This window comes from Pseudomonas sp. TE36184 (assembly GCF_054060055.1).
This window is the reverse complement of sequence record NZ_JBSSCU010000001.1, coordinates 1,545,678-1,661,020: the sequence shown is the minus strand read 5'-3', so window position 1 is coordinate 1,661,020 and position 115,343 is coordinate 1,545,678. Positions and strand designations below refer to the sequence as shown.

Annotated in this window: 93 protein-coding genes and 1 pseudogene (2 of these 94 cut by a window edge); 67 read left to right on the top strand and 27 right to left on the bottom strand. The window is 64.3% G+C overall.

Going from position 1 to position 115,343, the window contains the following annotated elements:
- On the top strand, positions 1-140 hold the 3' portion of the coding sequence (locus ACVWZP_RS07280; RefSeq protein WP_079443682.1) for a hypothetical protein. 250 nt of this gene lie to the left of the window's left edge; the window shows 140 of its 390 coding nt (coding positions 251-390); its start codon lies off the left edge, out of view; its stop codon occupies positions 138-140.
- Between the two features lie 86 nt (positions 141-226).
- Here ACVWZP_RS07280 and ACVWZP_RS07275 read toward each other — a convergent pair whose 3' ends face one another.
- From ACVWZP_RS07275 to ACVWZP_RS07260, 4 genes are all read right to left on the bottom strand, one after another.
- Entirely contained in the window at positions 227-1,642 is a 1,416-nt protein-coding gene (locus tag ACVWZP_RS07275; RefSeq protein WP_017847282.1) for an efflux transporter outer membrane subunit, read from the bottom strand.
- The gene (locus ACVWZP_RS07270) at positions 1,639-4,818 is read right to left on the bottom strand and encodes an efflux RND transporter permease subunit (RefSeq protein WP_046383237.1); all 3,180 of its coding nucleotides are present in this window, start codon (positions 4,816-4,818) and stop codon (positions 1,639-1,641) included. Before ACVWZP_RS07270 ends, ACVWZP_RS07275 begins: the two co-directional genes overlap by 4 nt.
- 15 nt (positions 4,819-4,833) lie before the next feature.
- Positions 4,834-6,075, bottom strand: a complete 1,242-nt coding sequence (gene mexE / locus ACVWZP_RS07265; RefSeq protein ID WP_017847284.1) for a multidrug efflux RND transporter periplasmic adaptor subunit MexE — start codon at positions 6,073-6,075, stop codon at positions 4,834-4,836.
- A 204-nt stretch (positions 6,076-6,279) separates the two neighbouring features.
- The gene (locus tag ACVWZP_RS07260) at positions 6,280-7,176 is read right to left on the bottom strand and encodes a LysR family transcriptional regulator (protein ID WP_046383239.1); all 897 of its coding nucleotides are present in this window, start codon (positions 7,174-7,176) and stop codon (positions 6,280-6,282) included.
- Between the two features lie 101 nt (positions 7,177-7,277).
- On the opposite strand from ACVWZP_RS07260, the gene ACVWZP_RS07255 reads away from it, so the two are divergent.
- The 5 genes from ACVWZP_RS07255 (at position 7,278) to ACVWZP_RS07235 (ending at position 11,531) form a co-directional block, all read left to right on the top strand.
- Positions 7,278-8,285 carry a polysaccharide deacetylase family protein gene (locus tag ACVWZP_RS07255; RefSeq protein WP_046383240.1) on the top strand — a complete coding sequence of 336 codons (1,008 nt, stop codon included), beginning with the start codon at positions 7,278-7,280 and terminating at the stop codon, positions 8,283-8,285.
- Positions 8,286-8,310: 25 nt separating this feature from the next.
- Positions 8,311-8,853 (top strand): ester cyclase, encoded by a 543-nt coding sequence (locus tag ACVWZP_RS07250; protein ID WP_126589501.1) that lies wholly within the window; start codon positions 8,311-8,313, stop codon positions 8,851-8,853.
- 115 nt (positions 8,854-8,968) lie between these two features.
- Positions 8,969-9,403: a nuclear transport factor 2 family protein gene (locus ACVWZP_RS07245; protein WP_046383242.1), complete on the top strand. Its 435-nt coding sequence runs from the start codon at positions 8,969-8,971 to the stop codon at positions 9,401-9,403.
- Complete coding sequence (locus ACVWZP_RS07240; protein ID WP_457369606.1) at positions 9,400-10,869, top strand: FAD/NAD(P)-binding protein; 1,470 nt, start codon at positions 9,400-9,402, stop codon at positions 10,867-10,869. Before ACVWZP_RS07245 ends, ACVWZP_RS07240 begins: the two co-directional genes overlap by 4 nt.
- Positions 10,866-11,531: a glutathione S-transferase family protein gene (locus ACVWZP_RS07235; protein ID WP_017847290.1), complete on the top strand. Its 666-nt coding sequence runs from the start codon at positions 10,866-10,868 to the stop codon at positions 11,529-11,531. The genes ACVWZP_RS07240 and ACVWZP_RS07235 overlap by 4 nt, the downstream gene beginning before the upstream one ends.
- Here the strand turns inward: ACVWZP_RS07235 and ACVWZP_RS07230 are convergent.
- Positions 11,506-12,267 carry an ArsR/SmtB family transcription factor gene (locus ACVWZP_RS07230; protein WP_288076544.1) on the bottom strand — a complete coding sequence of 254 codons (762 nt, stop codon included), beginning with the start codon at positions 12,265-12,267 and terminating at the stop codon, positions 11,506-11,508. The two genes, ACVWZP_RS07235 and ACVWZP_RS07230, sit on opposite strands and share 26 nt — an antisense overlap.
- A gap of 137 nt (positions 12,268-12,404) precedes the next feature.
- Here ACVWZP_RS07230 and ACVWZP_RS07225 point away from each other — a divergent pair, with 137 nt between their 5' ends.
- The 7 genes from ACVWZP_RS07225 to ACVWZP_RS07195 all read left to right on the top strand — a co-directional run bounded on the left by ACVWZP_RS07225 (position 12,405) and on the right by ACVWZP_RS07195 (position 20,980).
- Positions 12,405-13,778 (top strand): MFS transporter, encoded by a 1,374-nt coding sequence (locus ACVWZP_RS07225; RefSeq protein WP_046383245.1) that lies wholly within the window; start codon positions 12,405-12,407, stop codon positions 13,776-13,778.
- 97 nt (positions 13,779-13,875) lie between these two features.
- Positions 13,876-15,216 carry a lysine N(6)-hydroxylase/L-ornithine N(5)-oxygenase family protein gene (locus ACVWZP_RS07220; RefSeq protein ID WP_126586751.1) on the top strand — a complete coding sequence of 447 codons (1,341 nt, stop codon included), beginning with the start codon at positions 13,876-13,878 and terminating at the stop codon, positions 15,214-15,216.
- A 16-nt stretch (positions 15,217-15,232) separates the two neighbouring features.
- Positions 15,233-15,586 carry a cupin domain-containing protein gene (locus ACVWZP_RS07215; protein ID WP_046383247.1) on the top strand — a complete coding sequence of 118 codons (354 nt, stop codon included), beginning with the start codon at positions 15,233-15,235 and terminating at the stop codon, positions 15,584-15,586.
- Positions 15,583-16,707: an NAD(P)/FAD-dependent oxidoreductase gene (locus ACVWZP_RS07210; protein ID WP_234427192.1), complete on the top strand. Its 1,125-nt coding sequence runs from the start codon at positions 15,583-15,585 to the stop codon at positions 16,705-16,707. The genes ACVWZP_RS07215 and ACVWZP_RS07210 overlap by 4 nt, the downstream gene beginning before the upstream one ends.
- 4 nt (positions 16,708-16,711) lie before the next feature.
- Positions 16,712-18,334: a methionine--tRNA ligase gene (locus tag ACVWZP_RS07205; protein ID WP_079443689.1), complete on the top strand. Its 1,623-nt coding sequence runs from the start codon at positions 16,712-16,714 to the stop codon at positions 18,332-18,334.
- Positions 18,327-19,451, top strand: a complete 1,125-nt coding sequence (locus ACVWZP_RS07200) for an NAD(P)/FAD-dependent oxidoreductase (RefSeq protein ID WP_177030561.1) — start codon at positions 18,327-18,329, stop codon at positions 19,449-19,451. The genes ACVWZP_RS07205 and ACVWZP_RS07200 overlap by 8 nt, the downstream gene beginning before the upstream one ends.
- Positions 19,452-19,639: 188 nt before the next feature.
- Complete coding sequence (locus ACVWZP_RS07195) at positions 19,640-20,980, top strand: ABC transporter substrate-binding protein (RefSeq protein ID WP_057005524.1); 1,341 nt, start codon at positions 19,640-19,642, stop codon at positions 20,978-20,980.
- Between the two features lie 62 nt (positions 20,981-21,042).
- On the opposite strand, the gene ACVWZP_RS07190 is transcribed toward ACVWZP_RS07195, so the two are convergent.
- From ACVWZP_RS07190 to ACVWZP_RS07165, 6 genes are all read right to left on the bottom strand, one after another.
- Complete coding sequence (locus ACVWZP_RS07190) at positions 21,043-22,323, bottom strand: OprD family porin (protein WP_046383250.1); 1,281 nt, start codon at positions 22,321-22,323, stop codon at positions 21,043-21,045.
- Between the two features lie 31 nt (positions 22,324-22,354).
- Positions 22,355-23,491, bottom strand: a complete 1,137-nt coding sequence (locus ACVWZP_RS07185; RefSeq protein ID WP_017847299.1) for an ABC transporter substrate-binding protein — start codon at positions 23,489-23,491, stop codon at positions 22,355-22,357.
- A 50-nt stretch (positions 23,492-23,541) separates the two neighbouring features.
- On the bottom strand, positions 23,542-24,297 hold the full coding sequence (locus ACVWZP_RS07180; RefSeq protein WP_232566609.1) for an ABC transporter ATP-binding protein: 756 nt from the start codon (positions 24,295-24,297) through the stop codon (positions 23,542-23,544).
- A 5-nt stretch (positions 24,298-24,302) separates the two neighbouring features.
- Entirely contained in the window at positions 24,303-26,069 is a 1,767-nt protein-coding gene (locus ACVWZP_RS07175) for a branched-chain amino acid ABC transporter ATP-binding protein/permease (RefSeq protein WP_177030563.1), read from the bottom strand.
- On the bottom strand, positions 26,069-27,106 hold the full coding sequence (locus tag ACVWZP_RS07170) for a branched-chain amino acid ABC transporter permease (protein ID WP_046486461.1): 1,038 nt from the start codon (positions 27,104-27,106) through the stop codon (positions 26,069-26,071). The genes ACVWZP_RS07175 and ACVWZP_RS07170 overlap by 1 nt, the downstream gene beginning before the upstream one ends.
- A gap of 456 nt (positions 27,107-27,562) precedes the next feature.
- Positions 27,563-28,144 carry a TetR/AcrR family transcriptional regulator gene (locus ACVWZP_RS07165; protein ID WP_017847303.1) on the bottom strand — a complete coding sequence of 194 codons (582 nt, stop codon included), beginning with the start codon at positions 28,142-28,144 and terminating at the stop codon, positions 27,563-27,565.
- 295 nt (positions 28,145-28,439) lie between these two features.
- On the opposite strand from ACVWZP_RS07165, the gene ACVWZP_RS07160 reads away from it, so the two are divergent.
- The 23 genes from ACVWZP_RS07160 to mbnC all read left to right on the top strand — a co-directional run bounded on the left by ACVWZP_RS07160 (position 28,440) and on the right by mbnC (position 50,324).
- Complete coding sequence (locus ACVWZP_RS07160) at positions 28,440-29,255, top strand: alpha/beta fold hydrolase (protein ID WP_017847304.1); 816 nt, start codon at positions 28,440-28,442, stop codon at positions 29,253-29,255.
- A gap of 6 nt (positions 29,256-29,261) precedes the next feature.
- Positions 29,262-29,558, top strand: a complete 297-nt coding sequence (locus ACVWZP_RS07155; RefSeq protein WP_032804499.1) for an extradiol ring-cleavage dioxygenase — start codon at positions 29,262-29,264, stop codon at positions 29,556-29,558.
- Between the two features lie 4 nt (positions 29,559-29,562).
- Positions 29,563-30,438, top strand: a complete 876-nt coding sequence (locus tag ACVWZP_RS07150; protein WP_457369605.1) for a DODA-type extradiol aromatic ring-opening family dioxygenase — start codon at positions 29,563-29,565, stop codon at positions 30,436-30,438.
- Entirely contained in the window at positions 30,410-30,763 is a 354-nt protein-coding gene (locus tag ACVWZP_RS07145; RefSeq protein WP_017847307.1) for a non-heme iron oxygenase ferredoxin subunit, read from the top strand. Before ACVWZP_RS07150 ends, ACVWZP_RS07145 begins: the two co-directional genes overlap by 29 nt.
- A gap of 39 nt (positions 30,764-30,802) precedes the next feature.
- Positions 30,803-32,152 carry an SRPBCC family protein gene (locus ACVWZP_RS07140; protein WP_057005521.1) on the top strand — a complete coding sequence of 450 codons (1,350 nt, stop codon included), beginning with the start codon at positions 30,803-30,805 and terminating at the stop codon, positions 32,150-32,152.
- A gap of 9 nt (positions 32,153-32,161) precedes the next feature.
- The gene (locus tag ACVWZP_RS07135) at positions 32,162-32,692 is read left to right on the top strand and encodes a 3-phenylpropionate/cinnamic acid dioxygenase subunit beta (RefSeq protein ID WP_057005520.1); all 531 of its coding nucleotides are present in this window, start codon (positions 32,162-32,164) and stop codon (positions 32,690-32,692) included.
- 10 nt (positions 32,693-32,702) lie between these two features.
- Positions 32,703-33,515, top strand: a complete 813-nt coding sequence (gene hcaB / locus ACVWZP_RS07130; protein ID WP_017847310.1) for a 3-(cis-5,6-dihydroxycyclohexa-1,3-dien-1-yl)propanoate dehydrogenase — start codon at positions 32,703-32,705, stop codon at positions 33,513-33,515.
- 42 nt (positions 33,516-33,557) lie between these two features.
- A complete protein-coding gene (locus ACVWZP_RS07125; protein ID WP_126589493.1) occupies positions 33,558-34,529 on the top strand; it encodes an NAD(P)H-dependent flavin oxidoreductase in 972 nt (323 codons plus the stop codon).
- A 29-nt stretch (positions 34,530-34,558) separates the two neighbouring features.
- Positions 34,559-35,341, top strand: a complete 783-nt coding sequence (locus ACVWZP_RS07120) for a 2-keto-4-pentenoate hydratase (RefSeq protein WP_301556271.1) — start codon at positions 34,559-34,561, stop codon at positions 35,339-35,341.
- Positions 35,342-35,449: 108 nt separating this feature from the next.
- Entirely contained in the window at positions 35,450-37,309 is a 1,860-nt protein-coding gene (locus ACVWZP_RS07115; RefSeq protein ID WP_457369604.1) for a feruloyl-CoA synthase, read from the top strand.
- A complete protein-coding gene (locus ACVWZP_RS07110; RefSeq protein ID WP_046383260.1) occupies positions 37,306-38,247 on the top strand; it encodes an acetaldehyde dehydrogenase (acetylating) in 942 nt (313 codons plus the stop codon). Before ACVWZP_RS07115 ends, ACVWZP_RS07110 begins: the two co-directional genes overlap by 4 nt.
- 10 nt (positions 38,248-38,257) lie before the next feature.
- Positions 38,258-39,283, top strand: coding sequence for a 4-hydroxy-2-oxovalerate aldolase (gene dmpG, locus ACVWZP_RS07105; protein WP_079443696.1), 1,026 nt, complete (start codon positions 38,258-38,260; stop codon positions 39,281-39,283).
- Positions 39,284-39,293: 10 nt separating this feature from the next.
- Positions 39,294-40,298, top strand: a complete 1,005-nt coding sequence (locus ACVWZP_RS07100; protein ID WP_102617502.1) for a CDP-6-deoxy-delta-3,4-glucoseen reductase — start codon at positions 39,294-39,296, stop codon at positions 40,296-40,298.
- A gap of 114 nt (positions 40,299-40,412) precedes the next feature.
- Positions 40,413-42,047 carry a methyl-accepting chemotaxis protein gene (locus ACVWZP_RS07095; RefSeq protein ID WP_046486945.1) on the top strand — a complete coding sequence of 545 codons (1,635 nt, stop codon included), beginning with the start codon at positions 40,413-40,415 and terminating at the stop codon, positions 42,045-42,047.
- A 77-nt stretch (positions 42,048-42,124) separates the two neighbouring features.
- Entirely contained in the window at positions 42,125-42,514 is a 390-nt protein-coding gene (locus ACVWZP_RS07090) for a DUF2946 domain-containing protein (protein WP_017845565.1), read from the top strand.
- Between the two features lie 209 nt (positions 42,515-42,723).
- A complete protein-coding gene (locus tag ACVWZP_RS07085) occupies positions 42,724-43,305 on the top strand; it encodes a putative natural product biosynthesis protein (RefSeq protein ID WP_026139850.1) in 582 nt (193 codons plus the stop codon).
- 691 nt (positions 43,306-43,996) lie between these two features.
- The gene (locus ACVWZP_RS07080; RefSeq protein WP_108524010.1) at positions 43,997-44,404 is read left to right on the top strand and encodes a DUF2946 family protein; all 408 of its coding nucleotides are present in this window, start codon (positions 43,997-43,999) and stop codon (positions 44,402-44,404) included.
- 72 nt (positions 44,405-44,476) lie between these two features.
- Positions 44,477-46,615 (top strand): TonB-dependent hemoglobin/transferrin/lactoferrin family receptor, encoded by a 2,139-nt coding sequence (locus tag ACVWZP_RS07075; RefSeq protein ID WP_457369603.1) that lies wholly within the window; start codon positions 44,477-44,479, stop codon positions 46,613-46,615.
- A gap of 17 nt (positions 46,616-46,632) precedes the next feature.
- Positions 46,633-47,505: an MbnP family copper-binding protein gene (locus ACVWZP_RS07070; RefSeq protein ID WP_256822950.1), complete on the top strand. Its 873-nt coding sequence runs from the start codon at positions 46,633-46,635 to the stop codon at positions 47,503-47,505.
- Positions 47,502-48,638: a methanobactin export MATE transporter MbnM gene (locus ACVWZP_RS07065; protein ID WP_288074284.1), complete on the top strand. Its 1,137-nt coding sequence runs from the start codon at positions 47,502-47,504 to the stop codon at positions 48,636-48,638. Before ACVWZP_RS07070 ends, ACVWZP_RS07065 begins: the two co-directional genes overlap by 4 nt.
- A 140-nt stretch (positions 48,639-48,778) precedes the next feature.
- Complete coding sequence (mbnA, locus tag ACVWZP_RS07060; RefSeq protein ID WP_108524013.1) at positions 48,779-48,874, top strand: methanobactin; 96 nt, start codon at positions 48,779-48,781, stop codon at positions 48,872-48,874.
- A gap of 62 nt (positions 48,875-48,936) precedes the next feature.
- Positions 48,937-49,749, top strand: a complete 813-nt coding sequence (mbnB, locus tag ACVWZP_RS07055) for a methanobactin biosynthesis protein MbnB (protein ID WP_288074283.1) — start codon at positions 48,937-48,939, stop codon at positions 49,747-49,749.
- Positions 49,746-50,324: a methanobactin biosynthesis protein MbnC gene (gene mbnC, locus ACVWZP_RS07050; RefSeq protein WP_256822947.1), complete on the top strand. Its 579-nt coding sequence runs from the start codon at positions 49,746-49,748 to the stop codon at positions 50,322-50,324. The genes mbnB and mbnC overlap by 4 nt, the downstream gene beginning before the upstream one ends.
- A 24-nt stretch (positions 50,325-50,348) precedes the next feature.
- Here the strand turns inward: mbnC and ACVWZP_RS07045 are convergent, their stop codons facing one another.
- The 5 genes from ACVWZP_RS07045 to ACVWZP_RS07025 all read right to left on the bottom strand — a co-directional run bounded on the left by ACVWZP_RS07045 (position 50,349) and on the right by ACVWZP_RS07025 (position 55,171).
- On the bottom strand, positions 50,349-50,873 hold the full coding sequence (locus ACVWZP_RS07045; RefSeq protein WP_126589434.1) for a DUF2867 domain-containing protein: 525 nt from the start codon (positions 50,871-50,873) through the stop codon (positions 50,349-50,351).
- 350 nt (positions 50,874-51,223) lie between these two features.
- Positions 51,224-52,099 (bottom strand): ABC transporter permease subunit, encoded by an 876-nt coding sequence (locus ACVWZP_RS07040; protein WP_057004032.1) that lies wholly within the window; start codon positions 52,097-52,099, stop codon positions 51,224-51,226.
- Positions 52,096-52,977: an ABC transporter permease subunit gene (locus tag ACVWZP_RS07035; RefSeq protein ID WP_162231507.1), complete on the bottom strand. Its 882-nt coding sequence runs from the start codon at positions 52,975-52,977 to the stop codon at positions 52,096-52,098. The genes ACVWZP_RS07040 and ACVWZP_RS07035 overlap by 4 nt, the downstream gene beginning before the upstream one ends.
- Before the next feature lie 44 nt (positions 52,978-53,021).
- The gene (locus tag ACVWZP_RS07030; protein ID WP_046383267.1) at positions 53,022-54,164 is read right to left on the bottom strand and encodes an ABC transporter ATP-binding protein; all 1,143 of its coding nucleotides are present in this window, start codon (positions 54,162-54,164) and stop codon (positions 53,022-53,024) included.
- A gap of 245 nt (positions 54,165-54,409) precedes the next feature.
- Positions 54,410-55,171: a gamma-glutamyl-gamma-aminobutyrate hydrolase family protein gene (locus tag ACVWZP_RS07025; RefSeq protein WP_017845580.1), complete on the bottom strand. Its 762-nt coding sequence runs from the start codon at positions 55,169-55,171 to the stop codon at positions 54,410-54,412.
- Between the two features lie 265 nt (positions 55,172-55,436).
- Between ACVWZP_RS07025 and ACVWZP_RS07020 the strand changes: the two genes are divergently transcribed.
- From ACVWZP_RS07020 to ACVWZP_RS07005, 4 genes are all read left to right on the top strand, one after another.
- A complete protein-coding gene (locus ACVWZP_RS07020; protein WP_017845581.1) occupies positions 55,437-56,813 on the top strand; it encodes a glutamine synthetase family protein in 1,377 nt (458 codons plus the stop codon).
- Positions 56,814-56,846: 33 nt separating this feature from the next.
- The gene (locus ACVWZP_RS07015) at positions 56,847-58,337 is read left to right on the top strand and encodes an aldehyde dehydrogenase (protein ID WP_169881135.1); all 1,491 of its coding nucleotides are present in this window, start codon (positions 56,847-56,849) and stop codon (positions 58,335-58,337) included.
- A 59-nt stretch (positions 58,338-58,396) separates the two neighbouring features.
- On the top strand, positions 58,397-59,677 hold the full coding sequence (locus ACVWZP_RS07010) for an NAD(P)/FAD-dependent oxidoreductase (protein WP_457369602.1): 1,281 nt from the start codon (positions 58,397-58,399) through the stop codon (positions 59,675-59,677).
- A 261-nt stretch (positions 59,678-59,938) separates the two neighbouring features.
- Entirely contained in the window at positions 59,939-60,487 is a 549-nt protein-coding gene (locus ACVWZP_RS07005) for a cupin domain-containing protein (protein WP_010563061.1), read from the top strand.
- Positions 60,488-60,502: 15 nt separating this feature from the next.
- Here the strand turns inward: ACVWZP_RS07005 and ACVWZP_RS07000 are convergent, their stop codons facing one another.
- Positions 60,503-63,202, bottom strand: coding sequence for a LuxR C-terminal-related transcriptional regulator (locus ACVWZP_RS07000; protein WP_046383270.1), 2,700 nt, complete (start codon positions 63,200-63,202; stop codon positions 60,503-60,505).
- A 210-nt stretch (positions 63,203-63,412) separates the two neighbouring features.
- On the opposite strand from ACVWZP_RS07000, the gene ACVWZP_RS06995 reads away from it, so the two are divergent.
- The 27 genes and pseudogenes from ACVWZP_RS06995 (at position 63,413) to hypE (ending at position 89,778) form a co-directional block, all read left to right on the top strand.
- Positions 63,413-64,375, top strand: a complete 963-nt coding sequence (locus ACVWZP_RS06995; RefSeq protein ID WP_046383271.1) for a thiamine pyrophosphate-dependent dehydrogenase E1 component subunit alpha — start codon at positions 63,413-63,415, stop codon at positions 64,373-64,375.
- Between the two features lie 11 nt (positions 64,376-64,386).
- On the top strand, positions 64,387-65,406 hold the full coding sequence (locus ACVWZP_RS06990; RefSeq protein ID WP_046383272.1) for an alpha-ketoacid dehydrogenase subunit beta: 1,020 nt from the start codon (positions 64,387-64,389) through the stop codon (positions 65,404-65,406).
- Positions 65,407-65,408: 2 nt separating this feature from the next.
- Complete coding sequence (locus ACVWZP_RS06985) at positions 65,409-66,920, top strand: 2-oxo acid dehydrogenase subunit E2 (RefSeq protein ID WP_046383273.1); 1,512 nt, start codon at positions 65,409-65,411, stop codon at positions 66,918-66,920.
- A gap of 8 nt (positions 66,921-66,928) precedes the next feature.
- Complete coding sequence (lpdA, locus tag ACVWZP_RS06980) at positions 66,929-68,326, top strand: dihydrolipoyl dehydrogenase (protein WP_046383274.1); 1,398 nt, start codon at positions 66,929-66,931, stop codon at positions 68,324-68,326.
- Between the two features lie 58 nt (positions 68,327-68,384).
- On the top strand, positions 68,385-69,143 hold the full coding sequence (locus ACVWZP_RS06975) for a meso-2,3-butanediol dehydrogenase (RefSeq protein WP_046487322.1): 759 nt from the start codon (positions 68,385-68,387) through the stop codon (positions 69,141-69,143).
- A gap of 355 nt (positions 69,144-69,498) precedes the next feature.
- The gene (locus ACVWZP_RS06970) at positions 69,499-70,959 is read left to right on the top strand and encodes a sigma-54-dependent transcriptional regulator (protein ID WP_017845584.1); all 1,461 of its coding nucleotides are present in this window, start codon (positions 69,499-69,501) and stop codon (positions 70,957-70,959) included.
- On the top strand, positions 70,956-71,960 hold the full coding sequence (locus ACVWZP_RS06965; RefSeq protein ID WP_046383276.1) for an NADH-quinone oxidoreductase subunit B family protein: 1,005 nt from the start codon (positions 70,956-70,958) through the stop codon (positions 71,958-71,960). Before ACVWZP_RS06970 ends, ACVWZP_RS06965 begins: the two co-directional genes overlap by 4 nt.
- An 8-nt stretch (positions 71,961-71,968) precedes the next feature.
- Positions 71,969-73,426, top strand: a complete 1,458-nt coding sequence (locus ACVWZP_RS06960) for a nickel-dependent hydrogenase large subunit (RefSeq protein ID WP_177029623.1) — start codon at positions 71,969-71,971, stop codon at positions 73,424-73,426.
- A 12-nt stretch (positions 73,427-73,438) separates the two neighbouring features.
- Positions 73,439-73,894 (top strand): nickel-responsive transcriptional regulator NikR, encoded by a 456-nt coding sequence (gene nikR, locus ACVWZP_RS06955; protein WP_017845587.1) that lies wholly within the window; start codon positions 73,439-73,441, stop codon positions 73,892-73,894.
- 5 nt (positions 73,895-73,899) lie between these two features.
- Positions 73,900-75,225: a PAS domain-containing sensor histidine kinase gene (locus ACVWZP_RS06950; protein ID WP_057004038.1), complete on the top strand. Its 1,326-nt coding sequence runs from the start codon at positions 73,900-73,902 to the stop codon at positions 75,223-75,225.
- A 190-nt stretch (positions 75,226-75,415) separates the two neighbouring features.
- Entirely contained in the window at positions 75,416-76,471 is a 1,056-nt protein-coding gene (locus tag ACVWZP_RS06945) for a HoxN/HupN/NixA family nickel/cobalt transporter (RefSeq protein WP_057004039.1), read from the top strand.
- A gap of 435 nt (positions 76,472-76,906) precedes the next feature.
- Positions 76,907-78,007, top strand: coding sequence for a hydrogenase small subunit (locus tag ACVWZP_RS06940; RefSeq protein ID WP_017845590.1), 1,101 nt, complete (start codon positions 76,907-76,909; stop codon positions 78,005-78,007).
- Positions 78,008-78,013: 6 nt separating this feature from the next.
- Positions 78,014-79,870: a nickel-dependent hydrogenase large subunit gene (locus ACVWZP_RS06935; protein WP_017845591.1), complete on the top strand. Its 1,857-nt coding sequence runs from the start codon at positions 78,014-78,016 to the stop codon at positions 79,868-79,870.
- Between the two features lie 61 nt (positions 79,871-79,931).
- Positions 79,932-80,615, top strand: a complete 684-nt coding sequence (cybH, locus tag ACVWZP_RS06930; RefSeq protein WP_046383281.1) for a Ni/Fe-hydrogenase, b-type cytochrome subunit — start codon at positions 79,932-79,934, stop codon at positions 80,613-80,615.
- A 20-nt stretch (positions 80,616-80,635) separates the two neighbouring features.
- Positions 80,636-81,271, top strand: coding sequence for a HyaD/HybD family hydrogenase maturation endopeptidase (locus ACVWZP_RS06925; protein ID WP_457369601.1), 636 nt, complete (start codon positions 80,636-80,638; stop codon positions 81,269-81,271).
- Between the two features lies 1 nt (position 81,272).
- Positions 81,273-81,647, top strand: a complete 375-nt coding sequence (locus ACVWZP_RS06920) for a HypC/HybG/HupF family hydrogenase formation chaperone (protein WP_017845594.1) — start codon at positions 81,273-81,275, stop codon at positions 81,645-81,647.
- Positions 81,644-82,126: a hydrogenase gene (locus tag ACVWZP_RS06915; RefSeq protein WP_457369600.1), complete on the top strand. Its 483-nt coding sequence runs from the start codon at positions 81,644-81,646 to the stop codon at positions 82,124-82,126. The genes ACVWZP_RS06920 and ACVWZP_RS06915 overlap by 4 nt, the downstream gene beginning before the upstream one ends.
- Positions 82,123-83,016, top strand: a complete 894-nt coding sequence (locus ACVWZP_RS06910; protein ID WP_017845596.1) for a hydrogenase expression/formation protein — start codon at positions 82,123-82,125, stop codon at positions 83,014-83,016. The genes ACVWZP_RS06915 and ACVWZP_RS06910 overlap by 4 nt, the downstream gene beginning before the upstream one ends.
- Positions 83,017-83,023: 7 nt before the next feature.
- Positions 83,024-83,254: a rubredoxin gene (locus ACVWZP_RS06905; RefSeq protein ID WP_017845597.1), complete on the top strand. Its 231-nt coding sequence runs from the start codon at positions 83,024-83,026 to the stop codon at positions 83,252-83,254.
- Entirely contained in the window at positions 83,241-83,744 is a 504-nt protein-coding gene (gene hybE / locus ACVWZP_RS06900) for a [NiFe]-hydrogenase assembly chaperone HybE (protein ID WP_457369599.1), read from the top strand. Before ACVWZP_RS06905 ends, hybE begins: the two co-directional genes overlap by 14 nt.
- Positions 83,741-84,823, top strand: a complete 1,083-nt coding sequence (locus ACVWZP_RS06895; RefSeq protein ID WP_457369598.1) for a HoxV — start codon at positions 83,741-83,743, stop codon at positions 84,821-84,823. The genes hybE and ACVWZP_RS06895 overlap by 4 nt, the downstream gene beginning before the upstream one ends.
- Positions 84,816-85,163 (top strand): hydrogenase maturation nickel metallochaperone HypA/HybF, encoded by a 348-nt coding sequence (locus tag ACVWZP_RS06890; RefSeq protein ID WP_017845600.1) that lies wholly within the window; start codon positions 84,816-84,818, stop codon positions 85,161-85,163. The genes ACVWZP_RS06895 and ACVWZP_RS06890 overlap by 8 nt, the downstream gene beginning before the upstream one ends.
- A gap of 23 nt (positions 85,164-85,186) precedes the next feature.
- Complete coding sequence (gene hypB, locus ACVWZP_RS06885; RefSeq protein ID WP_390896563.1) at positions 85,187-86,200, top strand: hydrogenase nickel incorporation protein HypB; 1,014 nt, start codon at positions 85,187-85,189, stop codon at positions 86,198-86,200.
- Positions 86,193-87,356 carry a Kae1-like domain-containing protein gene (locus ACVWZP_RS06880; protein WP_457369597.1) on the top strand — a complete coding sequence of 388 codons (1,164 nt, stop codon included), beginning with the start codon at positions 86,193-86,195 and terminating at the stop codon, positions 87,354-87,356. The genes hypB and ACVWZP_RS06880 overlap by 8 nt, the downstream gene beginning before the upstream one ends.
- Positions 87,347-87,580, top strand: coding sequence for a HypC/HybG/HupF family hydrogenase formation chaperone (locus ACVWZP_RS06875; RefSeq protein WP_017845603.1), 234 nt, complete (start codon positions 87,347-87,349; stop codon positions 87,578-87,580). Before ACVWZP_RS06880 ends, ACVWZP_RS06875 begins: the two co-directional genes overlap by 10 nt.
- Positions 87,577-88,713 carry a hydrogenase formation protein HypD gene (hypD, locus tag ACVWZP_RS06870; protein ID WP_457369596.1) on the top strand — a complete coding sequence of 379 codons (1,137 nt, stop codon included), beginning with the start codon at positions 87,577-87,579 and terminating at the stop codon, positions 88,711-88,713. The genes ACVWZP_RS06875 and hypD overlap by 4 nt, the downstream gene beginning before the upstream one ends.
- Positions 88,710-89,778: pseudogene (gene hypE, locus ACVWZP_RS06865) on the top strand (hydrogenase expression/formation protein HypE). The gene hypD and the pseudogene hypE overlap by 4 nt, the downstream one beginning before the upstream one ends.
- A 165-nt stretch (positions 89,779-89,943) precedes the next feature.
- On the opposite strand, the gene ACVWZP_RS06860 reads toward hypE, so the two are convergent.
- From ACVWZP_RS06860 to ACVWZP_RS06815, 10 genes are all read right to left on the bottom strand, one after another.
- Positions 89,944-101,799, bottom strand: a complete 11,856-nt coding sequence (locus ACVWZP_RS06860) for a hypothetical protein (protein WP_457369595.1) — start codon at positions 101,797-101,799, stop codon at positions 89,944-89,946.
- A gap of 41 nt (positions 101,800-101,840) precedes the next feature.
- Positions 101,841-103,232, bottom strand: coding sequence for a hypothetical protein (locus ACVWZP_RS06855; protein WP_457369594.1), 1,392 nt, complete (start codon positions 103,230-103,232; stop codon positions 101,841-101,843).
- Positions 103,233-103,257: 25 nt separating this feature from the next.
- Positions 103,258-106,914: a hemagglutinin protein gene (locus tag ACVWZP_RS06850; protein ID WP_457369593.1), complete on the bottom strand. Its 3,657-nt coding sequence runs from the start codon at positions 106,912-106,914 to the stop codon at positions 103,258-103,260.
- A gap of 30 nt (positions 106,915-106,944) precedes the next feature.
- Complete coding sequence (locus tag ACVWZP_RS06845) at positions 106,945-110,169, bottom strand: hypothetical protein (protein ID WP_457369592.1); 3,225 nt, start codon at positions 110,167-110,169, stop codon at positions 106,945-106,947.
- A gap of 83 nt (positions 110,170-110,252) precedes the next feature.
- Positions 110,253-112,091, bottom strand: a complete 1,839-nt coding sequence (locus ACVWZP_RS06840; RefSeq protein ID WP_424801746.1) for a Hint domain-containing protein — start codon at positions 112,089-112,091, stop codon at positions 110,253-110,255.
- Positions 112,092-112,362: 271 nt separating this feature from the next.
- Positions 112,363-112,506: a hypothetical protein gene (locus ACVWZP_RS06835; protein ID WP_457369591.1), complete on the bottom strand. Its 144-nt coding sequence runs from the start codon at positions 112,504-112,506 to the stop codon at positions 112,363-112,365.
- 80 nt (positions 112,507-112,586) lie between these two features.
- Entirely contained in the window at positions 112,587-113,843 is a 1,257-nt protein-coding gene (locus tag ACVWZP_RS06830) for an MSMEG_0569 family flavin-dependent oxidoreductase (protein ID WP_126589425.1), read from the bottom strand.
- A gap of 33 nt (positions 113,844-113,876) precedes the next feature.
- On the bottom strand, positions 113,877-114,203 hold the full coding sequence (locus tag ACVWZP_RS06825; protein ID WP_177034401.1) for an MSMEG_0570 family nitrogen starvation response protein: 327 nt from the start codon (positions 114,201-114,203) through the stop codon (positions 113,877-113,879).
- Position 114,204: 1 nt separating this feature from the next.
- Positions 114,205-115,224 (bottom strand): sll0787 family AIR synthase-like protein, encoded by a 1,020-nt coding sequence (locus ACVWZP_RS06820; protein WP_288077915.1) that lies wholly within the window; start codon positions 115,222-115,224, stop codon positions 114,205-114,207.
- On the bottom strand, positions 115,217-115,343 hold the final stretch of the coding sequence (locus ACVWZP_RS06815; RefSeq protein WP_046383294.1) for an MSMEG_0567/Sll0786 family nitrogen starvation N-acetyltransferase. 434 nt of this gene lie beyond the right edge of the window; the window shows 127 of its 561 coding nt (coding positions 435-561); its start codon lies off the right edge, out of view; the stop codon is at positions 115,217-115,219. The genes ACVWZP_RS06820 and ACVWZP_RS06815 overlap by 8 nt, the downstream gene beginning before the upstream one ends.

The window sequence follows — 115,343 nt, the reverse complement described above, 5'->3', positions numbered from 1 at the left end:
AACGAGGTGCAGTGGATTGGCAGCAGGTACAAGCCTTTCCTCGTAACCTCAAGCGATTGCTTCAGGGAACCCTGCTTGTTGGAGTGCTTTTTCTAATGAGCGCCACCGCTGACATCTTGTATAAGTGGCTACATCAGTAACTGCGACACAAAAAAAAGCCCCATGACCAAACGGACCACGGGGCTAAAAATTGGCTGGATGCGACCAACCAAAGGAGCTCTTTACATCACTTGGCCGTAGCGACCACCGTATCCGGCTGCCAACCGCCACCCAGCGCCTTGTAGATCGCAACAATCCCGCGATACAGATCAACCTCGGCCTGGGCCTGGGAGTCTTCGGCGGCCAGGCGTTCGCGTTGTGCGTCGAGCAGCACGAGGAAGTCCACGGTGCCTTCGCGGTAGCGGATCGCGGCGAGGTCGGCGGCGGCGCGGCTGGATTCGCTTTGGCGGATCAGCGAGACCAGGCGTTGCTGACGCTTGCCGTAGTCGCTGAAGGCGTTCTCGGATTCTTCCAACGCCAGCAACACTTGCTGCTCGTAGTTGGCCAGGGCGCCATCGGCCTCGGCATCGGCGCCGCGCAGGCGCGCACGCACGCTGCCCAGGTCAAACGCGGCCCAGGTGATGCTCGGGCCGAGGGCCCAGGCATTCGCCGCGGATGAACCGATCTGCGAACCGCGCCCGGCGGTGAAGCCGAGGAAGCCGCTGAGGCTGACCCGTGGGAACAGGTCGGCCTTGGCCACGCCGATGCGCGCGGTGGCGGATGCCAGTTTGCGTTCGGCACTCAGAATGTCCGGGCGCCGTTGCAGCAGTTGCCCTGGATCGCCGATCGGCAGCGCCTTGGCAATCGCCGGCAAGTCTTTTGGGCTCAGGTCCACGCTCAGCTTGTCGGGGCGCTGGCCGAGGAGGGTGGCGATGCGGTTGCGCTCGCGCACTTGTTCGGCCTGCAGTTGCGGCACGCTGGCTTCCACCGCTGCGAGGCGCGCGTCGGCACGCTCCACGTCGAGTTGGTCGCCCACGCCGGCATCGCGCAGGCTGACGGTGATGGTGCGCGACTCCTGTTGGTTCTTCAGGTTGTCCAGGGCGATGCGTTCACGCAGTTGCGCGCCGCGCAGTTGACCATAGGCGTCCACCAGTTCGGCAATCAGCGTGACTTGCAGCTGGTACAGGTCGGCTTCGGCCGCTTGCTGGTCGGCGTCGGTGGCTTCCAGGTTGCGCTGGATGCGGCCGAACAGGTCCAGCTCCCAGGCCATGTCCAGGCCCAGGTCATAACGCTCGCTGTTGACGCGCTTGGTGGTCTGGCCAGGGATTTGCCCCTTGGCCAGGTCACTGCTGGCACGGCTGGTGATGGTCGGCATCGCGTCGTTGCTGGCGTCATCGCGGATCGCCCGTGCGGCCCGCAGGCGGGCAAACGCCACACGCAGGTCGCGGTTACCGCTCAGCGACTGGGTCACCAACTGGTTCAGAGTCGGGTCGTCGAATTGCTGCCACCAGATGCCTTCGAATTTCCCGTGGTCGTATTTTTTGGCATCGGCGGCAGCCGTGATATTGGCCGCCTCCGGGGTCTGGGTTGTGTAGTCCGGGCCCACGGCACAGGCGCTCAGCGCCAGGACCAGCAAGCTCGGCAGAAAGACTTTCACACTCATTGCTGTGTCTCCAGCTTCAAGGCCTTGGCCGCTTTGCGCGCGTCCTGGCGCTCCACATAGCGACGGATGAGTACGTAGAACACTGGTGTCAGCAACAGCCCGAAGAAGGTCACCCCGATCATCCCGGAGAACACCGCCACGCCCATGGCATGCCGCATCTCGGCACCGGCACCGCTGGACAGCACCAGGGGCACCACACCCATGATGAAGGCGAACGAGGTCATCAGGATCGGCCGCAGCCGCAGACGGCAGGCTTCCAGCACCGCGGCGAGCGGGTCGAGGCCTTCCTGCTGTTTATCCTTGGCGAACTCGACGATCAGAATCGCGTTCTTACAGGCCAGGCCCACCAGCACGATCAGGCCGATCTGGGTGAAGATGTTGTTGTCGCCGCCCGAGATGATCACCCCGGTGATGGCCGACAGCAGCGTCATCGGTACGATCAGGATCACCGCCAGCGGCAGGCTCCAGCTTTCGTATTGGGCGGCCAGTACCAGGAACGCCAGCAGCACACAGAGCGGGAACACGAACAGCGCGGTGTTGCCCGAGAGGATTTGCTGATACGTCAGGTCGGTCCACTCGTAGGTCATGCCGTTGGGCAGTTCATCCTTCAGCAGTTTTTCAATCGCGGCCTGGGCCTGGCCGGAGCTGTAGCCCGGTGCAGCGTTGCCGTTGATTTCCGCGGTGATGAAGCCGTTGTAGTGCATTACGCGGTCCGGGCCGGAGGTGTCGCTGACCTTGATGAAGGTCGCCAGCGGGATCATCTCGCCTTTGTTGTTACGCACTTTCAGCTGGCCGATCTGGTCTTCATCCAGGCGGAACTGCTGTTCAGCCTGCACGTTGACCTGGTAGGTGCGGCCGAAGCGGTTGAAGTCGTTGGCATACAACGAACCCAGGTAGATCTGCAGGGTGTCGAAGATGTCGCTGATCGCCACGCCGTGGGTCTTGGCCTTTTCGCGGTCGATGGCGGCATCGACCTGGGGCACGTTGACCGTGTAGCTGGTGAACAGGCCGAACAGCTCCGGCGTGGTGCGGCTCTTGGTGATGACGTTCTGCACTTCTTTGTACAGCTCTTCGTAACCCAGGTTGCCACGGTCTTCGATCTGCAGGCGGAACCCGCCGATGGTGCCCAGGCCCTGTACCGGCGGCGGTGGGAAGATCGCCATGTAGGCTTCCTGGATGTCGCTGTACTTGCCGTTCAGCGCACCGGCAATCGCACCGGCGGACATGCTCGGGTCTTTACGCTCGTCGAACGGTTTGAGGGTCACGAACACGATGCCGCTGTTCGGGCTGTTGGTGAACCCGTTGATCGACAGGCCCGGGAAGGCCACGGCGCTTTCCACGCCCGGCTGTTTCAGGGCGATGTCGGACATGCGCTTGATCACGTCTTCGGTGCGATCCAGGCTCGCGGCGTCCGGCAATTGGGCGAAAGCCACCAGGTACTGCTTGTCCTGGGCCGGTACGAAACCGGTCGGGGTGTGGGCAAACCCGAACCACGTCAGCACCATCAGGCCAGCGTACAGGAACAGCGCGATGCCGCTGCCGCGGATCACCCGGCGCACGGTGCCGACGTAGCCATGGCTGGCTTTTTCGAAGAAGCGGTTGAACGGCCGGAACAACCAGCCCCCCAACAGCTTGTCGAGCACCTTGGAGAAACGATCCTTCGGCGCGTCATGGCTGCGCAGCAACACGGCAGCCAGGGCAGGGGACAAGGTCAGCGAGTTGAAGGCCGAGATCACCGTCGAAATCGCAATGGTCAAGGCGAACTGCTTGTAGAACTGCCCGGTCAAGCCGCTGATGAAGGCTGCGGGAATGAACACGGCGCACAGCACCAGTGCCGTGGCGATGATCGGCCCGGTCACTTCGCTCATGGCCTTTTCAGTCGCCTGGAACGGTTCCAGCCCAAGCTCGATGTTGCGCTCGACGTTCTCCACCACCACGATGGCGTCATCCACCACGATGCCGATGGCGAGTACCAGGCCGAACAAGGACAGTGCGTTGAGCGAGAAGCCGAACAGGTGCATCACCGCAAACGTACCGATCAGCGAGACCGGCACCGCCACCAACGGAATGATCGAGGCGCGCCAGGTCTGCAGGAACAGGATCACCACCAGCACCACGAGGATCAGCGCTTCGAACAGGGTATGCACCACCGCCTCGATGGAGCCGCGCACGAAGATGGTCGGGTCGTAGACGATGCTGAAGTCCATGCCTTCGGGGAAGCTCTTCTTCAGCTCCGCCATCTTGTCGCGCACTTCGTTGGAGATCTGGATCGCGTTCGAGCCTGGGCGCTGGAAGATCGGGATCGCCACGGCCGGCTGGTTGTTGAGCAACGAACGCAGGGCGTATTGGCTCGAACCCAGCTCGACCCGCGCGATGTCTTTGAGGCGCGTGATTTCACCGTTATCGCCGGAGCGAATGATGATGTTCTCGAACTCTTCTTCCGTGACCAGTCGGCCCTGGGTGTTCACCGACAACTGGAAGCTGGTGGCATTCGGTGCAGGCGGCGCACCCAGCGCACCGGCGGCCACTTGACGGTTCTGCTCGCGAATCGCGGTCACCACATCGGTGGCGGTCAGGTTGCGCGAAGCGGTCTTGTTCGGGTCCAGCCAGACGCGCAGGGAATAGTCGCCCATGCCGAACAGCTGCACATCACCCACGCCGCCCAGGCGCGCCAACTCGTCCTTGATGTTGAGCAAGGCGTAGTTGGACAGGTAAAGCATGTCGTAACGCTGATCCGGGGAGGTCAAATGCACCACCATGGTCAGGTCGGGGGAGGCCTTGTCCACGGTGATACCGATGCGCGTCACTTCCTCGGGCAGCTTGGGTTGCGTGCGCGTCACACGGTTTTGCACCTGCACCTGCGCGTTGTCCAGGTCGGTGCCCAGGGCGAAGGTGATGGTCAGGGTCAGTTTGCCGTCGGCGGTCGACTGCGAGGACATGTACAGCATGTTCTCGACGCCGGTGATCGCCTGTTCCAGCGGCGCGGCGACGGTTTCGCCGATGACTTTGGGGTTGGCGCCAGGGAAGTTGGCACGCACCACCACGGTCGGCGGCACCACTTCCGGGTATTCGCTGATCGGCAGTTGGAACAGCGAGATCGCGCCAGCGATCAGGATCAACAGCGAGAGCACCGCTGCGAAGATCGGCCGCGAAATGAAGAACTTGGAAAAATTCATCTTGAGTCGTATCCCTTAACCGCGTGGAGTCGCGACGGCTGCGAGCTTGGGCGCGGTTTTTTCCGGCGCCACTTGCTCCAGGTTGCTGGCTTCAAGCGCTTGTCGTTGTTGGGCCAAGGCGGCGAGGGTTTCCTTGCTGGCCATCGGGATGGTTTCCGGGGCGACCGGCGCGCCCGGGCGCACACGCTGCAGGCCCTTGACGATAATGGTGTCGTCCTTGTTCAGGCCGCTGCGCACGATGCGCAAACCTTCGATCTTCGGCCCCAGTTCCACCGAGCGGTAGGCTGGCTTGTCGCCTTCCATCACCAGCACGAACTTCTTGCCCAGGTCGGTGCCGACCGCTTCATCGTTGATCAGCACGGCGGAGTAGGTGCCGCTGCCGACCAGTTTCAGGCGGGCGTACAAGCCAGGGGTGAATTCGCCTTTGCTGTTGTCGAATACCGCGCGGCCACGGATGGTACCGGTGGCCGGGTTGACCTGGTTGTCGACGAAGTTCATCTGGCCCAGGTGCGGGTTGCCGGTTTCATTCGACAGGCCCAGGTACACCGGGGTGGTCGCGCCACGGCGACCCTGGCGGGCGAGTTCGGTGTACTTGAGGTACACGCGTTCATCGGCGTCGAAGTAGGCGTAGACCTTGTCGGTGGAGACCACGCTGGTCAGCGCGGTGACGTCGGCGGTGACCAGGTTGCCAGCGGTGATCTCGGCACGGCTGACACGGCCGCTGATCGGCGCGATGACGCGGGTGAAGCTCAGGTTCAGCTTGGCCAGGTCCAACTGCGCCTGGATGCCGGCGACAGCGGCGCGGGCTTCCTGGGCGGCGGTGGTGCGCGAGTCGGCCAGTTCGGCGGAGATCGCGTTGCTCTGACGCAGGCGTTCGCCCCGTTGCGCTTCGTTATCGCTGCGGGTGGCGGCGGCTTTGGTCTGTTGCAGTTGGGCTTCGAGGCGGCGCACCTCGGCCTGGAACGGGCGTGGGTCGATCTGGAACAGCAGGTCGCCTTTCTTCACGAGGGCGCCTTCGGTGAAGGCCACCTGATCGATCTGGCCGGACACCCGTGGACGGATCTGCACGGTTTCCGGTGCTTCCAGGCGTCCGGTGAATTCGTCCCACTCGTTGACCGGTTGCTCAAGCACCTTGGCCACGCTGATTTTTGCAGGAGGCATGGCGGCCGCTTGTTCCGGGGTTTTGCCGCACGCGCTCATCACCGCCACGGCCAGAATCGCCAGGGGCAAGCGTAAGTGTTTGAGTGTCTGTTCCATGAGGTGTATCCGCCAATGTATTTGAGATGGGCGGATCATGCGCGGGGAGCTGCTAGGTCACGAATCGAATGAAGCAAAGATAACTATCATTCGGAATGATATAAGCGCGGAGTGAGCCCTCTAGTCTGCGGGTTTCATTAGGCAGCTATCAATATGCTTGATGACAAAGGCATGTTGCGCGCGCTGCAAGGAACGCCGCAATGCCTACCTGGCACTGTCGCTCGCCAGCTGCGCAACGATGCGTTCTATCAACATTCTCACCCGTCTGGGCTGAATGCGCGTGGGCGGGTAGACGATGTTCAGCGCTGTGCGGCCCAAGTCGTAATCCTCGAGCACCTCGACCAAGCGGCCAGCGTCGAGATCGGCACGCACGTCCCACACCGATTTCAAGCAAATTCCGTGGCCGGCCAGGCACCATTGGCGGACCAGCGCGCCGTCGTTCGCCACGCGGCGGCCACGCACCATGATCCGGTGGGTCTGCCCGTGCTGCGTGAACGCCCACTCCCGCGAAATATTGACGCCGAAGCGCATCACCAGGCACTCGTGCGCGGCCAGGTCCTCGGGGTGTTGCGGGGTGCCGTGGCGCGCCAGGTACAGCGGTGATGCACACACCACTCGGCGGTTTTCGCCAATCAGACGGGCATGCAGTGTGCTGTCGGCCAGCGCGCCGAAGCGCACGGCGAAGTCGATCCCCTGGCCGACGGGGTCGACATAGCCATCGCTGAGGTTCAGGTCGATGCTGACCTGCGGGTGCTCCTGCATGAACTGCGCAAGGATCGGCTCGATGTATTGGCGACCGAAGTCTTGCGGGGCGCTGAGGCGGATCGGCCCGCAAAGGGTGTCGGCGCCCAGGCGAATGCTGGTGTGCAACTCGTCGGCGTCTGCCAACAGGCGATGCGCGCCATCGACCAGCAGGCGGCCTTCATCCGTGAGGTTGATCGCACGGGTGGTGCGCTTGAGCAGGCTGGCGCCGTAAAAGCTCTCCAGCTGCGCCAGCCGTTCCGACACCGAGGCTGGCGATAAGCCCAGTTCCCTGCCGGCGGCAGACAGCCCGCCTTTCTCGACGATCAACAAAAACAGCTCAAGGTTCTTCAGCAGCATTATTCGGTTTTTTCGAAAGTGATTTTTGATTTCAGCTCAATTATCAAAATAAACCTAAAGGACTAACGTTGCATCCGTGTTTATTCAACGGAGTTACCGTCATGTCATCTGTGAACCTGCAACGGCGTACCTTCCTGGCCCAGGCGGGCGCGGGCGCCGCGGTGTTGACCGCCGGATCGCTGCTCGGCAGCGCCAACGCGAGCGCGGCGCAGGCCGGGCAGAGTGGGGCGGCACCGGCTGCGCGCCAGGCCAAGGGTGGTTTCTGGCCCGGCGACACACGGCTTGTGGTCTCGATCTCGATGCAGTTCGAGGCCGGTGGGCAACCGCTGAAGGGCACCGACAGCCCGTTTCCCAAAGTGGACTTCCCCGACAGCGTGCCCGCTGACCCGGCCACCAATACCTGGTTCGCCTATGGCTACCGCGAAGGCATTCCCAGGCTGCTCGACCTCTGGGATCGGCATGGGGTGAAGGTCACCAGCCACATGATCGGCGATGCGGTGAAGCGGCATCCGCAGTTGGCCCGGGAAATCGTCGCGCGCGGACACGAGGCGGCGGGCCATGGCCCGCGCTGGAGTTCGCAATTTGCCATGAGCCGCGATGAAGAACGCACGTTCCTGCGCCAGGCCGCGAGCATGGTGCAGGACGTCACCGGCCAGCCGGTCAGCGGTTACAACTGCAATTGGCTGCGCCGTGGCCCCAACACCCTGGCGCTGCTGCAAGAGCTTGGCTACGTCTATCACATCGACGATGTGAGTCGCGACGAGCCGTTTATCGAGCAGGTCAACGGCCAGGATTTCGTGGTGGTTCCGTACACCTTGCGCAACAACGACATCGTCTTGATCGAAGGCCGCAACTACTCACCGTCGCAGTTCCTGGAACAGGTGAAGCTGGACTTCGACCAGCTGTACGAAGAGGCCGGCAGCCGGCGCCGCATGATGTCGATCAGCGCCCACGATCGCATCAGCGGTACGCCGCAAATGGTCCGGGTCTGGGATGAGTTTTTGCGCTATGCCAACCGCCACCCCGGCGTGGCCTTCATGCGCAAGGACGCTATCGCGCAGTACACCCTTAAAAGCCCGCTTAGCCTGCGCGAACACGAGACCCTCTGAGCCCATCACCCAAGGAGATTTTTCAATGAAACCCTCACCTATAGCGCGCGTTTGCCTCATCGCCACACTCTTGACCTCGACCTTTTCCGGCGCCGTCCTCGCGGCCAACACTGAACTGGTCAAGCCGGGTGTGCTGGTGGTGGACAAGAGCCTCCCGCCTGCGCAACTGGCGCTCATGGAAACCGCCGCCCGCCGTTATGACACCTTCTGGGACACCGGCGACGAAAGCCTGGCCCGTGAGGCGCTGGCCGCAGATTTCATCGACAAAACCCCACCGGCCGGACGTAAACAAGGCCCCGAAGGCCCGTTGCTCGCCTCCCGGGCGTTTCGTGAAGCGGTGCCGGACCTGCGTTGCGAGGTCGAACACATGCTCATCGCCGGCGACCGCGTGGTGGTTCACCTGCATTTTCGCGGGCACTTCACCGGCACCTTCGGCCAGATCAAGGGCGGTGGGCAGCCCGTGGACTTTATCGCCACCGATATCTATCAGATCGACAACGGCAAGATCGCCGCCAACTGGCACATCGAAGACAACCTCACCTTGATGAAACAGTTGGGCGCCCTGTAATCCTTGAGAGGCATCGCGTGCCTGACACTTCGGGCCAGGTCGAAGCATGGCCGGGTGGCAATTCTTTACAATTGCGGCTTCTATTAGCCGTTGTGCTGCCACGCGAGGAAACGCCATGACTTCGTCCATCGATCCCGGCCTGCTGGCTATCTATGAAGCCTGGCACGCCAGCGTCTGTGCCGGCGACCTGGCCGCGACGGCGGCGTTGTATGCCGAGCAGGCGGTGTTCGAAACGCCGCTGGTGCTGGCGATCTACCCCGACCACGGCAGCGGCGTGCTGGTCGGCCGGGGGACGATCCAGCGGTTCATGGAGGACAGCAAGCGCCGCTTTCCCAATGACCTGGCTGAGTGGTATCGCAGCGATAAAGCCTTCATCAACGGCCGCAACCTGACGTGGGAATACCCGCGCAAGACGCCGACGGGGGAGCAGGTCGACCTGATGGAAATGATGGAGATAGAAAACGGCTTGATCACCTGCCACCGCGTGTATTGGGGCTGGTATGGCGTGCGCTTGCTGGCGCCAGTACTGGCGAAGGCGCAAGCGCTGTGAACCCGCGTGCGGCGGTTGCGATCATTGGTGGGTCGGTGACCGGTGTCGCGGCGTTTATCCAACTGGTGCGCGCCGGCAACGCCAAGCGTATCGACATCATCGATCCCGAGGGGCTGGCGGACTCGATTGCCTTCGGCGTCTGCGAGGACGTGCTGTTATGCAATACCTCGGTGCAGACCCTGTCGATACTGGACGATGAACCGCACGACTTTCAGCGTTACCTCCAGGCGCAGGGCATCGACGTCGGCGAAGACGCGTTTGTGCCAAGGACCTGGGTGGCGGGCTATCTCAAGCAACGCTATGCCGAGTACCGCGATGTGGCCGAGGCCCGGGGCATTGCGCATCGGATCGTGCGGGCGACGGTGCGGCATATCCAGCCGGTCGCGCGCGGCGACTATCGCCTGGTGCTGGATGAAGGCGGCGACCTGCGCGCCTGTGCCGTGCTGGTCTGCACCGGCAGTGCCGCGCCGTTCGTGCCGCCGCTGGTCAGCCCGCATGCCGGTGCGCCGGGCATTTTCTCCACGCCATACCCGGCCAAGGCCTGGCTGGACAGCCTGGATAAACCGTCACGGGTCTTGGTGCTGGGCAGTCGCCTGTCGGCGGTCGACAGTGTGTTGCTGCTCTGCGGCGCGGGGCACCAGGTGCTGATGGCGTCGCCTTCCGGGCGTTTGCCGGGCGTGCGTACCGCCACCCCCCGGCGTGGCGCGGTGGCCCTGGATGAAGCGCGATTCGCCCGGCTGGACCTGGAAAACCCCAAGCTGTACTGGCACTTGCTGCGCATCGTTGCGCGGGCGACCAAGGCGATCAATGGCCGCTCGCTGCGCGAACAAGTCGATCGCAGCGCGGAGCCCACCCAGCGCCTGCGCGGCGAGGTCGCCTTGGCCCGACGGGGCGCGACGGACTGGCAGAACCTGTTGGTGCAGTGCATGGACCTGGCCGACGGGAAGTTGCGCGCGGCGCCGCCCTCGGTGCGCGTGGCGGCGCTGCAAAACTGCTGGGAAGCGGTCGGGCGTTACCTGTTCGCGGTGCCTTTGCAGACCGCAACCACGCTGCTGCGCCTGATCGACGAAGGGCGCCTGCAACTGGCCGCGCACTTGCCGACACAGCTTGAGTGGCAAGGCCAATGGCGGGTCCACGATGCCCAGGGGCGCATCGAGGCGGTGGATGCGGTGGTGTGCGCCAGCGGTTTTCATAAACAGTTTTTCCATGCCTCGCGCAACGGCCTTGAGCTGCAGGTGCCGCCGGCAACGCCGTGTACGCCGCCTTATGTGTCAGCGCAGTTGCAGGTCAGCCTGCCCGGCGCCGAAGCGCCGGAAGACATCTGGCTGCTGGGCATGGCCTCGTACCTGGCGGCGCCGATGGTCAATTCGGTGTACCAATCGGTGCGCCAGGCCCGCGAGGTGGTGATGCTGCTCGCCGAGCACCCTTCATTCATGGACAAACACGCAACCGAGGCAGTGGCATGAAAGTATATGGCGACAGAGGTTCGAGCAATACCCGGCGCGTACTGACGACCGCCGCTTACCTGGGGCTTGAGGTCGAATTCGTCTTCCTCGACCTGTTCAGTGGCGAGAACCGCACGCCGGAGTACCTGGCGCTCAACCCCAACGGCACGATCCCGACCTTGGTCGACGGCGACGTGGTGCTGTTCGAAGCCTCGGCGATCATGATTTACCTGGCGGAACGGGCCGGCTCGTCATTGCTGCCCGCGGGCAACGCCAAGTACGAAACGCTCAAATGGATGTTCTGGGCCGCCGAGCATTTTCGTCGCGGGCCCACGGTGCTGATCGAGCAGCGGTTCATGGACCGCCTCAAAGGCCGCGCCGAGAACCCGACCCTGGTGGCCGAAGCGCTGCAGGCGATCCACCGCTACACGGCGGTGCTCGACGGGCACTTGCGCACCCGGCGCTTTGTGGTGGGCGACGCGTTGAGCCTGGCGGACATCGACCTGGCGGCCCCGCTGAGTCATATCCCGCGGACCCAGGCGCCGTTTCTGGAGTATCCCCATGTGGCGGCCTGGTACGCACGGATCAATGCGCTGCTCGCCTGGCAGCAGAGCGGGGTGGCCCAGGAGCGCCGCATCGCCGAAATCGAGCGCTTGTTCAGCTCGCAACAGGTGCCGGCATAAGGGTTTTCCTGGCCGGGGTCACGGCATGCAGCGGTGCTTCGAGATGGCGCAGGTGCTCAATCCCCAGATGCAGCTTGAATGCCCGCCAGCCCGAGCCGGTCACATGTACCGCGCGCGAGCCGGCGGTTCGGCGCAGCCAACCCAACTGGCAAAAAGTCTCCAGCAGGTGGGTGCCGAGCGGCCCGGCGATGTGATGTTGCCGTTCGGTCCAATCCAGGCAGCGGCGGGCCTGGAGGTGGTCGTGCAAGCATGGCTCGCCGGCCTGCGGGTTGAGTGACTGCAGCCACTCGGTACCACGCCGGGTGAGCACGTATTCGCGCTCGTCGCTTTCAAGGAGAAAACCCTGCTCCAGCATGCCTTGGGTCACCGCTACGCCGACCTGGCCGGCCAGGTGGTCGTAGCAGCAACGGGCAAAACGCAATTCATGGGCCGAACGGTTGGGCAGGCTACGCCACGAACTGGTTTGCGGTGCGACCGCCGCCAGGCTTTCCAGCACATGGGACACATCGGGGCCGGCCAATTGATAGAAGCGGTTGCGGCCCTTGGTCTCCACGGTGAGCAAGCCGCCGTCGAGCAGCTTCGCCAGGTGCGAACTGGCCGTCTGCGGCGTCACGCCAGCGGCATCGGCCAAGGCGCTGGCAGACATCGAACTGCCATCTGCCAGGGTGATCAGGATCACTGCGCGCACGGGTTCGGCGATCAGGTAGGCGATGGATGAGATTTTTGGCTGGGTCATTCCGTCGAACTCCGTGCTGTGCCAGGTGAAATCGGATTTCAGGATGACATAAACATAAACACTTCGACACAGCTCGAAGCGTTTATCCCAGAAAGCTGCATATAGTCGAGCCGCCCCCTTAAAGGACGCTCGCGGTCATGACCTCCAACACCCGCTACCAACGACAAGTACTGATTGCGACGAGTCTGAGCTATGTGGTCGTTATCCTCGACACTTCGATTGTCAACGTGGCAGTGGAATCGATTTCCCGCACCTTTGGCTCGGGTATCACCGGGCTGCAGTGGGTGATCAACGCATATACCCTGACCTTCGCCAGCCTGCTGCTGACGGGCGGCCTGCTGGGCGATCGTTTCGGCGCGAAGAAAATCTACGCCGTCGGCCTCGGCCTGTTTGCCCTGGCCTCGGCGTTGTGCGGCCTGGCCACCGACCTGCCGGAGTTGGTCGGTGCGCGGGTCCTGCAGGGGCTGGGCGCTGCGTTGCTGGTGCCGTGTTCCTTGATGTTGATCAACAGCGCTTACCCGCAGACCCACCAGCGCGCCGGCGCCATTGGCGTGTGGGCCGGGTGCGGCGGCATCGCCATGGCGGCCGGACCGCTGGTGGGCGGCGTACTGATCGAGCTGTTCGGCTGGCGCAGCATCTTCTTGATCAACGTGCCGATCGCCCTGGTGGGCGTGTGGCTGACCTCGCGCATCCCGTCTTCGGCACCGTTGGCGCCAAACCGGCACTTGGACGTCACCGGGCAAGTCGCCGCGATTATCGCGCTGGCGACCTCGGTGGCGGTGCTGATTGAAGGGGCGAAGCTGGGGTGGAACTCCGAATGGGTGTACGCCTGCGTGTTCGTGGCCTGTATCGCCTGGTGCGTGTTCTTTGTGACCGAAAGCCGCCACAAGGACCCGATGCTGCCGCTGCAGTATTTCCGCAACCCGGTGTTCTCGGGGGCGACGCTGCTGTCGCTGGCGTCGGCCCTGGTGTTCTATGGCCTGTTTTTCCTGCTCAGCGTGTACTTCCAGAGCGAGCGTGGCTGGTCGCCGCTGGACACCGGGCTGGCTTTCCTGCCACTGACCGCCATGGTCACCCTGGGCAGCTTCACCTGCGGCCGGCTGACCCGTGCGTATGGCGCGCGCGCCGTGCTGTGTGCGGGGTTCGGCCTGTACACCGTGGGGTTTATCGGCCTGTTCGCCCTGGCCAGTGACGCACCGTACTGGCGTATCGCAGTGTGCTACCCGGCCGTGGGGTTCGGTGCCGGGATCATCACCCCGGCCGCCACCTCCGTGCTGATGAGTGTGGTCGACCGCGCCAAGGCCGGGGTGGCGGCGGGCACGCTCAATGCCAGCCGCCAAAGCGGCTCCGCCTTCGGCGTGGCGATCTTCGGCGCCTTGCTCACCTCGATTCAGCCCCTGGGCGATGCCATCGACGTCGCCGTCAGCGTCGCCATCGGTTTGTCGTTGCTCGCCATGCTGATGGCCGCCCTGGTGTTGAAAGCGCCGGCGGCGCAACCCGTGGAAAGTTGATGGACCTGCACCTGTAAAGGCGATTGCCCGGCACGTTTTCGTGACATTCGCGAGGCGTCGCTGCACCTGAAAAACATCATCAATAGGGATAATGATCATGAATCTGCGTTCTGCACCTGCAGTTGTCGATATGGCGGGGATCGGCATCGGTCCGGCCAACCTTAGCCTGGCGGCGCTGGCCCAGCCCAAACCGAGCATTAGCGCCGCGTTCTTCGAGCGCAGCAGCGAATTTCAATGGCATGCGGGGATGATGGTGCCCGAGGCCAAACTGCAGGTGCATTACCTCAAGGACCTGGTCAGCCTGGTGGACCCGTCCAACCCGCTGTCATTCCTCGCTTACCTGGCGCAGAAAAAACAGCTGCTCAGTTTTATCAACGCGCATTTCGAGCAGGTGCTGCGCCGCGAGTTCAACCAGTACTACCGCTGGGCGTGCAGCCAGCTGCCGAATCTGCATTTCAACAGCGAAGTGCGTTCGGTGACGTTCGATAACGGCCTGTTCCTGCTCCAGGGCGATACCTGGGCGCAACCGGCGCGCCACCTGGTGTTGGGCACCGGGCAGCAACCGTCGATCCCGGCGTGCGCGCAGGCGCATCTGGGCGATACGCTGTTTCACTCCTCGCAGTACATGACCCGCAAGCGCAGCTTCAAAGACCAGCGCGTGGTGGTGATCGGTGGCGGCCAGACCGGGGCCGAAATCATCCAGCACCTGCTGTCCGACACCGCCGCCTTGCCCGCCAGCGTGACCTGGGTCTCGCGGCGCTGGAATTTTTCGCCGCTGGATGAGTCGCCGTTTACCAACGAGCTCTACACCCCGCAGTACAGTGACCACTTTTTCGCCCAGCCCGAGGCCGTGCGCCGGCCACTGCTGGTCGAGCAGAAACTGGCGAGCGACGGCATTTCCCAAGCGTTGTTGCAGTCGATTTATCGCCGCCTGTACGAGCTCAAGCACGTCTTGCAGCACCCCTGTCACATTCGCCTGCTGCCCGGGCGCGAGTTGACCGCGATTCAGCAGCGCCCCCATCACTGGAGCCTGTCGATGGCGCACGGGCACAGCCAGGTGCAGGAGGAACTGAGTGCCGACACCGCGGTGCTGTGTACAGGCTATGCCTACCAGATGCCGGCGTGCCTGGCGGCGCTCGAATCACGGATTACCCGATGCAACGGCGAGTATGTCTTCAACGATGACTATTCCGTCGCCTGGGATGGGCCGCAGGGCTCGGCCATCTATGTGCAAAACGCCGCGCGTAGCCAGAAAGGCATCGCCGACCCGAACCTGGGCCTGATCCCCTGGCGTTGCGCGAACATCATCAACAGCGTCAGCGGGCAAGCCCTGTACGACTTGGATGAGCCCGAGGCGTTCGTCCAATGGGGCGCCAACGAAGTATTCGACGAGGTCGGCGATGCGCGTTTCGATCGCCTGACCGCTCTCGCCAACTAGACCCAGGAGCCCGGTCATGGAACCCATCACACTTGCCCCCAACGGCAATGCCCCGGTGATTCGAGAAACCGAGGAGCCCGTGGCGCCGGAAGGCGTGCGCCTGTACCTGCACCACTTTGCCGGCAAACTGGCCAATGCGCCGATCCAGTCATCGCGTTTCACCCTCGAGCCACACAGCGCGACCGACGAAGACAAGCACGCCGTGAACGAAATCTGGTTTATCAGCGGCGGCGAGCTGGACGTCTTCTACGACGGCACCTGGCACGCGGTCAGAAATGGCGAAAGCCTGTATTTCGCGCCCTGGCGGCCGCATTTCGCGCGCAACAACGGCACGACCCAGGTCCAGGTGTTTTCGGTGTGGTGGGCATGAGCATGGAGCAGCACTTCGACCTGGTGATTGTCGGCGGCGGCATTATCGGTGCCTGGGCGTTGCATCATGCGACGCAACGCTATCCCCACTGGCAGATTCTGCTGATCGACCGCTACCGCATCGGCGACGGGGCCACCGCCCATTCGGCGGGTGTGCTGCTGGCCACCGGCCGCTCGCCGCGCGAACGGCGCCTGGCCGGGGAGAGCGCCGAGCTGTATCGGGCCCTGCGTGATCGCCTGGGCATCCGCACCACCCAGGCGCCGGTGTACTGGCTGGCCGAACGCAGCTTTAGTGCAGACATCGAGCAGGCCCTGGTCGATGCGCCGGTTCAGCCCGCCGACCTGTGCGCGCCGGACCTGGGCTTACGCCTGGGCGCCTCACTCAAGGTTGGCGCGAACGAAAGCCTGTTGCGTGGCGGCACCGCCGAAAGCTATGAGCCACCGCTGGTGGCGCGGTTGCTGATCGGCCACAGCCTGGCCAGTGCCCATGTGCGCTGCATCGAAGGCGTGGGCGTGCAGCAGATCGATGCGCTGGGCAGCGGCACGCGCATCACCCTGGCCGACGGCGCCACGCTGCGCGCCCGCCGCACCCTGGTTGCCACGGGGCCGTGGGTCAGCGAGCCGCCGTTCGACGCGCTTGCCGCGCGCCATGGGCTGCGAGTGAAGAAGGTGGTGGCCCTGCATATCGACGGCGTACCGCCGAGCAACGCCGCGGCGCTGTTCCTGCCGCAATCCGACGCTTACCTGATGCCATTGGCGGCGCGTAACCAGTGGTTGTTCAGCTTCCGGTGCGATGAATGGGACGTTGCGCCGCGCAAACACGCACTGGAAATCAACCGCCACGATGTACAGGTGGCCACCCGCACGCTGGCGCACTACCTGCCCGAGCTGGTGGCCCGCTGTCGCGGCGGCCGGGTGTTCTGCGACAGCTACAGCCCCGGCGGAGAGTCGCAGGTGAGCTTCGACGCCGGGCAGAACCTGGTGTTTGCCGGCGCCGGCAGCGGCGCCGGTTTCCGCCTGGCACCGGGCATTGCCCGCGAAGCCGTGGACCTGCTCGTCGCCCAGTGGCCCGATGCGCCCGCTACCGCCAAACCCACCCTTTCTACTGTTTCGATGGATTGAAAAGATGACCGCTATCGCCGCGCAAACCTTCTTCCTGATGCCCATCCCGCCCACTCCGAACGGCAGGCTGCACCTGGGGCATATCGCCGGGCCGTACTTGCGCATGGACATGCTGGGGCGCTACCTGCGCAGCCAGGGCCATCGTGTCGACGTGGTCTCGGCGGTCGACGGCTTCGACTCCTATGTGCTGTGGAAGGCCCTGCAAGAGCAGCGCACGCCCGAAGCCGTGGTGCGCGACTATCACGGGCAAATCGCCCATGACCTGCGCGCGCTGGATGTCGAGGTGGATGACTTCCTCGATCTGGTGCAAGGCCCCTATGCGCAGCAGCATGCGCGCAATGCCCAGCGCACGGTGGAGCGCCTGGTGGCGCTCGGGGTGACGCAAAGCGTGGTCGAACGCGTGCTGTATTGCCCGGACACCCGGCGCTACATGGCGGGGGCCTGGCTGCTGGGGCAATGCCCGTATTGCCGGGCGGGGGCGGGCGGCTATTTTTGCGAAGCCTGCGGCGCACTGTTTCGCCCGGAAGCCATGCTTGACCCGCAACCGCGCATGGGCGACAGCCCCCTGCACTGGGTTGAGGTCGAAAGCCTGTTTCTGACCGTCGCCCACCCCGAGCAGTTGCTGCAGCGCATGGCGACCTCCGGTGCGCCGGCGTCGATCGTCGAGGTGATTGCGCGCTTCCTGGAACGGGAAAACGGCCGGGTGCGGCTGACCGCGCCGGGCGAATGGGGCGTTGCCTGGAGCCCGGACCGCTTCGGCAACCCGCGCGTGCTGTTCGAGTCGGGCTGGGAGTATGCGCTGACCTGCGCCGACCGATCCCAGGAACAGGCGCCCGAGCACGGCCATGCCATGCTGCGCAGCAGCGAGGTGACGACGCTGGTCAGTTTTGGCATCGACAACGCGGTGCTGCTGTTGGCCGGCAGTGTCGCGGTGATGGATGCGTTGCAGGATCACCGCTCATTCGATTACGTGTTGACCAATTACTTCTACAACCTGCAAGGCGCGAAGTTTTCCACCAGCCGCCTGCATGTGGTGTGGGCCGCCGATATCGTCGAAAAGACCCCGGCGACCAGCGACGCGGTGCGTTACTTCCTGAGCCGCGAAAGCCCCGAACAGGGCGAAACCAACTTCGCCGTGGAGGAGTTTGTCGAGGTGGTCAATGTGGACCTGGCCGGTGCGCTCGACGGCCGCATCGACCTGGCGCTGGCCGCCCTCGATCACACGCGGCCGCAGTCCATCGCCCCGGCGCTGTGGCCGGCCCTGGAGCTGGCCGTTACGCGGTTGGGGCAGGCCTTCCGGTTGGACGCGGTGTCGGTGCGCGAAGCCTGGGACGTGCTGCATCAATGGATGCAACGCCCCGACCTGGACGTCACGCAGCCCGCCCACGCCTACCTGTGGCTCAAGGGCCTGGCGTACCTGGCCGCGCCGATCATGCCGCGCCTGGCCGAGTACCTGTGGCAGCGCCTGGGGCATGACGGTTTGCCGCTGATCCAGGCGCTGCACGCTGCCTCGCAGCCACGTCCGCAGACCTCGGCGCGCCCGCGCTTTGCGCCGCTGTCGCCGGCCGCATTGGCGCCGTGCCTGCCGGCCAGCGTGGTGCTTGCCGGGGCCACCAGCGATGCATGAATACGCCGACGTTATCGTGATCGGCGCCGGCACCACCGGCACCGCCGCAGCCTGGCACCTGGCGCGGGCCGGGGCGTCGGTCAGGCTGCTCGATAAAGGCGCGATTGCCAGCGGTTCGTCGGGCGCATCGCCGGGGATCGTGCGGGCGTATTATGCCGACCCCGCCCTCAGCTACCTGGCGACGCAAGGTGTGCGGGCCTATCGCGAGTGGCCGCAGCACTATCCCGGCGCATGCGGCTACCAGCGCACGGGGTTCCTGACCGGTATTGCCGGGCACGCGCAAGCGACCACCCAGGCCAATGTCGCGCGTCTGCGGGCAGCGGGCGCGCCGCTTGAATGGCTCTGCCCCGAGCAGATACGGGAACGGGTGCCGGACCTGTACACCGATGGCCTGGCGGGCGCGGTCTACGAACCGGACGCCGGTTATTGCGACCCGCGTCTTACCGCGCGCAGCTTTGCCGCCGGTGCGAGCGCCCTGGGCGCGGTGATCGAAGAGGGCCGGACGGCGCGGCGGATTGTGCGCCAGGCCGGCCGCGTCATCGGCGTGCAGACCGACTGCGGGTTTATCGCCAGCAGCCATGTGATCAACGCCGCCGGGCCATGGGCCGCCGCACTGGCCGCCGAGTGCGGCGCGCCGCTGCCGATCCATGCCACACGGCAATGCGTGGGCATTCTCGAGGTCTGCGGCGCGGATAAGCCGATGCCGGGCTACTGCGACCGCGACGTCGGCTTCTACCTGCGCCCGGATCGCCCCGGCAGCTACGTGATCGGCGCGCTGGGCGGCGCCGAAGGGGCGCCCATCGACCCGGATGCCTTCGACGGCACCTTCAGCGACACTCAGGTGTTGGCCTACCGTGACCGCGCCGCGCAACGCGTGCAACGTCTACTGGGCGCACAGCCGATCGGGCGCCGCGTGTCGTTCTTCGACGACACGCCGGACGGTAATCCGCTGCTCGGCCCGGACCCGCGCGTGCCGGGGTTGATGGTCGCGGCAGGGTTGAGCGGGCATGGTTTCAAGTTCGCGCCGTTGTTTGGGCAGGCGATTGCGCAGTGGGTGTTGACGGGGGAGATGTCGGCGGCGATGGCGCCGTTTGCGCTGCAGCGGTTTATCGGCTGACGGGACGTGCTCAGGTTGTTGGTGGAGCAACAGCAGTTCAATAAACTGTGCGATCGCGCAGGCTTAGGTTCTGCGTAAGATGCTGAATTTAAAGGCTTATGGGTTTGGCATGAATTGTGTTGTCAGTCGATAGGCACTGACCCGACAACGGGAGGGATAACCCCCACTTTTCAAAAGAAACCACACCCATGCACAACACCTTGCAACGCACGTTTATTGCCGGCCTGCTGGCAATCGGCACCTTGGGCGGGCTGCTGCCGGCCGCGGCCCAGGCGGCCAATGATCAACAGTTCATCCCGCTGGCGACCTACCGGGTCGGCGCCTACGCCTCCAGCGGCATCCCGTGGTGGGCGGGGGAGATCGACTACTTCCGCTATATCAATGAGGTCGAAGGCGGCGTGAACGGGGTCAAACTGGTCTGGCAAGAGTGCGAGACCGAGTGGAAGACCGACCGTATCATCGAATGCTACGAACGCTACAAGGCCGGCCTCGACGGCGCGCCGACCGGCTTCTTCTTCACCCACAGCACGCCGGCGTCCTATGCGCTGATGGACCGCGCCGCCGTCGACCATATCCCGCTGATCGACGGTGCCGGCGGGCGTACCGAATCGACCGATGGCCGCGTGTTCCCTTACGCCTTCCCGCTGTTGCTCAACTACTACGGCCAGGCGTCGGTGGGGATCAACTACATTGCCCAGCGCGAAGGCGGCCTGGACAAACTCAAGGGCAAGAAGATCGTCACGGTCTACCACGACTCCGCCTATGGCCGCGAAACCCAGGCGGCGATGCAATTGCTCGCGCAAAAGTACGGTTTCGAGAATATCCAGATCCCGGTGGCGGACCCCGGCAACGAGCAGTCGACCCAATGGCGGCAGGTCCGTCAGATCAACCCGGACTGGGTGTTCCTGCGCACCTGGGGCGTGTCCACCCCGGTCGGCATCAAGACCGCCGTGCGTTTTGGCATCCCGGTGGACCGTCTGATCGGAGACGTGTGGGCCGGCTCCGAAGCCGATGTGATCCCCGCGGGCACCGCCGCCAAAGGCTACCAGGCGCTGGCGCCGTTCCCCGGTGGCGACAGCTTCGAGATCCACCGCAAACTCAAGCAGTTCATCCTGGACCCGGGCAAGAGCAACCTCAAAGACCCGAGTTACTTCGGCAAGGTCTACTACAACATCGGCCTGATCAACGCGGCCATTGCAGTCGAAGCCTTGCGCACCGGCCAGGCCAAGTTCGGCAATCGTGGGCTGAACGGTGAGGAAACGCGCTGGGCGTTCGAGCATTTGGACATCGACGCCGCTCGCATCAAGGCGTTGGGTCTCGAAGGCTTGCTCGCGCCGTTGAAACTGTCCTGCGCCGACCACGAAGGCGGCGGTTCAGCCCGGGTGCAGCAGTGGGACGGGCAAAAATGGGTGCTGGTGACCGACTGGGTCCAGGCCGACCGCGCCACCTTGCGCCCGTTGATCGAGGCCAAGTCTGCCGCGTATGCCCAGGAGAAGGGCATCGCGGCGCGCGACTGCGCGGCCGAGTAAGCCTCAACGCAAAACACCCCGGAAAGCCGGGGTGTTTCGCAACGGGTTAACCTATTGAGGCTTTACCAGAGCGCCAAGGTGTAATCGATGTTCACCCGCAGTTCGTTGTCATCGCGAAACGAAGCGGTAGGGGCGAAGTCATTGCGGTACCAGGCATGGCGCAAGCGGAACGCGACGTTCTTGAAGGTGCCGCTCTGCACCACATAAGACAGCTCTATGTCTTTTTCGCTCTCGCTGCGATCACTGCCGCCCAATGCACTCGGTAGTTCGATATGGCTGGCGTCCAGATACCGCAGCATGCCCTTGAGCCCGGGAACCGCCAGGGCGGCGAAGTCATAGTCGTAGCGGACCTGCCAGGTGCGTTCCTTGGGGTTGAGGAACTCGCTGCTCAAGGCGCCTTCACTGACCACCATCGGTTCTGAACCGGCGATGTAGGGCATTGCCGTGTCACCGCTCAGTTGCATGTAACCGAGCCCGAGGCTGTGGGCGCCCAGGCTGTAGGTGCTCATCACGCCGAAGGTGCGGTTGTCGACCTTGCCCGCTTTGGCGGGGCCGTCCTCGCCACTGATGTGGTAGCGCACATCGGTTTTCACCCGCCCCGGGCCCAGTGGGCGATTGTCGATAAACCCGACGAAGTCCTGGCGATAAATGTCCGCAAGTTCCGCATGGTAGTACTTGAGTGTGAGAGCGTCGGACCATTTGTAGTCGCCGCCGGCAAAGCTGAAGCTGTCCGATTCGGCCGCACCGTTGAAGCGCCGGTTGGGCGAGGCCAGGGTGATCTTCTGGTAGTTGGTCGAATCGCGCTGGTTCATGCGGTCGAGCCAGCCGGCATTGAGCGTCAGGTTGTCGATGTCCTGGGACTTGAGCTGGGCGCCGCGAAAGGTCTGTGGCAGCAGGCGCGTCGGGCTGGCAAACAGGATGGGCAGGTTCGGCGCGAGCGTGCCGCCCTGCAGTTCGGTTTTCGATACCTTGACCTTGCCGGTCAGCCCCAGTTCTGAATAGCTGTCGTTCGGCTGGCGAGTGACCGGGTTGTACGACAGCAGGCCGGTGCCGGTGCGATCGGGGCTGGAGTCGAGTTTCAAGCCGAGCAGGCCTTGGGCATCCAGGCCAAACCCCACGGTGCCAGGGGTATAACCGGAAGTGAAGCGCAGGATGAAGCCCTGCGCCCATTCACGGGTGGCCGATTGCGCCGAGTCGCCTTTGTAGTCGCGGTCGAAGTAGTAGTTGCGTGAAGTCAGCGTGGCCTTGCTGTCTTCGATAAAACCCTGGGCCAGCAGCGCGGGGCTGATGCTGCACAGCGTACCGAGGGCGAGGGTGGTGTGAACCCGTTTCAGAGTACTCATGGACGTTGCCTTTTTATTATTGTTGTCGGGGTTATTCAGGGGCATGCAAGAGGACCCACTGCTGATCCTGCACCGTCACCAGTGCGCGAGCGCGCTGGTCGTGGCCGAAGTGGTCGGTGGCGCTCAGGTTGTACACGCCGTGGGTGCCGACCACGTTGCGGGTCTGCTCTAGCTGGTCGCGCAGTTGCTCGCGAAACGCTGGCGTGCCCGGTGTGCTGCCTTTGAGCGCGGCCGGCACGGCGGCCTCCACCAGGCGCATGGCGTCGTACAGGTAGGCGCCGAATGGCGACAGGCTGTTGGCGCCGTACTGGGCCTGGTAATCCTGCGCGTATTGGCTGGCGATGGCTTTGGACGGGTGGCTGGCCGGCAGTTTGTCCCACACCACCACGGGCCCCACGGGCAGGATCGCGCCGTTCAAGGCTTTGTCGCCGATGCGCAGGAACGCGCTGTTGGCCGCACCATGGGTGTGGTAAATGGTGCCCTTGTAACCCAGGCGCCGCAGTTCGGTGTGGGGCAGGGCCGCGGGTGTGCCGGTGGCGCCGATCAATACCGCATCGGGCTTGCTGCTCATGACCTTCAGGGCCTGGCCGCTGACCGACGAGTCGGTGCGGTTGAAGCGCTCGTCTCGCACCAATTGGATGCCTGCCGCCGGCGCCATCTCGCTCAGCACTTTGTGCCAGTCCTCGCCCCACACATCGTTGTAGCCGATATACGCCAGGGTTTTTACGCCGGCTTTTTGCATGTGCTCGATCAGCGCCTCAGCCATCAAGGTGTTGGTCTGGGCGACGGTGAAAATCCAGGCCTGTTCGCCACTTGCCGGGGCGAATGGGGCCAGGGCGATCTGCGCGGTCTTGCTCTCCTTGGCGATTTGCGCCACGGCCGCCGAGGTGGGCACGGTGGTGGAGCCGATCAACAGGTCGACACGGTTTTCACTCACCAGTTTGCGCGCGTTCTTGGCGGCGGCCGTGCTGTCGCTGCCGTCGTCCAGTACCACGTATTTCACCGCCTGGCCGGCAATTTCCTTGGGCAACAGGGCCACGGTATTGCGCTCGGGAATACCCAGCGAGGCACCGGGGCCGGTGGTGGAGAGAATCACGCCGACGGTCATGTCCGCCTGTGCGGCGGCAGACAGTGAGGCCAGCAACAGCAAGGGAAAAATCGATCTCATACACGCTCCTGATATTTTTTTTATGGTGTGGCAAAGGCTGTGGCAGGGCGCTACGTGCCGGTAGCGCTGGTGACCTCCATGGCGGCTCGGGTGGGTGGGCGGCCCAGGTAGATTTCGGCCACCTGGGGGTTGTTGGCCAAGGCTTGGGCGCTGCCTTCAAGCACGATTTCCCCGACTTCGAGCACGTAGCCGTAGTCGGAAATCTTCAGCGCGGCGCGGGCGTTTTGCTCGACCAGCAGGATCGACACGCCGCTCTGGCGCAGGGTCTCGAAGATCGTGAAGATTTCGCCGATCACCCGCGGGGCCAGGCCCAGGCTGGGTTCGTCGAGCATCAGCAAGCGCGGCTTGGCCATCAGCGCGCGGCCGATGGCAAGCATCTGGCGCTCGCCGCCCGACAGGGTGCAGGCCGGCTGACTGCGCCGTTCGTACATGCGCGGGAACAGGCCGAAAACTTCGTCGAGGGTCTTCTGGTGGTCGCGAAAGCCACGCCGATGACGGCTGAAGGCCCCCAGGCGCAGGTTGTCCTCGACGCTCATCAGGCCGAACAGTTCGCGGCTTTCCGGCACCAGCGCCATGCCCTTGTCGATGCGCTGGGCGACGTCGTGGTGCGCCAGCAGCGGCTGGCCGGCGTAACTCACCTGGCCCTGTGCTGGCAGCAGGCCGATCAGCGCCGCCATCAAGGTGGTCTTGCCGGCGCCGTTGGGGCCGATCAGGCTGACGATCTGGCCTTCCTCCAGGCTCAGATTGAGTTGGCGTACCGCTTCGACCTTGCCGTGGCTGATCGTCAGGTTGCGTACATCCAGCAGGCGACTCATTCGACACCTCCAAGGTAGGCGGCAAGCACCGCAGGGTTTTGCTGTATCTGCAGCGGCGTGCCACCGGCCAGGCGCTGGCCGAATTCCATCACCACGATCTGGTCGGCCAGGCCCATGACGAATTCCATGTCGTGCTCCACCAGCAGCACGCCGAGGCCTTCGCTGCGCAGTTGTTCGAGCAGGTGGGCGAGTGCCTGCTTTTCGCCATGGCGCAGTCCGGCGGCGGGTTCGTCGAGCAACAGCAACAGGGGATCGCTGCACAGCGCCCGGGCAATTTCGACGATGCGCTGCTGGCCCAACGGCAGGCTGCCGGCGGGGGTGTGCAGGGCGGCGCCCAGGCCCACGCGCTCGATCTGGCGCCGGGCTTCGGCCAGCAGGGCGGCTTCCTCTTCGCGCTCCAGATGCAGCATCGAGCGCAGCAGCCCGGCTTTGCCCCGGGCATGGGCGCCGAGGGCGACGTTTTCCAGGACACTCATGTCCGGCAACAAACGCACGTGCTGGAAGGTGCGGCTGACGCCCAGTCGGGCGATGGCACGCGGCGACAGGCCGTCGATGCGCTGGCCGAGAAAAACGATCTGGCCGGCATTGGGCGCGAGCACCCCGGACAACAGATTGAACAGGGTCGACTTGCCGGCGCCGTTGGGACCGATCAGCGCGGTGATTTCGGCGCCATTGACGGTCAAGCCCATGTCCTTGTTGGCCACCAGTCCGCCAAACTGCTTGAGCAGACCTTCTGCGACCATCAACGGCTGCCCGTTGGCGGGCATCGTCCGGCGGGGCAGCGCATGGGCCGGGTGCTCGGGCAGCGGACGGGGTTGTGCCCTCGGGAACAGGCCGCTCAGCAATGGCAACAGGCCGCCACGGGCGTATTGCAGGACCAGGATCACCAGCACGCCGAAGAAAATCATCTCGACGTTGTCGGCGTGCCCGAACAGCTGTGGCAGTACGTCTTGCAGCACCTGTTTGATCAGGGTCAGCAGGGCTGCGCCGAGCAGTGCGCCCCAGAGGCTGGCAACGCCGCCGAGCACGATCATGAACAGGTATTCGATACCCATCACCACCGAGAACGGCGTGGGATTGACCACCCGTTGCAGGTGCGCGTACAGCCAGCCCGACAACGCCGCGAGCAGGGCCGCGATGATGAACACCTGCAAGCGGCTGCGCGCCGTGTCGATGCCCATCGCCTCAGCCATGCCGGCGGAATCCTTGAGGGTGCGGATGGCGCGGCCCTGGCGGCTGTGCAGCAGGTTGTCGAGCAGCCACAGGCTGATCGCCAACAGCAGCCCAATCAGCAGGCTGAAGTCGGCCGGGTCGCGGACCTGCCAGCCGAACAGGCTGATATTCGGCAGGTTTTGCAGGCCGCCGAAGCCGCCCAGCCCGGGCAGGTTGCCGAACAGATAGAACAGCGCCAGACCCCAGGCCAGGGTGCCGATGGGCAGGTAGTGGCCGGCCAGGCGCAGGGTCAACAGGCCCAGGCTGGTGGCAACCACAAGGGTAATCGCCAGGCCCGCGAGCAAACCGAGCCAGGGCGACAGGCCATATTGGGTGGTCAGCACCGCGCTGGCGTAGGCGCCGATACCGACGAACGCGGCCTGGCCGAACGAGGTCATGCCGCCGATGCCGGTCAGCAGCACCAGGCCCAGGGCGACCAGGCTGTACAGGCCGATGTAATTCAGCAGCGTGACATGGAAGGTCGGCAGCAGCACTGGTGCCAGGCCCGCCAGAAGCAGCAGGGCGAACAGGGGGATCAGTCGACGGATCATCAGTGTTGCTCCTCAAGGTGAGGGTGCTTCAACGAGAGCCACAGCAGTACCGGGATCACCAGGGTGAACACGATCACCTCCTTGTAGGCCGAGGCGCCGAAGTTGGCGAAGCTCTCCAGAACACCGACGAAAAACGCACTGGCGGCGGCAATCGGGTAACTGGCCAGGCCGCCGAAGATCGCAGCGACAAACCCCTTGAGGCTGATCAGAAAGCCCGAGTCGTAGTACAGGGTGGTCAGCGGGCCGATCAGCACGCCGGAAATGGCGCCGATCAACGCCGCCAGGCCAAACGCTGCCTTGCCGGCCAGCTGTGTGGGGATGCCCACCAGTTGCGCGCCCTTGCGATTCAGTGCCGTGGCGCGCAGGGCCTTGCCATACAGGCTGTGGCCGAAGAACGCGTAGAGCAGGCCGATCAGCAGCAGGGCGCTGGCGATCACCAACAGGCTTTGCAGGCCCACCGGCAGCTCACCGAGCATGAACACCGCTTCGGCCAGGGCATCGGTGCGAACCCCTTCTGCGCCGAACATCAGCAAGCTGATACCCACCAGCGTGATGTGTACGGCCACCGATACAATCAGCAGCAACAGCACCGAGGTCTCGGCCACCCGTTGATACACCAGGCGATACAGCAGCGGCCCCAGCGGCGTGACCAGCGCCAGGGTCAGCAGGATCTGCAACACGGCCGGCAAACCGGCCAGCTCGAAGGTGTCCAGCACCACCCACAGCACCGTCGGCAAGCCCAGGTAGCGTGCCAGCAGGCCGGGCACCCGGCGCGATTGACCACGGCGCAACGCGGCGATGCTGTCCAGTGTGCAGGCGGCCAGCGAGCAGCCGAGCAGCAGCCACAGGGTGCCGGGCATCAGCCCCAGTTGCAGGGTGGCCAGGGTCAGGGCGCTGTAGGTGACGAAGTCGCCCTGGCACACCAGGATGGTGCGCGTCACCGAGAACACCAGCACCAGGGCCAGCGCCACCAAGGCATAAATCGCGCCCGTGGTCAGGCCGTCCTGGGCGAGAAACGCCAGTATCGAGATATCCATGAGCGGCCCTCAGCGAGCGGTAGGGAAGGGAGGCGAAGGTGTGCGCCAGCGGGCGCCGGTCAATGCCGTGCCGGGGTGCTGTCGTCGAGAGGGCGAGGTGTCAAGCGCGCAGGGAGTGGCCGTGCGCAGGGGGGCATGCAAGTGCATAGTGAGGTACCCGTTTTCTATTCTTATTGTCGTGTGGATAAGCCTGAGGGAGCGCCATACACAGCTTTAAAATACACATGTGAATGTGTATGTATAGACTACGCGGGAGGGTGGGCGCTTTGTCAATAGGCGCCGCTGTAACGGTTTGTTTAAAGGCGGATTTCTGATCTATGTTGTTGTTTTCAGATAAAAAAATAAAATAATATTTTTCATCTGAAAAGTTCAGCACCCAGTGCGCGTGCTGCTTCGTGATCTTGAAAGATACATTTATGTATTTTTATGAATGCCGACGCAGGTCGGCATCCGGGCTCAGGCGGGGAGGGTGCAGGATTCGGGGATCAGGATGCCGGCCATGCGCTGGCTGCGTTCCAGGCGTTGTTGCGGGGTGTCTTCGCTGTGCAGCAATGACAGGCTGATCTGGTAGGCATAGATCAGGTAGGCGCGGTCCTGGGCATCGCCACTGGGCACGCCGGCCTGGATCAGCAGGCCTTCGATGTAGCTCAGGCGGTGGCTGTCGACTTCGTCGATGGCCTGGCGTGCCTGCTTGTCGCGGCGGGCCCAGCCGCGAATGCCCAGCTCGATCGAGGCGGCGTCCTTGGCGGTCTGCCCGTGGGAGGGCAGTTCGAGCAGGCGATGCAGTTGTTGCAGCGGCGAGCTGTGGGCATTGCGCAGATGCAGAATTACATCTTCGGTGGCGCGTGCGCGCCAGTTGCCGAGGATGCCTTCGAGCAGTTCCCCGCGACTTTTGAAGTGGTAGTAGAAGCTGCCACGGGTGATCTTCAATTCCTTGGCCAGGGTATCGACCCGCACAGCGTCGACGCCGCTGGTAACCAGGACTTCCTGTGCCGCATGAATCCAATCTTCCCGCGTGAGGTTGGTGCGTGATGACATTGTCTAGGGGCCTTGTCCAACAAGCTGGATAAGCGCCAGGGCACAGCAGCGTTCGACGCCCGCCTTGGCAGCGAGCCGCCATTCTAACGCCCGGCGCAACGACGAAGCTATTGCCAGCGCACCGACTGTGGCCCGCGCATGGGGGCTGCGTGTGCTCGGATTCTAGAGTACATGTGTGTAGGTTGGCTTTTAGATTATTTGCACAAAGCCACGTTTTTTTAATTGACGCAGGTCAAATCGGTAAATAGCATACAGATACACATCTGTATGTTAAGAATAAGAACCGGAGGCCGACATGAGCGCAAATCCCAAGACTCTGCTTGCAGCAGGGCACCAGACTCACTACCACGAAGCCGGTCAGGGCGAGGCCTTGTTCCTGTTGCATGGTTCGGGCCCCGGGGTATCGGGCTGGGCCAACTGGGCCAATACCGTGCCGGTGTTCGCTGATCGCTGGCGCGTGGTCGTGCCGGACATCGCCGGCTTCGGCTTCACCGAGTTCAAGGACGACGCCAAGTACGACATCAAGCTGTGGGTCAACCATCTGCTCGGCATCATGGATGCCCTGGACATCGAAAAAGCCTCGTTCGTCGGTAATTCGTTTGGCGGCGCGCTGGCCATCGGCCTGGCGGTGTTCGCACCGGAGCGCGTCAACAAGCTGGTGTTGCTCGGCACCCCGGCCGGTGAGTTCGTGCAGACCCCAGGCTTGCGCGGGGCCTGGGAATACGAGCCATCGCTGGACAACATGCGCGAGCTGATGAAGCTGTTCCCCTATGACGTGTCGCTGATTACCGAGGCGATGGTGCAGGCACGTTACGAAGCCAGTGCGCGCCCTGGTGCCCAGCAGGCGCTACGCAAACTGATCCCGCAGCCGGCCGCCGACGGTCCGACCCTGGTCAAGGGTTTTCCCGCGGCCGCGTTGGCCAAGATCGTCGCGCCGACGCTGGTGGTACACGGCCGTGAAGACCGCGTGGTGCCGCCCGAGTGCGGGCTGCTGATCGCCAACAGCATTCCCGATGCCGACCTGCACCTGTTCGGGCGCTGCGGGCACTGGGTGCAGAGCGAGCAGCCGCGCCGCTTTGCCGCGCTGGTCCGCGATTTCCTCAGCGAGTAGGCCGGTATGAGCAGAAACGTTATGGAGCGTGCGCTCTGGCAGCTGTGCGTCGAGCGTGTCGCCAAGGAGCGCTTTCGGCAGGACGCGGTCGGGTTCCTCGGGCGTTTTGCCCTGGAGGAGGCCGAGGTCCGCATGATCGTCGAGTTCGATGTTGCCGGGCTGCAGGCGGCCGGGGTCAACCCGATGCTGACCATGGGCTTCTGGCAGGAGCTTGCCCCTGACCGCAACATGAGCCTCTACAAACAGCGCCTGGGCGCTACCGACGAACACAGCGCGGGATTTTCCGCCGCGCTCAAGGGGTGAACCGATGGGCAAGATAGTAGGCGGCTTCTGGATGCCGCATGACCCGGTAATGTTCGTGGCACCCGACGCGCCGCCGTTGGCGCAACGTGAGGCGGTATGGGCTGCATACGAAGCCTGCGCCGAACGCCTGGCGGCCTTGCAGCCGACCTCGGTGATCATCGTCGGTTGCGACCATTACATTCTGTTCGGCACCCATTGCCTGCCGCGCTATGTGATCGGCACCGGCGATGTGGATGGCCCCATCGATCGCCTGCCGGGCCTGGAACGTGGCGCGGTGCGCAACCATCAAGCGTTGGCCACGCACATTGTCGAGCACGGCGATGGGCAGGGCGTGGACTGGACCGTGGCGCGCAGTTTTACCGTCGACCATTCCTTTTCCATTCCGCACCAACTGGTGGTCAAGCCGGCCGAGGCCTTGCTCGGGCGTGAGTTGCCGAGCATCCCGGTGTACCTGGCGTGCGGCGTTGACCCGTACATCTCGCTCCAGCGGTCGGCCGACCTCGGCCGGCAGCTGCGGGCGGCCGTCGAAGCGTTCGATGCCGACGAGCGTGTGGTGATTATCGGCAGTGGCGGGATCAGCCACTGGGTCGGCACCGCCGAGATGGGCCGGGTGGCCGAAGACTTCGATCGCGAGATTCTCACCCTCGGCGTCAATGGCGACCTGCAAGCGCTGTGCGCCTACAGCGACGAAGAGATCCTGCGTCGGGCCGGCAACGGCGCGATGGAAATCCGTAACTTCGCCTGCGCCCTGGCCGCCATCGAGCGCCCGCAGGGCGAAGTGATTGCCTATGAAGCCGTACCCGCCTGGGTCACCGGGCTGGGCTTTGTGCAACTGAGTGTGAGGGCCGAGCATGAGCCGTGTATTACTTTGCCAACGTGATGAGCTGGCGCCAGGGGAGCTGAAGAAGGTTGCCCACCGCGAGGGCGACGCCATCTGCGTCTACAACCTGGGGGGCACGTTCTACGCCACCACCGACATGTGTACCCACGCCACCGCTTCGCTGGCCGAGGGCGACCTGGAAGACGACCTGATTACCTGCCCGGTCCACTGGGGCCAGTTCCATGTGCCCAGCGGCAAGGCGGTGACGTTTCCCTGCGAGCGCCACTTGCGCACCTACAAGGTCATCGTCACCGACCGCGAGGTGTTCGCCGACATCGCCCTGGAGGCTGACGAGGCGCTGGCCGCCGCCAACAGCCCGGTGTGACCGGGCCGCTGTCCAACCGTATTCCTGTGAGTCTGAACCATGGATAACAACAAACACATACCGCTCAGAACCATTGAAAGCACGCCCGCCCTGGGCAACCTCGACCGTATCTGCGACATGGAGGAAGGGCGCCTGTCCGGCAAGGTCTTCTGGGACCCGGCGATCTACGAGCAGGAGCTGGAGAAAATCTTCGCGCGCTGCTGGCTGTTCGTCGCGCACGAGTCCCAGCTGCCCAAGTCCGGCGACTACCTGACCACCTCGATGGGTGAAGACGAAGTGCTGGTGGTGCGCCAGAAGGACGCCTCGATCAAGGTCTTCCTCAATGCCTGCCCGCACCGTGGCAACAAGGTGTGCTTTGCCGAGGCCGGCAACGCCCGCGGCTTTATCTGCAACTACCATGGCTGGTCGTTCGGTGCCGATGGCGGCCGGCTGATGGGCATGCACGAATCCAAATGCTACGAAGAAAGCCAGTTCGACAAGTCCAGGCACGGCCTGCGCGAGGCGCGTGTCGCCAGCTATAAAGGCCTGGTTTTCGCCACGTTTGCCAGCGATGCGCCGACCCTGGAGGAATACCTCGGGCCGATGACCTGGTACATGGACGTGATGCTCGACATGGATGAAGGCGGCAGCGAGTTTCTCGGTGGTTGCATCCGCTCCACCATTGAGTGCAACTGGAAGATCGCCGCCGAGAACTTCGTCGGTGACATCCTGCACGGCGGCTGGACCCACGATTCGGCGGCCAAGGCCATGCTCGGCGGGCCGGTGGCGAATGTCGGCGAGTTGCCCGAGTCGTACTCGGTGAACTGGAATGGCCACGGCTATGAGTTCGCCACCGACGTGGTCGGCAACGCCGCGACCCTGGGCGAGAAAGACATCAACAAATACCTGCACGTGCTGCGTCCCAAGGTGGCGGACCGCCTCGGCGAATTCCGCTCGCGGCTGATCGGGGCGATTTCCTCGTTCACCGTGTTCCCCAACTTTTCCTTTCTGCCGGGGCAAAACACCGTTCGCATCTGGCAGCCGCGCGGCCCGCACAAGATCGAGCTGTTCACCTGGGTGATCGTCAACAAAAACGCCCCGCAGGAGATCAAGGACAAATGGCGGCGCGGCGCGATGATGACGTTCTCGCCCACCGGGGTGTTCGAGATGGACGACGGCGAGAACTGGGAGTACTGCACCAAGAGCAGCCGTGGCGTGGTCACGCGTTATCAGGACCTGTACGTCGGCCTGGGCATGCATACCCGTCTCGAAAACAGCGAGTTGCCCGGTAATGTGTTCAAGGGCCAGCTCAACGAATGTAATGCGCGGGCGTTCTATCAGCGCTGGAAGGACCTGCTGCAGGCTCCGACCTGGGCCGATGTTCCGGACCGCAACGGCACGCTGCGCTGAGGGGGCCAGATGACACACGAACAACAGGACAGCCTCGTTTCAGTCGAGGAAACCCGTCGCGTCGAACAGTTCCTGCTGCGCGAAGCGCGCCTGCTCGACGGCGAATGCTGGGACGCGTGGCTGCACGGTCTCAGCGAAGCCATCCACTACTGGATGCCGGGCATCGAGAACCGGCGCCGCGAGGACAAATCCGGGCCCTATCGCCTGGAACACATGGCCTTCTTCGATGACGGCATGCGCGAACTCAAGCGCCGCGTGGCACGCTTCAAGCAGCCGTCGGCCTGGGCCGAGAACCCGCCGACGCGCAACGTTCACCTGATCAGCAACGTCGAAGTGTATGCCGGCCCGGCGCCGGGCGAATACCTGGCCTACTCGTGCTTTATCAACGTGCGCAGCCGCGGCCTGGACGAGCATCACCAGATCGCCGGCCGGCGCGAGGATGTACTGCGCCTGGAGGCCGACGGCCTCAAGTTGCTCAAGCGCAAGATCCTGATCCCTAACGCGATGTTGCTGTGCAAGAACATCAACACCTTCCTCTGAGGGCTGGCATATGGCTTGGTTAAAAGGGCAGGTGGCATTGGTCACCGGCGGTACCGGCGGGATTGGCAGCGCCATCGTCCGTCGTTACGTGGCCGAGGGCGCGCGCGTCGCGGTCATGGGCCGCGATGCGGCGCAACTGGCCGCGTTGGCTGACACGCTTGGCGACGCGGTCATCACGATTGAGGGGGATGTGTCGCGGTATCAGGACAATCAGCGTGCGGTGGCGGCGACCCTCGAGGCGTTTGGCAGGCTTGACACCTTCGTCGGCAACGCTGCCGTGTTCGATTATTTCACGCGCCTGGACCGTATTGCCCCGGAAGAGTTCGAGGGCGCCTTCCAGAAACTCTTCGCCACCAACGTGCAGGGTTATCTGCTGGGCGCGCAAGCCTCGATCGAGGCACTGCGCGAAACCCGGGGCAGCATGATTTTTACCCTCTCCAACAGTGCCTTTTATGCCGGCGGCGGTGGCATTCTCTACGTCACCGCCAAGCATGCGTTGGTGGGCATGATTCGCCAACTGGCTTATGAGCTGGCGCCGGACATCCGCGTCAACGGCGTGGCTCCGGGGGCGACCAACACGCCGATGAAAAGCCTGGAAGGCTTGAACAGCCGCAGTGTGCCGCTGAACCAGATCCCGGGCTTCGAAGCCGGTGCGGCGCAGGCGGTGCCGTTGCAACGGATTGCCGAGCCCGAAGACCACACCGGGCACTACGTGCTGTTGGCCTCGCGGGAAAATTCCGGCCTGACTACGGCGAACATCATCCACAGCGATGGCGGCTGGGAGATCCGCAGTGCCGGTGCAGCCAAGCCGCGCAAGGCCTGAGCCAGGCCGACGCCTTGATAACTAGAATAAGAGAGATGCGTGATGACAAGAACAAGCCTGAGTGCACCGCAACAGCAACTCCTGAACCTGTTTGCCGGGCTCAACCTCCCGGTCCTCGCGGCGCCGATGTTCCTGGTGTCGGGGCCGGGCCTGGTGGCCGCCTGCTGCCAGGCCGGCATCGTCGGCAGCCTTCCGGCGCCCAATGCGCGAACGGTCGAGCAATTGCAGGAATGGCTGGAGCAGATCAGCCGCGAGCGTGAGCTGGCGCAGCAACGCGGCGAGCAGTGGGCGCCATGGATGCTCAACATGATCGTACACAGCACCTACGACCGCTTCGACGCTGAGCTTGAGTTGGTGCGCCGTTATCAGCCGCCCATCGTGTCCACAGCCCTGGGTAGCCCCAAGCGCGTCCTTGAAACCGTACACGCTTATGGCGGCGTGGTGATCGCCGACGTGATCAGCCCGGCACTGGCGCGCAAGGCGGTGGCCGCTGGCGTCGATGGCCTGGTCCTGGTGTGCAACGGGGCGGGCGGGCATACCGGCAGCTACAACCCGTTCGCCTTCGTCGCCGAAGTGCGCCAGTTCTGGGACGGCCCTCTGGGCTTGGCCGGGGCGATTTCCAACGGCCGCGACATCCATGCGGCGCAGGTACTGGGCTGCGATTTCTCGCTGGTCGGAACCCGCCTGATTGCCGCCCATGAAAGCCTGGTGGAAGCCGCCTACCGCGACATGCTGGTGGCCTGCTCGCTGGATGACGTGACCACCACCAAGGCGGTCAGCGGCGTGCTTGCCAACTGGATGCGGCCGTCGCTGGAAAAGGCCGGTATCGACCCCAGCGCCGAAAACCGCGCCAGCATCGACTTTTCCGGTGACATCTCCACTGCCAACAAGGCCTGGAAACATGTGTGGTCGGCCGGCCAGGGCGTAGGCCAGATCACCGGCACCTACAGCGTGGCGCAACTGGTGGACGAGTTGCACCAGGGTTATCGCGAAAGCCGCGCACGTCAGTTGTGAGCCATCCAGAACCGTTCAGGAGCAACCCCATGCACCACGAAAACCTTCAGGCCGCCGCCGCTGCGCTGGCCCTGGCGCGGTCAAGCCGCAGCCCTTGCCCACGCATTTCCGAGCGTTTCGACATCCAGTCGTTGCACGACGCCTACGTCGTGCAAGAGATCAACACCCAGGCCGCCCTGGCTGCCGGTCGGCGCCTGAGCGGGCGCAAGATCGGCCTGACGTCCCTGGCGGTACAGCAGCAGTTGGGCGTCGATCAGCCCGATTTCGGCATGCTGTTCGCCGACATGGAATACCGCGATGGCGAGACCATCGACTGCACCCGGCTGATCCAGCCCAAGGTCGAAGGCGAAATTGCCTTCGTCCTGGGGCGCGATCTCCCTCACCCCGATACGACCCTGGGCGAATTGCTGCGCGCCGTCGACCATGTGCTGCCGGCCCTGGAAATCGTCGATTCGGCGATCGAGGACTGGAAGATCACCCTGGTCGATACCGTGGCCGACAACGCTTCATCGGGCCTCTACGTGCTGGGCAAGACCCCCGTCAGCCTGCGCGGCCTGGACCTGGCGCTCGAAGGCATGCTGCTGGAGAAGAACGCGGCCCAGGCAGCCATCGGCGTGGGGGCTGCGTGCATGGGCAACCCGCTGGACGCTGCGCTGTGGCTGGCGCGCACCATGGCCCTGACCGGGCGCCCGTTGCAGGCGGGCGACGTGCTGTTGTCGGGCGCGCTCGGGCCTATGGTGCCGGTGGTGGCGGGCGACAGCCTGCGCTTGCGCCTCACCCGCCTGGGTGAAGTGAGCTGTCGTTTCGGCTGAGGCCGGCAGGCAACAACCCTGCTATCGGGCTGACGACCCGGTGGCGATTACAACAATAAAACGAGTGAGCAGCGGGCTGATGGCCTGCCGTATTCACGAGGGCGTGCAATGTACGATTTTTTCAATGATCCGACCCAATTGGCCCCTGCCAAGGTGCTGTATGAGGCACGAGCCGACGGCAGCTTCGTGCTGAGTTCCCCCGAACCCCTGCAGCCCTATGCGCGCTGTATCGGGCAGTGGCTCGAACACTGGGCCGTGCAGACACCGCAGCGTACCTACCTGGCCGAGCGGCGCGGCGCCGGCTGGTTCAGCCTGAACTATGCCCAGGTGCGCCAGCGCGTGGGGGCATTGGCCCAGGGCTTGCTTGAGCTGGACTTGCCGGCCGGGCGCCCGCTGCTGATGCTCTCGGAAAACGATCTGGACCAGGCGCTGTTGACCTTGGCGGCGCTGCACGTGGGCATCCCGGTGTCGACGATTTCCGTGGCGTACTCGCGCAACACCGGCAGCGGGTGCAGCAAACTCAAGGCGATTGTCGAGGTGCTCAAGCCGGCGCTGATTTTTGTCAACGACGGCGATGCCTATTGCCGTGCCATCGAGTTGGTCAACCCGGATTGCCCGGTGGTGGCGGCGCGCAACGCCCAGGAAATTCGCGGGGCGCTGGCCTTGCCGCTGTTGTACAAGGCCGAAAGCCCAGCGGTGATGCAAGCGTTTGCACGGCTCGACGGCGACACCCCGGCGCGCTACCTGATGACCTCCGGTTCGACCGGTGCGCCCAAGGCGGTGGTCAATACCCACGGCATGCTCTGCGCCAACCAGCAGGCGATTGCCCAGTGCTGGCGCTTTCTTGAACACGAAGAACTGGTGGTGCTCGACTGGCTGCCCTGGAGCCATGTGTTCGGCGCCAACCACAACTTCAACCTGGTACTGCGCAACGGCGGCACCTTGTACATCGACGACGGCCTGCCGTTGCCGGGGCAAATCGACCGCACCGTGGAAAACCTCAAGTCGGTGCGACCCACCCTGTACTTCAACGTGCCGCGCGGCTACGAGGTCTTGCTGCCGTACCTCGAGCGCGACGAGGTACTGGCGCGCGCCTTGTTCGGGCGCCTGCGCATGCTGTTCTACGCCGCTGCCGCGCTGCCCCAGAGCAGTTGGGGCCGGCTGGCGGCGTGTGCCACCAAGGTCCGCGACACCCCGCTGTTCTTTGCCACCGAGTGGGGCTCGACCGAGACGTCGCCGGTGGTCACCAACGTGCATTTCGCCGCCGACAAGGCCGGCATCATCGGCCTGCCGGTGCCGGGCACGCAGCTCAAGTTCGTGCCCTGCGGCGACAAGCTGGAGATGCGCGTGCGCGGGCCGTCGGTGTTCCCGCGCTACCTGAAGGACCCGGTCAGCAGCCTGGCCGCGTTCGATGAGGAGGGCTTCTACCGCATTGGCGACGCGGGGCGCTTGGTCGACCCGCAGCGGCCGGAGTTGGGGGTGCAGTTCGACGGTCGGGTGACTGAAGACTTCAAACTCAGCAGCGGCACCTGGGTATCGGTGGGCACCCTGCGTCCGCGCCTGGTCAGTGCCTTGGCGCCTTACGTCAGCGATTGCGTGATCTGTGGGCATGATCGCGACGTGATCGGTGCGCTGATCTACCCGAGCCCGGCCCTGCGCGATCTGCTCGGTGCTGCCGGACAACAGATGAGCGGCGCGCAACTGGCGATGCAGTCCGAGGTGCGCCTGGCCTTGTGTTCGGGGCTGCTGGCGCTGGCCAAGGAATTCCCGGCGTCGTCCCAGCATGCCATGCGCCTGGTGATTCTCGACTCGCCGCCCAGCCTCAACGACGGCGAAATCACCGACAAAGGCTACATCAACCAGCGCATGGCGCTGAGCCTGCGCGCCGAGGCCGTAACGCGGCTGTACGCCGACAGCCTCGAGCCCAGCGTGATCCTCCTCGCTGAAGTCTACGGAGAAGCCGTATGAACCCTGCAAAACTCAAAGTCGCCATCATCGGTTCCGGCAACATCGGCACCGACCTGATGATCAAGATCCTGCGCAACGCCAAACACCTGGAAATGGCGGTCATGGTCGGCATCGACCCGGCCTCCGACGGCCTCGCCCGCGCCCAGCGCATGGGCGTGGCCACCACCCATGAAGGCGTCGAAGGCCTGACCCGCATGGACGTGTTCCAGCACATCGACTTCGTCTTCGATGCCACCTCGGCCGGCGCGCATGTGCAGAACGATGCGTTCCTGCGCGCGATCAAGCCCGGCATCCGCCTGATCGACCTGACGCCAGCAGCCATCGGCCCGTACTGCGTGCCGGTGGTCAACCTGGAGCAGAACCTCGATCAGCTCAACGTCAACATGGTCACCTGCGGCGGCCAGGCGACTATCCCGATGGTCGCCGCGGTGTCGCGCGTGGCCAAGGTGCATTACGCCGAGATCGTCGCCTCGATCGCGAGTAAATCCGCCGGCCCCGGCACCCGCGCCAACATCGACGAATTCACCGAAACCACCTCCAAGGCCATCGAAGTCATCGGCGGCGCGGCCAAGGGCAAGGCGATCATCGTGATGAACCCGGCCGAGCCGCCGTTGATCATGCGCGACACGGTGTTTGTGCTGTCCGAAGCGGCGGATCAGGCGCTGGTCGAAGCCTCTATCGTCGAAATGGCGGCGGCCGTGCAGGCTTATGTGCCGGGCTATCGCCTCAAGCAAAACGTGCAGTTCGACGTGATCCCGACAGACGCGCCGCTGAACATCCCTGGCCTGGGCAAATTCTCCGGCCTGAAAACCTCGGTGTTCCTCGAAGTCGAAGGCGCCGCCCATTACCTGCCAGCCTACGCCGGCAACCTCGACATCATGACCTCCGCAGCCTTGGCTACCGCCGAGCGCATGGCGCAGTCGATGCAACAGGCCTGAGGAGAGCGACATGAACGGTAAGAAAATCTACATCTCCGACGTAACCCTGCGCGACGGCAGCCATGCGGTGCGTCATCAGTATTCGCTGCAGAACGTGCAGGACATCGCCCGTGCCCTGGACAAGGCCAAGGTCGACTCGATCGAAGTCGCCCACGGCGACGGCCTGCAAGGCTCGAGCTTCAACTATGGCTTCGCCGCGCACACCGACCTGGAATGGATCGAAGCCGCCGCCGACGTGATCAGCCACGCCAAGATCACCACGCTGTTGCTGCCCGGCATCGGCACCGTGCATGACCTCAAGGCGGCCTACAACGCCGGTGCCCGCGTGGTACGGATCGCCACCCATTGCACCGAGGCCGACGTCTCCAGACAGCACATCGAATACGCCCGCGAACTGGGCATGGACACCGTCGGCTTCCTGATGATGAGCCACATGATCCCGGCCGAGCAGCTCGCCGCCCAGGCCAAGCTGATGGAAAGCTACGGCGCGACCTGCGTGTACATGGCCGACTCCGGCGGCGCGATGAACATGCAGGACATCCGCGATCGCTTCCGTGCGTTCAAGGCCGTGCTCAAGCCGGAAACCGAAACCGGCATGCATGCCCACCACAACCTCTCGCTCGGCGTGGCCAACTCGATCACCGCGGTCGAGGAAGGCTGCGACCGCATCGACGCCAGCCTCGCCGGCATGGGCGCCGGGGCCGGCAACGCGCCGCTGGAAGTGTTCATCGCCGCCGCCGAACGCCTGGGCTGGAACCACGGCACCGACCTCTACACCTTGATGGACGCAGCGGACGACATCGTGCGGCCGTTGCAGGATCGGCCGGTGCGGGTCGACCGCGAATCCCTGGCGCTGGGGTATGCCGGGGTCTATTCGAGCTTCCTGCGCCATGCCGAAATCGCTGCGGCCAAGTACGGTTTGAAGACCGTGGACATCCTCGTCGAGCTGGGCAAACGCCGCATGGTCGGTGGTCAGGAAGACATGATCGTCGACGTCGCGCTGGACCTGTTGGCCGCTGGCAAGCACACACACTGAGGAGGCGCGCATGAGCTATCAACTGCAGATTCTTCCGGTCGGCCTGAGTTGTCCGCTACTGCCTGAACAAACCGTGCTGGACGCGGCGCTGGCCGACGGCCTGATGCTCAAGCACAGCTGCCGCACCGGCACGTGCGGCAGTTGCAAGGGCCAGGTGCTCAGCGGTGAAGTGGAGCACGGCGACAGCCCGCTGGAGGTACTCAGCGCGGCCGAGCGGGCGCGGGGGTTGGCGTTGTTTTGCTGCGCCACGGCGCGCTCCGACCTGGTGATCGAGGCGCCGGAAGTGACGGCGTTGCGCGGTATCGGCATCCAGCAGATGGGCGTGCGTGTGGCCAGCCTCGACAAGGTCAGCAGTGACGTTGCAGTGCTGCGGCTGACACTCGCCCCGGGCGCCGGGTTTACTTATTTTCCGGGCCAGTACGTGCAGGTGTTGCTCAAGGATGGCAGCCGGCGCAGCTATTCGATGGCCACCCACACCCCACGGGACAACCAGTTGGAACTGCACATCCGGCACATGCCCGGCGGGGTGTTCAGCGGGCATGTGTTCAACGCCTTGCAACCCAAGGCCATCCTGCGCATGGAAGGCCCGTTCGGCTCGTTCTACCTGCGCGACAGCGAGCGGCCGATGATCTTCCTGGCCAGCGGCACCGGTTTTGCGCCGATCCAGGCCTTGCTCGAACAGCTGCGCGAACAGGGGCACAACCGGCGTCCGGTTTACCTGTACTGGGGCGGCCGGCGCCGTGAGGATCTGTATCGGCATGAACAGTTGCTGGCCTGGGAGGCCCAGTTGCCGTGGCTGCGCTACACCCCGGTGCTGTCCGATCCCACCCCGGCCTGTGATTGGCAGGGCGCGACGGGCTTCGTCCATCGCCAGGTGCTGAGCGACTTCCAGAGCCTCAAGGGGTTTGAAGTGTATGCCTGTGGCGCGCCGATCGTGGTTGATTCAGCGCGGCGCGACTACGTCGAGTTGCGGCAACTGGAGGCGGCCGACTTCTATGCCGACGCCTTCGTCTAGAGCCTGACCGTGCGCGTTTTTAGCGTGCGTGCCCCCAGGCCAGGTGAATCAGGCGGCTCCCCGAGGCCGCCGGTTTGCTTGCCTGTCCAACAACAAGAATCCTGAGAGGCTTGCGTGCTGAATCTTAGAAAATGGCGCATCACCACGCGTATTGGCGCGTTGGTGGTTGGCCTGGGCGTGTTGATCATTTGCCTGGCCATCTGGCTGGGCCTGTTGCTGCAGCGCTCGTTGCTCGAAGAAAAAATGGCGGGCGTCGACACCGCGCTGAACACCGCCAATTCGATCCTTGCGTACTACGCCGGGCAAGTGGAAAACGGCCACATGAGCCTGGCGTTGGCCCAGCGCCAGGCCGCCGAGGTGGTCGGAACCCTGCGCTACCTGGGCGATAACTATTTGCTGATCCTCGACCTGGACTATCGGATGATCATGCACCCGACGGCGCCGGCGTTGGTGGGCAAGGCGCTGGGCGACTTCAAGGACCAGAACGGCAAGCCGTTTTCCCGCCAGTTTGTGGAGGGCGCGCGCGAGCAGGGGCGGGTGTTGGTGGATTACTACTTTCCCCGTGCCAATGGCGCGCCGGCCGAATACAAGCTGTCTGAGGCGCGCCTGTTCAAGCCCTGGGGCTGGGTGGTGGCGAGCGGCATCTACCCCAGCGATGTGCAACGGGTCGTCAACCGCGTGTTGGTGGCGCCGGCATGGATCAGCGCCGTGGTGCTGCTCGGGTTGATGCTGTTTGCCTGGATGATCATCCGCAGCATTACCCGGCCGCTGCGTGAGACGGTCGAGGTGCTGGGGGCCGCGGTCAGCGGACAAACCGACCTGACGATACGGCTGCCCGCCGTTGGCAATGACGAACTCACGCAACTGTCACGCAGTGTCAACTGCTTGATCCATGCCGCCCATGAAGTCAGTCGAGGCACGGCAGTGGCCAGCGGGCAGGTGTTGCGCCTGAGTGACGACCTCGGTGAGGTCACAGCGGCTACCCAGACCAGCCTCGATCACCAACTGTTGGAAACCGACAGCCTGGTCACCGCCATGAATGAAATGGTCGCCACCGTGCAGGATGTCGCACGCAACGCCGCCGTGGCGGCAGATGCCACGCGGCTGGCCGAAGGGCAGGCCAGCGACGGGCAGCACATCGTTCAGTCGACCATCGACGCTATCCAGCAATTGGTCGAGGCGCTGTTCGGCACCCATGCACTGGTCAAGCAACTGGAGGCTGACTCCAGCCGAGTCGGCAGTGTGCTGGATGTGATCAGCGCGATTGCCGAGCAGACCAACCTGCTGGCGCTCAATGCGGCAATCGAAGCCGCGCGGGCGGGCGAGTATGGGCGGGGGTTTGCGGTGGTCGCCGATGAGGTGCGGACCTTGGCTCAGCGCACGCAGGCCTCCACGGTGGAGATCAAGCAGATCATCGAGCAGGTGCAGTCAGGCGCCCGTGGGGCGCTGGAGCGCATCGTCGCAAACGTCGAAACGGCACGTGTGCCGGTCGAGATCTCGGCGCGGGCGGGCGACGCCTTGAAGCGGATCACCCAGTCGGCCGCGACCGTCAGCGACATGACCTTGCAGATCGCCAGTGCGGCCGAGCAGCAGGCGGTGACGGCGGATGAAATCAGCCGCACCCTGGCGCGCATCCATACGCTGGTGACGGTCAGCGGCGCGTCCAGCGTCAGCACGCGTGATTCCAGCGACGCGTTGCGGCAGTTGGCACGGGTGCTGGAAGGGCAGGTCGAGCAGCTCAGGCTTTGAAGGCTCGCTGTTTGAACCTGTGAGGCGACATTGGTCGCGCTTCAACCGACTGGCTGTTCGGTGTTAGAGTCGCCGCCATGAAACTGACCCGCTCAGACCGCTCGCTCATTGCCTGGACGCTGTATTTCTGCGTCCTGTTCAATGTGTTCGCCTGCGGTTTGGCTCACGGACAGGTGACGGGCCTGACGCTCAATGGCGTCGGCGGGCAGTTCTGCTCGTCCCAGGGCAGTTCCGCGCCGACCTCGAAAACAGACCTCGCCGATCTGTCCGCCAGTGGCTGGGCCGGGAGTTTTGCTTGTCCGATCTGCTCGTCCGTGACCTTGAGCATCGCCTTGCTGTTCTGTCTGGGCTGGTTGCTGCGGATCGCGCAGGTACGCCGGCCTGACCGCGAACAGCGCTGCAAGGCGCCCCCACGTTATTCCTGGCCCTCGGCCAACCCCAGAGCTTCCCCCGCACTTTGCGCATGACCGCGTTTGTCTAAGCCCCCTTGTGCCTGTCGACCCAGGTTCGTCAGGCGTCGCGGGGGGCTCCACGGTTAAAGGTGACACGGGAAGGAGCACAAAATGGCTCATGTATTTGCACGCCTCCATCGCCGGCTACTGTCAGGATTGGCGGCGACCGTTTACGCAAGAAAACACGCAAAATCCGCAACTGCGCCGATCGGCCGGAGGTCGCCATGCGCGCGCTAGCCGTTCCATCGGGGGCTTCGCGATTGGTCAGCAAAACCTCGCGTCTGCGTAATCAAGCGGACTTCCTGCTGCCGTTTCCGGATTACCCAGGTAATGCGCGCAGTTTCGTACACCTGGATGCCCGACTGCTGCCTTACTGGCACACCTTGTTCGATGTGTGCCCCGGCTTGCTCAAGCTCGATCCGCCCGATGGCCTGAATATCTTTCGTGGCTTCATGACCTGGGCCTATCGCAATCATCCGCCGTTGAACTGGACCTATTACCTGAGCATATGCCGCTGGCTACTGGGCTCAAAGTATCAGGCGCGGATCAACGAAGAGCACATCGAGTCGTTTATGTGCGCTGCGGCGGCACGCTGGATCAATAGCGATGACAGCCAGGCTCGGGGGCTGGTGTTGGCCTGGCAGGGCGCGCCGCAAATGGTGTTCGATTGGAAGCAGGCACCCCGTCCGGTGCCCGGGCTTGAAGCTGATCTGGAGGAGTTTCCGCCCGTGCCCTGGGACTTTGCCTGGTGCCCGTTGACCGGCAAGGGCGGTGTGGGATTTCGCCGCTGGCTGCCGATTCCTTGACGCACTGTTGACCCAGGAGGGCGCCAGTGGGCTGCGACAAAACACCACGCCTGATCAGCATTGATCAGTCGCGCCGCCAGCACCGCGGATCGTGCCGATCAGCGCACGAGGTGTGGCCGATTGTCGCAGTTGTTGCCCTGAGACTGTGCTCATAAAGTGTGCAGGCTTTGAGCGGAGGCAGACACTTCCACGGTAGCTCGAAGCGCGGCATTTGAACCCGTTCATGTGCCGGTTGCCAGGCCCTCTTCCCAGAGGGCTTTTTTTTGCCTGATAAATCCGGTCCTCACTCGCCCGCGTGCCGGTTTGGCGTTCATGAGCCAGGTTCATGGGGCTCGGCACTGCGGTTGTTGGCGTTGAGCGAGGAGGCCCGGTGCGACAGCCCGCCACAGTCAGGAGGGCAGAGCGCCAAGGCGTGGTTCTTGATTGTGCAATGAGGCGCTGCCTGTGGTGGTTTGTCGCAGGTCAGGTGGCGCGCACGGGCATGCTAGATTCTGCGTCGACACGACATTTTCCCTTGGCAGGGTTTTGGTCGCGTTACTGAGCGCCGGGAATCGCAAGGTTCCTGGCGCTCCTTCAATGTGCGTTCGAGCCTCAACCAACGGTTGCGGGCTCTGCAGATTAACGGTTGAAGCACGGAATATGTCCTGTCCACGGGCATTGCTGACGACATAACAATTGCAGGGATTCTTGCATGCTTTCCAACAGGCACCCACCGCACGCTCGGCCCACCCTCGGCCTTCTGGTCTGCCTGTTCGCGTGCCTGTTTCAAGCCCTGGCCTGGGCCAGCATGCCCGTGCCAATCGCCGTTTCAACGGGCGAGCGGGTAGTCTTTTGCACTGCCAACGGCATGCAGAGCCTGTCCCTTGCCGACTTCAAGGCCCGTACCGGGCAGCGCCAGGATGACAGGGAAGCCCCGGACGCCTCACCCGGCTGTGCGCTGTGTGCCTTTGTCGGCGGACTGGCCCTGACGCCTGCGGTTCCCGTTCTGCCGGCGCTTGTGCTTGGCCAATATCTTTATGCCGCGATCGCGAACACCAACCCGGTTGTTGTCACCACTTTCGAGATTTCTCAGGCCCGGGCCCCTCCCAGCATCGCTTGAGTTGCGCTTTCCACGCCGTCTCTGAGTGTTCGGGGCCCGGCGCTTTGCCTGATTATTTCTGGAAGTCCTGTCATGCCTGCTATGACCCAGGTCGCGGCCGCCTTGCGCGTTGCCGAACCGAATACTGCGCGCCGTTTTCCTCAGACCCTGCCTTGCATCAAGGGCGGGCCGGACGTCGATCGGTTAGCGCTGTCGCTATTGGCCGTTGCATGCGCCTTGTCTGTCACGGGTGCTTATGCGCAGCCCATTACCGATGACGACGCGTCGCTGCCCTACGAGCTCGATAGCACGACGATTACCGCAACCCGCACCCCCAACAGTCGCTTTGCTCTACCTGCGTCGGTGTCGACCATTGATCGCCAGCAACTGGAGGATGCCCAAGCCAATACGCTGTCCACGGTGTTGCGGGCCTTGCCCAACGTGAATTACGGCGGTGGTCCCCGGGCGGCGGCGCAAAGCCCGGCGATCCGTGGCCTGCAGGGGCCGAGGATCATCCTGACGGTAGATGGCGCACGGCGTAACAATGATGGCGGCGTGAATACGCCCTTACTGATCGATCCTGACTTGATCAAGCAGATCGACGTGGTGCGCGGCCCGATGTCTGCCGCCTACGGCAGTGGCGGGCTGGGCGGGGTGATGGCGATCGAGACGCTGGGCGTCGAGGATATTCTGGAACCGGGCAAAACCCTGGGAGGCCGGATCAAGGCCGGCTATCACAGTGCCAACGAAGAACTGTCCAATAATCTGACCGTGGCTGCTCGCGGCGAGCGCGCCGATGTGCTTGCCAGCGCCACGTACCGCGACTACGGGACGATTCACACCGGGGCGAGCGGCGATGACGCGAAATATCCGAACGATGGGCAACTCAAGAGCGGCCTGTTCAAAACCAGCTTTTCGCCGAATGAATTGAACCGTTTCGAGCTGGGCTACCAGCGCTTCTCGGATGAGATGGTCGGCCCCACCAACCCTGGTGGCAACCTGCTGTTTCCGTTTTCGCAGAAGCTCCAGCGCGAGCAGGAGCAGTACAACGCCAGTTGGGCGTTCCAGGACGCCGAGCAGCGACTGCTGGACGGCAAACTGACGCTCTATCAGACCCGCTTCACTCTGGATGGCGACAGCCGCTCGGTGCCCGCTCAACCCACCACGTCGACCCAGACCAAGACTCTGGGGGCCAGCCTGCAGAACAGCAGTCGTTTCGACGCAGGGGCCTGGTCGTCCCACCGTTTGACCTATGGGGTGGACGGTTACCGCGACACCAATGAGAACGCTTCCGACGGTCAGTCCAACAGCGTCCTGCCCAATGGGCAGATGCGTGCCCTGGGCGGCTTTCTACAGGACGAAATGGCGTTCCTGGACGACTGGAGCCTGATCGCGGCGCTGCGCCACGACGACTACCGCCTCACGTCTCCTGGCCAGGAGGACTCCAGCCACCACCGGCTCTCGCCCAAAGTCGCCTTGAAGTACCAGCCCTGGGAGTTCCTGGGAGTATTTGTCAGCTATGGCGAGGCCTTCCGCGCGCCGACCATGACCGAGATGTTCGGCAACCTGAACACCCGGCGTGCGCTGTTCAACTTCCGCCCGAACCCTGGGCTCAAGCCGGAAACCAGTAAGACAAAGGAAGTGGGCGCGACGTTGGCCTTCGACGACCTTGTGGCCGGTGGCGACAGCCTGCGGGCGAAGGTCACCTACTTTACCGAGGATGTTGACGACCTGATCGATCAGCAAGTGGTCGGCTTTTACAGCCGTCAGGCGCCGTTTGCCGGAACCGGCATGGTCTTTCAGCGAGTCAACGTGGCGCAGGCCGAGCGCCATGGCGGTGAGTTTGAAATGACCTATCGCTGGCAGCGCCTGTCGTTGGGCGCCGGCTACTCGCGGTTGCGCTCCAGGAACGCCGAGACCGGTGCCCAGTTGTATGCGCCGCCGGACAAGTTTGTGTTGGGCAGCCAGTACCGCGTGGATGACAACTGGTCGCTGAGTTACCAGGGCCAATACGTGTGGGCCCAGGACTATGACGCCACCGAACTGCGGCGGCGCAAGGGCTATGTGATCCACGACATCGGCGCGGCCTATGAGTACAAGCAGTACCGCGTCGACCTGGGGGTGAGCAACCTGTTCGACAAGGTCTACAGCACCTACCAGCAGTCCTTGGCCAATACGTTCACCTATGAGGAAGGCCGCAGCGTGAACCTCGCCTTGACTGCACGTTTCTGATCCCCTGGAGCCTCATCATGCGTTCATTATCCATAAGCCTGACCACTGTGGCGTGCCTGGCGGGCTGTGCGACTCAATCGCCCGCGGAACAACCGGTGAGCCTGAACTTTGCGCTGGTGGCCGGCGAGCAGCCGGTGCGCTGCGGCGCTGCCTTTGGGCCTGTGGGCCGCGACCAGAAACGCGTGTCGCTGCGCGATGCGCGGTTCTATGTGCAGGACGTCGCCTTGATCGACGACACCGGCAAGCCGGTACCCCTGCGCTTGCAGGTCAATGACTGGCAGGACACCCAGGTCGCGCTGCTCGACTTTGAGGACGGTAGCGCTCATTGCGTCGGCGGCACGCCAGCGACCAACACCCAGGTCATCGGCAGCATACCGGCCGGACGTTACCGCGGCGTGAGCGTGACCCTCGGCGTTCCGCAGTCCCTGAATCACACCAGCACCGAGTTGCAAGGCGCGCCGCTGGACCTGGCGGCCATGGGCTGGAGCTGGCAGGCCGGACGCAAGTTCATCAAGCTTGAAGTCGACCCCGAAGACGGGGTCAGCAAAGCCGATGGTTCAAGGGCCAACACCTGGTACCTGCACCTTGGCTCCACCGGCTGTAGCGGCAACCCGGTGACCGGCGAGACGGTGGCGTGTCAGCGGGCTAACCGTATTCCTTTGCGCTTCGAAGGGTTTGACCCGGTGACCCAAGCAGTGGTGCTGGATGTAGCCGCGTTGTTGCGCGACAGTCGCCTGGCCGTGGACGAGGGCGCCGCTGTGGGCTGCATGAGCGGGCCGACCGACCCTGAGTGCGTCGCGGTGTTCAAGCGCCTGGGCGTGTCGTTGAGCAGCGGCTCACCCCTTGAGCCCGGTTATTCCCCCGCGTTTTCAGTGCGGGCCAGGCCATGAAGCGAACGGCCTCGCGCCTGACCGGGGGGCTGCTGTTGAGCTGGGCGCTGGCGTGGCCCGTGGCGGCCCAGGACTGGGCATGGGGGTTGCCGTCCCATGTACCGGCGCCGCGGGTGCCAGAGGACAACCCGATGTCGGCGGTCAAAGTCGAGTTGGGCCGGCGCTTGTTTTATGACCCACGGTTGTCCGCGGGCGGTAACCGCTCCTGCGCCTCCTGCCACCAGCAGGAGCGTGCCTTCACTGACGTAAAGGCGCTTTCCGAGGGCGGTACCGGGCAGTTGACCCACCGCAATGCGCCGGGGCTGGCCAACAGCGCCTGGAACGCCACCTACAACTGGGCGGCGCCGGCGGTGGTGACGTTGGAGCGGCAGATGGAGATCCCGCTGTTCGGCGATGACCCGATCGAAATGGGCGTTAACGATGGCAATCGCCAGCAGATCCTTGATCGCTTGCGGGCCGAGCCGTTGTACCCGCCGCTGTTCCGCGAAGCCTTCGCGGACCAGGCGCAGCCACTGAACATGGCCACGGTGATCAAGGCCATCGCGGCCTTCCAGCGCTCCATCGTGTCAGTGGACAGTCGTTATGACCGCTACTTGCAGGGCAGGGCGGCCCTGAGTGCGGCCGAGCAACGCGGCATGACGCTGTTCTTTGGCGAGCGGGCCGAGTGTCACCACTGTCACGGCAGTTTCAACTTCAACGATCAGGTGGTGCATGCCAAGAGCCGGGTGGTGGACACCCTGTTTCACAACACCGGGCTCTACAACATCGACGGTGCCGGCGGTTTTCCCTTTCCCAATCGCGGGCTCTACGAGAGCAGCGGCAAGCCCCAGGACATGGGGGCGTTTCGCGCGCCGAGCCTGCGCAATGTCGAGGTCACCGGGCCGTATATGCATGACGGCAGTATCGCCACCCTGGAGCAGGTGATCGACGCGTACTCCGACGGTGGTCGAGTGATCGAGAGCGGCCCGAATCGGGGGGATGGGCGACTGAATCCGTACAAGAGCGGGTTGATTGCCAGGATCGACCTCAGCTCGCAGGAAAAGCAGGACTTGCTGGCATTCCTCAAGTCCTTGACCGATGAGTCGTTGCTCAAGGACCCGCGTTTCAGCGATCCCTGGAAGCACAAGCATTGATCCGAGCCCAACCACGGACGTTCCCTTCGGGAGCAAGGAGGCTGCCCGCCGTCAAACCGAAGCGGCGACAACCCTGCTGTACATAAACGGCGAATTCGCCAAACCGCGGATGTCCGCGCATTGAAAAGGAGCAACACCCCATGAGCATCAAAATCGCCAAGAAACACACCCTGCAAATCGCCGGCCGTGCCGGTGCCTGCTGTGCCTCGTGCTGCGCCCCTGTTGGCGTGAACTGAAGCATCCCCTCCACGGGGGCCAGCGCCTCCGTGGGGGGCCTTGATCAAGGAGGTGCAAGACCATGCTGATAGGCTTCAACTACACCCTGGGCGACACCGCGCCGCTGGTGCGAAAACTGCTGGCCGGCAGGCACATCGACTATGTCGAGCTGCTGATCGACAATTTCCTGGCCGTACCCGTCGAAGCACTTATGGACGGTTTTGCCGCCCCCGTGGGTTTTCACATCATGTTTTCCAAGTTCATTGAAAACGACACGCCGGCGCTTGAACGCCTGGCCCATCGCTTGCGTGGACTGATCGACCGACTGCGGCCGTTGTATGTCTCCGACCACGTGGCGCGTTTCAGCCACAATGGGCGCCAGCTCTACCATCTGGCAGAGATCGACTACATCAACGATTACTCGCGAGTCCGCGAACGGGTCGACTGGTGGCAACAGGCACTGGGCTGCCAATTGTTGCTGGAGAACTACCCCTCGATCATGGATGGCGGCCACGATGCGCCGGCCTTTCATGAACGGCTTTACCGCGATACCGGCGCCGGGGTGCTCTTCGACGCGTCTAACGCGGTCTGCGCGCACCTCAATTGCGGTGTGCCGCTGGAGGCGTGGGAGGGCATCATCGAATCGTCCTCGCACTTCCACAGCGCAGGCTACAACCTGTCGATCCTGCAACCCCACCTGATCCTCGACACTCACGATCAGGCACTGTCCGACGCCACCCTGGGCTTTCTCCAGCGTTACCGAACGCAGTTCGACACGCCGCACGCGACCATGACTTACGAGCGAGACCAGCGCTTTGACGAGCACGAGATCGTTGCCGACCTGCAGCGCCTGCGCGGTGTGTTCGCGCCGTCGGCACAGGCGCTTCAGTCATGAGCGCTCTGGGTTTATTCGCCCGCACCGACTCGGACCTGCTGGACGCCTTGAGCGTGCCTGAACGCCAGGGTGACTACCCTCGCGACTCGCGCGCATTCGTGCGTATCGACAGCAGCCTGCGGGTCTATTGGCACGCATTGTTCGATATCTGCCCGGGCCTGCTGGAACTCTCGGGGCCCGATGGGCTGGCGATATTCCGTCCGTTCATGAGCTGGGCCGCCGAGCAGCGCTTGTCGCTCGACTGGACGTATTACCTGTGGGTCGATGTCTGGCTGCAACAATCGCCGTTCCGGCAGCAACTGACGCCGACCCTGCGCTACAGCCTGATGGGCGCCTCGGCCGCGCGCTGGGCCACCGGTGATCGCTCCGAGTGCAACGGCATCATCCTGGCCGGCGCGGATCTGCCCGACCTGGTCTGTGCCTGGAAAACCCAGTCCCTGGAAGGCGCCAGGGAGGTCGAACGGATTGAACTGTCCGAGCCGCTGCCGACGCCTGCGGCGGCTTTCGGTTTTTTCACGGTGACTGGTCGCAACCTGGCAGAGGGCTTTCCCGGCTGGACCGATCTCCCTCGTTGAGGCTGCCCCGCGCCGAACGCCACGCTAGCGCTGATTGAGCATGGCCAGCATGCGTGGCGCGATAAAGCGATGGAACGGCGCCACTGGCAGCATATACAGGCGGCCCAGCCAGTTGTGCGGTTGGACCACGGTGGAGAGCACCACCCGGCGCGCCCCTTGCGCGTCGAGTGGCATAAGGTTGATGGCCAGGTACACATCCAGGTGCCGATCCTGGTCGACCAGCAGCACTTCGTCGGGGGTTTGCGACACCAGCGTGAAAATCCCCACTCGGTCGCCGGGCCGATAGTCGGCGTCCGCACGCTCAAGGTCGATGCGTGTCAGCCTGCCGAGGTCTTTGAGGCCAAACACCTGCACCAGTCGATTGCGCAGCGCCATCAATCGGTCGATCCAGACCGGTGTCCGGGCCATCAGCCGCAGCCCATGCCGCAACGCGCTGCGCTCGCGGTCATCGGCGAAGGTGCTCTGACAATCGATGAAACTGGCACCCGTGGCATGGCGGGCAATACTTGAGTCGAGCGGGAGAGCGCAGTGGCTGACGCTGGCGTTCATAAGGGGTGTCCGAAGGCCATGTAGGGTGGGTAGGGCGTTGTCATTTTGGGTTCCACGAGGTGCCGGGTTCGCACGAGCGCAGGATCAAGTGGGCCAGAAAGTGCAGGGCATCCTCAAGCTTTTTAATTGCTCAGTGTCGCGCACCAATGAAAAACCCAGGGGGCCAGGCGCTTTGTCGGCCCACTGAACGCAAAAAAGGCGCCCGAAGGCGCCAAGGGGTTCACCCTGACCGAGGGAGCCGGGTGAAGCCGTTCACAGCAATGGTCGCGGTGGTAAGGCGCGACGGGAACGGAAGCGGGGCGCGCCGAGTGAAGGTGCGCAGGGGTTCATTTGGGGTAACACACGACGGCCTAGGCCGTCGCGGGTGTGCGTTGCGGCTGCCAGGTTTCGCTGGCGGTCTGGTCCATGGCTTCCTGGATCGCTCGCTTGCGGTTGGCTTCGGCCTTGCGGCTGAAATACCAGACCATGAACGTCATCAGCGACACCGCCATCAGGATCAGGCTGGCCACGGCGTTGATCTCCGGCTTGACCCCCAGGCGCACGGCAGAGAACACCTCCATCGGCAGGGTGGTGGAGCCGGGCCCGGAGACGAAACTGGCGAGCACCAAGTCATCCAGGGACAAGGCGAACGACATCATGCCGCCCGCTGCCAACGACGGCGCGATCATCGGGATGGTGATCAGGAAAAACACCTTGAGTGGCCGCGCGCCGAGGTCCATGGCGGCTTCTTCGATGGACAGGTCCAGCTCGCGCAGGCGTGCCGAGACGACCACCGCGACATACGCGGCGCAGAACGTGGTGTGGGCGATCCAGATCGTCACCAGGCCGCGTTCCATGGGCCAGCCGATCATCTGCGCCATCGCCACGAACAGCAGCAGCAGCGACAGCCCGGTGATCACTTCCGGCATCACCAGGGGCGCGGTCACCAGGCCACCGAACAGGGTCCGGCCCTTGAAGCGGGTGACCCGGGTCAGCACGAACGCGGCCAGGGTGCCCAGGACCACGGCGGCGACGGCGGTGTAGCAGGCAATCTCCAGGGAACGGGCCACCGAACCCATCAGTTGGGTGTTGTCCAACAGCCCCAGGTACCACTTGAGCGACCAGCCGCCCCAGACCGTCACCAGCTTGGAGGCGTTGAACGAATAGATCACCAGAATCAGCATCGGCAGGTAGATGAACAACAAGCCGAGTACCAGCATCAGGGTCGAAAAACTGAAACGCTTCATGCCCGTGCCTCCATTTCTTTGGCCTGGCTGCGGTTGAACAGCACGATGGGAATAATCAGGATCGCCAGCATCACCACCGCCAGGGCGGACGCCACCGGCCAGTCGCGGTTGTTGAAGAACTCCTGCCACAGCACGCGGCCGATCATCAGGGTCTCCGGGCCGCCCAGCAGTTCCGGGATCACGAACTCGCCGACCACCGGAATGAACACCAGCATGCAGCCGGCGACGATGCCGTTCTTGGCCAGCGGCACGGTGATTTTCCAGAAGTTGTTGAAGTTGCTCGAACCCAGGTCCGAGGCGGCTTCCAGCAGGCTCTGGTCGTGCTTGACCAGGTTGGCGTAGAGCGGCAGCACCATGAACGGCAGGTAGGCGTAGACCACGCCGATGTAGACCGCCGTGTTGGTGTTGAGGATTTCAATCGGGCTCGATATCAGGCCGCACCCCATCAGGAACGCATTGAGCAGGCCGTTATTGCTGAGGATGCCCATCCAGGCATAGACGCGGATCAGGATCGCGGTCCAGGTCGGCATCATGATCAGCAGCAGTAATACGTTTTGCATTTCCTTGCGGGTCTTGGAAATCCCATAGGCCATGGGAAAACCGATCAGCAGGCACATCAGCGTGCTGAGCAGGGCGATCTTCAGCGAGCCCAGGTAGGCCGAGATGTACAACTCGTCGGCGCCCAGCAGGCTGTAGTTACCCAGGTTCAGCAGCACCTGGAGTTTCTGGTCGACGAAGCCGTAGATCTGCGAATACGGCGGAATCGAGACGGTCGCTTCGGAGAAGCTGATCTTCATCACCAGGAAAAACGGCAGCATGAAAAACAGGAACAGCCAGAGGAAGGGAATGCCGATCACCAGCTTGCGACCGCTGGGCAGCACACGGATCAACGCTTGATGGAAAGTGCTCATGGTCGATGTACTCATGCCCGCAGTACCACGCCGCTGTCGTCTTCCCACCACACGTACACGGTGTCGCCCCAGGACGGTCGGGAGCCACGGCGTTCGGCGTTGGCCATGAACGACTGGACGATCTTGCCGCTGGGCAGCTCGACGTAAAACACCGAGTGCCCGCCGAGGTAGGCGATGTCGTGGACCTTGCCGCTGGACCAGTTGTGCGCGCAGGTCGGCATTTGGGTGGTGACCAGCAGCTTTTCCGGGCGGATGGCGTAGGTCACCGACTTGTCTTCCACCGAAGTGGCGATGCCGTAGCCGACGTAGATGTTGCGGTCCAGGTCCGCGCACTTGAGCACCGCGTGGCCTTCGGCGTCGTCGACCACCTGGGTGTCGAAGATGTTGACGTTGCCGACGAATTCGCAGACCAGGCGGCTCACCGGCGCTTCGTAAACGTCCACCGGGCTGCCGATCTGGGCGATCCAGCCCAAGTGCATGATGGCGATGCGCTGGGCCATGGTCATGGCTTCTTCCTGGTCGTGGGTCACCATCACGCAGGTCACGCCGACGCGTTCGATGATCTCCACCAGTTCCAGTTGCATCTGCGAGCGCAGCTTTTTATCCAGGGCGCCCATGGGTTCGTCGAGCAACAGCAGTTTCGGGCGTTTGGCCAGGGAACGGGCGAGGGCCACGCGCTGGCGCTGGCCGCCGGAGAGCTGGTGGGGTTTGCGCCGGGCGTATTGGGTCATGTGGACCAGCTTGAGCATTTCCTCGACCCGCGCCTCGATCTCGCCGGCTGGCAGGCGATCCTGCTTGAGGCCGAAGGCGATGTTCTGGGCCACGGTCATGTGCGGGAACAGGGCATAGGACTGGAACATCATGTTGATCGGCCGCTCATAGGGCGGCATCTCGGTGATGTCCACGCCATCCAGCAGGATGCGGCCTTCGGTGGGCCGTTCGAAACCGGCGAGCATGCGCAGCAGGGTGGATTTGCCCGAACCCGAACCGCCGAGCAGGGCGAAGATCTCGCCCTGGTGGATCTCCAGGGACACATCGTCCACGGCCACGGTTTCGTCGAACTTCTTGGTCACGCGGTCGATCTTCACCAGCACCTTTTGCGGTTGCTGATGACCTTCCAGTGCCTTGCGATAAATGCTGGAGGCGTTTGCCATGTGAAACTCCCAACAGGTCGTCGGGCCAATGCGGCCTGACGTAATAAGGTTGATTGCAAACCTGCACCCTCAGTGCAATGCAGGTTTATTCGGCACCGCCGTCCTGGCTGCCTGGCCTTGCTTGTTGTTGTTCGGGTATTGCCGTTCACGCCGCACGGCAGGCGCACACAGGTGCGCGCGCCGCGTGGGCAGGGCGTGTCAATCGGTAAAGCGAGTGCTGGCGGCCCGGTGCGGGCCGCCTGGTGTCAAAGGCGCTGACGCTGCGCGGCACGTTGCCGGCAGGCATCGCCAAAGGCCTGGAAAATACTCAGGTAGGCCGGGTTCGACAGGACCTGCCATTCCGGGTGCCACTGCACGCCAAAGGCAAACGCCTGGCTGTGCTCCACGGAAACGGCTTCGATCAGGCCATCCGGGGCCAGGGCCTCGACCCGCAGGCCGTCACCCAGGCGGTCGATGCCCTGACTGTGGATCGAGTTGACCTGGATCTCGCCGGCCAGGCCCATGGCCTCGAACACGCCGCCGGGCTGGATCGCCACCGGGTGCGCCGGGGCGTACTGGACGTCGAGGCGCGGGTCGTCGGCTTCGCGGTGGTCCATAAAGCCCGGCAGTTCATGCACCTTCTGGTGCAGGCTGCCGCCAAAGGCCACGTTCATTTCCTGGAAGCCGCGGCAGATGCCGAGGACTGGCACGCCGGCCGCCACCGCAGCCCGCAACAGGGGCAGGGTGGTGGCGTCGCGTTGCGGGTCATGGGCGGTGCCCGGCGCGCTGGGAGCGCCTTGATAGTGGAAGGGTTCGACATTGGACGGCGAGCCGGTGAACAGCAGGCCGTCGACGTAGTGCAGCAGGTCCTTGATCTCGCAGAGGTCCGCCAGGGAAGGAATGATCACCGGCAGCCCGAGGGCCGCGACGCTGACAGCACGCAAATACTTGTCGCCGCTGACATGGTAGGGGTGCAAGCCAATCTCTTTGACGCACGCTGTAACACCGATCAATGGCTTGAGTGCCATTTTTATCACCTCGAAATTCACGCTGGAACGAGTTTTTCCAGAGCTTATCTCCGTTGATTTTAATTAACAACTTCAATGTAAAAAATTCTAAACGCTTGCGAGTGTGTTTGTGTTGATTGGTTGGGTTGGCGCCCAATTTTGGTGCTATGGCTACCAATATAATTAACGAGCGGTGCCCGTTCTCGCTATTGACTTCACTTTGGCTTTCGGATTGACTGCTGCCACGAAACAGCTTTGAACATAATAATTAACACATAGGTGCATCATGTCGGTCCCACTGCGTACCGTTCAGCTCAACGAAGCCAACGCCTTTCTGAAAAAACACCCGGAGGTCCTGTACGTCGATCTGCTGATTGCAGACATGAATGGCGTGGTGCGCGGCAAGCGTATCGAACGCACCGCCTTGCATAAGGTGTATGAAAAAGGCATCAACCTCCCCGCGTCGTTGTTTGCCCTGGACATCAATGGCTCCACTGTGGAAAGCACTGGCCTGGGCCTGGATATCGGCGACTCCGACCGCATCTGCTACCCGATCCCCGACACCCTGAGCATCGAGCCCTGGCAGAAGCGCCCCACCGCGCAGCTGTTGATGACCATGCATGAACTCGAGGGCCAGCCGTTCTTCGCCGACCCACGGGAAGTGCTGCGCCAGGTGGTGAGCAAGTTCGACGAACTGGGCCTGACCATTTGCGCCGCGTTCGAGCTGGAGTTCTACCTGATCGACCAGGACAACGTGAACGGCCGTCCGCAAGCGCCGCGCTCGCCAATCTCCGGCAAGCGCCCGCATTCGACCCAGGTCTACCTGATCGATGACCTCGACGAATACGTCGATTGCCTGCAGGACATCCTCGAAGGCGCGAAAGAGCAGGGCATCCCTGCCGACGCCATCGTCAAGGAAAGCGCCCCGGCGCAGTTCGAGGTCAACCTGCACCACGTCAGCGACCCGATCAAAGCCTGCGACTACGCGGTACTGCTCAAGCGCCTGGTGAAAAACATCGCCTACGACCACGAGATGGACACCACCTTTATGGCCAAGCCCTACCCGGGCCAGGCCGGTAATGGCTTGCATGTACACATCTCGATCCTCGACAAACAGGGCAACAACATCTTCGCCAGCGAAGACCCCGAGACCAACGACGCCCTGCGTCACGCCATCGGCGGCGTGCTGGAAACCCTGCCGGCGCAGATGGCGTTTCTCTGCCCGAACGTCAACTCCTACCGCCGCTTCGGTGCGCAGTTCTATGTGCCGAACTCGCCGAGCTGGGGTATCGACAACCGCACCGTGGCCGTGCGCGTGCCGACCGGCGCGGCGGATGCCGTGCGTATCGAGCACCGGGTGGCCGGCGCCGACGCCAACCCTTATCTGCTGATGGCCTCGGTATTGGCCGGTATCCACCACGGCTTGACCAACAAGATCGAGCCGGGGGCGCCGGTCGAAGGCAACTCCTACGAGCAGAACGAGCAGAGCCTGCCCAACAACCTGCGCGACGCCCTGCGCGAGCTGGACGACAGCGAGGTCATGGCCCGGTACATCGACCCGCTGTACATCGACGTGTTTGTCGCGTGCAAGGAAAGCGAACTGGCCGAGTTCGAAAACTCGATCTCCGACCTTGAGTACAACTGGTACCTGCACACGGTCTGACGGCCCTCCCACTTTTTGCGTTGAGCACACCCTATGACCAAGCATCGCAACGACTGGGAGCAGTACTTCCAGTCCCTGAACCTTGAAGGCCGGGCCTTTATCGGCGGCGAATACCGTTGGGCCGCCAGCGGCGAAACCTTTGACAGCATCAGCCCGGTGGACGGGCGTTTTCTGGCCACGGTCGCCAGCACCGATGAGGCCGACGCCGACGCCGCGGTAATCGCTGCACGCCAGGCGTTCGAATCCGGGATCTGGCGCTTGCAGGCCCCGGCGGCGCGCAAGCGCGTGCTGATCCGTTTCGCCGATCTGATCCTCGAACACCAGGAAGAACTGGCGCTCCTGGAAACCCTCGACATGGGCAAGCCGATTGGCGACTCCATGGCCATCGACGTACCGGCCACCGCCAACGCGATCCGCTGGAGCGCCGAGGCCATCGACAAGCTCTACGACGAAGTGGCGCCCACGCCCCACGACCAGTTGGGCCTGATCACCCGCGAACCCTGCGGCGTGGTCGCGGCCATCGTGCCGTGGAACTTCCCAATGATCATGGCCAGTTGGAAGTTCGCGCCGGCCCTGGCGGCGGGTAACTCGTTCATCCTCAAACCTTCGGAAAAGTCGCCGCTGACCGCCATTCGCCTGGCCCAACTGGCGCTTGAGGCCGGCATTCCCCCAGGCGTGTTCAACGTGCTGCCGGGCTACGGCCACACCGTCGGCAAGGCGCTGGCCTTGCATAGGGATGTGGATGTGCTGGCCTTTACCGGCTCCACCGCGGTGGCCAAGCAACTGCTGGTGTATTCCGGCCAGAGCAATATGAAACGGGTGTGGCTGGAGGCCGGTGGCAAGAGCCCCAATGTGGTGTTCGCCGATGCCCCGGACTTGCGCGCTGCCGCCGCCGCTGCGGCTGCAGCGATTGCCTTCAACCAGGGCGAAGTCTGCGTGGCCGGTTCGCGCCTGCTGGTGCAGCGGTCGATCCGCGAGCCCTTCATTGCGCTGCTGGTGGAGGCGTTCCAGGCCTGGAAGCCGGGGCATCCACTGGACCCGGCGACCAAGGTCGGGGCAGTGGTCGATCAGCGGCAACTGGACAACGTGTTGCGCTACATCGAGATCGGCAAAGAGCAGGGCGCCCAACTCTTGGTTGGCGGCCAGCGCGCCCTGCAAGACACCGGTGGCCAGTACGTGGAGCCGACGGTTTTCGACGGCGTGACCAATGCCATGACCATCGCCCGCGAAGAAATCTTCGGCCCGGTGTTGTCGCTGATCAGCTTCGACACCGAAGAAGAAGCGCTGTCGATCGCCAACGACAGCATCTTCGGCCTGGCCGCCGCAGTGTGGACCGCCGACCTCAGCCGCGCCCACCGCTTTGCCCGGGGCCTGCGTGCCGGCAGCGTGTGGGTCAACCAGTACGACGGCGGCGACATGACCGCGCCGTTCGGCGGCTTTAAACAGTCGGGCAATGGCCGCGACAAGTCGCTGCACGCCTTTGACAAGTACACCGAGCTCAAAGCCACCTGGATCAAGCTCTAAGCCCAAATAACAACGGCGATTGCCGGCGCGTGCCGGCCAGTCTCCAGGGAGTCCTAACCATGCAACCCCATGTAAACAGCTATTACGCCGCGACCCGCAACCACACCGGCGACTTCCCTGTGCTTGAAGAGTTGGTCGAGTGTGATGTCTGTGTCATCGGCGCCGGCTACACCGGCCTGTCGTCGGCGCTGTTCCTGGCGGAAGCCGGCTACAGCGTCACCGTGCTCGAAGCGGCCAAGGTCGGCTTTGGCGCCAGCGGGCGCAACGGCGGGCAACTGGTCAATTCCTACAGCCGTGACGTGGATGTCATCGAGCAGCGCTACGGCGAAAAGAGCGCCGAAATCCTCGGCAGCATGATGTTCGAAGGCGCCGAGATCATTCGCCAGCGCATCCAGCACTACGACATCCAGTGCGACTACCGCCCGGGCGGGATCTTCGCCGCATTGAACAAAAAACAGCTCAAGGGCCTGGTCGAACAGAAAAACAGTTGGGAGCGCTATGGCAACCGCAACCTGCAACTGCTCGACGCCAAAGACATGGCAAACGAAGTGGGCTGTGAAAATTACATCGGCGGCCTGCTGGACAAGCAGGGCGGCCACGTCCATCCGCTGAACCTGGCCCTGGGCGAAGCCAGCGCGATTATCGGCCTGGGCGGCAAGATCTTCGAACAATCGGCGGCCGAGGAAATCACCTACGGCGAACCCAACGTGGTACGCACGGCCAAGGGTGTGGTTCGCGCCAAGTACCTGCTGATCGCCGGCAACGCCTACCTGCCGCAGAATCTCGACCCACGGGTGACGCGCAAAAGCATGCCCTGCGGCTCGCAGATCGTGGTCACCGAGCCGCTGTCGGAGGAAGTGGCACGCAGCCTGATTACCCACAATTACTGCGTCGAAGACTGCAACTACCTGCTCGACTATTACCGTCTGACCGCTGACAACCGTTTGCTGTACGGCGGCGGCGTGGTCTACGGCGCCCGCGAGCCGGACGACATCGAACAACTGATCCGGCCGAAGATCCTCAAGACCTTCCCGCAGTTGAAAAACGTCAAGATCGACTACCGCTGGACCGGCAACTTCCTGCTGACCATGTCGCGCATGCCGCAATTCGGCCGTATCGAAAAGAACGCCTACTACATGCAAGGGTATAGCGGCCACGGCGTCACCTGTTCGCACCTCGCGGGCAAGCTGATCAGCGAAGTGATCCGCGGTGACGCCGAACGCTTCGACGCCTTCGCCTCGCTGCCGCACATGCCGATGTTCGGCGGCCGCACCTTCCAGGCCCCGCTGACGGCCATGGGCGCCGCCTACTACGCCCTGCGCGACCGACTCGGTATTTGACCGGTCAGCCACACACGCGCCGCGAGCCCCCGGCCCACGCCACCTTCGGCCGCGGCCGCGGGCTTGCTTTTTTTGCGCATGCAGGCATATTCAGCAGCGCTACAGCTCCACCCGCAAACGTGATTTAATAGCCGCCTTTCAGGTTTCCGGGTCGGGTAATCGGCGAATTTCGCAACATTGCCTGCCCGCGCTCGCCCCAGCTCCTGCAACGCTATCGCAACCGATAAACATCACGACACTCACCCCTTATATAAGGCAGCTATGGACACGGGCACCCGACTCAAACTCGTTCGCGAAAGCTACAAACTCTCCCAGCGCGAGCTGGCCCGTCGTAGCGGCGTGACCAACGCCACCATTTCCCTGATCGAACAGAATCGCGTCAGTCCCTCTGTCAGTTCCCTGAAAAAGCTGCTGGAAAGCATCCCCATGTCCCTGGCGGACTTTTTCACCTTCGACCAGCCGCCACGCGAACACCAGTACGTCTTCCGCGCCAACGAACAGCCCGACCTGGGTCGCGACGGCCTGCGCCTGCTGCTGGTGGGCGCGCCGATCCCCAGCCGCCAGATGCGCTTTCTGCGCGAGCAGTACGCACCCGGCGCCAGTTCCGGCGAAGAGCCGATCGTGCATGTCGAAGGCGAGGAGTGCGGCCTCGTCACCCGTGGCACCGTCGAACTCACTGTCGATGGCCAGGTCAGCATATTGAACCCAGGGGATGGGTATTACTTCCCCACCACCTTGCCCCACAGGTTCCGCAATATCGGGCAGGATGAGGCGGAAATCATCAGCGCGAATACCCCGGCGAACTTCTAGGCCAGCGCCCGGCGCCTAATCGAGCAGACTAAGCTCCCGGGCCCGGCTCATGGCCTGGATGCGACTGGTGACCTGGAGCTTGGCGTAGAGATTCTTCAAATGCCATTTCACGGTCTCGCTGGAGATGTCCAGGCTGCGGGCGATCTCCTTGTTCGATTGCCCTTGAGCCACCAGCAACAGCGTCTGGCTTTCGCGCTCGCTCAGGGCACAGCCCAGGTCAGGCTCGGTGATGGGCGTCGAGTCCAGCAGGCTTTGTATGTAGTCTTTGAACGGTGCCTTGAGATCCTTGAGGGCGCTGAGCAGGTCCGTCAGCTCGGCGCCGCTGTCGAGTAATGTCTGTTTCATATGTTGGCGGCGTGCGGTATCCAGCACCGGCAGCAACACCTCCATCGCCTGTTTGCCCTGGCCATCGCGCCACAGGCTCAGCGCCCAGTGCGTACGTGCGCGCAAGCCATCGAGGACTTGCCCGCCGCGCTCATCCTCATCCACTTGCAGTGCCCAGGTGCGGGCGGCTTCGCCATGTTTGCCGTCATTGGCCAATACACACGCATGGCTGACTCGATGGTTGCGCTCAAGGGCCTGGTGCAAAGGTGCCTCGGCCCGGTGGTGGCTGCTCAAGTCGGCCAGTTGCTGGAGCAAGTGGCGGGCCTGGGACGGGGCGTTGCTGTGAAGGTGCGCCTGAATCTGTTCGGCCAGCAGCAACCCTTGCAGGCGTGGCCAGCGCCGTAGCGTTGCCAGTTGTTGGGCGTGTTCCAGCAGACGATGCGCCTGGCTGTAGTCGCCTGCGTGTAACGCACTGCGGGCCAGGGCGCGGTAGGCGCTGAACAGGGCATCGAGCGGCGCAATCGCGTCCACCTGACGCAGCCGTGGCTGCAGTTCGCGGTGCAAGGCCTGCCAGTCACCGCGTTCGTACCACAGTTCGGCGAGCAGCGCGGTGAGGGTGGCGCTGCCGCTCGATTGCGCCCCTGTCAGTTGCTCGGCGTGTACCAGGGCCTGGCGGTAATAGTGCTCGCCGCTCTCCAGGTCCGCCTGGCGGACATGGCTCAGGCCCAGAATAAAAGCGCGGTAGACACTGACAAACAGGTTCTCCGAAGGCGTCGCCGGGCATGGCATGTGCCGTTGCACGGCTTGCGCATCCTGATAACGCCCGCGCACCAGATAGTCGTAACTGAGGATGTTGCACACCAGGCCATCGACCCAGCGATCCCCGCTGGGCAACTGCGCCAGTAGCGGTTCCACATGCTCCAGGCCCTGGCTGATGCGTTCGGCGAAGGACTCGTTGATCGCGCAGATCACCTGGCGTTTGATCAGCAGGCGCGGGCTGACGCCGGGCTGTTCCAGCAACGGGTGCAGGTCGAGCAGCAACTGCCGTGATTCGTCGAAACGAAAGTGGTGGGCCAGGGCCCAGCTCAGGTTCAGTTGCAGGTCGATGCGTTGCTCGTCCAGGGGCGACAAGGCGCTCAGCGGCAGGTTTTGCAGCCAGCGCACCAGGGTGTCGATATCGCCTTCTTCGGCGAGGGACTGGGCACCCTTGTCGGCACAGGTGGTGCTGTTGGCCAGTTGTCCGGCGGCCAAGGCATGGCGGATGGCTTCAGCCCAGTATTGATGGGCGGCCAGCCAGTTGCTGGCGCGTTGATGCAGTTGGGCAACATCGGTGTTGCTGGCGGACAGACGCTGGTGAAGGGTCTCGGCAAACAGCGCGTGGTAGCGGAACCAATGCCCCTGGGGATCGAGGGAGCAAATGAACAGGTTGTGCTGTTCGATGAACCCTAGCATCTGTTCGCCGTCCTCGCGCCCGGTAATGGCGTTGCACAAAGACGCGGTGAAGCGATTGAGGATCGAGGTGTGCAGCAGGAAGCTCTGCACCCGGGGCGGCAGAGGCTCCAGCACCACGTCTTGCAGATAACCACCGATCACCCGCGATCCGCGTTCCAGATGTGCCCAGCGGCGCACCGGGTCACTGCCGGTGGGCGGTGCCAAGGATGCCATCTGGATCCCGGTGATCCAGCCTTCGGTCAGGCTCAGCAGGCGTTGCAGGTCGGCGGTGTCCAGCTTGAGATCGGTGGTGCGGGAAAAATAGCCCGCTGCTTCGTCGAGGTTGAAGCGCAACGCGTTGGCGTCGATTTCCACCAGTTGGTTGCGTGCGCGCAGGCGGCTCAAGGGCAATTGCGCGGCGTTACGGCTGCCAATCAACAGGTGCAGGCAAGCGGGGGCGTGCAGCACCAGTTCCAGCAGGTCTTGCTCTATCAACTGATGGCGGACCAGATGCACATCGTCTAGCACCCAATACAGCGGCTGTTGGCGCAGGTTGAGTTGGTTGATCAAGGCGCGCATAAAGCCTTGTGCGGACGGCTGCAGGTCGCCGGTCAAATCGGCCAAGGCCGGGTCGGCGCTGCGCAGGGCGGCCAGCAGATAACGACGAAAGTATTCGGGACTATCGTCCTGCTCGTCCAGGCTCAACCACGCCACGCTGTGGCCCTGGTCGAGCAGGCACTGGCGCCATTGGCTGAGCAGGGTGGTCTTGCCGAAACCGGCCGCGCCGCACACCAGTGCCAGACTGCGTTCGTGCAATAGGTCGAGTTTTTCCAGCAGGCGCGAGCGGCTCAGCAGGGTGCCGGCCGCGCGGGGCGGGCCGAGCTTGGTGCTGATCAGCGGCAAGCCATGACGGAGGCTGAACGCGCCCTGGCTGTAGGCAGGCAATGTCAGGTGATCCATGGATGGTCGTCTTGGTGTGGTCGAGTATCGATCATTATTTTTGTAGACCCTCGTTTTGCAAGGTTAATCCCCTCAAGCGGCAATTACCGCCCCCCCATCCGGGTAGTTATGGCATCGGCCAGAGCCTCTTACCGTACCGCCACGCCATCGTCGGTCGCCTGATTCAGGTCATCGACCCCCCTATAAAAAACCAGAGATGAGGGCGAGCCCATGTCGCTTAGCAAGTCAAAACTGCTTCAGGCCTATCGCAAGATGCGCGAGATTCGCGTGTTCGAGGAGCGGCTGCACCAGGAAAACACCACTGGGGATATCCCCGGCTTCATCCACTTGTACAGCGGCGAGGAAGCAATCGCCGTTGGCGTCTGCGAGAACCTGACGGACGCTGACTATATCGGCTCGACTCACCGTGGTCACGGCCACTGCATCGCCAAGGGCTGTGACCTGCACGGCATGATGGCGGAGATCTTTGGCAAGGAGTCGGGCCTGTGCCGGGGTAAGGGCGGCTCCATGCACATTGCCGACCTGAGCAAGGGCATGCTGGGCGCCAACGCCATCGTCGGCGGCGCACCGCCCCTGGCCATTGGCGCCGCACTCACGGCGAAAACCCTGGGCACGCGCAATGTGGCGGTGTCGTTCACCGGCGACGGTGGCTCCAACCAAGGCCTGGTATTTGAAGCCATGAACATGGCCGTGGTGCTCAAGTTGCCAACGGTATTCGTGTTCGAGAACAACGGTTTCGGTGAGGCCACCGGCCACGATTACGCGGTCGGTGGCCGGGATATCGCCAACCGCGCCGCCAGCTTCGGCATGCCTGCGGTGAAGGTCGACGGTACCGACTTCTTTGCCGTCTACGAAGCCGTAGCCGTCGCGGTGGAGCGGGCACGCAATGGTGAAGGCCCGAGTGCCATCGAGGCTGTTGCCCACCGCTGGCACGGGCATTTCGAAGGCGACCCGATGCTGTATCGCGCCGACGGCGAAGTGGAGCGCCTGCGCCGAGACAACGACCCGCTGCAAATTTTCAGTAAGCAAGTCGAGGGGCAAATATCCGCAGAGGAACTGCAAGCCATCGATGACGAGGTCCAGGCCCAGGTCGATGACGCGGTGGCCAAGGCTCGCATCGCCGATTACCCATCGGTGGACAACCTGCTGACCGACGTTTACGTCTCTTACTGAGGATTTGGAATATGGCAATTCGTACTTTTCGTGAAGCAGTCAAAGAAGCCCTGGCCCAGGAGATGGAACTCGATCCGCGCGTCGTGTTGATCGGGGAAGACGTTTGCGGCGGCCAGGCCGGTACCGCCGAGGTCGGCAGCAAGGGCGAAGCCTTCGGTGGCGTGCTGGGGGTGACCAAAGGCTTGTGGACCCAGTTCGGCTCGTCCCGGGTGATCGACACACCGATCACCGAGTCGGCGATCGTCGGCATGGCCGCAGGCGCAGCGGTGACCGGTCTGCGGCCGGTGGCCGAGTTGATGTTCATGGATTTCTTCGGCGTGTGCCACGACATGCTCTACAACCAGGCGGCGAAGTTCCGTTACATGTTCGGCGGCAAGGCCAAGGCCCCGCTGGTGATTCGCGGCATGATTGGCGCCGGGTTCTCCGCGGCCGCCCAGCACTCGCAGTCGCCCTACAACATCTTCGCGACCACCCCGGGCCTCAAGGTGGTGGTGCCGTCCAGCCCTTACGACGTCAAAGGCCTGCTGATCCAGGCGATCCGCGATGACGACCCGGTGGTGTTCTGTGAACACAAGATCCTCTACGACATCAAGGGCGAAGTGCCCGAGCACGCCTACACCATCCCTTTTGGCGTCGCCAACTACACCCGCGAAGGCACCGACGTCACCATCATTGCCCTGGCAGCCATGGTGCACAAAGCCAATGAGGTGGCGGACAAACTGGCGGCTGAAGGGATCTCTGTGGAGGTAGTGGACCCGCGCACCGTGTCGCCGTTGGACGAAGAGGGCATTCTTGAATCCGTGGCCTCTACCGGGCGCGTGGTGATTGTCGACGAGTCGGCCGCGCGCATCGGCTTTGCCCATGACATTGCCGCGCTGATCGTGTCCCAGGCGTTTTACCACCTCAAGGCGCCGATCATCATGGTCACGCCGCCGCACACCCCGGTTCCGTTCTCACCGGTGCTGGAGCAAGCGTGGATCCCTAGCGTACAACGCATCGAAGCCGCCGTTCGCAAAGTGATGGAGGGCTGACCATGAGTGATATCCGCGCAATCGAAGTGCCCAAATGGGGACTGTCGATGGAAGAGGGCACGCTGACTGACTGGCTGATCGAGGAAGGCGACAGCTTCGCCGCGCAGCAGGAAGTCTGCGAGATTGAAACCAGCAAGATTTCCAACGTGATGCAGGCGCCTTTTGCCGGTGTGTTGCGGCGCAAAGTGGCGCAACCGGGGCAAACCATTCCCGTGGGCGGTGTGCTGGGGATTGTCGCCGACGCTTCGGTCAGCGATGCTGAGATCGATGCGTATCTGGCGCAGCGTGGCGTCGCTGAGCCGGCGCCAGTTTCTGAATCGGTACCCGCTGAGACCACGGCACAACCGCTGGTCAAGTTGGCCGCCAGCGCGCCGGCCGCTGCGTCGCAACCGTCGGTCAAGACGCCGGGCGCCTGGCAGGTGCCACAGGCGTTGCTGGGCGCCAGTGACGAAGCGTTGTTCGCCACGCCCCATGCATTGAAACTGGCGGCGCAGCTCAATATCAACCTGAGCCGGGTGCCTGGTTCGGGCCGTGAAGGGCGCATCAGCGTGGCGGATATTGAAGCCGCAGTGCGCGCCGAGGGCGGGCAAGTCGCCAGCCGAGCGGCTGCGCAAAAAGCCAATCAGGCCGCACCTTCGCGCCTCGATGACAGCCAGGTTCTCGCCACACCGGTGGCCCGGCGTCTGGCGCAGCAGTGGGGCATCAACCTCCACGACTGCCGCGTTACAGGCACTCGCGGTCGGGTGTGCAAGGCCGATGTGCTCCAAGCCCGGGGCGCCGATGCGGTGCCACAGGCCCAGGCTGCGCCGACGGTTGATAGTCGCGAGGCGTTTGAAACCCTGCCCATGAACGGCATGCGCAAGGCCATTGCCGCGCGCCTGCAAGCCTCCAAACGTGATGCGCCGCACTTTCGCCTGCATGCGGATTTTGATCTGGAGCGCTTGCTTGCATTGCGCGCTGAGATCAACGCCTCGGTGCCGGGGGTGAAAATCTCGGTCAACGATCTGCTGATCAAGGCTTGCGCCCAGGCGCTGGTCAAGGTGCCCGACGTCAATGTGCAATACGACGACGAGCGCCAGGAAGTACGGCGCTACCGCGATGCAGACATTTCCATTGCCGTGGCGTTGCCCGGCGGCCTGATCACGCCAATCATCCGCCAGGCCAACCGCAAGAGCCTGGCCGAAGTCTCCGGGGAAATGCTCAGCCTGGCGACCAGGGCCAAGGCCGGTACCTTGAAACCCGAGGAGTTCCAGGGTGGCACCTTCAGCATCTCCAACCTGGGCATGCTCGGTGTGCGCCAGTTCGACGCGATTATCAACCCACCCCAAGGGGCAATCCTGGCCATCGGCGCCGGAGAAAAGCGCGTGGTGGCCCATGAAGGACAACCTGCGGTACGCACGCAAATGAGCGTGTCGTTGTCTTGCGACCACCGGGTTATCGACGGTGCGTTGGGGGCGACCTTCCTCAAGGAACTCAAGCGCCTGGTGGAAAACCCCACCCTGATGCTGGTCTAGGAGTTGCCATGAGCGATCAATTTGATGTGCTGATTATCGGCGGTGGCCCTGGCGGATATGTGGCGGCGATTCGTGCCGCGCAACTGGGCCTCAATACCGCCCTGGTGGAAAAACAGCACTTGGGCGGTATCTGCCTGAACTGGGGCTGCATTCCTACCAAGGCCATGCTCAAGGGCGCGGAGGTGGCCCATACCTTGCGGCACCTGGAGGCCTTTGGTTTCAGCGCCGAGAACATTCAGTTCGATATCCAGAAACTGGTGGCCCACAGCCGGGACGTGTCGAAAACGCTCACCGGTGGTATTGCCTATTTGCTCAAGAAAAACGGTGTGACGGTGGTTGACGGCCGTGCCCGCGTGACTGCCAAGGGGCGTGTCAGTGTCACCTCGGGCGAGGGTGAGCGGGCCCTTGGGGCCAAGCACATCATCCTCGCCACCGGCGCCCGGCCGCGCTCGCTGCCGGCGATAGTGCCGGACGGGCAACGCATCTGGAGCTACTTCGAGGCGCTGGTGCCGCAGACCGTACCGGCGTCCTTGCTGATTGTGGGTTCGGGAGCCATTGGCGTGGAGTTTGCCAGCCTCTACCACGACCTGGGCTGCGCCGTGACCCTGGTGGAAGTGGCGCGCCAGATCATGCCGGTCGAAGACCAGGAAGTGGCCAGCCTGGTGCAGCGCGAGTTCGAACAGCGCGGTATCCGGGTGCTGACCCAGGCCACTGTGACCGAAGTATTCAGTGAGGCCGATCAGGCGCGCTGTACCTTGCGCCTGGCCGATGGTCGCGAAGAGGTGCTGGTGGTGGAGCGTGTGCTGCTGGCCGCCGGGATTCAGGCCAACACTGAAGACCTGGGGTTGGAGGCGCTGGGGGTGGAGATTGAGCGCGGGTTTATCAAGACAGACCCCTGGTGCCGCACCAATGTCGCCGGGCTCTACGCCATCGGCGATGTCGCTGGCGCGCCGTGCCTGGCTCACAAAGCCAGCCATGAAGGGGTGTTGTGTGTCGAGAAACTGGCCGGGGTGGACGGGGTTCACCCGCTGGACAAAGCCTTTATTCCGGGGTGCACCTACGCCCGTCCGCAAGTGGCCAGCCTGGGCCTGACAGAAGCGGCGGCCAGGGCCAGCGGCAAGCACCTGAACATTGGCCGATTCGACTATCAGGCCAACGGCAAGGCCCTGGCGTTGGGCGAGGCCAAGGGGTTTGTGAAGACCATTTTCGATGCGGACAGCGGCGAGTTGCTGGGGGCACATATGGTTGGGCCGGAAGTGACCGAGCAGATCCAGGGTTTTGGCATCGCCCATAGCCTGGAGGCGACTGCCCAGGCCTTGAGCCAGGTCATCTTCGCCCACCCGACATTGAGCGAAGCTATGCACGAAGCGGTGTTGGCCGCCAGTGGCAAGGCTCTGCATCAGTAAAAGACAGCGGTTCCGGAGTGTTGGAGCCGCGATTGTTCATCCGCAGAAGGAAGCAGCGATGCAACGTTTTCAGAACAAAGTCGTATTGGTCACCGGCGCCGCAGCCGGCATCGGCGAAGCCACCGCGAGGCGTTTTGCCGATGAGGGTGCGAATGTGGTGTTGGCCGACTGGAACCTTGAAAAAGCCCAAGCGGTGGCCAGCGAGCTACCAGTCGACAAGGTACTGGCGGTGAAGGTCGACGTGTCGAGCATGGCTTCGGTACAGCAGATGATCGACGCAACCATCGAGCGTTTCGGTCGGCTGGATGTGCTGGTCAATAACGCCGGCGTACATATTCCCGGCACCACCCTTGAAACCACGGAAGCCGACTGGCGCAAGATCGCCTCGGTGAACATCGACGGGGTGATTTTCTGCTCGAAGCTGGCGTTGCCGCACCTGATTCAAAGCAAGGGTAATATTGTCAGCACCGCCTCTGTTTCTGGGTTGGGCGGCGACTGGGGCGCGGCGTTCTACTGCGCGAGCAAGGGCGCGGTGGTCAACTTCACCCGGGCCCTGGCGCTGGATCATGGCGCCCAGGGTGTGCGTGCCAACGCGGTATGCCCAAGCCTGACGCGTACGGCAATGACCTGGGATTGGGAACAGTCTATTCGTGACAAATTCAACGAGCGCATCCCGATGCAGCGCGAGGCCTTGCCCAGCGAAGTGGCGGCAGCGATTGCGTTTTTGGCCAGCCCGGATGCGAGTTTCGTCAATGGGGTGAACTTGCCGGTGGATGGGGGCGTGACGGCGTCTGATGGACAGCCGAAGGTGTCCTGAATCGGGCTAGGATTTGCGCCACTGCACAGCACCACGTGCTCTAAGGCGCCCGGGGAGGGCGCCTGGAGTTACCTGGCCATTATCGGTGTGATCTCATGTCGACCCTGCTGTACAGCGCCATCCTGCTGGCGGCTGTGGGCATGAATTTCGGCTGGTCGCTGCGCCGCGCCCGGCGCCATAGCCTCCTGGGAATTTGCTGGCGAGGACGACGAAGCAGACCAGAAAACAATTGAACAGGGCGGCCTCCTCAGAAGGAAAACCCTCGTCTGCTTTTGGCACCGTGCTACCATCGACGCCATGACTTGCAGCAACATAATGTTGCAATGAACTTCAATAATCGGCCTTTCGCTGACTCATGACCTCCCCATTCGACTCGCAATCCGACTTGCCCATGATCCTGGTAGTGGACGATGAGCTGCGTTCGCGCGAATCGTTACGCCGGGTACTCGATCAGGAATTCCAGGTGCTGCTGGCCGAGTCGGCCGGGCAAGCACGCGAACTGCTGGAACAGCATGTGGTCGCGGTGATCCTCTGTGACCAGCGCATGCCCCATGTCAGCGGTATCGAATTTCTCAAGGAAGTGCGCGAGCGCTGGCCGGGGGTGGTCCGCATCGTGCTGTCGGGCTACACCGATTCGGAAGACATCATCGCGGGCGTCAATCAGGCCGGTATCTATCAGTACCTGCTCAAGCCCTGGCTGCCTGAAAACCTGCTCAACACCGTGCGCAATGCGGTCGAGAGCCAATCGTTGCAAAACCATATGCAGCGACTGGACCTGGAACTGCGCGCCGGTACGCCAGCGCTGCGTCGCCGCAGCCGCGAAACCCTGGAGCGGGTACGCGACACCTTCGATTTCTCGCGCATCGTGCGCAGCCCCGGCGGCCCGCTGGATGCGGTCTGTGAGTTGGCCGCCCGGGTCGCCCGCTATGATTTGTCGGTGCTGCTGCTGGGCGAATCGGGCACGGGCAAAGAACTGCTGGCCCGCGCCATCCATTACGCCAGCCCGCGTGCGAGTAATGCCTTTGTCATGGAGAACTGCGCGGCGCTGCCCGATACCTTGCTGGAGTCCGAGCTGTTCGGGCACAAGCGCGGCGCCTTCACCGGCGCGCATCAGGATCACATCGGGCTGTTCCAGCGTGCCAATGGCGGTACCTTGCTACTCGATGAAATCGGCGACACCTCGCCGGCTTTTCAGGTCAAGTTGTTGCGCGTCTTGCAAGAGGGCGAACTGCGCCCGGTCGGCGCCTCGAGCACGGTACGGGTCGATGTGCGGGTGATCGCGGCGACCCATCGCGACCTGGAGCAAGATGTCGCCACCGGACGTTTTCGCAGCGACCTTTATTACCGGCTGTCCACGGTCAGCCTGGGCTTGCCGCCGTTGCGCGAGCGCACCGCCGACCTGATGCCCATCGCCAAAAAGCTGCTCGACGATGCCCGCCTGGAACTGGACCTGCCAAACCTGCACTTCGCCGACGACGCCCTGGCGAGCCTGATCGGTTACCCGTGGCCCGGTAATATTCGCGAGTTGCGCAACGAAATCTACCGCGCCGCTGCGTTGTCGGAAGGCTCGCAAATCGGTGCTCATTCGTTTTCCTGGCGCGTCATGCAGGGCCAGGGACGCAACACCAACGACATACGCCTGTCGCCTCCCACGGGCACGTTGCAAGAACAACTGGACGCTATCGAAGCGACCATACTCAAGGAATCGCTGCTGCGTCACCGCTGGAACAAAACCCATGCGGCCCGTGAACTGGGCTTGTCACGCGTGGGCCTGCGCCAGAAATTGCGCCGTCTTGGCCTGGAGGAAGCCCGATGAACACCCCATTCCGAGTGCTGTGGCTGCAATCGGGCGGTTGCGGTGGTTGCAACATGTCCTTGCTGTGCGCCGATACCCAGGATTTTTCCGCGATGTGGCGCAGTGCGGGGATTGAGTTGCTCTGGCATCCATCGCTGTCCCTTGAAAGCGGTGATCAGGTGCTGGATATCCTGGAGGACTGCCTGCAAGGTCGTACCCGGCTCGATGCCTTGTGCATCGAAGGCTCATTGCTGCGCGGCCCGCACGGCACCGGGCGCTTTCACATGCTGGCGGGCACCGATGCGCCGATGATCGACTGGGTGCGCAAACTCGCGGCGGTGGCCGAATACACCTTGGGCATCGGCACTTGTGCGGCCTACGGAGGCATCACCGCTGCGGGCAGCAACCCGACCGACGCCTGCGGCCTGCAATTTGACGGTGAGCATCGCGGCGGCCTGCTGGGTGCCGATTATCGGTCGTTGCGCGGCTTGCCGGTGATCAACGTGGCCGGTTGCCCGACGCACCCCGGCTGGGTGACCGACACCTTGATGGCGCTGGCCGCCGGGCTGTTCGCCGAGGCCGATCTGGACGTTATCGGGCGTCCGCGTTTCTACGCTGACCAACTGGTGCATCAGGGCTGCACGCGCAATGAGTTCTACGAATACAAAGCCAGTGCGGAAAAGCCCTCGGACCTGGGCTGCATGATGGAAAACCTGGGCTGCAAAGGCACCCAGGCCCACGGCGACTGCAATACTCGCCTGTGGAATGGCGAGGGCTCGTGTACCCGTGGCGGGTTTGCCTGCATCAACTGCACCGCCCCGGGCTTCGAAGAACCGGGGCACGCGTTTCAGCGCACGCCGAAGCTGGCGGGCATTCCCATCGGTTTGCCCATCGACATGCCCAAGGCCTGGTTCGTCGCCCTGTCGGCGCTGTCCAAGTCCGCCACCCCCAAGCGCGTCAAACAGAATGCGACGTCCGATCACCCGCTGATCGCGCCGTCGGTACGCACCCCCCGCCGTTAGGAGTTTGCATGTCACGTTTGGTGGTCGGCCCATTCAATCGGGTTGAAGGCGATCTGGAAGTACAACTGGACGTGGAAGATGGTCATGTGCGTTCGGCACGGGTCAACGCCACCATGTACCGTGGCTTCGAGCAAATCCTGCTGCAACACGCACCGCTCGATGCGCTGACCTACGCGCCACGCATCTGCGGAATCTGCTCGGTGTCGCAATCGATCGCCGCCGCCCGCGCCCTGGCCGGGCTGGCCGGCGTACAGCCGCCGGACAACGGCCTGCTGGCAATCAACCTGATGGCCGCCACCGAAAACCTCGCCGATCACTTGAGCCATTTCTACCTGTTTTTCATGCCGGATTTCGTGCGCCCGGTGTACGCCGAGCGCCCTTGGTATCCAGACGCGGTGGCGCGCTTTACCCCGCTTCAGGGCAGCCAGCAGCGCCTGGCCATTTCTGCGCGCAAACGCTGGCTGGATTTGATCGGCACACTGGGCGGCAAGTGGCCGCACACCGGCTCGATCCAACCGGGTGGCTCGACCCGCGCCATCGATGCCGCCGAGCGCCTGCGCCTGCTGACCCGCGTTCGCGAGTTCCGGCAGTTTCTGGAAAGCGAGCTGTTCGCCGCGCCGCTGGAGCGTATCAATGGTTTGAGCAGCGAAAGCGAGCTCTGGGCATGGCACGCCGAAGCGCTGGGACAGGGCGATTTCCGCCAATTTCTGCAAATCGCCCTGGACACCGGGCTTGAGCATCTGGGGCCGGGGCCGGGGCTGTATCTTTCCTACGGGGCGTATCCGCGAGCCGACGGCTCGATGGTGTTCCCGCGCGGCCTGTGGAATGGCGTCACCCAGTGTGCGCAAGCGCTGGACCTGGACGATATCCGCGAAGACAGCGCGCATGCCTGGCTCGACGACGCTGGCGGCCCGCGCCACCCGGCCGACGGGCAAACCCAGCCGTTGATGGAAAAAACCGACGCGTATACCTGGAACAAAGCCCCGCGCCTGGCCGGCGCGGTGCTGGAAACCGGCGCCATTGCGCGTCAGTTGATTGCCGGCCAAGCGCTGCTGCGCGATGCCGTGGCACGCTGTTCGGCAACGGTTTATACCCGCCTGCTCGCGCGTTTGTTGGAGCTGGCGCAGGTGGTGCCGCTGATGGAAAGCTGGTTGATCGCCCTGCGCCCCGGCGAGCCGTATTACCGCGCCGCAGCATTACCCGACAAAGGCCGCGCGGTCGGCCTGACCGAAGCGGCACGTGGCGCACTGGGGCATTGGCTGGAGGTGGAGCACGGGAAAATCGCCCGCTACCAGATCATCGCCCCGACCACCTGGAACTTCTCGCCACGCGATGCCCAGGGCCAGCCCGGGGCATTGGAACAAGCCTTGCAGGGTGCTCCCGTGTTACCCGGCGAAAAAAGCCCGGTAGCGGTGCAACATATCGTTCGTTCTTTTGACCCGTGCATGGTTTGCACGGTGCATTGAAAAGGAAATCCCATGGAACGCCTGACCATTTCCCTGGACCGTGGCCTCGCTGAGGAACTGGACGCGCTGATTCGCGACCAGGGTTACCACAACCGTTCCGAGGCCATGCGCGACATTTTGCGGCGGCATATCGAACAGGCGCGCCTGGAGCAAGGCCAGGCGCCGCATTGCGTGGCCAACCTGAGCTTCGTTTACGATCACCATTCGCGCACCCTCACCGAACGGGTGATGGACCTGCAGCACGCGCATCATCACCTGACCATTGCCAGCCAGCATGTGCATCTGGATCACGACAACTGCCTGGAAAGCCTGATGCTCAAGGGCTCATCCGATGAAGTGCGCGATTTCGCCCATCGCGTGTGCGCCGAACGCGGCGTGCGTCATGGCTCGCTGAACCTGATCCCGGTGGAGCAGGGCGCGAGCCACGAGCAAGTCCACAGTCACCTGCATCTGCACCCTAAAAGCTGACGACCATGGCCCGTAAACCGCCACCCGGCAGCCTCGACGAAGACGCCTGGATCGAAGTCATCGCGAGGATGGACGAGGTCTATTCCAAGCTGGTGCAAGACGAAATCGCCCTGGAAGAGAAGAACGTCGAACTGGAGCAGTCGCAGCAGTTCATCGCCGGGTTACTGTCGTCGATGTCCGACGTGTTGCTGGCCTGCGACCCGCAAGGGCGCATCGAGGAGAGCAACAGCGCGCTGCGCACGCTGGTCGGCCGTGATGAACAGTCATTGTCCGGCAGCCCGGCCTATGTCTTGTTGGCCGACCCCCACAGTGAAACCCAGTTGCGCCAGACCCTCGCCAGCCTGCGCCATCCCAACGCCAGCGCCTCGCTGGAGGTCAACTTCAAGGATGTCAACGGCGCGCCGGTGCCCGTGGACGTCAGTTGCACCGTGCGCAGCGCGGGCAATGGACGCTTTATCGGGCACGTGCTGGTGGGGCGACCGCTGGGCGAACTCCAGCACGCGTATCGCCAACTGCACGAGGCCCACGAGGCGCTCAAGCGCACTCAACAGCAACTGTTGCACGCGGAAAAAATGGCCTCGCTGGGGCGCCTGGTGGCTGGTGTCGCCCACGAACTGAACAACCCCATCAGCTTCGTGCTGGCCAACGCGCATGTGCTCGACAGCTATGGCAAACGCCTGCAGCAGTACCTGCAAGCGGTCCACGGCGGCGAGTCGCACGCCGGTCTTCAAGCCTTGCGCCAACAGCTACGCATCGATCCGCTGCTGAGCGATTTGCCGTCGTTGATCGAGGGCAGCATGGAAGGCGCGCAACGCACCGCCGACATCGTCAGCGCCCTGAAGCGCTTCTCGGCGGTGGATCGTGAAGCGCTGGGCGAGGTCGACCTCAATGACGTCATCGAGCGCGCCATCCACTGGGTCTGCCGTGGCGTCGCGCCCGATCTGCAGGTGCATTGGCAGGCCGTTGACACGCCGCCGGTGCGCGGCAATGCCGGGCAACTGCTGCAAGTGCTGATGAACCTGATGCAGAACGCCTACGATGCCGCGCAAGCGGCCAACCAGGCCTTGCCGACAGTCTGGATCGAGGTGACCCAGGAGCCGGGCTGGGTCACCCTGCGTTTACGCGACAACGGTGCGGGCATCGCAGAGAAACACCTGAGCCAGGTATTCGACCCGTTCTTCAGCACCAAGTCCGTGGGCAAAGGCACGGGCCTGGGCCTGTCGATCAGCTACGGCATCATCGAACGCTGTGGCGGTCGGATGGTGGCCGCCAATCACCCCGAGGGCGGTGCGCAGTTCACCGTGACGCTGCCCGAAGCCGGGCCCGCCTGAGCCGATAATCCGGCAGCGGCGCTGGAAGCTCATTGTCCAGTTATCGGCTCGGCTGGACAGTCACTGTCCAGCCGCCATGTTCTGCGAGCGCCCGACCACGACTGAATGGTGCTCGGCACGCAAACTGGCACAGGGTTTGTATGAGGTTTTTTCGTTTCTTCATACTTGAACCCATCTTTCTGGAGTTCGCATGCCCTTGCATCCTGTTTCACCGACTCGTGCGCCTTTGACGTTCAAACATCGCGTCCTGGCCATTTTCGCCGGCCTGGTCGCTGCCAACCTGCTGGCCTGGGCCTGGGCTTTCACGGCCTTCCATGACTATCCGCTGTTGCTCGGCACCGCCTTTCTGGCCTACAGCTTCGGCCTGCGCCATGCCGTGGATGCCGATCACATCGCCGCCATCGACAACGCCACCCGCAAGCTGATCCAGGAAGGCCGGCAAACCGCGAGTGTCGGCCTGTTTTTCTCGCTCGGGCACAGCACCGTGGTGATCCTGGCTTCGCTCGGCATCGCACTGACGGCCACGGCGTTCAAAAGCGAAATCGAAGCCTTTCACGGCCTCGGCGGGCTGATTGGCACCTCGGTGTCTGCCGCCTTCCTGTTGCTGGTGGCGTTGATCAACCTGCTCATCCTGCGCTCGGTGTACCAGGCGTTTGGCCGCGTGCGGCGCGGCGAACGGATCGGCGAGCAAGAAATGAACGCGATACTCACCGGCGGTGGCCCCATCGCCCGACTGTTGCGCCCGCTGTTCCGCCTGATCAGCCGTCCCTGGCACCTGTATCCGCTGGGCCTGCTGTTCGGCCTGGGTTTTGATACCGCCACGGAAATCGGCCTGCTGGGGATCGCTGCGGTGCAAGCCTCGCAGAGCCTGCCGATCTGGTCGATTCTGGTGTTCCCGGCGCTCTTCACGGCCGGCATGGCGCTGGTCGACACCGCCGACAGCGTGATGATGACCGGTGCTTACCACTGGGCACTGGTCAACCCGGCACGCAAGCTCTATTACAACCTGACCATCACGTCCATGTCGGTGTTGGTGGCATTGCTGGTGGGCGGAGTGGAAGTGCTCGGGCTGATCGCGGCGCGCTGGGATCTGCACGGCGGTGTGTGGGATTTCATCACTGCGCTGACCGACAACTTCGGCATGATCGGCTACCTGATCGTCGGGATATTCATCCTGACCTGGGCCGTTTCCGTGTTGTTCTACCGCTTCAAGGGCTACGACCGCCTGGACGCGACGCCCGCCTGAGCCTTCTCTTCCTTTCAGCGACTGGCGAGGTTCTCTCGCCAGCCACTTGCCAAGCCGGACATATGGTTTCCAGGCTGCATAAATAGTGGAAACAAACATTCCAGTTGAGGTTTGTTACAAGGTGTCTCAATGCGCTCGGTAAAAAAGTAAAAGTCCTTTAAAAACAGATAGATAAATTAATTAGTAAGCAATTTATCTACGCCGCGGCGAAATGGCACAGGTCTTGTACTTACCAGATAACTGAACGTCATGGGTTACCCGCATGTTTCCAGCAGCCGTCGCAATCATGCCCAGGCTGCAGCCTCAACACCCCATAGAACTGATGGCCTTTGTAGCCGACGGCATGGCGCCTGACTCACCTGGTCGGGCACAGATTTCCAACACACCGAGTGCAGCCCCCGTTGAAGCACCTTCTCGGGGAGGAGAAATAAAGTAATGGAAACGTTTTACGAGGTGATGCGCAGACAAGGCATCTCGCGCCGCAGCTTTCTCAAATTTTGTTCCTTGACCGCAACGTCGCTGGGGCTGGGCCCGGCATTCATGCCCAAAATCGCCTGGGCCATGGAGAACAAGCCACGCACGCCAGTCCTCTGGCTGCACGGCCTGGAATGCACCTGTTGCTCGGAGTCATTCATCCGCTCCGCGCATCCGCTGGCCAAGGACGTGGTGCTGTCGATGATCTCCCTGGATTACGACGACACCTTGATGGCCGCCGCCGGGCATCAGGCCGAGGCGATCCTTGACGAGGTCATGACCAAGTACAAGGGCAACTACATCCTGGCCGTCGAGGGCAACCCGCCACTGAACCAGGACGGTATGAGTTGCATCATCGGCGGCAAGCCCTTCGTCGAGCAGTTGAAGCGCGTTTCACGCGATGCCAAGGCGATCATTTCCTGGGGCTCCTGCGCCAGTTGGGGGTGCGTACAGGCCGCCAAGCCGAACCCGACCCAGGCGGTGCCGATTCACAAGGTCATCACCGACAAACCGATCATCAAAGTTCCGGGCTGCCCGCCGATCGCCGAAGTCATGACCGGGGTGATCACCTACATGCTGACCTTCGACCGCATTCCTGAGCTGGACCGTCAGGGCCGGCCGAAAATGTTCTACAGCCAGCGCATTCACGACAAGTGCTACCGCCGTCCGAACTTCGACGCCGGTCAGTTCGTCGAGTCCTGGGACGACGACGCGGCGCGCAAGGGCTACTGCCTTTACAAAGTCGGCTGCAAAGGCCCGACTACCTACAACGCCTGCTCGACCGTGCGTTGGAATGGCGGCACCAGCTTCCCGATTCAGTCCGGCCACGGCTGCATCGGTTGTTCGGAGGAGGGGTTCTGGGACAAGGGCTCGTTCTATCAGCACTTGAGCGGCATCAACCAGTTTGGCGTTGAAGCGAACGCGGACGAAATCGGCCTGGTTGCCGGCGTCACCGTCGGCGCAGCGATCACTGCCCACGCTGCCGTCACCGCCCTCAAACGCGCCAGCAACGGCAAAGCGCCCACTACCTCGCCCGACGCCCCAGCGACAAGACAGGAATAAGCACCAATGAGCACCTATTCGACTCAGGGTTTCGACCTCAACAACACAGGCCGACGTATCGTTGTCGACCCTGTGACCCGTATCGAAGGCCACATGCGCGTCGAGGTCAACCTCGATGCCAACAACGTTATCCGCAACGCCGTTTCCACCGGCACCATGTGGCGCGGCCTCGAAGTCATCCTCAAGGGCCGCGACCCACGTGACGCCTGGGCATTCGTGGAGCGCATCTGCGGCGTCTGCACCGGTTGCCACGCGCTGGCCTCGGTGCGCTCGGTAGAGGACGCGCTGGGCATTCGCATCCCGCCGAACGCGCACTTGATTCGCGAGATGATGGCCAAGACCCTGCAAGTCCATGACCACGCCGTGCATTTCTACCACCTGCATGCACTGGACTGGGTGGACGTGGTGTCTGCGCTCAAGGCTGACCCCAAGCGCACCTCGGAATTGCAGCAGACCGTTTCGCCGGCTCACCCGTTGTCTTCGCCGGGTTATTTCCGCGACGTGCAAAACCGTCTGAAGAAGTTCGTCGAAAGCGGTCAGCTCGGGCCGTTCATGAATGGTTACTGGGGCAACCCGGCTTACCAACTGCCGCCTGAAGCCAACCTGATGGCCGTGACCCATTACCTTGAAGCCCTCGACCTGCAGAAAGAGTGGGTGAAGATCCATACCATCTTCGGTGGCAAGAACCCGCACCCCAACTACCTGGTCGGCGGCGTGCCCTGCGCGATCAATATCGATGGCGACCTGGCCGCCGGTGCGCCGTTGAATATGGAACGCCTGAACTTCGTGCGGGCGCGCATCGACGAAGCGCTGACCTTCTGCCGCAACGTGTATGTGCCGGACGTGCTGGCCATTGGCACTATCTACAAGCAAAAAGGCTGGCTGCACGGCGGTGGTCTGTCGGCGACCAACGTGATGGATTACGGCACCTACGCCAAGGTCAATTACGACGACAGCACCAACCAATTGCCGGGCGGGGCGATCCTCAACGGCAACTGGGACGAAATCCTGCCTGTCGACGCGCGTGATCCCGAGCAAGTGCAAGAGTTCGTGACCCACTCCTGGTACAACTACCCGGACAACGACAAGGGCCTGCACCCGTGGGACGGCATCACCGAGCCGAACTACGAGCTGGGCGCCAAGACCAAGGGCACCCGCACCAACATCGAAGAAGTCGACGAAAGCGCCAAATATTCGTGGGTCAAATCGCCGCGCTGGCGCGGTCATGCCATGGAAGTCGGACCGTTGGCGCGTTATATCCTGGGCTATGCCCATGCCCTCAAAGGCAACCCGCATTGCCAGCGGGTCAAGGAACAACTGGAAGGTTCGCTGCGAGCCGTCAACCTCGACTTGCCAAAAGCCCTGGGCCTGGCAGAAACCAACCTCAGCGCCAAGCAACTGTTGCCCAGCACGATCGGCCGAACGCTGACCCGCGCCCTGGAAGCCGAGTACTGCGCAGAAATGATGGTCGACGACTGGAACGAGTTGATGACCAACATCCGCAACGGCGACCGTGCCACCGCCAACGTCGAAAAATGGGACCCGTCCACCTGGCCTGCCGAGGCCAAAGGGGTCGGCATCGTTGCCGCGCCACGCGGCGCACTCGGCCACTGGATCCGGATCAAGAACGGCAAGATCGAAAACTACCAGTGCGTCGTGCCCAGCACCTGGAACGGCAGCCCGCGTGACGCCAAGGGTCAGATCGGTGCTTTCGAGGCCGCGCTGATGAACACGCCGGTGGCCGTCCCCGATCAGCCCGTGGAAATCCTGCGCACGCTGCATTCCTTCGACCCTTGCATGGCCTGCGCCACCCACGTGATGAGCGAGGACGGCGCGGAGCTGAGCACAGTCAAGGTCAGTTGATCGATTGTTCAACGCTGCATTCGGCAGGCGCCACGGCGCCTGCCCATCCAAAGGTGACGCTATGACCCAACCTACTCAAAGCCCCCTCGACGCGTCGGAATATGTGTACGAGGCGCCCGTGCGCCTGTGGCACTGGATCAATGCCGCCTGCATTGTGGTGCTGGCCATCACCGGCTACTTGATCGGTTCGCCGCTGGCGACCCAACCGGGCGAAGCCAGCGACCATTTCGTGATGGGCTACATCCGCTTTGCGCATTTCAGCGCGGCGTACATTTTCACCATCGCCATGATCGGGCGCGCCTATTGGGCGCTGGTGGGCAATCATCACGCCCGCGAACTGTTCTCGGTGCCGCTGACCAGCAAGGTCTACTGGACCGACATGCTCGCTTGGGTGCGCTACTACCTGTTCATCGGGCCGACGCCAAAACCGATGTTCGGCCACAACCCGCTGTCGCGTTTCGCGATGTTTTTCATCTTCTTGCTGTCCTCGCTGTTCATGATCCTGACCGGCTTCGCGCTGTATGGCGAAGGCGCGCAAATGGGCTCCTGGCAGGAACGCACCTTCGGTTGGGTACTGCCGCTGCTGGGGCAATCCAACAATGTGCATGTTCTGCATCACTTGGGCATGTGGGTGATTGTGCTATTCGTCATGTTCCACATCTATGCCGCCGTGCGCGAAGAAATCAACGGGCGCCTGAGCTTGGTCGGGGCAATGATTTCCGGCTACAAGACCTTTAAAAAATGACCAGATTGGTAGAAACCGCCATGAGTCCTCTCCAACCGACACTGCCGCAGATCACTGTGCTAGGCATCGGCAATCTCCTGTGGGCCGACGAAGGCTTCGGCGTTCGTTGCGTCGAAGCCTTGCAACAGCGTTATGAGTTCGCCGACAACGTGGCGCTGATCGATGGCGGCACGCAAGGCCTGTACTTGATCCAGCATGTTCAGCAAGCCGATTACCTGCTGATTTTCGACGCCGTGGATTACAACCTCGCGCCTGGCGAACTGAAGTTCATCGCCGACGACGATGTCCCCAAATTCCTCGGCATCAAAAAGCTCAGCCTGCACCAGACCGGCTTTCAGGAGGTGCTGATGCTCGCGCAACTGACCGGCCATTACCCGACACGCGTGCTGCTGATCGGTTGCCAGCCGGAAAACATGATGGACTACGGCGGCAGCCTGCGCCCCAGCGTCAGGGCCGCCATGGAAGGTGCGCTGGATGAGGCGCTGCGCGTGCTCGAAAGTTGGGGCGCGGCACCGCACAAGCGCGCCTCGCCACTCGAGGGTGAAGAGGCGGTGACCCTGCCGCACCTCGAGCTGCAACGCTACGAAAACGAACGCCCGTCCGAACAGCAAGCCTGCCGGATCGGCGACGAACGCATCCTCGCCAGGCGCGCCTGATATGTGCATCGGATTGCCCATGCAAGTGATCGCGGCCGAGTTGGGCTTCGCCCGCTGCCGCGACCGCCACGGCGAAGAACGCCGTATCGACCTGTCACTGGTCGGCCCGTGTGCGGTCGGCGACTGGCTGTTGATCTTTCTCGACGCCGCCCGTGAACGCCTCGACGCCCAACGCGCCAGCGAAATCGACTCCACCCTGCGCCTGCTCGAAGCGGCCCTGTTCGGCACGGCCCCGCAGCCCGACAGCGTGCCGGGTTTCAGCCTGCCCTCGGCCATGAACGCCGAGCAACTGGCGGCCTTGTTGGGCCACGCGTCGCCACCCCTTGCGCCTGCCGCGCTCACCCCACCTCAACCGTCAGTCAAGGACCCCACATGAGCGACTCCGCTGTTTTCATGGCGCCCATTCCCGTGACACCCGCCATCCCGGCCTTGATCAGCCGGCTGGTGGAGCAATTCGACGCGACCTGGATCGACGCCGACAACCTCGATACCTGGCTTGCCGAAGGGGGCGAATGCCTGTTGCTGCTGTGCGGTGACCCGGTACGCCATCCCGAATGCCTGGACGTGGCCGTGGTGTTGCCGGAACTGCGCGTGGAAATCGCGCGCCGCCACCAATTGAGCCTGCGCCTGGGCGTGGTCGGTCGCGCCGATGAAGAAGCCATCGCCGCGCGCTTTGCCGTGCGCCGCTGGCCGTCGCTGGTGTGGCTGCGCGATGCGGGTTACGTCAGCACCTTCAGCGGCATGCTCGACTGGGACGAATACCTGCGCCTGGCGGAAGCTGCCGTGAGCCAAAGCAACGCGCGCATTCCATTGCTTGCCGGTGCCCCGGTCAGCGCCCCCGGAGGTTGCCAATGAACCACGATGCCAATCACCGCGATGCACAAAGCCACGCCGTGGAGTTCGATCCGCTGAACTACATCCCCGTGGTGGATATCGGCCCCGGCTCGCAACCCGACGATGAGGACGTGCTCGAATACATCAGCATGCCGCAGGGCATGTATACCCATAGCATTCCGGTGCTGCCCGAACCTGAAGAGCTTGCGGCGCTGCCCGGTGCGCGGCACGCGTTGCAAGCGTTGCTGCAATGCCTGCGCGACTGCAATAACGGCCTGACCACGCAAAGCGTCGACCTCAGTGGCCTGGAAACAGGCGACCGCAAGCTGCTCGACCAATTGCTGGGCGAAGGCGAGGTCAGCGCGATCATTGCCGCGCAGCCGTCGTTGCGTATCCAGGAATCGATCTTCGCCGGCGTATGGCGCATCTACGGCCAGGGCTACGATCACGTCGAAGTGGGCGCCGCGCCTTCGCAACTGCGCGGCAATGCCCGCGCGGCGGCCCGACCGGCGGATTTCGACTTGTCGTCAACGTTGCCGCTCGGCGTCATGAACGCCCCGGCGATCCTGACCGAGGTACAAGACCGCAGCCAACACTGGCAACCCGGCGATCAGGTGCATGTCATCAACCTTACCTTGCTGCCGTTGTCCGAACAAGACATCGCCTTCCTCGACGCCTACTTGCCCGCCGGCCCGGTGCGCGCCTTGGCCCGTGGCTATGGCAATTGCCTGATCAGCGCGACCCGGATACAGAACTGCTGGCGCATCACGTACTTCAACTCACAGGATGCGCAAATCCTCGACACCATCGAAATCACCGACCTGCCGGAAGTGATCTGCGCCGCCCCCGAAGACCTGGCCGACTCACTGGAGCGCTTCGAAGACGTTATCCAGTGGTTCGAAGGGCAGTGAGGTCACGATGAACGAAAAAACCGGCTTCGAAGGCAGCTACGGCGGCGACAACGCGCGGATCAGCGACGCCACCCGCCTGGAATGCAAAATCTGCTGGTGGGTGTATGACCCGCGGGACGGCGACCCGGTCTGGCAGATTGAGCCGGGTACGCCGTTCTCCGCATTGCCGGAGCATTGGCGTTGCCCGAATTGCGATGGCGATGCCGAGCAGTTCATGGTGATCGATGAACCTGTCTGAGCGCCAAGACGGCCCGGCGCAACAGGCACAGACCCTGTGCGCGCACTTCCAGGGCATTGCCGATACACGCATGCGCGGGTTGCCGTTTCTCAATCAACAACTGGTGGTCGAGGCGGTGGGCTTCAGCGCGCAAATCGCCGGGGAAAACGCGGCAACCGGGGTGCTGGGTGTTCTGATCAGCCCTTGGTTCATGAACCTGATCTGGCTGCCGGAGAACCGCGGCACACTCCTGGCTCAGGGGGCGTCAGGCGAACATCAATTTGGCGGGCAGTGCCTGACCTTCATTGGCGCAGACGGCGAAGGCATCGGTGGTTACGAGAGCTGTTCGCTGTTTTCACCGATGTTTGAATTTGCCGATCAGGACGCGGCCCGGCAAACCGCCGAGCAGGTGCTGGCGCTGTTGCGGGATGCGCCCGAACGCGCACCGGAACGCCCGGCCATCAGCCGCCGTGGCTTGCTGTTCGGACGCGTGTCCGGGGGCGCGCAATGACCGCCATGGCAAGCTTGGCGCGGCTCGGCGGCTCATTGCGGGTGCGTCCCGGCCAGCAGCCCGCGATTGTCGGCGGGCGTCCGGCGCTGGCCGCCACCTTGTTGCGCGGCCAGCCGCCACAGACCGCCGCGCACCACTTGCCGTTGCTCTATAGCCTGTGCGGGCAAGCGCACCGCTTGACCGCAGCGTTGGCCGTCGCCACCGCACTGCATGGCGAAACCCCCATCGACCCCAACACCCAGCGCATGCTGGAGGCCGAAACCCGCCGCGAGCATGTGCGGCGTATGCTGCTCGAATGGCCGCGGTTGCTGGGTAACCCGTCGGTGCGCCCCGATCTCAGCCTACTGCATGCCTGGGAACACGCCCCGCAACAGGCGATGGCCGCCTGGCTGGGCGAATCGGTGGCGCAATGGCTTGAACGGTGGGACGCCGAGCCGTTCAGCGCGCTCGATGAGTGGAGCCAGCGCAGCGATCATTGGCTGGCGCACGCCCTGGCCGATTGCCGCGAGGATGCCCACGCCCTGCAACTGCCGGTGCATGCCCTGTCACTGGCCGGCAACACCCAAGCGCTGCAGGTGGTGGCCGCCCAACTGCGAGAGGCCAGCGATTTTGCGTTGCATCCGGTGGCCTTCGGGCTACCCTGTGAGACGGGCAGTTGGACCCGCGCGCGTGAGGCCGACCCCCAACGCTACGCCAGCGTCTGGCTGCGTCTGGGCGCGCGCCTCGCCGAACTGGCGCGGCTCTCGCTGCCACAGCCCGCTGGCTTGGCACTCGGCGCATTGGCGCTGGGGCCCGACGAGGCGTTGGCCTGGAGCGAAACGTCGCGCGGCCTGTTGTTGCACCGGGTCTGTCTGGAGCGAATGAATGCCGGTGTGTTGATCCGCGACTATCAGGTCATCGCGCCGACCGAATGGAACCTTCATCCCCACGGCGCGCTGGCCCAGGGTTTGGCGACGATGTCAGCCGGCGATCCGGCCACGCGACGTCGCGCTGAGCTGTTGATCGCGGCTTTCGACCCGTGCATCGGCTTCACCCTCGAGCTAGAAGCAGCATCGAACGAGGACATTATTCATGCATGAAGTGAGTCTGGCGGGCGGCATTCTCAGCGCCGTCGAGGCGGCGGCCAGGCGCGATCCGTTCGTGCGGGTCAGCCGCCTGCGCCTGGAGGCTGGCACGCTGGCCGGCGTTGAAATCGAGGCGCTGCGTTTCGCCCTTGAAGCACTGGCGCCCGGCACCTTGCTGGCCGGTGCGCAAATCGACATTGAACAACCCCCGGGCCAGGCCTGGTGCCTGGATTGCGCCATCAGCGTGCCGCTGATCGAGCGCGGCGCCGGCTGCCCGCAATGCGGCGGCTTTTGGCTGCAACCCACCGGCGGGACTGAATTGCGCATCCTCGACCTGCAGGTCGAGGATCATTAATCGTTTGATTTTGGAGGTACACCATGTGCGTCGTCTGCGGTTGCGGAACCGGACATTCACACGACAAGACCGAAGCTCCGGCCACCGATAGCGATGTGCAGGTCGACGCTACCGGCGACCTGCATTACGGCGCGGGTCAGGCGCGGGTTTCAGTGCCCGGCATGAGCCAGGCCCGCACCATCCGCTTGGAGCAAGACATCCTCGGCGAAAACGACCGGCACGCCGCGCGTAACCGGGAAAACTTCACCGCCCACGGCGTACTGGCCCTCAATCTGGTGTCCAGCCCCGGTTCCGGCAAGACCACCCTGTTGTGCAGCACCCTCATGGCCCTGCGCCAGCGCCGCGCCGACTTGCCGCTGGCGGTGATCGAGGGCGATCAGCAAACCCGTCACGACGCCGAGCGCATCCGCGAAACCGGCGTACCCGCGATCCAGATCAACACCGGCAAAGGCTGCCACCTCGATGCCCGGATGATCACCGAAGCCTATAGCCGCCTGCCGCTGCACGACGCGCTGCACGCCGCCGGTCACACGCATCAGTCGTTTGTGCATAGCCACGTTGATCAGCAGCCGCACGCCCACGTACAGACTCAACAGCATCAACACAGTCATCACGCCCATGACGGCGGTGAGCCGGCCGGCATGCTGTTCATCGAGAACGTCGGCAATCTGGTCTGCCCCGCGCTCTGGGATCTGGGCGAGGCGGGCAAAGTGGCGATCCTGTCGGTGACCGAGGGCGAAGACAAACCCCTCAAGTACCCGGACATGTTCGCCGCAGCGCGCCTGATGATCCTCAACAAGATCGACCTGTTGCCGCACCTGGATTTCGACGTGCAGCGCTGCCTGGACTATGCGCGACAGGTCAACCCGCAGATCCAGATCATCCAGCTCAGCGCCCGCGACGGCACCGGGCTGGATGCCTGGCTCGACTGGTTGCTGGCCGGCGCCCCCGAGGTTGACCGACGCGCCGCGCGCATCGCCGAACTGGAAGCTGAACTGGCCCGCCTCAAAGCTCAGGTGGAGGCCCCGCATGCGTAGCGAAAAACTGCCTGGCGCGCAGGTCTGGCCGCCGGTGCTGGCCTGTGGCGCGTGGCTGAAGAACACCGCCTGCCTGTTGCAGGGCGATCAGGTGCTGTGGTCGCCACTCCACGGTGACTTGGGCGACCCGCAAAGCTGCCTGGACCTGGCGGCGTCGTTGGACGCTCTGTTGGCGTGCGCTGAAGTCACGCCGCAAGCCATCGCCCATGACTTGCACCCGGATTTCTATAGCTCGCAACTGGCGGTGACGCTGGCGGAAAAACTCAACGTGCCCGCCGTAGCCGTGCAGCATCACCACGCGCACATTGCCGCGCTGATGGCCGAACATGGCCTCGACGGCCCGGTACTCGGCCTGGCGCTGGACGGCGTGGGCCTTGGCAGCGATGGCGCAGCCTGGGGCGGCGAGTTGCTCTGGGTGGCCAGCGATGCCTGGCGCCGACTTGGCTATCTATTGCCGCTGCCGCTGCCCGGTGGCGATGTGGCCGCCCGCGAACCCTGGCGCCTGGCCGCCGCGACGCTGCACCTGCTGGGGCGCGACGATGAAATCCTCAGGCGGCTCGGGCCGCTGGTCGGCGAACAAAGCGCGAACACTGTCGCGCAGATGCTCGCGCGCAATCTCAACTGCCCGCCGAGCAGTGGCGCCGGCCGTTGGTTCGATGCCGCTGCGGGGATTCTCGGCATCAGCGTGCGTCAACAATTCGAGGCCGAGGCGGCCATTGCCCTGGAGCGTCTGGCCGCTGAATACCTGGCAACCCACGCCGAGCCTGCCATCGACGGCCTGTGGCACCTCCGCGCTGACGGCGTGCTCGATCTGCTCCCGCTGCTGACCCGCCTGTTCGAACTCGCCGACAGCGCACGCAGCGCAGAAGGCGCGGCGCTGTTTCACCTGACGCTGGCCGCCGCTCTCGCTGACTGGGTCGAGCACCAATCCACCACGCTGCCGGTGCTGCTCGGGGGCGGTTGCTTCGCCAATCGCCTGCTCAGTGCCCGGCTCACGCAACGATTGAGCGCCAGGGGCTTACCGGTTTTCAGCGCGCAGGCTGTGTCGTGCGGCGATGCCGGGCTGGCCCTGGGTCAAGCCTGGGTTGCCGCGCACTGGCGCGACCCGCAGCGCCAACCCGCTTTGCCATTGAAGGAATCCCAAGCATGTGCCTAGCCATTCCCGCACGCGTGATCGAATTGCGCGCCGGCGATAACGCACTCGTCGACTTGGGCGGTATCCGCAAGGAAATCTCCCTGGCGCTGGTGCCGCAAGCCCAGGTCGACGACTACGTGATCGTCCACGTCGGTTACGCCCTCGGCCTGATCGACCCCGAAGAAGCCCAGCGGACCCTGGCCATGTTCGAAGAGCTGGACCGCCTGCAACCGGAAGCCCTATGAAGTACATCGATGAATACCGCGACGGCGAACTGGCACAACGCATTGCCGAGCGCATCCGCGACGAAGTCCGGCCGGAACGCCAATACCGCTTCATGGAATTCTGTGGCGGCCACACCCATGCGATATCGCGTTACGGCGTGAGCGATTTGCTGCCCGCCAATGTCCGCATGATCCACGGCCCCGGTTGCCCGGTGTGTGTCTTGCCGATTGGGCGTATCGACCTGGCGGTGAAGCTGGCGCTGGAGGACGGAGCGATCCTCTGCAGCTATGGCGACACCCTGCGCGTGCCGGCGTCCGGTGGCCTCTCGCTGCTGCGCGCCAAGGCACAAGGCGCGGATATCCGCATGATCTACTCGCCCAGCGATGCGCTGAAAATCGCCGAGGCCAACCCCGAGCGTGAAGTGGTGTTCCTGGCCATTGGCTTCGAAACCACCACGCCGCCGACCGCCCTGGTGATCCGCGACGCCGCCGCTCGCGGCCTGAAAAACTTCAGCGTGCTGTGCTGCCATGTCCTGACCCCGGCGGCCATCGAGCATATCCTTGCCGCCCCCGGGCAGGATCCGGCGGCGGTGGAACTGGACGGCTTCGTCGGCCCGGCGCATGTGAGCATCATCATTGGCTCCGAACCCTACGCCGAGTTCGCCCGCCAATACCGCAAGCCGGTGGTGATTGCCGGTTTCGAACCGCTGGACGTGATACAGGCGATTTTGATGCTGGTGCGCCAGGTCAACGACGGGCGCGCCGAGGTCGAAAACGAATTCGTCCGCGCCGTCGGCCGCAATGGCAACAGCGCTGCCCAGACCTTGATGGACGAGATCTTCGAACTGCGTGAGAGCTTCGAATGGCGCGGGCTTGGCGAGGTGCCGTTCAGCGCCTTGCGCATTCGCGCGAAATTCGCCGCCTTCGATGCAGAAAAACGCTTCGACCTGCATTACCGCGCCGTGGCCGATAACAAAGCCTGCGAATGCGGGCCGATCCTGCGCGGCCAGAAAAAGCCCACCGACTGCCGCCTGTTCGGCAGCGTATGCACCCCGGAAAACCCCATGGGCTCGTGCATGGTCTCCAACGAAGGCGCCTGCGCCGCTCATTACGCCTACGGGCGCTATAAAGACATCGAGGTTGTTGCAGTATGACCGGCCGTTCCCCCGTAAAACGCGGTTATGTACGCCCCCTCAATTTTCGCGACGGCGTGGTCGATATGGGCCACGGTGCCGGCGGGCGCGCTTCGGCGCAGTTGATCGAAGAGCTATTTGTCGCCGCCTTCGACAACCCGTGGTTGCGCCAGGGCAACGATGGCGCCGCCTTCAGCCCGGAACTCAAACCCGGCGAACGCATGGTCATGGCCACCGACGCACACGTGGTGTCGCCGCTGTTTTTCCCCGGTGGCGACATTGGCAGCTTGTCTGTGCATGGCACCCTCAACGACGTCGCCATGGGCGGCGCGCGGCCGCTTTATCTCTCTGCCAGCTTCATCATCGAGGAGGGCTTTGCCCTCGCTGACCTCAAGCGCATCGTTGAGTCGATGGGCCGCGCCTCCCGCGATGCCGCGGGTGCCGATCATCACCGGCGACACCAAAGTCGTGGAACGCGGCAGTGGCGACGGCGTGTTCATCAGCACCACCGGCATCGGCATTATCCCCAACGGGGTCGACACGGGCGGGCATCGCGCACGCCCCGGCGATGCGATATTGGTGTCCGGCAGCATCGGCGAACACGGTGTGGCGATCATGTCCAAGCGAGAAGGGCTGGCGTTCGAGACCGAAATCCTGTCTGACAGTGCGGCGCTGCATGGCTTGGTGGCGCAGATGCTCGCGGTCGCTCCCGGCCTGCGCGTACTGCGCGACCCGACCCGAGGCGGTTTGGCGACCACGCTGAACGAAATTGCCGGGCAGTCCGGAGTCGGCATGCTGTTGGACGAAGCGGCGATTCCCGTGCAGCCGCAGGTTGAGGCCGCTTGCGAACTGTTGGGCCTGGACCCGCTGTACATCGCCAACGAGGGTAAGCTGATCGCAATCTGCGCCGAAGAAGACGCCCAGCCGCTGCTCGACTGTATGCGCCTCAACCCGTTGGGCGAACATGCGGTGCGTATCGGCACGGTCCTTGAAGACGCCCACGGTTTCGTGCAGATGCAGACCCGATTCGGCGGGCGCAGGGTGGTGGACTGGTTGTCGGGCGAACAGCTGCCGAGAATCTGCTGAGGCCCTGAAGCCCTGAGTCAGCAACGAACGGCGGCATCCTCCAGTTGCCGCCATGCGTTCCACAACCCTGCCAAGTCGGCAGGGGGTAAGGCTGACAAACGGCAGGACGGTGAGAGCCCCCTCGGATGTGCAGCCGTCACGCCGCACATCATCCTCTGAGCGGCGTCAACGTTGCTCCAGCAGCATCGGCAGATACATATTTCCGATCACCAGCAACGGTCGCCGGTCCTCCACCAGCGACGAATACAGGGTCAACGAAAACACCCATTCCCCGCCATCCCGCTGCGGATTGGCCTGCTCGCGCCAGGTATCCACCGCCGTTTGCAGATTGCCCGCCGTACTGCTGTCGAGCGTCTGGTTGGGATACAGGTACACCGGCGTTTCCCCGACCAACCCATGGTTCGGTTCCAGTGGGTCGGTGGCCAGCTCGTAGGCATAGGCCACCCCGACGGTGATGCGTAGCCCGCCATTTTCCGCAGCGTCACCGAACAGGCTGTCGAAGGCCGCCTGCAGGGCTGCGCTGATCGTGGCAGGGGCAGTCGCCAGCGGCACGCGCTGGTCCCAGGCATTGAGTGGGGTGGCCACGCTGGCGGCTTCGACCCGGTCGGTCTGGAACACGAACGCCGGATTGGTCGAGGGCCCGTCGGCACCCAGCAGTTTCTGGTTGCGCTGGACCAGGATCGAGCCCGTCGCGTTCTGCCAGCGGGCGACGTTGAGCCCAGCGAAGACCAGGCTGAAGGTCGGCCACGACGCCGGGACATGGACACCCGGCGCCACCTCGTAACGGGACTCGCTGGCCGAGACGCTTGTGCGCTCCAATTGCACCATCAAGCCCGCTGCGGTCAATGCCCAGACCTGCGGCCATTGCCCGTCGGGACCGACGCCGGCGCTCAGTGCCGTCAAGCCGAGACTGGCGACTTCGCGACTGGTCTGCGGCCCACCCCGGTCGGTGACCCGCGCCTGGAAGCTGAACTGATCGGTGTCCGGGGCCTGCAGGCGCGCATCCGGGTGGCTGTCGACCAGGCGCACGTTCCAGCTGCCGGCGACCGCACGGGCCAGATCGCGCAGCGTATTGGCTGCATTGCTCTGCACCGGCGTCAGGGCGCCGCTTTGCGGCAGGTCGCCGAGGATGTCCCAGAGGCCATCGGCCACGGCGATATAGCGCGCCAACTCGACGAACAGATCCACGTCGCTGACGGCCAGTCGCATCATCGGGTCGGGGCGCAGGTTGTAGCTCAGGGTCAGGCTGACGTCGTCCTGCTCGGCATGCTCGTGGGAGTAGGTGAAGCGGTGGTCCCACAGCGCCAGGCTGGCGAGGCTGACCTCGCTGTCTGCGCGCAGGGTACTGAGGGCGCGGCCGCTGCGCAGGCGCTGGCGCAGTTCGGCGTTCAGCGCGGTGGCACTGGCGCGTTGCTCGACGATCACCGGCAGCGCCGGGAAATCCCGCAGCGCAATCGGCACCGAGACTTCACCCAGGTCGACGCTCAACGCCGCTGGAAGGTCGCTGCCGCTCAGCGGCGGGACGAAGGTCAGCCATTGCGACGCAGCATAGCCGTCGGGCAGGCCGGCGCTGGTGATATTGCGCTCCAGGTCGGTGATGCCGAAGGCCATGTTGGCGGTGACCGTGCGGTGGCTGGCGGGATCGGACACGGTCAGCAGCAGGGTGATGAACGGCGAGAAGTCAGTCAGCCAGCACTTGCCTGCGCTCATGCTCCAGGAGCGTTCCTCGCCGCCGCTGGTGACTTCGATGCCGCCGTACATGTCCGCTGGCAGCAATGCACTGTGCGGGTCTTGCCAGGCCGACGCGACCTCGCGGTTCAGTTGCACCAGGGTCGAGGCACTCCAGGCCCGGGACAGGTTGACGCCCAGTTGCTGTTGCAGGGTGGTGGCCGCAGCCGCCTGGCCGGCGACGGCATCCGGGTCGCTGATTGCCAGGACCGGCTCCAGCCCCTCGGGAATAGCTCCGGCCAGTTGGCGCTTGACCGCCACCAGGTCGCTGAGGGTCTGACGGGTATCCGGGGTACGGTACAGCGCGGCGACGTTGCTGGCGCCGAGGATGCGGTCCATGTCCGAGAGGAAACGCCCGGCCCAGGGCTCCACGTCGATGCCCTGGAAGTCGTGCTGGCTGCTGGCTTGCGACAGCGTGCCGTCGGGCAGCAAAACGTTGAGGCCGACGCCCTGGCGACTGACCAGGCTCTTGTACAGCGGGGTCAGGGCAAAGAAGCGCGGCTGCGGACCCGGAGCACCGGGCACCGTGGTGGCCCCGGCGATGCTCAGGGAGCGGATCCCGGTGTCGCCGAAGTTCACCGCCCACAGATCGCGGCTGTCCTCCAGGGCGCGGCCGGTGGCGATACGCAGGTCGGGCAGGGCCGCACGCATGGCGGCGATAAAGGCATTGAAGGCCAGGCCGCCGCCCTGGTCCTCGGCCGCAGGTACTAGCGGCGCCGGGATCGGGCTGCTGCTGCGCGACACGCCTGCGCTGTTATCGGCGGCGAAGTCCGGGTTGATCAGCGCCGTCGGCCGGCTCAGGGTCAGGCTCACATTGAGCGGGAAGGCCGGCCCCGGATAAGGCCCGCTGGCACCGATCGGCAGGCGGATACGCATCCCGCTTGGCGGTACCAGGGCCGGTGCCGCGGCGGCGAACAACGGTTTGTCGGCGTTCGCCGGGGTTTCGACGATTTCCTGGGCATTGACCTGCACCCCGGCTTCGGCGAAGCGCACGATCAGGCTGTTCAGGCAGTCGTTGGCCTGGGTGACCACGCTGGCCTGGCCTTGCGGGGCATCCAGGCGGATACCGCTGGCGATCAGGTTTGGCGTACCGACGTTGGCCAGGGCGAAGGCTCCGGCGCTGACCCCCAGCAGCCCGGCAATCGCCGATGGTGCGGTGGCGCTGGCGAATTGCGCGGGGGCGCAGATCAGCAGGGCGCCCGGGTTCAGCGCCTGGCTATCGTCGCCCATGCCTGCCAGCAGATCCGCCAGGGTCGCCGCAGGCGCCAGCTGTTGCAGCTGGCTCAGGGTGACGGCCAGGCTTTGCCCGCTGGCGGCGGTGGTCAGGCTGTAGGACTGGCCGCCGACGCGGATGCTCAGGGTCACGCCACCGGCCACGACCACTGGCATCTCCAGGTTGGCCGTGGCCAGGTCCAGGGTGTTCTGGGCGAAACGCGGGGCGATGGTGTCGAGGCTGTCGCCGCCCTGGATCGAGTAGGGCACCCGCACCTGTGCCGCGTCGCTCGGCCAACTCACCCGGCCCGGCAGGGCGAAGGCGCCGTCCGCCGGCACCGCGAGATCCGGGTTGGCACCCAGCAGCAGTTCCGCCGGGCAGGCGTGGGCATCGGCGAACTGGTGCAGCGTCTGTGCGCCGTCGGCGCTGATCCCCGCACCGGCGTTGAAGTCGCCCAGATACAACAGCGTGCCCATCTCGAACAGATTGACCGAGCGGGTATTCAGCGCCGCCAGGGCTGCCTGGTCCAGACCGCTGCCGTTGTGCCCCAGGCTGTCGTCGTTGCCCGCGACCCAGACCGTGCTGGAAATCAGCTGGTTGGCCTGGAAGATCGCCGGCAGCGCCTGATGGCTCTGGCCCAGGTCGGTGACGCTGATATTCACCCCGAGGGCGGCGAAGGCGGTGCAGACCTGCGCCAGCGAGCGGATCGGCGCCGGTGCATCGGCCTCGGTCACCGTGACCGACACCTGCTCGGCCTCGGACACCGCGACCGAGAAGGTGATGCCCGGGGTGAGGATGGTCAGGCTGGCGTTATCCCCGGCCAGCAACCCCGGCAGGGTGCCGAGGAGATTGGCCAGGGTCGCCAGGTTGGCGCTGCCGTCGGCGGTATTGCGGGTCAGTGCAGGCGACACCTTGAGTACCGCGCCGCTGCGCAGCGGCAGCTCGCCGTTCTCGCGGGCAGCGAGCAACGCCTCGGCAGTGATGCTCGGCCAGCCGCTGGGGCGGGTGATAGCGGCGATGCTCTGCGCCGTGTCGTTTTCGGCGAACAGCGCATAGGCCGGGACCTTCAGCAGGGCACCGACACCGAACAGGGCCTGCATTGGTACTTGCGCGTTGGCCAGGGCCATTTCCGCGTAGCGCAGGCTGTAGTCCTCGGCCAGCGAGGCGAGGGTGGCATTGGCCGGGGCACGGGCGGCACCCAGGCGCGATGCGCTGGCGCTGAAGGCCTGGGACGCGGCGGCGAAGCGCCACAGCGGTTGCTGGTCGATACCGTGGGCGGCGCTGATGTCGAGGCTGGTTTCCACCGCCGCGCTCAGCGGCTGGCCGAGTTGGTAGTAGGCCTTGGCGTAGGCTTCGGCCTGGCGCTCGGCGGTTTGCGCGGCCGCATCGCCGGGCTGGCTTGGCGACGGCATCACCGTGGCCGGGCGCGCCTCCAGGCTGATGCTCAGGGTCACCTGGGCATCGCTGACGCTGACCGCCCAGGCACTGACCTGCGCCGGCCAGTCACCGACGCCCAGCAATGGATCGGTATAGCCGCTGGGCAGGCTGACCTGGCCCTGGCCGGCGGGGTTGGCGCCGGTCTGGTTGCCGAAGATGTCCTGCAAGTTCAGCTCGACCAGGGCCGAGGGCAGGCTTGTGGCCCAGCCGAAGCCGCGATACGGGTCGTCGTCCGGGCTCGGCAGGCCGAGCACACGCGGCAGTGGCGACGCTGTGGCGAAGCGGTACAGCGGCAGGATCTGCTCATACAGCCAGTACGCATCGGCCTCTTCGGCCAGGCGCTTGTCGCGCAGCACACCGCGACGGATCAGGCGCTCGCGTTTCCACGCCGGCGGCGCGTCCTTGTCCACCGGAGTGGGCGGTGCCGGCATGCCCGAAGCCGCCATGGCGAAGGGCGAATCCTGGCTGGCCGGAATCTGCGTACCGAGCAGGCTGAAGAGTCTGCGGGCCTGCAACTGGGCGGTGCTCTCGGCCTGTTCCGGCGGCGCGTCCAGGGTCAGGTTGAAGCCGACGCTGCCCGCCGGTACCAGGGCCTGCAGAATGGTGTCTTCTTCGTTATGGTCCTCGGCATAGAGGGTGCCGATGGTTGCATCCAGCCCCGGCGCGACCAGCGCGCAGGTATTGAACGGCAACAGGCTGCGGCCCTGCGGCGCGCTGGCCTGCTGGGTGCCGGCGATCACCAGCAGATCGATAGTGGCGACGCCATTGGCATCCAGGGCACTGGCCGGCAGGCCTTTTTCCAGGCCCAGGGTGTAACCGGAGCCACCGACCACGCTGCCTTCCCAGAGCAGGGTGACGAAGCGCTCCAGCTCATTCAGCGACGCGGCCGGGGCCGGATCGCCGTCACGGGCCAGGCTGTGGACCCGACCGAGGGTGACGTCAGGGGCGCGCGGCACGCTTTCCGTGGACAGGTTGGCCTGGATCAGCCAGGTCTGCTCCGGCGTGCCGTCGAGCACGCTGACCCCGGCGGCATTGCCGGCATTCGGCGCCGGCAGGGCCAGTACCTTGACCACCGTGCCGGCGCTTTCGCCGGCCGCCAGCCAGGCGCGTAAAGCCAGCAAGGTCGGACGCTCGGCCTCGTCCACGCCTTGCAGGGCGAACAGGGTCAGGGTGTCGTTGATCTGCTTGATCGCCACGGGGATGCGGCAGGCCCAGGTGGCGCTCTCGACGGCGACCGCATCGCGCCCGGCGCTGGCGCCTTCGGCGGTGGTCAGCAGGTCGTAGGCCACGCTGGAACCGCTCAGGGCCTTGGCGCGCAGATCCGCCGGCAGCGGCCAGAGGGTCGGTTGGGCACCCACGGGCGGGGCGTCCATGCCGGGAATCGGCAGGACCACCGGGGTTTGCAGTTCGATACGCTGGGTCAGGCCGTAGGCTTTCGGCGAGCGTCCGGCCAGGGCCATGGCCGCTGGCGCCTTGACCACCGGCAGGCTCAGGCTGGTGGCCGGGCCCATGGCGATGATCTGCGCGTTGCTGTAGCGGTAGTTCAGGCTCTGCACCACTTCGGTGGGCACCGCCATGCCGACGGGGATCTTGCTGCGGGCGAGGAAGCGGCTGGCTGGCAGGGTGTTGGCAGCGGCGACCGCGCTGTCCACCAGGCTGATCCAACTGCTCTGGGCGGTCAGGGTCATGTCCAGCGCGGGTTCGTCGGCCTTGTCCGGCGAGGTGTCCACCGCCAGGTCGAACTGTTGGCCGGTGAGGTCGTAGAGCGGGGTGGGTTGTTGCGGGTCGGCGACCGCATGCCCTTGGGCGTCGGTCACCGGCTTCGGCGCGCGCAGGCCGGCCATCAGCGAGCGCGAGCCCTGGTTGACGATACGCGGCAGGGCTTCGCCGCCGAGCAATTGGTCGAGCAGTCGGTCGATGCTGATCACCGGCACCTGGGTCACGTTCAGTACGGTGTCGATGGCGTAGAGGCCGGCGAGATTTTCCAGGCGCACGGCGGCATCGGCAATGCTCAGTCCGTAAGTGTTGGCCAGCAGGGTGAAGCTCAGGCTCTGGTCTTCGCCGACCTTGGCCACGGCATTCGGCACCGGTACCAGGGCCAGGGGCGCGAGGAAGGCGGCCGGGCCGGCCCAGGCGAGGATGTTCGCCCAGGCATAGTGCCAGGTGCCCAGCGCCGGGTCGTTGCTGGAAGTCCAGCTGACATCCAGCAGCAAGCGCCGGGCCAGGTCGTCGAGGCTTTCCCCGGCGACGGCATACAGGTCATGGGTGAGCGGCAGCACATAGGTGTGGTCGCCGAGGTCGCTGACGGCGCCGAGGAAGGCCTGCCAGTCCGGCGCTTCCGGTGGCGACTGCGTGGGATAGACCTGGACCAGGGCCAGGGTCGCGGCGATACGGTCGAGGGTGTCGCCGGGCTGGGTGATGTAGGCGCTGGTCGGCTCCAGCGCATTGAAGCCCTGGGGCACCCGGAGGGTCTGGCCAGGCGGCAGTTCCTGGCTGTTCAGGCTGAGGTCGTTGCGGCTCAGTTGCGCGATCAGTTCGGCATTGCCGTCGAATACCGCCTGGGCGTACCAGTCCGCCGCGAGCAGGGGTGGCCGGCGATAGCGTACATAGGCCGTGGCGGCGGCCAGCAACGCGTCGGCTGGGCCGTTGTTCCAGGTCCGCAGCGGCAGGTCGAAGGGCATCGCTGGGTCCAGCAGTTCGGCGGATTCGCCGAGGCCGCTGCCGTCTGCCTCGAACAGCAGGCTGCTGCTGGCCAGGTTGAACAGGCTGGCGATGGCGTCCAGGGTTTCGCCGCTGGCGGCCTGGTGAATCAGGGTGCCCAGCTCGACGCTGTGCAGTGCGAAGGCTTCATTGGCGTTGTCCTCGGCCAGCACCTCCGGCGCGATGCCGAGGTTCACCGGCAGGCGGCTGCCCACCGGCGCACTGGCCAACTGACGCTCCAGAGCGGGATTGAGGAATAGCAACTCGGCGCTGCTGGCGCCCAGGGCCTGGGCGACACTTTCGACGGTATCCCCGGCGCGTACCGGGTAGTCGACGGTGGCGCTGGCGAAGCCCGCCGCCAGTTGCGCCAGGGACTGGCCCTGGCCGCTGCCGTCGTCGGCGACGCTGAGCGTGGTGCTGGCCAGCAGGTCGCCGGCTTCCTGCACGGCGGCCTTGGCCAGCATCAGGCAGTAGTCGCGGAAGATAAAGGTCGGGAAGGACTCGTAGGTCGCCGGATCGTCCAGGGCCGGACGCGGCCCGCTGGCACCGCCCACCGGCAGGTACTGGCCCATGTACTGCGCCAGTTGCCATTCGTACCAGGGACCGACCGGGTTGACCTTGGCGAAGTTCAGGGTTCCGCCTGGCGTGCCGCTGCGGGTCAGGCCCGGCGGCAGCGGCGCGACCATGCCGCCGACTTCGGTGACCGCGCCCGGATCGGCACCCAGCAGCAGGTGCAGGTTGGTGGCGAACAGGGTCTCCAGATGGCTCCAGGCAAAGGCCACATCGGCGCTTTGCGGGTCGTCGAGGACGGCGGCGAGCAGGGCCAGTTGGCCGGCGGTGAGCGGATCGGTCTCGGTCCGTGGGCCATCGGGAATGGCGTACAGCGCATAGAGCAGCACGGTACGCACCCACAGGTCTGGGGTCAGGCTCGCCGTGTCCTCGGCGCTGGCGGCGAGGGCGTGGTGCAGTGCTGAGCGCCGGGCTTCGGCGCGGGCGGTCGGTGCCTGTGGGTCGACCCCGGAGTTGGCGCAGAGAATGAACGCGGCGCGGTAGTTGGGCGCTGCATTGGCCTGCGCCGGGCCGCTCCAGGACACCGGCAAATCGCCGATGGAGATGCTCGGCAGCAGATAGAGCAGGGCGCTGCGCGGCTGGCCGTCGGGCCACTGGCTGCGGCTCGGGTCCCAGTCCCAATCGCTGCCCTCGACCAGCGCCAGGGCATTGCTCGCGCGCTTGCGCAGCAGCACCTGGTGCAGATGCTGGGCGCTGAGCACCGCTACCCGCTGCGCGCGATTGCGCCGTGCCCGAGGGCCGTAGCCGCCGGACAGGCTGCCGGCCCGTCCCGGCGCGGCCAGTAGGCGGCTACTCTGGAAGCCCTTGGGGTCGCCGCCCGGCGCGACGATCCATGGCGTCTGCTGCACCGAGCCGAGGGTGAAGGACAGCTCCAGCGAGACATGGAAACTGAAGGATATCTTGATGAACAGGATCTTCACCTTGGCCTCGGCGCGCACCGAGACCTTGAGGGTGAATTCGGTGGGTCGGTAGCACTCGAACAGCGCGCTGACCTGGGCATAGGCCTCAAGGCTGAGCGAGACCTTGATCACCTTGAAGTCCACGTAGCCGTAGACCTTGCCGTGCAGGGCGGCGATGCCCTGGGCGCGGAAATACTGGGCCGACGGCAGCCCGGCACTGGACGGGTTGAACCAGCCGAGCACGCCCTGGAAGATCACCTGCACTTCGACATAGGCACCGCCGCCGAGGATTCCGACGCGGATCTCCTTGCCCACCCCCACCGCCAGGCCGATGCCCAGTTCCAATACCGGCGAGAACGTACCGTTGCTGATGCGTGGCACCTGGCTCGAAGTGACCCCGTCGAGCAGGCCGAAATAGACCCCGCCGCGACCGATGAAAATATAGGCCTGGACCGAGAACGAACGGCTGAAGTCCTGGTTGTAGGGGAAGCCCAGGTCCACCTTGAAATTGCCGTTGGTGTAGACCTCGATCACCACGGTGCCCAGGGTCAGCGAGGCGATACCGATCTGGAAGGTACGGAAGGCATCGGGCAGGCGCAGCTCGACGCGGAACATGCCGACGTCATCGGAAATCTTCTTGTACAGGATCTCGAAGCGCAGCCCGGCGAGGCTGCCGGCCTTCTCGCCGTTGAGGCCGACCGACAGGCCGTAGAGGATCGGGTCGTTGAACAGGAAACCGAGGTCTACGGTATTGGCCATCAGGCCGATATCCAGGCCGATCAGCCACTGGCTGTCGGCGGAGAAGGCGACCCCGCTGCTGCCGGTGCTCGGCAGGTTGCCGGGATTCTCCACCGGCTGCATGAACTGCTTGAGCAGGGCCAGGTTGCCGGCCACGGTGTCCACCGGGTTCTGCAGGCGGATGCGCTGGCCGATACCCAGGTAGCGCAGCTCTACCAGCGAAGATCCGGTGCCCGGCACGGCGGGCGGCGGGTCGTTGACCACATCCCAGGCCAACGCATCGTCGCCGGTATAGGACTTGCCGAGCAGCGAACCTTCGAGAATCAGTTCCACCTTGCCGGCCCCGGCGCGGGTATAGCGCACGCCGATTGCCGAGAGGCTGCCGAAGCCCAGGTCGACCTTGGCCTTGTAGACGAATTCGACCACGTTGTTGGTCGGGTCGAGGGTGAAGACGAAGCTGGACAGCTCGATGCGCTTGAGCACGTCCCACGGCGAGTCGAGGGTAAAGCCCAGGGTCGGCGCAGCCAGGTTGACCAGGTACTCGAGCATGTCGCCCAGGGTGGTGCCGCCCAGTTGCACCGAGACCACCTGGTGGCGCGGGTTGGTGGTGCTGTCCTTGTCGCCGCGCCAGGCGGTAATGGCCTGGACCCAGATCGTATCGACGTAGACCTTGAGCAGGTAGGTCGGCTCGTCGACGCCCACGTCCATGCCCACTTCCACGCCGATGCGGTTGATCGAGAACTCGCCGCTCAGACGCCCCGAGGCCGGCTTGTCCGCCGGCGTGCTGCCGCTTCGGGCGATATCGATGCTGGCTGCTGCCGAGATCTTCAATTCCGTGCCGAACAGGGTCGGGGTCCAGCGCATGGAGATGGTGCCGCCCAGTTCATAGGACTTGTCGCCAGTGGAGAGGCTGACGTCGAGGCGGTCCACCATTAGCACGGGTACCGAGGCCGGAGCCCGGCCGAGGCCGAGGAATTGGGCGACCAGGTCGGTGAGGTTGATGCTGGTGCCCTGGTAGAGCCCGCCGGCGAAGCGCCAACCCTCGGGGGCGTCCGGGTCCTGCACCGGGTAATCGGCGCTGAACACCAGGCGCGGGCTCTCGTAGTCGTCGTTCGCGGCGGCGGGGAAGAACGAGAACACGCCATTCAGGCCGCCGCCGATCTTGCCGTTCTGTGCGGCGATCCAGAAGCCGATTTCCTCCAGGCGCAGGGTGATCACCACTAGGTTGATGTCCCAGCCCTGATCGACGCTGGGCGCGTCGTTGTCCGGGTCACCGAATACCACCAGGGTCTCGGCGGAATAATTCTGCAGCAGTGGATCGGCGGCGAACCCCAACTCGCTGACCACGGCGCTTTGCAGGCCTCCCACGGCTGGGCCTGGAGCGCCGAAGAAATAGCTGAAGGCCTGGCCGATGGGAATGTAGTCGCCATTGCGCATCTGGCCCTGGATGTATAACTGCGGCAGGCTGACCGAGACATCGATGTCGACTTTCTTACCGGTATTGGCGTTGTCGCCGAAGCGCAGGGTGCCGAACACCGCGCCGCTGACGGTGCCGGTATAGCGTGTTGCGCCACCGTCGACGCTGATTGCGCCCCAGCCCCAGACCCAGCGAGTACCAACACTGTGCAGGGTGACAAAAGGGACCGGCGGCGACCATTGCTGGTCGGAACCGATGGTCACGCCCAATGCCTGCAATTGCGGGAGTCCCCCTCCGGTCGGTGATGTGAAGGTGAGGTCGACCTCGCGAAACTTGAAGGTTTCCAGCAGCGGGAAATTGTCCGGCAGGGGCAGGGCGGGCAGGCCGAAGATGGTGCTCAGTTGCGCCATACCGCGAACGATCGAGGCGTGGGCCGGGTCGAATACGGCGGTCAGGCGCCATTGCGCCCCCACCACCAGCAATGGCGTGGACAGGTTGGCCACCAGCGCCGCGTTGTCGCGGCCCAGGCTGACGGTGCCGACCAGGTTGATGACCGAGAAGCTGGTACGGTTCCACAGTGCTTCATCGAGGTCATCGCGCACCAGCAGTTCCAGGCCGAGATTGCTCAGTGCCAGGCCCGCCGGGCCGCCGCCAGTTGGTGCCGGCGAGCCGACGTTGAGCGCCGGTGAACCGGCGGCCCTGGCCAACAGGTCCATGACCGGTACGTCGCTCCAGGTGGCCGGCATCTTCAAGGTGCCGCTCAAGGCCAGCGGCCATGGGGCGAGCATGTCCAGCGCTGCCGAAAAGGCGTCGTTGGCCGGCAGGCGTCCCGAGAGCGTCAGGCTGGCATCGGTCCGGCTATCAGCCTGGAACACGGGGGCCTCCAGTACCAGTCCTTGCAGGAAAGAGGGCTTCCAGACCACCGAGTCGCCGCCATCGACGGGCTCGCCCTGGGTCTGTGGCAGGCAGTAGGGATTGAAGAAATCCGAGAAGGTCCAGCCCGTCGAGGTGATGGCCAGGCTCAGTTGGAACAGACCGCTGCTAGCGTCGGTCTGGGTATAGAGCAATTGCCCATGGACCGCGAAGCGCATGCCTTGCGGATCGCCGGGCTGGCCGAAATGGCCGCTGGCGCTGAGGGTGACCCGGTCGAGCCCCTGGCTGAGGCTGGCGCTGGATAACAGCCAGGAATCATGGATGCCGAACAGTTCCAGCACACCACGTAGCGGCGCCAGCACGGATTGTGTCGAGGCTTGCCAGAGGTCGATGACGCCGTCGTGGATCGAGGCGTTCAGCGCGGAGTAAACGGTGGCGACAGACATAGATTACCTCGGAGAAAAAACTGGAGCTTCAGCACGACCCATCAGGGACGCGGGGTCAGACGACGCAGGTTGCGCTGTGCATGTGCAGGCGCGCGGGCGGCCCCGTTGGCGGGCGCAGGTGCTGGCGGCGGGCTGGTTCTGGCAACCTCGTCGGCCAGAGGAACGCTGGCGAAGGCCTCGGCGAGCTGCTTGCTGCTCTTGGGCAGGCGGTTGCTGGAAAAACCGATGAAACGGATGTTGCGCTGGTCCACGGAGGATTGCGCAGTCACCTCGTAGCCCCAGTTCATGCCTTCGGCGAACGCGGCGGTCGGGGCCGTCAACTCCTTGGCCGGAGGGAAGCTGAAGTTGCCTTTCTTGGTTTCCCGCCCCCAGTACAGGTTGGTGTAGTAGTTCTGGTCGGTCTGGTAGGTGTAATTGGTATTCAGCGCGCCCTGGGTGTTGGAAAGCGGTACGTCGAAGTAGGTCGAGACCAGGTGATTGGGCTGGACATGTTCATCGGCCCACCAGGGGCCGCGATGGTCGGCGAACGGCAAGAACGCGTTGATGGTGTCCAGGGAGGGATGGTCATGGCTGGTGTCTGCGCTGACGATGATCGTCGCGCCGTAGGTCAGCGAGGCGAAGGTCCTGACCACTTGCGCGGCCTCCTTGCTGATGAGCGCGTTGGACACCTTCAGCCCGAAGGTGGTAGAGCGGCTGCCATGGTGCGGTGCCTGGAGCATGAAAGAATTGGACAGCCAGACTTTGTGTTCGAGGAAATGCCGATTGACGAACTGGAAGGTCGAAAAGGTCGCGTCGCCGAAGATCACCGCGCCGACGTTGAACATCTGCAGGTAGATGCCCAGCGAGGTCGAGTTGGCCAGGTTGCCGTCGGGCTCATCGTAGGCTGCGTAGGCAACATCGACGTCTACTCCCTGTTTGGTATCGGCCATCGGTGTATTGACCGCGATCACATAGGCATTGACGGTCTCGTTGCCCCAGACCGAGTGCCAGTGCTGCGGGTCGCCCGTGGGGAAACTGCTGGTGCCCACGGCGAAGTTCAAGACATGGGTGCTGGCATCCTCGGTACGCTTGCCCAGTTCGCCCAGCACATTCTTGGTTTTCTTGCCGGCGTACCACTTGTAGCGACCGCTATGGAATACGTGGCCGATCTTCATGTTCGGCAGTTCTTCCAGCAGGCCGCGGATCAGGTTGATGTGGTCGGCATCCTTGTGCGAAAGAAAGACCGCGTCCAGGTAGCCTTCGTCGTCATCGCTGCGCGCGATGATCTGCTGCTTGAGAAACTGGATGGTCGGGCGTCCCGCACGGCGGCGGGTTTTTGTCGAGCCGAGGTCGAAGAGGGCGTTGGCAATGACGTTATCGTCGTCGTCATACCCTTCGAAATAGGTACACATGCCCTGGCCGACATCCAGGCAGTAAAGGCGTTGTTTGCTCATGGGCAGCGTCCCTTGCTGTTGATTTTCAGATAACCGGCGGCGTGCGCCGTCCGGAACGCGCCAGGCGCTTGCTGTCCGGCGTTCGCCGGGCCACCTGGCGCGGTGCCGGGGCGGCAAGCACGGCTTGCTGTTTCTTCTTGTCCTCATCCTTGAGGTAGGCCGCGTACCACCCCAACGAAGTCTTCGGGCTGCCGGGAGCGCCGAACAGCATCAGGTCGGCATTGCCCGGCGGGAAGCTCCAGGCCAGCACCGACAGGGCGAAGCGGCGCATGCGCAGCAGGTAGTTGAGGCGGTTGTCGCTGTCGCGCCAGGTTTCGAAGAGGAAGGTGCGAAAGCCCAGCTTGAGCACGCCCTGCAACGGCAGGCTGCCATTGATGGCATTGGACATGCCCAGCTTGATCCCGAAGTAGACCGGTGGGTCGCCGGCCACCGGCTCCGGGCCCCAGGCGGCGAGCACGGTGATCTTCAGGCCGATGGCGCCGCTGAGGGCGCCGAGGGTGCCCATGTCCAGGGCCAGGCTGAGGCCGAACCAGGGCGCCGCCAGGGGTTGCTGGTCCAGGGGCGCGCCGATGGAGGTGAAACCGAGGCTTTCCGGGGTAGCCCCTTGCGGCGGCTGGCCGACGGGGGCCAGGTCGGGGGCGGCGACCAGGCCGTCGAGGCGCAACGGAAAGTTCTCCACCAACGAGGCCGGACGCGCCAGCGAGGCGCCGGGGCCGGTGTTGAAACCGACCCCGGCCTCGCCGGAGGTGAAGCGTTGCTGCGACGGATCCTCCATGGCAAAGGACATGGCCACCACCAGCCCTTGAAAACTCAGGTAGCCGTTGACCGCGTCGCCGGGCCCATAGCCGAACAGGTCGAACTCGGGAATCTCGACGAAGGCCAGGCGCCCCGCCAGCACGAAGTTGGCGGTGAGTAGGCCGTCCACCGGGGCGGCGGCGGTCTCCAGCCGGCAGTCGCGGATATCGATGGAGGCCAGGGCCGCGCCATTGCTCTGGAACACGTTGTTGCCCAGCAGGCTGAAGGAATAGCTCGGCTGGCCACCAATACGCTGATAGCTGCCAGTGAGGATCAGGTTGTTACCACGGGCCCGATCGACCTTGGCCAGCCATGAGGCGAACAGGCGGTTGACCATCAGCTCGGCTTCGGCGGAGAAGTCCACCACCCGCGCATTGTCGAAGCGCACGCGCATGGAGAGGGTCTTGTAGCCGAAGGGGATGGTGGTGGAGGCCACCAGGTCGTCCGGGTCGTTGTAATCGATCAGGCCGAACACGGCGGTCTGGCCCAGGTCGATGATGCCGTTTTGCGGCGTGTACGGGGTCAGCGAGAAGCCGACGTGATGGGCGTAGAAGCGCGAGCGGTCGACCCCGGCGGCCATGAAGCGCAGGGCCGAGGGCATGTCCTGGAAGTCGATCGGCGCATTGAGGAACAGCACGCCGTTCCAGCGCGGGTTGTCCAGCACCTCGTGATAGAACAGCACCAGCGGATCGCTGTCGCCGATATCCGGGTCGAGAACGGCCAGGCGCGCCTTGCTGATCACCGCGTCGAGTGCGGCCTGGGTCGGGGCCAGCGAGCCGTCCGCAGCCTGCGCGACTGCTGGCCAGCACCAGGCGCCGGTGTCCGCCGCGAGGTCGGTGATGGCCCGGCCGCAGTACTTGAACAGCATCAGCGTCGGGGTCAGGGCGTCGTTGCGCCAGGAGCGCGGCGAGAGTTGGAAGGTCCAGCCTTCGATATCGGCGCGCAGTAGGCCCGCCGCCGCTTGCGCCGCGGCCAGGTAGTCGCCGGCGCTGGCCGCCACTGCGGCATCGAACGCGGCTTCGTTGGGGAATTCCGGGTAGCCGAGTGCCTTCAGGGCATTGTTGATCGCCTGGGCCTGGGCGGCCGGGACCCCGGCGGCGAGCAGGCGCGAGACGGCGTTGGCGGCGGTCAGTTGATAGGCCACCGAGCTGCCCTGGTCCATGAAGGTGTCGACGTCGGCCACCACCATGAACAGCTGGTTGGATTGCAGCGCGGCCTGGAAGGGCGGCTTGACCTCGGTGAGGATCAACTGCCCGGTATCCGACTGCGGCATGTTGGCGAACAGCACGCCGGCCCATGCCGATTGCGCGGCGTCGAGCACGGCGATCAGGCCGCTGGGGGTAACGCCCAGCGGTGGGGTGTCGGCATTCGCAGCCTCGGCCGGCACGCCGAGGCGCAGGCGTCCGGTGGGCGCGCTGCGCGGTGCTTCCAGTGGCGGCAGGCCGATCAGCTTGCGCCGGATGGGCGCCAGGGCGGCGTCCTCCAGATGGGCGGCCTGGTCGATCGCCTGCGGTGCAATCCGTGCATAGACCCCCATGGGCCAGACCACCGGCGTGCTCTGCTGGCTCGCCTGCAAGGTCGGCAGGGTGGCGGCGTTCATGTTCAGGTAGGAGAGGAAACCCGCCACCGGCACCCTGGCTGCGTTGAACAGCGGCGAGCGCGGCGGCTGTGCTTCGTAGCTGCGGCCACCGCCGCCATCGGACAGCACGGTGGCCCAGGCGGTGGTGCCGAGGTCGCTCAGGGCTGCGCCGTTCGCCTCCTCGCGGGCGGGCGGCAGATAGGCCGCGCCATTGGCCTGGAACAGCAGCAGTGAGGTGCTGTCCTGCGGCAGCACCACGGTCTCGGTACCGGCGACGCCGAGGATCAGGCGCGTGTTGCCATCGCTGCTGTGCGCCTGTTGGGGCGTGCCGAGGTCGAACAGGCCATCCGGCGCCAGGTGCCAGACCAGGTTGGCACTGGCGACATCCGCGGCATCGAACAACGGGGTACGCCCGAAGCTCAGGCGCGCCCCCGGCAGGTCGCCGCTGCTGGCGCGTGGCGTGGCCAGGGTGGTGTGTCCGGTATTGCTCAGTTGGGCAAATCCCAGGGTCGGCACGCTGCCTTGCCCGGTGGCGAAGACCAGCGCACTGCGTTGCGGTAGTTCGGGGTTCAGCGGATCGAAGGCCACGGCCAGGTCGAAGGGCGTGGCGTCCAGTTGGCGGAACAGCGGCATGTCGATCAGGTTGACTTCGCCCACCGGGCTGTCGATATCAGCTTCGCCGTAGCGCAGCATGACGCCGAGACGCTGCATGTCGTCGGCCTCCTCGTCGAGGCCATTGCCGGCGCGGATACCGAAGGTCAGGCAACCCAGCTGCGTACCGTTCAAGGGCAGTGGGCATTGGGGTTGGGTGGCGGCATAGACGCCACCCGGGGCGAAGAAAGACAGGCCAGCGCCGTCGAACAGCAGGCTGTCGCTGCCGGCGACCAGGCCGCTGCCACCTTTTATCGCCACCGCGTATTGGCCGAGGCCGAAGCGCATATCGCGCACTACCCGCCAGCCGCCGCTCGGCTCGCCAACGGGCAGCGCGTCGATGCCCTGGGTCTGCCACTGGCTGGCGCTGTCCGCCGGGTTGGCGATCCACAGCAGGCGCAGCCAGCCCTTGGGCGACAGGCGCGGCCACAGTGCGCGCAGGTCAGCGACGAACGTCGCCGGATCGGCGGGTGCGTTCGCGCAGAACAGATAGGCGCCGCCCTGGTCGGCCCAGGTCTGCGCCAGGCTGGCGCTGGCGCCGAGGTCGCTGCCGGGGCTGGCCAGATAGCCTGCCCAATAGTGCTCCAGGCCACTCTCTGCGAGGGTGGAAAGGCGGTAAAGACCCGCCGTGACGTGTTCGAACACCGGTACGCTCATGACGGCTCCCTGTCGCGAGGCGCTGATGGATCAGGGCTGGGTGGTGATAACGGCATCACCCGGCAGCAGTGGTACAGCCAGCGGTGTCCAGCCTGGGGCATAGTTGCCCAGCCCGCTCCAGTCCAGGCGCAACGGCCAGGCGCCGGTGCCCAGGGCTGCGGTTGGGTCCAGCACGGCGGCACCCAGCCCGCGCAGCACCCGCACGCCATGCACCGGCAGCGCCGCAGGCACTGGCATGCGCCCGGCCAAGGCCAGCAGGTTGGCCACGGTGGTGCCCACCGGTACCACCAGCGGCGTGCCGTCGAGGGTGACCCGCAGGCACGCCTTGGGCACCGCGCGACCGCGGAAAAAAGCCACCGGCACGGTGCCGCCGGGCACGTTGCTGGCGCTGTTCAGGGCGGTGAAGCTGGCGGCTGCGGCGAGCGTGAAGTTGTTGGTCGTGGTAGTGATTGCCGGGTCGCTGGCGCTGGCCAGGGCAGACGGCGAGAACAGGCGGTAGAACGGGGCGATGAAAGCCGGGAAATACAGGTCGGCGGCATCGGCGACCCCGCCCATCTGCTGGGTGCTGTCATGGGATGGCGGCGGGTTGACCGAGAGTGCGCCGCCGCTGACCAACTGACCGATAAAGGAATCCCAGCCGGTGCTGATGCTGCCCGAGCTGTCGACGAACTGGCCGACCGGGTAGTCCACCGTCGGCCCGGCGACATAGCCGTTGCTCCACTTCAGGTCCGAGGCGGTCGAAGAGATAGTCTGGAAGGGGCTGGCGGCGACCCGCAGGATCATCCCCGGCCGCAGGTCCACCGAGCCGAGGGTAGCCCCGGTATCGGGGGAGGGGAACGCCAGGCCGAAGCCGTAGTACAGCGATTCCTCGAAGGTCTGCGGCATCACTCGGGCCAGGGCGTCCTGCACGGCGATGATGCCCCACGCAGCAGCACCGGCGCTTTCCAGGGCCTGGAGAAAGGCCACGTAGGCCTTCAGCAGGCCGCTGCGCAGGGGGCTGCTGTCGAAGGTCCAGGGCGAGTCGATGCCGCTGGAGGCGATGGCGAGACTGTAGGGGTAGGTGGCACCCGGGGCCGCCGCCAGGGTGAATGGGCCGTTGCTGATGGGCAGGCCGCTGAGGGTGCCGGTCTTGCCGATCTGCGGCAGGTACAGGGTCAGCGCGGCGGCCGGTGCATTGCCACTGAGGGCGGTGCTCAGGGTTTGCGCCGGGATCAGGTGCGGGAAGCTGGTCGAAGCGGCTTGCGCGGATGGAATGAAGGCGCTGCGGTACAAGGCCGAGGCCTGGTTGGACGGGCCGATATTGGGGGTGCCGAGCACCGGCTGGTTGGCCTGGACCACCACGCTCAGGCTGGCCTCGGCGTTGCTTGGGGTGTAGGCCCAGCTTTGTTCGAGCACCCCGGCGCTGGAGGTGAAGGCCTGGTCCACGCTGGTCGTGCCGGTCACGGTTTTCAGTACCGAAATCCGATAACTCTGCCCCTCACTCACGGCGCTCCAGCGGGCGCTGAGGGTGGCGCCGTCGTAGTCCACCGCGACATCCCGCACGGGCGTGGTGGCCAGGGCGAACGGCGCGCTGGCAGGGCCGACGAGGGTGCAGCCATTGACCACACCGGCGCTGCGCAAGGTGATGCGCGCCGGATTGCCGCCGCTGGCCAACTGGGCGGGGGTAAGCGTGGTGCTGGTGCCGCTGAGGTCCAGGTGCTGGCCGCCGGGCAGGCTCAGGCGGTAGCCAGGAGCGCCGCTCAGGACGGCCCAGCTCAGGGTGCCGCTGCCACTTACCGAATCGGTGTCCCAGGTGCTGATCTGCGGGATCGTCAGCGGCACGCCGAGGGCCGTGGTGCTGGTGTTGCGCACCACGCCCGTGGCGGGCGCCAGGCCGACGCTGAGGGTCGCGCCGTCGACGTTGACCGGCAGGGCCAGGCGTGCGGTATTGCCGTTGACGCCGAGGCTGCTGATGGCCGCGCCGTTGAGCAGCAGGCTGACCGTGGTAAGTGCGGGGCTGGTCAGCGACGTCGGGGCTTGCCAGGTGACATCGATACTGCCGCCATCGGCGCTGACCACCAGGCTGGTGAAACTGGCGCTGCCGGTGATGATCGGCAGCAACTGGCCCTCGGCGCCGACGCCGCCGTCGGTGCCGAGGGCGATGATCTGCGCGACCCAGGCCTGGGCGCTGTCCAGCGCGGTGTTCAGGGTGATGCTGCCCGAGGTGGCGCTGGCATCGCTGACCGTAGCGGCAAAACTCTGCCCGCTGGACAAGGACACCGCCTGCAGGGTGTAACCGGTCACGGCCGGGTTGTAGGGCATGACCCAGTCGAGCTTGAGTGCGCTGCCGTTATAGTCGACCGCAGTCAGCACCGGGCGCGTCGAGACGATGGCGGTCAGCGGGCTGACCAGGCCGGCGCCGCTGGCGGTGAGGGCGGTGACCGAGAGCTGGAAGTTCAGGCTGTCGGCCAGGGCGGCGGGCAGGGCCAGGGTGGCGCTGCTGGCATTGCCGCCGGGGACGTCGACGCTGTAGCCGGTGGCGCTGGCCAGGTTGCTGGCGCTCAGGCGGTAACCGACGATTGCGCCGGCATCGCTGCCGGTCCAGCGGGCGACGATACAATTGCCGTCGCGGTACAGATTGGTCTTGCCCAGCACCGGGCGGACCATCGACGTCGGCGGAAAACTCGCAGCGTTGGAGCGAGCGCTGGCGCTGTTCTCGCCGACTGCGGCGACGTACACCTGCCACTCCGAGTTGTCGCCCAGGCCGCCGCCGAGCTTGTCGTTGTCGACCACGGCGAAACCGGTCTGGGCGCCGCTGACCGGGATGTTGTAGGTGGTGCCGATGCTCTGCGACACCACGACGATTTCATAGCCGGCCGCCGCCTGCGACGAGGGTTGCCATGTCACTCGCAGGCCGAGGCCGTCGTACAGCGCCTCGTCCAGGGTGGGGCGCACGGTGGGCAGGATCACCGGTGCGCTGTTCTGCCCCGAACTGGTGCCCCACTGCGCCTGGACCACCACTTGGTAGGTGACGTCGGTGTTCAGTGGCTGGTTCAGGGGCAGGTTGCCGATCCCGGTGTTCCGGCCCTGGAAGACCGGGCTCTGGTAGGCGACCACGGGAGTGCCTCCGCCCAGCCAGGCCAGCTGGATGATGTAGCCGGTGACGCCAGTGTCGCTCGAGGGGGTCCAGATCACCCGCACGTTGCTGCCGTCGTAGATGGCGGACTGGATAACTGGGTCGTTGCTGTTGTTCTGAACTTGTGCGTGGACGGCCATGCGTGCCTCCGGAAGAAGGGCTGGAAAGAGGAAAGCCGGAATAGAGGGGCGTCAGGGGATGCGCTGGCGCATCCCCGCTGGCGTCACTGGTCGGGGGTATTGTCGAAGTCCTGCAGCCACTCCTTGGGCAGGGTGGCGCGGATTTCGGCGCGGCTGCGCAGTGGCATGCGTTCACCCACCGAGGCCAGCGACTGCTGCATATTGGCGTCGCCGGTGAGCAGGCCGCCGGCGTAGTAAGTGCCTGCGGTCGGGTAGGGTTGGGTCAGCAGGTTATGGACCTTGCCGCTGTACTGCTCCAGGTTCAGTTCGGTGACCATGGCCTTGCCGTCGATGCTGCTCAGTTCATCGCCGACCCGCAGGTAGCGGGCCTGTACCGGCAGGCCGTTGGCAAGGATCATCGGGTGAGTGCGGGTGACCAGGACGTTCTGCCCGCCATCGGTCTTGATCCGGATCATCGGATGGGGTTCGGTGCCCAGGGTGGTGCCGTACACGTCGTTGGTCTTGCCGTCGGCGCTCTTCACCGACTCGCCGCCCTTACCGGTAAAGGCTTCCACTGGGCGCTTGCTGCCGTCGGCCAGGGTGATCTCGGTGCCCTCGGCCAGGCAACCCTGCATGATGTATAGCGGCGGGATGATATTGACCCCCGGGGTGCCGAGGTAGGTGCGGTCGCTGGTGAAGTTCAGGGTGCCGAATGGCGGCTGCTGGCCCGGGCTGCCGTTGAGCGAGACATAGGCGGTAACCCACAGGTTGGCGGCGGTGCCGTTGTAGTAGTTGATGCAGTTGCCGGTGTTGGGGAAGGCCGAGGCCGGGTAGTTCCACGAGATGGTCTGGTCCTTGGCTGTCCAGTACTGCTGCTCGAGCACGGTGCCCTGCTGGAAGTACACGTTGCAGCCACCGCCGGCGGGGTTCTGGATATAGATCGAGGTAACCCCGGCCGGTGGCGAAACCACGGTGTTGGCGAAAGTGGCCGAGCCCGACAGCGGGAAGACGAAGTTGGTCGGGTGTGCGTCGGCGTTCCAGTAGTCGCATTCCTGCTGGCTGCCGCGGTACCAGCACAATTTGATCGGCGTGGTGTTGGCCTTGGTGTTGGTGCAGGTGGTCTCGTAGGTGCCGGTGCAGTTGCCGTTGTTGCGCACGCAGTAGTTCGGCTGGTTGAGGCAGGCGCTGGTGGGGTTCAGGGTGTCCTGGAAGGTCTGCACGAAGACCACCGGCGGTTCGATCGGACCGGCGTTGGCCGGGTAGTAGTAGAACAGGCCCTTGGCCTGGGTGGTCGGGTTACCGTCCGCAGCGGGCAGCAGGCCGGAGACCTGCACACGGAAATCCGTGCCCTGGCTGAACTGGCTGCTGGACTGGGTGGCGTAGACCTTGCCGGTTTCCACCTCGTACAGCTCCATGACGATGGACGTGGAGGTGGTCCCGCCTACCACCGAGGAAATCCCCGTGGCCTGGTAACCGGGCTGGGCGGCCGCGAGGGTCGCCTTGGCCTTGTTGGCGCTGGCACCGTTGTCCTGGGAGAAGGTGGCGATGAAGTTGAGGTTCTGGATGCCGTCCGTGGCAGTGGCATTGACTGCCAGTGCGCGGTTGGGGCGGGCGGCGTTTTTCTTCAGCTCGGCGACACCGATGTCCCGGCCCTTTTCCAGGGTGCGGAATAACTGCGGCGAGTTCTCCGGGGTTTTCCCGGCGCGCTTGAAGGTTTCGGTGATGTACCGGTAGTGCAGCGGATTGGCCAGGTCGAGGCGATGCGGGATGCCGGGGCTGACTTCTGCATCCAGGGCCTTGATGTCGGTCAGGGTCTCGGCACTGAGTGCTTTGCTGTCGGGGGTCTTGTAGGCGGCCTGGACCGGAGCGATCGCCACGGGGGCGAGTACGGCCAGAGTGAGAAAAGCGTGACGCACAGCTCGAACGAAATCGCGAGTCGCCATGATGTCTTCCCTGAGGTGGTGGCTAGCGGCTCACTGGCACCCTGTGCCAATCCTTATGAGCGCTGGGTACTCAAAAACATAGTAGGGGGGGTAGGAAATTGCAAATTAATATTTCGGTGGTTTTTAGTGCGCTAAATAAGTTTTTGTTCTGAGTAAACGCCCGTAAATATTGCGTCAGAAGGCTTTTTGTGACCGTTCGGTCAGTCTCTGCGCGGCGGAATTCGGGGCTTGTGACGGGGCGGGTGGAAAAGTCGGATGAGGCTTTTTGACATCATCTTTGTCGAGGTTGGCCGTCGACGGCGACCGGGTCGAACACAAAACAATCGCCAACGCCGGACACGCCATGGCGCCCGAGCAGCCTCGTGCAATGGCCGACGCCATCGCCGAGTTTGCGCAGCACGTGTATGCGAGCCAATCAAGCGCGCCGGTTTTCAACTCAACCGACATGGGCCACCCCCAAGGCCCATGTTGTTGCGCCAATTGGGCAAAGCGCTTTCAGCGCGCGGCTGTCTGTTGCCGTTCCTGGCACAGGCCTGTCGCTGCCAGGTGTTGCACCACGTATTGAGCATCGCGTGCCACCCCGGAAAACCGTCCGGAGCCCCAGGTGTGCAGCCACGGCAAGCCGAGGAAGTACAAGCCCTGCCGAGCGGTAACGCCACGGGTATGGCCGGGATAGCTGCGGCCGTTGAAGACGGGCACATCGACCCAGCTGAAATCCGGCTGGAAACCGATGCACCAGATGATGCTGGTGATGGCGTTGGCGGTGAGCTCCAGTTCGCTTCGCTCTTCTTGCGGCGCCCACAGCGGCGTGTAGGGCGTGCCGATTGGTGCATCGATCGCGTTCTCGGCAATGTACTTGTCAATGCTGGCGTTGATGCGATTGTAGACCGCGTCGGCGGCCTCCAGGTTGGCGCCCAGGTCGCAGGCAAATTTCAGCGTGGTGCCTTCCAGGCTTTCGAGCCTGCCAAACAATTGCATGCCTTCGTGGGCGAAGCGGCGCAGGTCGATATCGCGTCCGCCATCACGCCCTGTGACGTAGTGGTTGGTGTTGTCGCGCACGCCTTCGCGAAGCGGGTGAGTGTCCACCCCAATGTCGTAGTAACCCATCTGCGCCAGCCAGTCGACCACGTCTTTGCCACGGTAGAAGCGCGCGCAACGCGGCGCATCGCCGACGGCCAGGTACACCTTGCGCCCGGCCAGATGCAAGTCTTCGGCGATCTGCGCACCGGACTGCCCGGAACCCACCACCAGCACGGCGCCGTCGGGCAAGGCCTGCGGGTTGCGATACTGCTCGGAGTGAATCTGCGTGATCTGCGCCGGCAACCGTTCGGCCAGGCGCGGAATGATCGGCGTGTGATAGCCGCCGCTGGCGATAATGACGTGGTCGGCGGTGAAGTCGCCCTTGGACGTATTGAGCAGGTAGCCGCCTTCAGGGCGTGCGGTCATGCGCTGTACCGCAACCCCTTCCTTGGTCGGGGCGTTGACCTTGGCGATAAAACCGTCGAGGTAATCGATGATCTGATCTTTTGTCATGAAACCATGGGGCGCATCACCCGTATAAGGGTGGCCTGGAAGGGCGCACTGCCAGTTCGGCGTCACCAGGCAAAAGGCATCCCAGCGCTGGCTGCGCCAGGTGTGCGTCAGGGTATGTTTTTCCAGGACCACGTGATCAATGTCCTGTTGTTGCAGGTAGTAACTGGCCGACAGGCCGGCCTGGCCGCCGCCGACCACGATGGTGGTGTAGTGAGTCATGTTGAGGTCCTCTTGAAAAAATGAACAGCGCCGTCAGATGTCGCCGAAGCCTGAGTAATGAACCGTGCCGGTGCCCTGATGTTTGATTTCCACGACCTCGACCTGAGCGTGCGGGTCGGCGAAGTTGCGCGCCCGCATACGCAGGCCGCCCAGGCTGTCCATTGCCGAACTGCAGTAGAAACCCTTGACCTGTTTGACGCGCTCCGAGGCCGCGTTCAAACCGGTTTCCGCGCGCTGTAAAAATTCGGCCATGGAATACGTGCAACCTTCCTGGAGGTGCTCGTAGATGGTCGTTGACGGTGAATAGGTGTTGCTTTCCTGGCCATCGGGCCAGCGCAGGCGAATGTTCACGGCGGGCATGTCAGTGCTCCTTTAACAAAACGGGGTGAGCGAATTCGCGATAGCTGAATCCGGTAAAAGCGTGGCTGGCCAAGTTCCAGAACTCGACCTGTTCCTGGCCTTGAATCACTTGCAGCCGGGCGCTGTCATCGACCTCGCCGATGCAGGCGCAGTGAATGCCTTGAGCGGCGAACGCAGCCTCCACGGCGGCGAGGTTTTCGCGCTCAAGCGTGAGCAGGAAGCCGTAACTGGGGAACGCTTGCAGCCAGCGCTCCATCGGCGTGTCAACCGGGATGGGCAGCGCTTCAAGGTGAACCCGCGCCCCGCAGTGGGTGGGTTCGAGCAGCATCAACAGGGTGCCTAGAATCCCGGCGTTGCTGATGTCCTTGGCCGCCAGCAGCAGGCCGGCTTCGGCCAGGCGTGGGATCACCTCGAGTTTCTCGCGCAAACGAGCGGCGGGCACGTTCTCGAAGGCTTTCCAATAGGGCGCGTTACCGTGCCACTGGCCATCCAGGTCCACCGCCATGACGATGAGTTGGCCTGGCGCGACGTGCAGGGTCGAGAGCAGGTTGCGCGCCCAGCCCGTGATGGCGACTGCCAGCGCCACAGGATTGCTGGCCGCCAGGCTGGTATGACCGCCGGCCATGATCAGGCCGTAGGCCGCGCAGGCGTCACGGATACCGGCCAACAGGCTGTCGGTGGCCTGTTGGTCATGGTGCCAATAGGCATTGACCACGGCAGTGGCGCGCCCCCCCATGGCCGTGATGTCGCTGACATTGGCCATAACGGCCGACCAACCGGCGAACCACGGCGCCTGTTCGACAAACGCCGGGATCATGCCTTCGATGGCCAGCAGTTGGTACTGATCGCCGCAGCGGATAGCCGCAGTGTCATCACCGGGCAACGCGTACAGGTCGTCGCCGCTGGCGCCCTGGCTCGGCTGTGCCGCTGCCGCCTGGCCGATGGCTTGCTTGGCCAGCATGGCCGGTGAGTTGCGCAGTGCCGCGAGCAGATCGTGCAGGGTGGTCTGCGGGTCAGCCATGCCGCACCACCTTGCGTGGCGGCAGTGCCACGTTGCGAGGCATGAAGGGGTAGCAGTCCAGTTGGGCCTGCATCAGGCAGTGCGCGTGTCCGAACACATCGATTGCTTGTAAGGTTTGC

Excerpts from the sequence above, each read along its gene's own strand:
- ACVWZP_RS07275 (WP_017847282.1), bottom strand. The coding sequence starts at position 1,642 with ATGAGTGTGAAAGTCTTTCTGCCGAGCTTGCTGGTCCTGGCGCTGAGC.
- ACVWZP_RS07270 (WP_046383237.1), bottom strand. The coding sequence starts at position 4,818 with ATGAATTTTTCCAAGTTCTTCATTTCGCGGCCGATCTTCGCAGCGGTG.
- mexE (WP_017847284.1), bottom strand. The coding sequence starts at position 6,075 with ATGGAACAGACACTCAAACACTTACGCTTGCCCCTGGCGATTCTGGCC.
- ACVWZP_RS07260 (WP_046383239.1), bottom strand. The coding sequence starts at position 7,176 with ATGCTGCTGAAGAACCTTGAGCTGTTTTTGTTGATCGTCGAGAAAGGC.
- ACVWZP_RS07255 (WP_046383240.1), top strand. The coding sequence starts at position 7,278 with ATGTCATCTGTGAACCTGCAACGGCGTACCTTCCTGGCCCAGGCGGGC.
- ACVWZP_RS07250 (WP_126589501.1), top strand. The coding sequence starts at position 8,311 with ATGAAACCCTCACCTATAGCGCGCGTTTGCCTCATCGCCACACTCTTG.
- ACVWZP_RS07245 (WP_046383242.1), top strand. The coding sequence starts at position 8,969 with ATGACTTCGTCCATCGATCCCGGCCTGCTGGCTATCTATGAAGCCTGG.
- ACVWZP_RS07235 (WP_017847290.1), top strand. The coding sequence starts at position 10,866 with ATGAAAGTATATGGCGACAGAGGTTCGAGCAATACCCGGCGCGTACTG.
- ACVWZP_RS07230 (WP_288076544.1), bottom strand. The coding sequence starts at position 12,267 with ATGACCCAGCCAAAAATCTCATCCATCGCCTACCTGATCGCCGAACCC.
- ACVWZP_RS07225 (WP_046383245.1), top strand. The coding sequence starts at position 12,405 with ATGACCTCCAACACCCGCTACCAACGACAAGTACTGATTGCGACGAGT.
- ACVWZP_RS07220 (WP_126586751.1), top strand. The coding sequence starts at position 13,876 with ATGAATCTGCGTTCTGCACCTGCAGTTGTCGATATGGCGGGGATCGGC.
- ACVWZP_RS07215 (WP_046383247.1), top strand. The coding sequence starts at position 15,233 with ATGGAACCCATCACACTTGCCCCCAACGGCAATGCCCCGGTGATTCGA.
- ACVWZP_RS07210 (WP_234427192.1), top strand. The coding sequence starts at position 15,583 with ATGAGCATGGAGCAGCACTTCGACCTGGTGATTGTCGGCGGCGGCATT.
- ACVWZP_RS07205 (WP_079443689.1), top strand. The coding sequence starts at position 16,712 with ATGACCGCTATCGCCGCGCAAACCTTCTTCCTGATGCCCATCCCGCCC.
- ACVWZP_RS07200 (WP_177030561.1), top strand. The coding sequence starts at position 18,327 with ATGCATGAATACGCCGACGTTATCGTGATCGGCGCCGGCACCACCGGC.
- ACVWZP_RS07195 (WP_057005524.1), top strand. The coding sequence starts at position 19,640 with ATGCACAACACCTTGCAACGCACGTTTATTGCCGGCCTGCTGGCAATC.
- ACVWZP_RS07190 (WP_046383250.1), bottom strand. The coding sequence starts at position 22,323 with ATGAGTACTCTGAAACGGGTTCACACCACCCTCGCCCTCGGTACGCTG.
- ACVWZP_RS07185 (WP_017847299.1), bottom strand. The coding sequence starts at position 23,491 with ATGAGATCGATTTTTCCCTTGCTGTTGCTGGCCTCACTGTCTGCCGCC.
- ACVWZP_RS07175 (WP_177030563.1), bottom strand. The coding sequence starts at position 26,069 with ATGATCCGTCGACTGATCCCCCTGTTCGCCCTGCTGCTTCTGGCGGGC.
- ACVWZP_RS07170 (WP_046486461.1), bottom strand. The coding sequence starts at position 27,106 with ATGGATATCTCGATACTGGCGTTTCTCGCCCAGGACGGCCTGACCACG.
- ACVWZP_RS07165 (WP_017847303.1), bottom strand. The coding sequence starts at position 28,144 with ATGTCATCACGCACCAACCTCACGCGGGAAGATTGGATTCATGCGGCA.
- ACVWZP_RS07160 (WP_017847304.1), top strand. The coding sequence starts at position 28,440 with ATGAGCGCAAATCCCAAGACTCTGCTTGCAGCAGGGCACCAGACTCAC.
- ACVWZP_RS07155 (WP_032804499.1), top strand. The coding sequence starts at position 29,262 with ATGAGCAGAAACGTTATGGAGCGTGCGCTCTGGCAGCTGTGCGTCGAG.
- ACVWZP_RS07150 (WP_457369605.1), top strand. The coding sequence starts at position 29,563 with ATGGGCAAGATAGTAGGCGGCTTCTGGATGCCGCATGACCCGGTAATG.
- ACVWZP_RS07145 (WP_017847307.1), top strand. The coding sequence starts at position 30,410 with ATGAGCCGTGTATTACTTTGCCAACGTGATGAGCTGGCGCCAGGGGAG.
- ACVWZP_RS07140 (WP_057005521.1), top strand. The coding sequence starts at position 30,803 with ATGGATAACAACAAACACATACCGCTCAGAACCATTGAAAGCACGCCC.
- ACVWZP_RS07135 (WP_057005520.1), top strand. The coding sequence starts at position 32,162 with ATGACACACGAACAACAGGACAGCCTCGTTTCAGTCGAGGAAACCCGT.
- hcaB (WP_017847310.1), top strand. The coding sequence starts at position 32,703 with ATGGCTTGGTTAAAAGGGCAGGTGGCATTGGTCACCGGCGGTACCGGC.
- ACVWZP_RS07125 (WP_126589493.1), top strand. The coding sequence starts at position 33,558 with ATGACAAGAACAAGCCTGAGTGCACCGCAACAGCAACTCCTGAACCTG.
- ACVWZP_RS07120 (WP_301556271.1), top strand. The coding sequence starts at position 34,559 with ATGCACCACGAAAACCTTCAGGCCGCCGCCGCTGCGCTGGCCCTGGCG.
- ACVWZP_RS07115 (WP_457369604.1), top strand. The coding sequence starts at position 35,450 with ATGTACGATTTTTTCAATGATCCGACCCAATTGGCCCCTGCCAAGGTG.
- ACVWZP_RS07110 (WP_046383260.1), top strand. The coding sequence starts at position 37,306 with ATGAACCCTGCAAAACTCAAAGTCGCCATCATCGGTTCCGGCAACATC.
- dmpG (WP_079443696.1), top strand. The coding sequence starts at position 38,258 with ATGAACGGTAAGAAAATCTACATCTCCGACGTAACCCTGCGCGACGGC.
- ACVWZP_RS07100 (WP_102617502.1), top strand. The coding sequence starts at position 39,294 with ATGAGCTATCAACTGCAGATTCTTCCGGTCGGCCTGAGTTGTCCGCTA.
- ACVWZP_RS07090 (WP_017845565.1), top strand. The coding sequence starts at position 42,125 with ATGAAACTGACCCGCTCAGACCGCTCGCTCATTGCCTGGACGCTGTAT.
- ACVWZP_RS07085 (WP_026139850.1), top strand. The coding sequence starts at position 42,724 with ATGCGCGCGCTAGCCGTTCCATCGGGGGCTTCGCGATTGGTCAGCAAA.
- ACVWZP_RS07080 (WP_108524010.1), top strand. The coding sequence starts at position 43,997 with ATGCTTTCCAACAGGCACCCACCGCACGCTCGGCCCACCCTCGGCCTT.
- ACVWZP_RS07075 (WP_457369603.1), top strand. The coding sequence starts at position 44,477 with ATGCCTGCTATGACCCAGGTCGCGGCCGCCTTGCGCGTTGCCGAACCG.
- ACVWZP_RS07070 (WP_256822950.1), top strand. The coding sequence starts at position 46,633 with ATGCGTTCATTATCCATAAGCCTGACCACTGTGGCGTGCCTGGCGGGC.
- ACVWZP_RS07065 (WP_288074284.1), top strand. The coding sequence starts at position 47,502 with ATGAAGCGAACGGCCTCGCGCCTGACCGGGGGGCTGCTGTTGAGCTGG.
- mbnA (WP_108524013.1), top strand. The coding sequence starts at position 48,779 with ATGAGCATCAAAATCGCCAAGAAACACACCCTGCAAATCGCCGGCCGT.
- mbnB (WP_288074283.1), top strand. The coding sequence starts at position 48,937 with ATGCTGATAGGCTTCAACTACACCCTGGGCGACACCGCGCCGCTGGTG.
- mbnC (WP_256822947.1), top strand. The coding sequence starts at position 49,746 with ATGAGCGCTCTGGGTTTATTCGCCCGCACCGACTCGGACCTGCTGGAC.
- ACVWZP_RS07045 (WP_126589434.1), bottom strand. The coding sequence starts at position 50,873 with ATGAACGCCAGCGTCAGCCACTGCGCTCTCCCGCTCGACTCAAGTATT.
- ACVWZP_RS07040 (WP_057004032.1), bottom strand. The coding sequence starts at position 52,099 with ATGAAGCGTTTCAGTTTTTCGACCCTGATGCTGGTACTCGGCTTGTTG.
- ACVWZP_RS07030 (WP_046383267.1), bottom strand. The coding sequence starts at position 54,164 with ATGGCAAACGCCTCCAGCATTTATCGCAAGGCACTGGAAGGTCATCAG.
- ACVWZP_RS07025 (WP_017845580.1), bottom strand. The coding sequence starts at position 55,171 with ATGGCACTCAAGCCATTGATCGGTGTTACAGCGTGCGTCAAAGAGATT.
- ACVWZP_RS07020 (WP_017845581.1), top strand. The coding sequence starts at position 55,437 with ATGTCGGTCCCACTGCGTACCGTTCAGCTCAACGAAGCCAACGCCTTT.
- ACVWZP_RS07015 (WP_169881135.1), top strand. The coding sequence starts at position 56,847 with ATGACCAAGCATCGCAACGACTGGGAGCAGTACTTCCAGTCCCTGAAC.
- ACVWZP_RS07010 (WP_457369602.1), top strand. The coding sequence starts at position 58,397 with ATGCAACCCCATGTAAACAGCTATTACGCCGCGACCCGCAACCACACC.
- ACVWZP_RS07005 (WP_010563061.1), top strand. The coding sequence starts at position 59,939 with ATGGACACGGGCACCCGACTCAAACTCGTTCGCGAAAGCTACAAACTC.
- ACVWZP_RS07000 (WP_046383270.1), bottom strand. The coding sequence starts at position 63,202 with ATGGATCACCTGACATTGCCTGCCTACAGCCAGGGCGCGTTCAGCCTC.
- ACVWZP_RS06995 (WP_046383271.1), top strand. The coding sequence starts at position 63,413 with ATGTCGCTTAGCAAGTCAAAACTGCTTCAGGCCTATCGCAAGATGCGC.
- ACVWZP_RS06990 (WP_046383272.1), top strand. The coding sequence starts at position 64,387 with ATGGCAATTCGTACTTTTCGTGAAGCAGTCAAAGAAGCCCTGGCCCAG.
- ACVWZP_RS06985 (WP_046383273.1), top strand. The coding sequence starts at position 65,409 with ATGAGTGATATCCGCGCAATCGAAGTGCCCAAATGGGGACTGTCGATG.
- lpdA (WP_046383274.1), top strand. The coding sequence starts at position 66,929 with ATGAGCGATCAATTTGATGTGCTGATTATCGGCGGTGGCCCTGGCGGA.
- ACVWZP_RS06975 (WP_046487322.1), top strand. The coding sequence starts at position 68,385 with ATGCAACGTTTTCAGAACAAAGTCGTATTGGTCACCGGCGCCGCAGCC.
- ACVWZP_RS06970 (WP_017845584.1), top strand. The coding sequence starts at position 69,499 with ATGACCTCCCCATTCGACTCGCAATCCGACTTGCCCATGATCCTGGTA.
- ACVWZP_RS06965 (WP_046383276.1), top strand. The coding sequence starts at position 70,956 with ATGAACACCCCATTCCGAGTGCTGTGGCTGCAATCGGGCGGTTGCGGT.
- ACVWZP_RS06960 (WP_177029623.1), top strand. The coding sequence starts at position 71,969 with ATGTCACGTTTGGTGGTCGGCCCATTCAATCGGGTTGAAGGCGATCTG.
- nikR (WP_017845587.1), top strand. The coding sequence starts at position 73,439 with ATGGAACGCCTGACCATTTCCCTGGACCGTGGCCTCGCTGAGGAACTG.
- ACVWZP_RS06950 (WP_057004038.1), top strand. The coding sequence starts at position 73,900 with ATGGCCCGTAAACCGCCACCCGGCAGCCTCGACGAAGACGCCTGGATC.
- ACVWZP_RS06945 (WP_057004039.1), top strand. The coding sequence starts at position 75,416 with ATGCCCTTGCATCCTGTTTCACCGACTCGTGCGCCTTTGACGTTCAAA.
- ACVWZP_RS06940 (WP_017845590.1), top strand. The coding sequence starts at position 76,907 with ATGGAAACGTTTTACGAGGTGATGCGCAGACAAGGCATCTCGCGCCGC.
- ACVWZP_RS06935 (WP_017845591.1), top strand. The coding sequence starts at position 78,014 with ATGAGCACCTATTCGACTCAGGGTTTCGACCTCAACAACACAGGCCGA.
- cybH (WP_046383281.1), top strand. The coding sequence starts at position 79,932 with ATGACCCAACCTACTCAAAGCCCCCTCGACGCGTCGGAATATGTGTAC.
- ACVWZP_RS06925 (WP_457369601.1), top strand. The coding sequence starts at position 80,636 with ATGAGTCCTCTCCAACCGACACTGCCGCAGATCACTGTGCTAGGCATC.
- ACVWZP_RS06920 (WP_017845594.1), top strand. The coding sequence starts at position 81,273 with ATGTGCATCGGATTGCCCATGCAAGTGATCGCGGCCGAGTTGGGCTTC.
- ACVWZP_RS06915 (WP_457369600.1), top strand. The coding sequence starts at position 81,644 with ATGAGCGACTCCGCTGTTTTCATGGCGCCCATTCCCGTGACACCCGCC.
- ACVWZP_RS06910 (WP_017845596.1), top strand. The coding sequence starts at position 82,123 with ATGAACCACGATGCCAATCACCGCGATGCACAAAGCCACGCCGTGGAG.
- ACVWZP_RS06905 (WP_017845597.1), top strand. The coding sequence starts at position 83,024 with ATGAACGAAAAAACCGGCTTCGAAGGCAGCTACGGCGGCGACAACGCG.
- hybE (WP_457369599.1), top strand. The coding sequence starts at position 83,241 with ATGAACCTGTCTGAGCGCCAAGACGGCCCGGCGCAACAGGCACAGACC.
- ACVWZP_RS06895 (WP_457369598.1), top strand. The coding sequence starts at position 83,741 with ATGACCGCCATGGCAAGCTTGGCGCGGCTCGGCGGCTCATTGCGGGTG.
- ACVWZP_RS06890 (WP_017845600.1), top strand. The coding sequence starts at position 84,816 with ATGCATGAAGTGAGTCTGGCGGGCGGCATTCTCAGCGCCGTCGAGGCG.
- hypB (WP_390896563.1), top strand. The coding sequence starts at position 85,187 with ATGTGCGTCGTCTGCGGTTGCGGAACCGGACATTCACACGACAAGACC.
- ACVWZP_RS06880 (WP_457369597.1), top strand. The coding sequence starts at position 86,193 with ATGCGTAGCGAAAAACTGCCTGGCGCGCAGGTCTGGCCGCCGGTGCTG.
- ACVWZP_RS06875 (WP_017845603.1), top strand. The coding sequence starts at position 87,347 with ATGTGCCTAGCCATTCCCGCACGCGTGATCGAATTGCGCGCCGGCGAT.
- hypD (WP_457369596.1), top strand. The coding sequence starts at position 87,577 with ATGAAGTACATCGATGAATACCGCGACGGCGAACTGGCACAACGCATT.
- ACVWZP_RS06860 (WP_457369595.1), bottom strand. The coding sequence starts at position 101,799 with ATGTCTGTCGCCACCGTTTACTCCGCGCTGAACGCCTCGATCCACGAC.
- ACVWZP_RS06855 (WP_457369594.1), bottom strand. The coding sequence starts at position 103,232 with ATGAGCAAACAACGCCTTTACTGCCTGGATGTCGGCCAGGGCATGTGT.
- ACVWZP_RS06850 (WP_457369593.1), bottom strand. The coding sequence starts at position 106,914 with ATGAGCGTACCGGTGTTCGAACACGTCACGGCGGGTCTTTACCGCCTT.
- ACVWZP_RS06845 (WP_457369592.1), bottom strand. The coding sequence starts at position 110,169 with ATGGCCGTCCACGCACAAGTTCAGAACAACAGCAACGACCCAGTTATC.
- ACVWZP_RS06840 (WP_424801746.1), bottom strand. The coding sequence starts at position 112,091 with ATGGCGACTCGCGATTTCGTTCGAGCTGTGCGTCACGCTTTTCTCACT.
- ACVWZP_RS06830 (WP_126589425.1), bottom strand. The coding sequence starts at position 113,843 with ATGACTCACTACACCACCATCGTGGTCGGCGGCGGCCAGGCCGGCCTG.
- ACVWZP_RS06825 (WP_177034401.1), bottom strand. The coding sequence starts at position 114,203 with ATGCCCGCCGTGAACATTCGCCTGCGCTGGCCCGATGGCCAGGAAAGC.
- ACVWZP_RS06820 (WP_288077915.1), bottom strand. The coding sequence starts at position 115,224 with ATGGCTGACCCGCAGACCACCCTGCACGATCTGCTCGCGGCACTGCGC.